A 113,068-nucleotide genomic window follows, 5' to 3' on the forward strand; every position below is an offset into this window, starting at 1 on the left:
CCGCGGAGGCCCGGCCGCGCTCGCTGTTCGGCGAGATTCTCGACTGGATGCTCGCCCCGCTTCTGCTGCTGTGGCCAATGAGTATTGCGGTGACCTACCTCGTGGCGAAATCCATCGCCAACGGGCCGTTCGACCGCGCGCTCGAAACCGACGCTTACGTGCTGGCCCGTCAGATTCATCCGGTGAACGGAGTGGCGGAACTCTCGCTACCCGACGCGACGCGCGATTTTTTGAGCGCCGATAACGTCGACAAGGTGTTCTATCAGGTCCTCGGCACCCGCGGAGAGCTGGTGGGCGGGGACCGCGACATGCCGCTGCCGCACGAAGAGGACCGCCCGCCACCGGGTCTCGTCGAGTTCCGCGATGACGTGCTGCGCGGCAATGACATCCGCGTCGCTTACACGACCGTCGAATTTCCGCACACGCCCGGTGCACAGCCCGTGTTGGTGCAGGTAGGGGAAACGCTCGACAAGCGCAGCCAGCTCGCCAACGACATCATCAAAGGCGTGATCCTGCCGCAGTTCGTGATTCTGCCGCTCGCCATCGTGCTGGTGTGGTTCGGGTTGTCACGCGGGCTCGCGCCGCTGCATGCGCTGCAATCGCATATTCGTGCGCGGCGCCCCGATGATCTCTCGCCGCTGGAGGCTCGCCGTGCGCCACCGGAGATCGAACCGCTCGTAACGTCGTTCAACGACCTGCTAACGCGCCTCGAACAGAACATGGAGCTGCAGAAGCGCTTCATCGCGGATGCCGCGCATCAGATGAAGACGCCGCTCGCCGGCCTGCGTACTCAGGCGGAACTGGCGCTGCGTCAGGATGTTTCCGAGGAAGTTCACCGTTCTTTGGAGCAGATCGCGACGAGTTCCGAGCATGCGGCCCGTCTCGTGACACAGTTACTGGCCTTGGCCCGTGCCGAAAACCGTCTGTCAGGACAGATCTTCGCGCCTGTAGAAATCACGGAAGTCGCCCGCAGTGCGGTGCGTGACTGGCTGCAGGCGGCACTCGTCAAACAGATGGATCTTGGATACGAAGGCCCGGAAGATGTCGTCGAGATAGACGGCAATCCCGTCATGTTGCGTGAGATGCTTTCGAACCTCATTGATAACGCAATCCGTTATACGCCGGTGGGCGGACGGATTACCGTGCGCGTGCGGGCCGATTCCGCAGGGTCGCTGGTCCATCTCGAAGTGGAGGATACGGGGCTCGGCATTCCGGTCACGGAGCGCGAGCGTGTGGTCGAACGGTTCTACCGGATTCTCGGCGGCGAAGGCGATGGCAGCGGGCTCGGGCTGGCCATCGTGCGTGAGATCGCAACCATGCATGGCGGCGACCTGAGCATCCACGACAACGTGTATCAGAACGCGCCACGACTCGCCGGAACGCTGGTGCGTGTCAGCTTGCGAGCACGGCAGGCGGGGCGGGACTTACCCTAAGCGGATTGATTTAAGATTACTGCGATCTGGCATGTAAGACGCTGAAGAAAACAAATTGCTATCACATAACGGCACATTCACATACGTTGAACGAAACGACCATTGATCGTTCAACACCTTCATTTGCGGCACAACGTCAGTAGGCCGTAAGTTTTCACTCCAATAATCCGATTCACGGGAACGCCTTTCCGGCGAACCGCGTGCATATCAATATTGGAGACGACATATGGCTACTGTAGGCGGGCAAATCTCGCACGTGCCGATGACGCATGAAGAAAAGCGCGTGATCTTCGCGTCCTCGCTCGGTACGGTCTTCGAGTGGTACGACTTCTATCTGGCGGGCTCCCTTGCGGTGTTCATCAGCAAGAGCTTTTTCTCCGGCGTCGCGCCGACCGCGGCTTTCATCTTCACCCTGCTCAGTTTTGCGGCAGGCTTCGCGGTGCGGCCGTTCGGCGCCATTGTGTTTGGGCGCCTGGGCGACATGGTCGGGCGCAAATACACGTTCCTTATCACGATCGTGATCATGGGTCTCTCGACGTTTCTGGTCGGCTTCCTGCCGGGATATGCATCGATCGGCATGGCATCGCCCGTGATCTTCATCGCCATGCGTCTGCTGCAGGGCCTTGCACTCGGCGGCGAATACGGCGGTGCGGCGACTTACGTGGCCGAACACGCACCAACGGGCCGACGCGGCTTCTACACGGCATGGATTCAGACGACAGCCACGCTCGGCCTGTTCCTGTCGCTGCTGGTGATTCTCGGCGTGCGCACGGCGATGGGCGAAGACGCGTTCGGCGTATGGGGATGGCGCGTGCCGTTCATCGCGTCGATCATCCTGCTGGCGGTATCGGTGTGGATCCGTATGCAACTGCATGAATCGCCGGTGTTCGAGCGCATCAAGGCGGAGGGCAAAACCTCCAAGGCACCGCTCACGGAGGCGTTCGGGCAATGGCGCAACCTGAAGATCGTGATTCTCGCGCTCGTCGGGTTGACGGCCGGCCAGGCCGTGGTCTGGTACACGGGGCAGTTCTACACCCTGTTCTTCCTGACGCAGACGCTGAAGGTATCCGGCAGTTCGGCCAACATCATGCTGGCCATCGCGCTGTTGATCGGCACGCCGTTCTTTCTGTTCTTCGGCTCGCTGTCCGACCGGATTGGCCGCAAGCCGATCATCCTGTGCGGGATGCTGATCGCCGCGTTGACGTATTTCCCGCTGTTCAAGGCGCTCACGCACTACACGAACCCGGCGCTGGAAGCCGCCACGCAACGCTCGCCGATCGTCGTGATCGCGAACCCGGACGAGTGCTCGTTCCAGTTCAATCCGGTGGGCACCGCGAAGTTCACCAGTTCGTGCGATATCGCCAAGGGTGCGCTGTCGAAGGCCGGCTTGAACTACGAAAACGTGGCGGCGCCGGCGGGCACGGTGGCGCAGATCAAGGTGGGCGATTCGGTGGTCAACACGTTTGATGGCAAAGCGCCGGACGCCAAGGCGCAGGGCAAGGCGTTCGAAGAGACGCTGGGCTCGACGTTGAAGGCCGCGGGCTATCCAGCCAAGGCCGATCCATCGCAGATCAACTGGCCCATGAGCGTAGTGATCCTAGCCATTCTCGTGATCTACGTGACGATGGTGTACGGCCCGATTGCGGCAATGCTGGTGGAGATGTTCCCGACGCGGATCCGCTACACGTCCATGTCTCTGCCGTATCACATCGGTAACGGCTGGTTCGGTGGGTTCCTGCCGGCCACTGCCTTCGCGATCGTCGCGGCCAGAGGCAATATCTACTCGGGCCTGTGGTACCCGATCGTGATCGCGGGCGCCTGCTTCGTGATCGGCCTGCTGTTCGTGAAGGAAACCAAGGATTCTGATATTTACGCGCAGGATTGATGAGCGCTGGGCTGTAGAAACGCCGGCGAGAATCTTGGGCGGCAGGGGTTGACAGACGCCCCTACCATCTTCATAATCTCGCTTCTTCTTTAGGCGAATTAGCTCAGCCGGTTAGAGCGACGGAATCATAATCCGCAGGTCCGGGGTTCGAATCCCTGATTCGCCACCAGTTTCAACGAAAGCCCTTGATTCGAAAGATCAAGGGCTTTTGCTTTATCGCACCGGATACTGGTGCGCCTCGGCGCCGATGCAGAAAAAAATCTCGTTGCGATTTCAGCCACCATTTTGACGACAGCTCCGGGCCGGCAGGTTGGACTCGATACGCAAACGGCTGGCATATCAGCCGCTCAACACCCGCACCTTGCGACCAGCGTCAAAACACCTCTCGCCGACTGTGATTCGATTCTAGATAGCCTATCGCTCTGATCACGGATAACTCGGCGCGCAATGCAATTTCCATCGGCTTGCGCGCTCCACTCGACACTAAGAAGCAGGCAGAATTCCGACGTTCTCCAAACGGTAGCGCATCGCTTGCTTTGAGACCACTAGCTCAGTCGCGAGTCTTGAAACGAAACTGTCCAGCGGCAGCGGCGCACCGTGAGAGCTGAGATTGTGTTGGGTCACGATCCGCTGTCCGCATTCGTTGATTAGCGAGACTGGCATCAGGAGTTCTGCAGCGAAGTTGTTAGCTTCGAACTCCTGCTTGTCCCAGTACGATGCGTCACGGTTCAGCGTCTTCGCGTCGTCGTTGAACGATTGGCTACCGCCCGGATGAGCAACGTGCAGGCAATAGTGACCAATTTCATGCGCGAGCGTAAACCGACGACGTGGCGGATAGCTGTTCTCTTCAGGATTAAGCCATACGCGCGGTTTCTCATTTTCGAGTCGGATCCAGCCGATAATTGAGCCACCGTCTCGACGATCTTCCGATACGCTTAGACCGATGAGGTCAGCGATCACGTCTACAGCGACCGGCGCCACGACGCGAAACGCTGCTTCGTCCTTAAGTCGCCGAAGCAACGTCGATGCGTCGGTCCGCGATGTGACTCGGATGACGGGTTCAGTCCTGTTGATTTGCACGTCTGACATTGCTCTACCCTCCCGGCTGCGCCGATCTAAGCGCCTGCAGAAGTTCTTGCGCGATTTCCTGTTTCTGGACACCCTTGCTAACAGCTTCCTCCAGCAAGGCACTCACCACAACCCTAACCCGTGCCATTAATTCAGAACGCGACTCCGGATTATCAAGGGCCACTTCGATGATTTGCCTTGAAGTTTCCCCCTTTTCGCGCAGATGTGCACGCAATTCAGCCATTCGGTCGTCAAATTGCTGTTCCTTGTCGTGCGAAAACTGCCATCCGAAGTAGACGGCGAGCAGCGCGAGCACGATCGTAGCCGACACAAAAATAATAGTCGTATAAACAATGTAGGTGTTGGCAACAGCTACGACGTCGCTTCCAGATGGTGTGCCAGCAGGCACATCGCCAATGGTATAACCTGGGAATGCGCATCCTCGCTCCATCAAAGAAAAGATTAGAGAGCGGAAGGCAAATAGAAAGGCAACGAATCCCCCGACGAGCCCTCCACCAAACGCAATTGCCGGATGCGACACGCGCTCCGATATGGACTTTTTCGGCAGGCTACTCATGATCCCAACCTTTTTGAGATTTATCGGATTTTACAGATAGCCGACCGACGGATCCAACCCTCCCAGCATTCGGGTTGAGCTTGCTCGATCGACGCTCCTTGAGGGACTCTATAGTATGCAGCTGATCGATGCGACGCCTACGCCGACCTTCCAGGACATCTGCATGTGTGTCATACCTTCGGCGACCAAGCGATTGACCGCGTCAACATTCGTTCGGGCAGTTAGCTCACGACCTTGGGATTTCCCCGTTTGCTGCGCCTCTGCGATTCCGCCAACTGGCGCTAAGCAGCATCTCGCGTTCGAACCGCGCCATGGCACCATTCCATCCGAGTCGAATCTATGGATGCAGAGCGCGGCCCGAGGGCAGCGTGGCACGGATCGCCTTGAAAGGAATACCTGCAAAGCTCCCGTCGCGATTTTGATCGACTGTATTGGAAATTTCGCGCGTCCTAGAAGGCTTGGCGCGGCGAGGGAGACTCGGCTTTTCGCTGCATGGCCTCTCAACCACTCCTTATAGATTTGCGCGTTCGCGACACTTGACACTTATCTCACTACGAAGCTTGCGATCGCGCCCCATGTCCATGCACAATCGCCACCGGTCAGGTAAACTGTAAGAAGAACACGAAATGAAACCTTTAACGGGAAGCGGCACTTATTATCTTGGACGAGTGTTGAAACTCGGAGAGCTTAACCAAGAGAAGCTGATTGATGCGATCCGGAATCCTAGCCCGTATCATTACCGCGATCACAGATGGGCATTCATCGATCTCGAGGATCACCTCGACGACGCGCAACCCTACATTTTCGGTCGGCTCTGCAAATACGCACCGGATGCTGAGGTAACGATTGTAGATGAACAAAACAAAGCGGAGCGATTGCAAGGAGAGCCCAATCTCTTGATATCAGCGAGCCCTTTTGTTTATCTTCCAAACCACTCAGGAATCGCCTTTCTGCGGGTTTCCAGCCATATCGAGGTGAAAACCTTCTGCGACAGATTTACGCGGATTATTGAGGGAACATACTCGAACTTTTTTGTGGATTGTGAGATAGAACTCATATCTGATCTACGTGCGTTCGCAACCAAGGTTTCCGCACTTGATTCGATACTTGAATTAGATGCAAAAGTTTCACCGCCAAATCCACTCTTTGGCCCACTTTGGGCACCTCTTAAAGACTACCTAATCTCTCGAAATTCGGATTCGATTAAGGTAAACGAGAAAGCCGCTCCCAACGAGAAAATCAAAACGGATCTGGCATCGTTAATTCGTCGCGCGGCTAACGATGAGGATATCAGTAGCGTGGAGATGCCACTGATAGAACGGGCGATCTTCATGTCTGCCGATGGATATGGTCACGGGTACATAAAAGGTAAAAATAACAACGAGACGGTTGTAATTAAAACAAGCGAAACTGCGGTGAATTTTAATTTCAAGAAATCCCCAGCATCTCATGAACTATCAAATAAAACCGAAGCGATACTAAATAAGATCCAAAAAGATCGTCACATGGAGCACGGCAGCGATGAATCGAATAGCTGACATACTTCGCTGCGTCTTTATTTCCTTCGAATTTTTTTTCATAACATCTATCTTTTTCTTACTTTTTCGTTTTCCTCATCCGCTCGTCGTCATTGATCAATCTATTCAAGCGAGCTCTGAAGCTTCAAAGTATCTACCCGGTTCGGTAATTGGGCTGATGATTTTTTGTGCAAAAACGGGAACCGAAATACTTCTTCCCGGAAATTCCAAAGACAAGATTCTCGTTGAGTGGCCCATGTATGAAAAACTCGAAGACCGTGTGTATTGCGGCCTAGTGTATTGCGTGCTATCGACGATGGGCGCAATTATTTATTTGATATCTCCACTCTTTATTTCTCGCATCATTTTAATAACAATTTTCCTGTCGGCCGCCTCTGTTGCATTTTTGATAACAGCTCAATTTTATTTGGCCAAAAATAAGATCAAGATGCTGCTTGAGCGTCATACCTGATTAATTTAGCCGATAGCCCCTCGAGTAACGCTACATCATGCGACGCGTTTTACACTTCAATGCGACATCCGTAGTGAACGGCAACCCTATTATTCGCCGACCGAACCAACTCGCGCAAATCATCCCGTTTCCCCCGCCGCCTCCACAAGAACCGTATCCACATACCGCGCCGAAAGCACCTCGGCACTCCGACGCGTACCTCGCATCGAGCCTGATAGTTTGTAAATCGTGTCGCCGCGGGCAATCCGCTCACCCGTCATCGCACAGACTCCCTTCTTCTTGGCAATCGCTTTGCGCCACGTCTGAGAGCCGTCATAGCCGGAGCAAGCGTGTCCCCAGGAAATGCTGACAGCATGCTCGGACAAGCGGTCGACCAGGCGGACTCGCGCGCCATCTCGCCATGACAAGGCGGCTCGTCGACGTCCTTTTCGGCTCGCGTCCGCGTAGGCCTCTGCGACACAAGCGCGATCCTGAGACAGATACCCGACGATCTGCTGCCAACGGGAATGCATATCGAGCTGATTCATCATCGCCTCCGTGTTCATTGCGCACGACTGCTACAACGTGACTGGATCAGGGCATCGGCGCCGTTCGTATTACCGGTGAGTCGCACCCGCCCACGCGGCAAATGCACCCAGTATGACGAGCCGATTTTTTGACGTTAAGTTAAATGATGTTAAGCATCGCGCAACGTTGAAGCGCGGATTCGACGGTTAGATTCAAGTTCCAAATATGTAGGTTAACTAACCATCAACGTAAGTGCAGCAATCAGTCTGACCACGTCTTCGTCTTGCAGGAAACCGAATCTCGCTTGCAGAACCTCCGAGGCCGCTTTGCACAGTTGCGCGAGTCTAGCGTCGCCACGATGAGTCAAAGAGACGATAACGCCCCTTCGATCCTCGAGGCTTCTCGTACGCTGCACCCATTCCTCAGCCTCCAGCTTGTTCAGCGCTCTGGTAACGAGCGCTGGATCAACCTTCATGTGACGTGCAATGCGGGCAGGCGACCAGGCGGTCGTGCTTGCGAGCATGACGAGCATGCTGAACTGGAAGAACGTAACCCTGTGGCCCGACAGAACCGAGTCCAGATGATTTCTGATGACGTCGCCCGCTTGCTGAAGCCTGATTGCCAACTCTTGATGCTCGGAAAAGCCAATGCTTCGAGGGTTCATCATGACGACCTCAACTGTTCAAGTCGGGCCAGTGGGATATCACACGCACCCCCTTGCGGGGCTTTTTATCTAGATGGACTCCAGCTCCAGTTGTAGCGTTGGTTCACACTCCTCCGTCTGCCGGGGCTGCACTTGCCCCATTGACATGCCGTACTGACCCATACGGTTTTCGATAACCGGCTCTTGCCGAGGAATAGCTCGATGCACGAGGATAAAAATCAAAAGCCACGGAGCTGCGTCGTTCTTGACGGCAGGATGCTCTTTCTGACGAAGTACCGGCGCATGCACGCTACGTCGACCAGGCTTGCCGGCGACCATGTCGCGTTGACTGTGTCGGATGGCGCCTTCGCGAACCTGCCTCACGAGGCTCGTATGCCGCCCGCGGCGAGTGCGTGAGCTAACCGGCAAAACGCCTCGACCGCGCGAATTCGAAACGGAAAACTCCTTGGAAGAATCCAGAGCCGAACGGTGGCTTTCAACGGAACGCAGTGCATGAAGCTCTTCCCGTACAAAACGGTAACCTCGCCCAGCAATGTTCTTGATGTAGCTTGAATCTGGCTCATGTTCCCGCAGCACACGTCTGATCGAGGTGATCTGCACGCGCAAATTGTTATCCTCGACAACCGTTTCGGGCCATACGTGAGCCATCAGCTCACTGTGTCTGACGATGTCGCCGCGCCGCTCCACTAACAAAGCTAACAGGCGCATGGCTCTATGCCCGAGTTGCACTTCGGCCTCGCCAACAAATAGCCGCTCACTGTCCAGTAGCAACCTGAACACCCCGAATTCACAAACCCGGCCACTCATCACAAACCTCCAGGGATTCGCGCTGCGGTTCATCGTGCGCAAGCTCAATCATCACCGCGTACAGGGTGAACATCGGTTCGCGAACATGAGTCGTCCGCGCCGCTCGTTGGGCGACGCTCGCTGGAAGACGGCGCCACGAAGGTAGACGAAGCGTCAACCATGAACGTGACGACAGGATCAGCAGGCGCCTGGGGTCAAGGCCTGCTGCACCGAAATGACTTTCTCGACTTTCCGACAATGCAACGCTACGCGGGCCACTTCGACTCGCGTATCACGCAGCAGAAGTTGCCCCTCCGGAAGCTCGGTTCCTTATCGGCAATCACGTCGGCTTTGACGTTTCCAAATGTGGTATCTGGCTTCGTCTTGATCCCATCATAGAACGCCTGGATGATGTCTTCCTTGAACTGCGGCGTACGTGGGAAAGCCTTGGTCACCGCGTCGCGCTCGGCCTCGCTGTACTGCTCGTACTTCATGCCGAGCACGTCCATCTCGACGCCTGCCGTGACGAGCGCGACCACTGGATGCATGTGTTGCGGTATGCCGGGGGTGGTGTGCAGGGCAATCGCCGTCCATACCGTGTCAATGTCGCCTTGCGAGATGCCATGCTGCTTCATGAAGTCGCTGGCCGCATTGGCGCCGTCCACCTCGAATCGTTCGTCTTCGCTGCTGTATTGCTTCATCAATCCAAAGTCATGGAACATGCAGCCGCAATAAAGAAGCTCCGGGTCGAACTTCAAGCCGCGGTCCCTGCCCGCAAGGGCGCCAAAACAGAAGACGCGACTCGAGTGATTGAAAAGTAACGGCGTCGTATGTTCGCGGGCGAGTTCCGTGACCTCGCTTGCGAATTTGCTGTCCGGAATCTTCACTCCGCCAATGTCGATAGTCATGACTGCATCCTCAGATTCAATGGCCGTGTTCAATCATTGCAGGCACGCTCGCAGCTTGTCGCGAGCGTGCTGCCCGATGTCATGCATGCAACAAGCTCAGCGGGATTTCTCAGGTTCAGACCGCACGGGCGTCGTGCCCTTATCATGTTCCTCGAACGCGTGACGAACCCCGGCGCCATAGGCAGGGTCGGCTTTAGTGCAGTGTTCGACGTGCAGGTCACGAATTGCCTGCGAGACGCCATGCATCGCGCGCGCCGTGTTTTCGAACAGGACTTTCTTTTGCGCGTCGGACATCAGGCGAAACAGGTCACCAGGCTGCGAGAAGTAATCATCGTCTACACGATGGTTCCAGTGCCCCGCCTCCCCTTCCACGGGCAACGGAGGCTCCGAATAGTCAGGCTGGTCGAGCCATTCGCCCTTGGTGTTCGGGTTATACGGCGTGGCGCCGCCCATGTTTCCGTCCACGCGCAACAGGCCGTCGCGGTGATAGCTGTGGTAATGCTTCGCTGCTTTGGGCGAATTGACGGGAATCTGATGATGGTTCACGGACAATCGGTAGCGCTGCGCATCCCCGTAAGAGAAGAGACGACCCTGCAACATCTTGTCGGGCGAAAAGCTGATACCGGGGACGACATTGGCAGGGTTGAAAGCGGCCTGCTCCACATCTGCGAACCAGTTGTCCGCGTTGCGGTTGAGTTCGAAATGGCCAACTTCGATGAGCGGATAGTCTTTCTTCGACCACACCTTCGTGAGGTCGAACGGGTTCACCTTGTAGTTCGACGCCTCTTTCTCCGGCATGACCTGGAAATACAACGTCCAGCGCGGAAATTCGCCGCGCTCGATGGATTCATACAGGTCCCGGTGATGCGTCTCGCGGTCAGACCCAACCAGTTCCACGGCCTCCTCATCGGTCATGTTCTCGATGCCTTGCTGCGTGTGCATATGAAACTTGACCCAAAAGCGCTCACCCGCCTTGTTGATCAGGCTGAACGTATGGCTGCCGAATCCGTGCATATGCCTGAACGTGCGGGGGATGCCGCGGTCGCTCATGATGATGGTGACCTGGTGAAGCGCTTCCGGCAGTTGCGTGAAGAAATCCCAGTTGCTCTCTGCGTTTCGAAGGCCTGTTCTCGGGTCCCGCTTGATGGCGTGATTGAGGTCTGGAAACTTCAACGGGTCTCTGAGAAAGAAGACCGGCGTGTTATTGCCGACGAGATCCCAGTTTCCCTCTTCGGTATAAAACTTGAGCGCGAAGCCGCGGATATCCCGCTCGGCGTCGGCCGCGCCGCGCTCGCCCGCGACTGTCGAAAAGCGCGCGAACATCTCCGTGGTCTTGCCAATTTCAGAGAAGAGCGCAGCGCGCGAATACGCCGTGATGTCGTTGGTCACCGTGAAGGTCCCAAAGGCGCCCGAGCCCTTGGCGTGCATGCGCCGCTCCGGAATCACTTCACGGTCGAAGTACGCAAGCTTCTCCAGCAGCCAGACGTCCTGCAGCAATGCAGGTCCGCGTCGGCCCGCGGTCTGGGTATTTTGGTTATCTACAACTGGCGCTCCAAAGGCCGTCGTCAACTTGCTCATTCAATTCTCCGTCTGTGGGTTGCGACAAAGGAAGCCTCCGGGCCAAAACCCGGAGGCGCAGGCATACGTTCGGCCCTTGTCAGTCACGCTATTTGTTGTACGTTGATGTGCCTACGGAGAAACCGCGACGAGCGCGCTCTCACCGTCGTTGATATCGGTCACGCGTCATCTGGATCAGAATGACGGTTAGGAACCCTATTGGTATGCGAAGAGAAAAACTCGTTTCAGGCTTCGCGCCCCGCAATGCCTGGCGGGCTCGATTCCTGATTAGCTTGCATGCAGTGTATATGCTGGTTGACGCCGCGAACGGCAGGTTCTCTCTGCCTAAATACTTCGTGCCACGTCACGCAAAAACGATCTCGCAAGGTGAACGGCGGCAGGTGCTTTGCTGGGGCCACGCAAGCGGACATGGCACGGGCGAGCCGCGAGAGGAAGCGGGCTGGCTTGGCGGAATGAGGAAAATGGTTAACTGGGCCTGCCCAACCGCTGGATTCGAGCTACGACTCTTTCCGATAATGCCGAGGCGGCTTGCCAAACGCAGTTTTGAACGATTGACTGAAATGGGGAAGACTATTGAAGCCCCAGCCAAACGCGATATCGCCGATAGACCGACTCGACTGCCCCGGATCTCTCAGGTCGCGTGCGCACCTCGCCAGGCGGCGATCCCAGATGTATCGCTCAGCGGATTGTCCTTCCGAGGCGAAGATCGTGCTCAGGTAGCGCCTGGAGATGCCGAGGTGCTGTGCGACGTCAGCAGGCGACAAGGACGCGTTGCGCAGATTGGTTTCGATGTAAGCACGCGCGCGCGATGCCAGCAATGACTTGCCGTTGGACGCATTCGATCGCACCGCGCCTTCGTTCTCCACACACGACGCCACGGCCATCATGGCCATTTCCGTGGCGTGCTCTGTGAGCCGTTGCGCCATTGCCGGCGGCAGCCGGTCATAGCTTCGTGCAAGCGTCTTGATGAATTCATTGGTGACGCTGCCAATCGGACTGTGGTTCGTGACCACGGTCGCGGTGAATCGCTCGACCGATCCGATCTGCTTGCGTACCAGTGCCTTGGGAACCTGAAGCACCAGTTGCGACATGCTGGCCGGAAAATCAGCGCTGAACGTCCTGGACGTGTCGAGCAGCGTCAGGTCGCCCGGCTTGAGCACGCCGCGCCGGCCGTCCTGCTCCACGATTGCCTCGCCTTCTGTCTGCAGGCAAATGAACACCTGCTCTTCACCGGCTTGCGAGAGCTTTGGCTTGGCGCGAGCGATCTCGTGCGTGGCCGCGCCAATCTTGATGAGGTTGGCGGGTTGCGAAAGGTGGGCCGTGATTCGACCAGAAAACGTATCGGACGCACAACTGGAACACTCGAGGTGCGTGAGCAACGAACCAACCTGGCTTTGCCAGAAGTCCAGCCGGCCGCCAATCGGAACGGGGTCGGTGGAAATGATCACGGGAGCGTTGGCTGTCATCGCACTCGGCCTGAAGACAAATTTCATTAATTGGGAAGCGCCGGATGTCTACTGCGCCTGCGGCATGGAAATGTTCCACAAAATGCCAGTTATCTTCATACCTAATCAATGTTATGCGCTCCTTACAGAGTCGCACAATGCTAGACGCCGTCAACGATCATCCAAAAATTTTCTCTGGTCAAGGAATCATTCACGTTGCGGGCAAACGGCTCGCTTCTCGCCGCTGGCAACACGTGTTCAGGGGAACTGTCGCGGACGCAGGCGCAACGCCACGGTTCGCGCTTAGCGACTTTTAGCAACGTTTCACTAGGGTCTCTTCGCGGCACATCGGACACTCTCGAGTCCTTCTTCCCTTTCCAAGGATTAAACGATGAGCCAGGTAACCGCGATTTTGGTGCACGGGGCGTGGGCCAATGCTGCATGCTGGTCGAAGGTCATTTCCGCGTTGGACGCCCGAGGGCTGCGCAGCATTGCGGTGTCCATGCCGCTCACCTCGCTGGAAGAAGATGCCGCGGTGGTGCGACGCGCCATTGCGCTGGCCGAGGGACCGGTTGTTCTGGTGGGCCATTCCTACGGCGGTGCCGTGGCAACGGTTGCGGGTAACGAAAGCAAGGTGACCGGTCTGGTGTACGTGGCCGCGTTCGCGCCGGATAGCGGAGAATCGGCGGGTGGCTTGAATGCCAGCGTCGAGCCAACCTCGCTCGCGGCGGAGATTCGCCCCGACGCCGAAGGCTTCCTGAAGCTCACGCGCGAAGGAATTGATTCGAGCTTCGGGCAGGACCTGACGGACTCGGAGAAGCTCATTGCATACGCCACGCAAGGTCCAACGGCTGCGAAAGCGCTGGGCGATGCGGTGTCGACTCCGGCATGGAAAACCAAACCCTCGTGGTACATCGTGGCTGAACACGACCATGCCATTCAACCGGCTCTGCAAAGCAAGATGGCTGAACGGGCAGGTTCCACGAGAAGTTCGGTTGCGTCGAGCCATCTCGTCATGCTGTCTCATCCAGATGCGGTCAGCGACGTTATCGTCGCCGCGGCGTCGTAGCAGCGAATCATCTAGTGGATGGAGCGGGCGACGCCGTCCCGCACCCGCAGGACGGCTTATTTCATGGTGCCCGATGCATAGCCGCCGTTATGGTAGGCACCACGATAAACCCGCCCGCTTCATCGCCGTACGCATGTGTTTTTTCCGCGAGAAAAAGCGTTGCGGTCAGCGCGCATAACGCTGCGTCGACAGAGTCAATATTCGTCAGCGCAGCCGTTTCGATGCCTGCGTTCTCCAGAATGTGTCGGCGCTGGACTCGCTTTTGTTTCGCCGAGGCCACTTCTCTTCCGAGGAAGGCGGAGGCGATGGCGTGCGGAAACGTCTCGAAGCAGACGCGGTCATGGTCCGCATCGTCCTTCGTGAAGAGCGGAAAGTGCCGGGAGAACGTGTCGTAGATACGCTCTCCGTTCAGCATCCAGCGGTAGAAGCCGCTTCGATTCCCTATCGCACGATCGCGGGTTGGGGTCGCGAAACAAGAGATGCGTTGCCGGGCCAGCGCTTTCTCCGCGCTGCGGCCCGTTCCTTCCGCGCCCCATCGGCAAGGCGCGTCGATTCCGACAGCAGCCACACCGCGGTCGATGCACTCCTGCAACATCTGATCCGGCGAAATCGCGCTGGCATTGAGCAAGATCTGCGTGCCACGCAAAACCACGAGATGGTTGCCTTTCCGGTCACCGCCGACATCTATTCCGGCAACGGTTCGTTCTGAGTTCATTTCCGATTCCCTCTGGCGACGACTCGACTTTCAGTCCTGTGCCGTCTCAAGCGACGCGACGCCGAATGTTACGGTATGCCGGCCCGCAAAATTGAGAGAACGAATGGCGCCGCCGTCATTCCACGTTTCATCTGGCACACGCCGCCGCCCTATCCTCCCCAGCCCGGCCCGGAAAAACAATCCGCCATTGCATTACGCACTCCTACGTTATCATCCGTAGAAGTTATAAAAGAACGGGCCACCTTCTAGCGCCTGAGCGCCGAGAACACGCCAACAACTACGTTCTTGCCGCGCCCCAGGCTGCGACTCAGCAGCGCGTCGAGCCATGCCCCACGCGCCGGGTAATCGCAAGTCAACGTCACTTCCGCATGCGCATCATCCTCAGCGCTGAGCCAAACCCGCTCGCCACGGGCAACGCGCACCAGTTCACCCGGTCGCAGCCAGTAGTCGTAAGACGAACAGATGCGCGTAAGCCACACGCGCGAACTGAAAGCGCGAATCTCCGAGTTAGCCTTCACGCGCCATGACAGGGTCTGTCCAGGCGCAAGCGCCAGATGGATCACAAGGCGCGGCTTTGGCGACACGCCGACGCAGACGCCGTCGCGACCAGGTGGACTGCCAGTTAAAGAGGAGTACTCAAGGGGTGGGATTGCATCTTGCATCGTCATCTCCGTCAATTGAGCCGGCAGACGAAGAAGGCGCCACAAACTAAAAAGGCCTCTTCCGTTACCGGCGAGGCCTTTGTGACTTGCGTTACTACAGGATGCTAACGCGCACACGCCCCCGATGATCGACCCAGTTGGGTAATCATTCGGAATTGGTGCACAACAGTGATGCGGATGGGCGCTTGCATGTCGTCAAGTGTCTATGGCGCGCAATCGCTTGTCAATAAAAAAGTGCTCAACCACAACGCGCGTGCAACACAGCTTCACGACGCATCGCAAAAATGCTCGGCACGATCACTCCAACACTAACTCCAGCGGAAAACAAATCTCGAACACCGTGCCGCTGCCCTCGTGAGATTCGAAGCGAATCTGCCCTTGCAACACGCGGCAGATTTCCTTGACGATCGCGAGGCCCAACCCGGTGCCCGGTATGTCATCGCCGGCTGCGCGTTCAAACTCGTCGAACACGCGATCCGTGTCGGCCGGCGCGATGCCGATGCCGGTATCGGACACCCGGATCAACCAGTGGCCCTCGCCGGCGCGAAGCATCGCCAGTTCGATTTCTCCCGCAGAGGTGTACTTGGTCGCGTTCGACAGCAGATTGAGCGCGACTTGCTTGATCTTGAGACGATTCGAACTCACCCGGGACAATTGCGCGTCAAAGCGTGCATGCAAAACAAGCCCTTTCGCTTCGACGGCGGGCCGGCACGACGTCGTCAGTTCATCGAACAGTTCACGCAGGTTGAAGGGTTCCAGCTCCACCGGACTGTTATCGCCCAGCACCACGGAGTACTCCACCATCTGATCGACCAGTTGTTTCATATCCGCCGTCTGACGGTTGGCCAGCGTGAGTGCCGCATCGGCCTTGGTCGGCGCGCGGCCGATCAGTTGCAGCGCCACGGAAAACGCGTTCAGGAAATTGCGCAGATCGTGCACCACGCTGCGCGTAACCTGCATTCGCGATTCGTGAAGGTCGCTCACCAAGCGCTGCTTGAGCGTCAGTTCGTGGTTCGCCCGCTCGAGCCGGCCCGTGTAATCGTCGATTTTGCGGTCGCGTTCGCTGACCACCTCGCGAATCGAGGTCAGCGTGACAAAGCTGAGCGCCTCGGCAATCAGGCGCCGCGCCCGTTTCTCGTGACGGCGCGTGAAGCCGTGCTCCTTGTCCGCGAAGGTCTCCAGCGCATCGGACAGCGTCGCATGAAACAGGTCGAGTTCGCGCACCAGTTCCTCGATGCGGTAACCCTGACGCCAGCGCACCATGCCGTGCATGCGGGCATCGCGCTCGATGGCCGATTCCACTTTCTCGAGATCCTCGGCCTCCAGCGCGACGCACAGGCCGGCCAGAATCTCCGGCAAATGATCCGCGAGTTGTTCGTAGGTCAGCTTGTCGGCCTCGACCAGATCGGCATCCCCGAACACATCTCGCATCCACTGCTCGGTCAGACGGACGCGCTCCTCGCGCAGGAAATCAGCGAAGCCGCGCAGCGGTCCTGCAGGCATAACGGTCATAGCGGCCACTCACGAGTATCGTTTCTACAACGGAAAGTGCATCTTCAGGATGAAATGCGCGGTGTGAACCACCCTCTGACGCCCCAGCAAACAGGTAGACCGCACGCACCATTAGACGCCAAACCCGCGCAACTGCCGATGAGTATTGACCCGGCCGCCCTGCACAGCCACCCGTCGGGCGCGAAAATGGCGCCGTCATGGCAATGCCGCCACGAATGGAACGCGTTTTGCATACCTTTAACCCCGTGGACGCGTTGCGTCGGTCGGATAACGCGCAGATCGCGACGCGCAACCTCGGTCACGCCAAGAACCAATCAAGAGTCAATAAAGGCAGTCGGACATGCATTCAATCCTGCTGGTGGACGACGACCCTGAGTTACTCGCTGCCTGGCAATTCGTTCTTGTTAATGAGGGATATCAGGTGCGCAGCGCGCCCAATGGAGTGCAGGCGCTGGAAGACCTGAAGCACCATATCCCGGATCTGATCATCACGGACTGGATGATGCCATTGATGGGCGGTGCCGAGTTGTGCCGTCAATTAAGGGCACACCCCGAACTCGCCCGGGTGCCCATTCTGGTTCATTCGGCGGCGGTACCCGCCGCGGAAGAAGTACAAATGTGGAACGTCCGGTTACAAAAACCAGCGCGGATGAACCTGTTTCTCACGACAGTCGAGCAGTTGTGCAAAGGAAAAGCGCCGTGACGCGAATCACGGCACGAAGCTTGCTGGTCTGCCAGGCTCATTGTTTTACAGGCGGTTGAAATTGTCCCGACTCCCATCTTCGTGCCAGACGTGGAGCGCTCGCAAGGTCCGCGTCCTGAATGCCATCCCGCGGGTTCTGGTGGTGGACGACAATCCCGGCGCAGCGGAAGCGCTCGCCACGTATCTCTCGCTGGAAGGCGTGGAGGCGCGCACGGCGAATGGCTGCAGTGAAGCGCTGCGCTGCGTGCGGGACTGGGTGCCCGACGTGGTCGTGCTCGACATCATGATGCCCGGACGTGACGGCTTCGAAACGGCCCAGGCGCTACGCAGCTACCTGCCCACGCCGAACCTCGGCATTGTTGCCTTCACGTCGCTCGATGACGACCACGTCCGCGAAAAGGGCGATGGCCGCCATAATTTCGACGGCTATTGCCGCAAGGGCACCGCACCCGTTGCGCTGCTCGCCTTGATGCAAAACCTGTGGCGCTAACGGGCGACGGCGCAGCAGGTCCAGCGCAACCGAGCCGAATAGCGACGCGGTAACGATGGCCGGGCAACGGCTCGCCGATCTCATTTCAATCAGTATTTCTGATCATGGCACAAGCAAAACAGATTCTGCTGGTAGACGACCAGGCCGACGCCATCGACGCGTTGGCCATGCTGCTCGAACTCGACGGCCACCAGGTCCGCACCGCGTATAGCGGTGCCGGCGCGCTGGCGATCGTCGACGGCTTCATCCCCGATCTTGCGTTGATCGACGTGTCGATGCCCGACATGAGCGGCATGGACCTCGCGCGTCTGCTGCGCCAGAACCAGGCGCTCGCGAGGACACGTCTCGTGGCACTGACCGGCTTCAGCGACGAAGCCAACAAGCGCCAGGCCACGGATGCGGGCTTCGACGCCCACGTCGTCAAGCCGCTCTCGGCGGATCAACTGGCCAGCCTCATCGCTAACGCCAGCGACGCTCCGGCGCCCTGAACGAGGCGCGCCGCTTTCCCCTTCGGCGCTTTTATCAGCGCTTTTACCGACGCTCTCATCGGCACGAACGAAAAACAACTGCCCAGCATCGCAGCAAATCTGCACTCACGAAATGCAACTGCGCGTACATAGAGCAGCGGACGTTGCGGGTCTTTAGGGAACCTCATCACGCGGGGCATGGTTGTTGCGAAACAGCAGACAAGCTTTTTTATCTTTCTGCCCCATGTCTACAATTCTGCTGGTCGATGACGAAGAAGACGCTCTGTGGATTTTCCAGCTTGCACTGGAGAGCCAGGGCTATCACGTCATCCTGGCAAACAGCGGACAAGCCGCGCTCAGCAAGGCAAGCCGGTGTCTGCCCGACCTGATCGTCACCGACTGGAACATGCCCGGCACCGACGGCGTAGAACTCTGCGAGCGGCTCAAATACTATCCGGCGCTCGCGCAGATTCCGATTGTCATGTCCTCCGGCGATACCCCACCCAAGGAAAAATCGTCGCTGTGGAATGTGTTTTTGCCGAAGCCGGTTGAACTGAGCGCGCTCGAATCGGTGATCGGCTCGCTACTCGCGAGGCGCCTCGCCAGCCCGCATCACGACACGCACGTGCCGGCACCGGCGCCATCCCGATGGCCCGCGATGCCTGTAAAACTCCTGTTCTAACGGCACGATAGTTTTATCCGCCCGGCCTCAGCCAGCTCCAGGCTCACCCCCACGCCTACGCCTCGATGCGCCGCCGCGTGACCCCGAGCAGACCCGCCATCGCGCGCTGCGCGCCCGCTGCGTCCCTTGCCCCGATCGCTTCGAACACTGCCGTATGCTCGGCGAGCGACGCGTTATACACCTCGGCGCGGCGCGCGTTCAAGCGCAACTGGGCTTCGAGCGTACGCTCGATCAGGGTGCCAAGCGGGATCAACAGTTCGTTGCTGCATGCGGTCAGCACGCTCAGATGAAAACGCAGATCGGCGCGCACCCATTCGTCGACATTGCGCGCCGCGGCCATCGCAGCGTGGGCCGCCGCCAGCGCGGTGTACGTCTCTTCCGTGTGGGACGACGCAGCCAACGCGGCGGCGTACGGCTCGATCATCTCGCGCATTTCCTGAAGCTTGAGCGCGAACGTCAACGGCTCGGCCACCCGCGAATACCAGTCGAGCACGTCGACATCCAGCAGATTCCACGCAATGCGCGGCCGCACGCGCGTACCCACCCGCGGACGCGACTCGATCAGTCCTTTGGAGGTCAGCGTACGCAAGGCCTCGCGCAACACCGTGCGGCTCACGCCGAAGGTGTCCATCAACTCGGCTTCACGCGGCAAGACAGTCTCTGGCGCGTAGTCGCCGCGCAGGATGGCCGTGGCCAGCATTTGGGCAACACGCCCGTGCAGATCGTGTTGAATAAAAAATCTCCAGGCCGCCATGCGGCGTCATTTGTTCTCGAACGCCCGCGATTATCGGGCATCCCGGTGGTATCAGCGACAACGATCCCGCACCCATACAAGGCGGAATAGTACTATTAATAGTATTTAAAGGCGATTTTGTTGTAGCATGTGGCTCCTCGGATATTGCGTCGGCTCGATCGTCGGATCATTGAACGTCCGCAGCGCGCCGGCATTTGCCACCCACGCCATGACGTTGCACGCATACAGGAGACGTTCACCATGAAAATCACCAAGCTCGAAACCTTCATCGTTCCGCCGCGCTGGTGCTTCCTCAAGATCGAAACGGACGAAGGCATCGTCGGCTGGGGTGAGCCGGTGGTCGAAGGCCGCGCGCATACCGTCGCCGCAGCGGTCGAAGAACTGTCCGACTACCTGATCGGCAAGGACCCGCTGCTGATCGAAGACCATTGGCAGGTGATGTACCGCGCCGGCTTCTATCGCGGCGGTCCAATCACGATGAGCGCGATCGCCGGCGTCGACCAGGCCCTGTGGGACATCAAGGGCAAGCACCACGGCGTGCCGGTCCATGCGCTGCTCGGCGGCCAGGTGCGCGACCGCATCAAGGTGTACTCGTGGATTGGCGGCGACCGCCCGAGCGACGTCGCGAACAACGCGCGCGCGGTGGTCGATCGCGGTTTCAAGGCCGTGAAGATGAACGGCTCGGAAGAACTGCAGATCATCGACACCTTCGACAAGGTGCAGGGCGTCATCAACAACGTTGCTGCCGTGCGTGAAGCAGTGGGTCCGAACATCGGCATTGGCGTGGACTTCCACGGCCGCGTACACAAGCCGATGGCGAAGGTGCTCGCCAAGGAACTCGATCCGTACAAGCTGCTCTTCATCGAAGAGCCGGTTTTGTCCGAAAACGCCGAGGCGCTGCGCGACATCGTCAACCAGACCAACACGCCGATCGCACTGGGCGAGCGTCTGTACTCGCGCTGGGATTTCAAGCACATCCTCTCGGGCGGTTACGTGGACATCATCCAGCCGGACGCGTCGCACGCGGGCGGCATTACCGAGTGCCGCAAGATCGCCTCGATGGCCGAAGCGTATGACGTGGCGCTCGCGCTGCATTGCCCGCTGGGTCCGATTGCACTGGCAACCTGCCTGCAGATCGACGCGGTCAGCTACAACGCGTTCATCCAGGAACAAAGCCTCGGCATTCACTACAACCAGGGCAACGACCTGCTCGACTACATCAAGAACCCCGAAGTCTTCAAGTATGAAGACGGCTTCGTGTCGATTCCGCAGGGCCCCGGCCTCGGCATCGAGGTGAACGAAGAGAAGGTTCGCGAGATGGCCAAGGTCGGTCACCGCTGGCGCAATCCGGTGTGGCGCCACACCGACGGCAGCGTCGCAGAATGGTAAGCATGTGAACAAACGCCGCCTGCGGGCGGCGTTTGCGTTTCAAGAGCCGGCGAGCGGGCAAGCCGGCAAGTCCATGCGAACTCATCGCAACAAAAACACAGGAGCACTAAGGGTGGGGACAAGCGTAAAAGCAGACACACGAGCAGGCGCAAAAGCAGAAGCGCAGACGGACGCCACGCCGATGCAGGCCACCGGCAAACGTCACCGCCTGCTGGTGATGCTGTTCATCACCGTTGTCATCACGTATCTGGATCGCAGCAATCTCTCGATTGCTGCCACCGCCATTGCACAGGATCTGCAACTCGATCCAGCGCACATGGGCCTGATTTTCTCCGCATTCGGCTGGTCGTACGCGCTGCTGCAGATTCCCGGCGGGATGCTGGTCGACCGTTCGCGGCCGCGTCTGATGATGGCGCTGATCGTCGGTCTGTGGTCACTGGCGACTCTGGTGCAAGGTTTCGCCAGCGCCTTCGCGGTTTTGCTGTCGCTGCGCGTGCTGCTCGGACTGCTCGAAGCGCCGTGCTATCCGACGCTCAACCGCATCGTCACGACCTGGTTTCCCGACAGCGAGCGCGCCCGGGCGATTGCGCTCTACACATCCGGCCAGTACGTGGGACTCGCGTTCCTCACGCCCGCACTCGTGCTGACGCAGGCGCGTTTCGGCTGGCAGGGCATGTTCATTCTCACCGGCCTGATCGGCCTGGTGTGGGCGCTGATCTGGTATGCGCTGTACCGCGAGCCCGCGGACGCGCCCGGCATCAACCAGGCCGAACTGGAGACGATCCGCAGCGGCGGGGGGCTCGTCGAACTGAGCGGCGCTCGCACCCAGCGGGCGCGCTACACGGCCGCCGACTGGCGTGCCGTACTCGGCAACCGCAAGCTGTGGGGCGTCTACATTGGCCAGATCGCAGTGACCTCGACGCTATGGTTTTTCCTGACGTGGTTTCCCACCTACCTCGTCAAGTATCGCCATATGGATTTTCTCAAGGCAGGCTTCATGGCGGCCGTGCCGTTTCTGGCGGCGTTCGTCGGCATTCTGGCGTCTGGCCTGCTCTCCGATGCGATGGTCCGGCGCGGTGTCTCGCCCACGCTCGCACGCAAGGTGCCGATCGTCACCGGGCTGCTGCTGTCCACCGCCATCGTGGGCGCGAACTTCGTCGACAGTCCTGCGATGGTGATCCTGTTCATGGCCATTGCGTTCTTCGGCAGCGGCTTCTCGTCGATCACGTGGGTGCTGGTTTCATCCATGGCGAAAAAAGAACTGCTCGGTCTCACGGGCGGCATGTTCAATCTGATGGGCAACCTGTCGTCCATCTGCGTGCCGATCGTGATCGGGCTGCTCGTCAAGGGCAACGACTTCGGCCCGGCACTCGTGTTCATGAGCGCCGTGGGCGTGGTCGGCGCGCTGTCGTATCTGTTCCTCGTCGGCAAGATCGAACGGATTCGCTAACAGAATCAGGGGCGCAAAAACGGTCCAGAAAAGTTGTCGGTGCGTTAGCCCGCAAAGCATCTGAAGCGGCGTTACGTGAGGTAACGCCGGCGGCGTCTCAGTTACGTAACATCCCGGGCGGGAACGGCCTCGAAACGCTAGCAACAGCCGTTGCCCGGTCTTTTCGCAAATCGCGGAGAGCCTTGTACAGCAAGCCTCTCCGGCTGTCGCTCCGGGCCAGAATAGCCGCCTGGCCTGCTCCTTGCTCTAAGCAATACAAACGATATTGCAAGGGAGCAACGATCATGGGCGAATACCTTCCAGACTATCTGATCCGCGAGCAGGCAGCCGTAGGCGCACTCGTGGTGTTCGGCGTGCTGCGTGTCATCGGCGCAGCGCTCGCGTTCCAGCGCGGCTGGCGCATCTCGACCGTCGAAAAGTGTTTCATCGCTGCAGCACTGATCTACTGCCTGCCGCAACTGTTCGACGTGCTGACCCAGTTCTACGGCGCCCATAGCGCGAGCGCAGAACTCGAAGGCAAGGTCAGCGGCTGCGCAATTGCGTTGTTCTGTGCGCCGATCCTCGGACACAAGCTCGGCTACGAATAAGCCGGCATGTTTGAAACGACGCTGGTTTGAAACGCACTGTACGGACGCTGGGACGAATCGAAATGAAGCTGCTGTCACGTAAAACAGTTGTGCGCGCCGGCGACCTGCTGACGCTCAAATCAGGCGGTCCCGCGATGACGGTGACGTGGGCCGGGCCGGTGGTGTTCGCGCCGGGCACCTGGACGATTTGCCAATGGTTCGACAAGGACGGAGAACTCCGCCAGGAGATGTTCTCCGAAACGATGCTGGAGCGAGTGCCAGGGGCACTTGCAGCTTAACGGGCAGTAACGGGGCAACCGGCTCTGCCGGGCGACCACGTGTGTTTGGCGCCGCACAGTTTTCTGTGCGGCGCTTTTTTATGTGGCGCGGCGGGCAGACTTAGCCTTGCCCCCGGCCTCAACCCAACGCGGCAAACGCCGGTGCAACGTGCGACAGCGCCGCGGCGGCGACCAGCACGCCGAGCATCGCCAGCGCTTCCAGATACAACAGGTTGGTGAACGTGTGGGCATCCATCGTGGAAGCCGTACGCCGCAGACGCGGCAGCGCCGAGAAGCGGTTCATTGCGCCGAGCGCCAGCACCATCGCGACCAGCGCGAGCTTGAGCATCAACACATGCCCCCACGTGCTGAGTTCGAGCGTGCTAAACGAACCGCCCGCGCCGCGCACGGCGTTGAAGATGCCCGTCAGCAGCACGAAGCCCACGGCGACCAGCGACACGTTCGATATCTGCAAGGCCGTGCGAATCAGCATGCCGCGTGCGGTCGACGTACCGAGCGCCGGCAGCACCGCGAGACCGGATGCGATGACGAGCCCGCTCCACACTGTCGCCGCGAGCACGTGCAGGACATGCACGCCGATCGCTTCCGAGATCGTGCCGCCATCGGCCGCGTGCCCGAGCGACGCCTTGCCGGCGGCAATGGCAATCACCGCGAGCCACAGGAAGGCGTTACGCCAGGTACCGGTCGACGAGGACAACGCCGTCAACAGCAACACCAGCGCGCCGACGAACGCGACGCTCCACGCGTAGCCCACGTGCGTTTGCGCAAGCACCGTGGGAATCACGCCGAACGCGTGCGGCAACGTGACGGCGCTCATCGACGCGGCCTCATACAACAGCCAGCCGAGATCGGCCAGCAGCAGCACGATGCTCGCCGTCACAAACGAGCGTTGCGCCCGCAACCATGCGAGACGCGCCGGGGCCGCCTTGCCCTGACCATCCTTGACGAGCCATGCGCCGAGCAGCGCCGATCCGACGGCGAACGCAAACGCGACATTCATGAGCGCGGCCATTGCGACCTGCCCGATCCAGAGTCCGTCTACGATCATTGGGTATCGAACGCGAACGCGCCGTGGGAAAGTTGGCCGGCAGCGGCGGCGCGGCGGCAAGCGGGATGTCGTTGAACTGAAGCCTGGCAGTGCACGGCGCACGGCGCGCCGCAGACCGCCGGCGCGAGGCGCGCTGGGCAGGAGAAATCAGATAGATTCATGTAAGGCAGGTGGTGGGTCGGAAGGAACTCAAGCTAGCGAGCTAAACAAAGGAACAACGGATCGCGGGCGGCGCAGCAAGACACCGGCGCCCCGGGAGTGTACGCTTCGATGGTCTGCACGCGTGTGGGTTCAATGTCGTTGCGGGCACATTCGTTCCGAAGCTCACGGCAGAGGGGTCGAGGATGGCAAAAACCGGAAAAGGACTTTTGCGTGATGCTCGAGGCCTTGCTGGACAACCCCGCATCACAACTATGTCAAACTGTCACATCGGCGTTTACGAGAGGCATCGTGTCGCCTGTGGCAAATAGTCACCATCACCCATCGATGATAGAATGCTGCGTCGCCGCAGCGCCAGCTGCACTCAAGCCGAGCCGCCTCGAAGTTCGGTCGGGTCCCCGAATTTGATGGAGTTACGCGTGTCTTCAAGACGCATTTTCCGCCCGCTGCTTGCCCTTCTGCTGATCGGCGCTGCTGGCGTCTATAGCGCTGCGAAAGCGCAGACTCAACCTCAGGCTCCCGACACGATGGAAGCGCGCGTGCAGGGCTGCACGGCGTGTCACGGCACGCATGGCCAGGGGACCGACAACGACTACTTCCCGCGCCTCGCAGGCAAGCCGGCTGACTATCTGTACAACCAGCTGAAGAACTTCCGCGAAGGGCGCCGCAAGTACCCGCCCATGAACTACCTCGTCACGTATCTCTCGGACGACTACCTTCATCAGATCGCGACGTACTTCTCCCAGCAACGTCCGCCCTACCCGCCGCCGGCCAGGCCCACAGTCTCCGCCGACACGCTGGCACGCGGTGAAAACATCGTGCTGCACGGCGACCCGGCCAGAGAGATCCCGGCCTGCGCCGCCTGTCACGGCAAGGCACTGACGGGTATGGAACCGGCTATCCCAGGTCTCGTCGGCCTGCACTCGGACTACATCAGCGCGCAGCTCGGCGCATGGCGCTCGGGTTCGCGTCACGCCATCGCGCCTGACTGCATGCACACAATCGCCACGCGACTGACCGATGATGATGTGAACGCCGTTGCCTCCTGGCTGTCGACGCAGTCGGCCCCGCAAAACCCCGTGCCGGCTCCGGCCCGCTCGATGAAGACTCCGCTTGCCTGCGGCAGCGAACCGCAATAAGGCACCGGGAGAGATAACCAATGAAACGCAAGTCCTTGTTCGCCCTCTCGGCAGTCGTCGTGGTCGCGGCCGCTGCCCTCGTTCCCGTCCTGTGGTCGGGCGGCGACTACCTGCACAACGGCAGCGCCATGGCGGCTACGCCCGCCGACCAGGCCGAACTGATCAAGAGGGGCGAGTATCTCGCCCGCGCCGGCGACTGTATCGCCTGCCACACGGTGCGCGGCGGCAAGGAATTCGCCGGCGGCCTGCCCATGCTGACGCCGTTCGGCACGCTGTTCACGCCGAACATCACGCCTGACGACCAGTACGGTATCGGCAAGTGGAGCCAGGACGACTTCTATCGCGCCTTGCACACGGGCCGCTCGAAAGACGGCAGCCTGCTCTACCCGGCCTTCCCGTTCACCAGCTACACGAAGGTCTCGCGCGCCGATTCGGACGCGATGTACGCGTACCTGCGCTCGGTCGCGCCGGTCAACGTGCCGAGCCGTCCGCATGAACTGAAGTTCCCGTTCAACAACCGCAACCTGCTGATCGGCTGGCGCACGCTGTTCTTCCGTGAAGGCGAATACAAGCCGGATCCGACCAGGTCGGTGGAATGGAACCGCGGCGCGTACCTGATCGAAGGCCTCGGCCACTGCGGCATGTGCCACACGTCGATCAACGCAATGGGCGGCCCGGTGAACTCGGCGGCCTTCGCGGGCGGCCTGATCCCGTTGCAGAACTGGTACGCCCCGTCGCTCACGTCCAACAAGGAAGCCGGCCTCGGCGACTGGGACATCAAGGACATCCAGGACCTGCTGAAGAACGGCACTTCGCAACGCGGTGCGGTGTTCGGCCCGATGGCGGAAGTGGTCCACAACAGCATGCAGTACATGACGGATGAAGACGTTCAGGCCATTGCAACATACCTGAAGACCATTCCGCAGAAGAGCGAAGCGCCGGAAAACCTGCAGCTGCAAACTTCGCAACAGTTCGGAACCGAACTGTTGCAGCAAGGCCAGAAGATCTACGCTGACAACTGCGCGAAGTGTCACGAAGCGAATGGTCTCGGCCAGCCGCCGAACTTCCCGCCGCTGGCGAACAACCAGTCGATCCAGATGCCGTCGGCTGTGAACCCGATTCGCATGGTGCTGAACGGCGGATATCCGCCGAGTACGGGTGGCAATCCGCGCCCGTACGGCATGCCGCCGTTCGCGCAAGCGCTGTCGAATCAAGAAGTGGCTGCAGTCGTCACCTACATTCGTATGTCGTGGGGCAACCACGGTACGCCGGTGTCGCCGCAGCAGGTTTCTGATCTGCGTTCCGCGCCGCTCGACTAGGCGACGCGAGAGACATGGAGGGCGCGGCCTGCGGGAAACCGCGGCCGCGCCCTTCGTTTTTTCAGGACCGGTGGCAGAGCCGTGCGCGCACAATGGCGCACGTGCCGAAACCGGGTGGGGGAAGAAGTCGTGCAAGTCGGTGAGCGTTTCAACAGCATTACGCACTTCGTCGGCGCGCTGCTGTCGGTGGCGGGGCTGGCAACGCTCGTGACGATGGGCGCGCTCGATGGCGATGCGTACAAGGTCGTCAGCTTCAGCGTTTATGGCGCGATGCTGTTCGTGCTGTATGCTATCTCCACGCTCTACCACAGCGTGCGTAGTCCGCGCGCGAAGGCGGTCCTGCAGAAGTGCGACCATTCGGCGATCTACCTGCTGATCGCCGGCAGCTACACCCCGTTCACGCTCGTCACCTTGCGCGGACCGTGGGGCTGGTCGTTATTCGGCGTGAGCTGGGGGTTGGCCGCGTTGGGTATCGTGCAGGAACTCACGCTCGGGCGACGTACCCGCAGCGTTTCGATGGTGCTGTATGTCTTGATGGGATGGCTTGCGCTCGTTGCCGTCCGCCCGCTGGTCGAAGCGTTACCGGCCGCAGGCACCGCATGGCTCGTGGCCGGCGGAGTCATCTACAGTGTCGGCATCTACTTCTTCATCAACGACGAGCGCATCCGGCACGGACATGGTATCTGGCACCTGTTCGTACTGGCGGGCAGTCTGTGTCAATTCGTCAGTGTCGCGCGCTACGTCGCGTGACATCCCACGACGGCGAAGTGCAACTAAAGGCCAGTCAACGTGTCTTGATAACGCGTTGAAGCATTCGGCACGCGCTGGCGCGTGCCGCCGATTTCCCTGCGACCGGACCTGGGCTTTGGCCTCGAAGCGCGCCTGCTGGCTGCGCGTTTGCCGTTCGCGATACTGCATTGCAAAGAGTTTTTATGTCTTTTGATTCCCTCGGCTTGTCCGAACCGCTGGTCCGCGCTGTTCACGAACTCGGCTATACCTCTCCGACTCCCATCCAGTTGCAGGCCATCCCGGCCGTGCTGAACGGCGGCGACCTGCTGGCCGGCGCGCAGACCGGCACCGGCAAGACCGCCGGCTTCACGCTGCCCATCCTGCAACGTCTGAACAGCATGCCGCCGGTGACAACGGCCGCCGGCAAGCGCGTGGTCCGCGCGCTGATTCTCACGCCTACGCGCGAACTCGCTGCGCAGGTCGAAGAGAGCGTGCGCGCTTACGGCAAGTATCTGAAGCTGAAGTCCACGGTGATGTTTGGTGGCGTCGGCATCAATCCGCAGATCGACGCCTTGCGGCGAGGTATCGACATCGTCGTGGCCACGCCTGGACGTCTGCTCGATCACATGCAGCAGAAGACCATCGATCTGTCGCATCTCGAGATCCTCGTTCTCGACGAAGCCGATCGCATGCTCGACATGGGCTTCATCCACGACATCAAGCGCGTGCTGGCCAAGCTGCCGCCCAAGCGCCAGAACCTGCTGTTCTCCGCGACGTTCTCCGATGAGATCAAGGCGCTCGCCGACAACCTGCTCGATTCGCCGGCGTTGATCGAAGTCGCGCGTCGTAACACCACTGCCGAACTGGTGGCGCAGAAGATCCACCCGGTGGACCGCGACAAGAAGCGCGAACTGCTCACGCATCTGATCAAGGAACACAACTGGTTCCAGGTGCTGGTGTTCACGCGCACCAAGCACGGCGCGAACCGGCTCGCCGAGCAGTTGACCAAGGACGGCATCAGCGCGCTGGCCATTCACGGCAACAAGAGCCAGTCGGCGCGTACGCGCGCGCTCGCCGAGTTCAAGACCAATACGTTGCAGGTGCTGGTGGCAACGGATATCGCCGCGCGCGGTATCGACATCGACCAGTTGCCGCACGTGGTCAACTACGATCTGCCGAACGTGCCGGAAGACTACGTGCACCGCATCGGCCGCACGGGTCGCGCGGGGGCAAGTGGTGAAGCGGTGTCGCTGGTGTGCGTCGATGAACTGCAGTTGCTGAAGGACATCGAGAAGCTCATCAAGCGTGCGGTGCCGCAGGAGGTGATTGCCGGCTTCGAACCGGATCCGACCGCGAAGCCGGAACCGATTCTGCGCCGTGGCCAGGGTGGTGGCGGCGGCGGTGGCCGTCAGCCGCGTCAGGGGCAAGGCGCACCGAAACGCGAAGGCGCACGACGTGACGACATGCGGCGCGACGGTGGCGCAGCCGCCAAGCCGGCGCAGCGCTCAGGGCAGCGTCCTGCTGGCAGTGGTAATGCTGGTAGTGCTGGCAATGGTGGTGGTCAGCCGCAGGCACGCACGCATGGCAGCAAGCCCGCCAGCGCGCCGACTCAGCCGCAGGTGCGTAAAGAGAACCCGCGCCACGAGACCACGCGTCATCATGGCAAGCCTGGCGTGAATACGCACGACAGCGCCGGCGCTTCACATGCAGCGCATGCGCCCCGCAAGCCGCAGGGCCAGGGCAAGCCGCAAGGCGGCAATCCTGGCGCGCTGCTGGGCGGCGCCAAGCCGCGTGGCGATGCACCGCGTGGTTCGTCGCAGCCGCCGCGTAATGGCGGTCAGCGCGGGCGTTGATGATTCGGTAGTGATGGCCTGAGGTGGCGCTTTCTGCGCCACTTCACCTACCCTCGCCGCGCCAACGCGGCAGCCTGCTTCAGGTGCTCGATCTGCTGTTCCCATCTTTCGAGCACCGTCTCACTCCCCTCTCCCAGTTCGAACGTGATGCCGCTCGTCAGACGCGCATAACCGACGCGCTGCGTCTCGCCGGTGTCTATCAAGCCTGAGAAGTACAGCAGTGCACTCTGCTGCGTGGCGATTGCCGGCAGCGGCTCGAAGCGCAACTGCACCTGATAGAACGCGTCCTCGCAGACAAACGTCAGCGCGCCGCGTCCGCTTTTGGACAGCACGCCCGCCGCCCGCGAGCCTGGCCAGAGCGCCACGCACAGCGTGCGCGAATCGGGCGCATACAGTTCGCCCACGCCAAGCAACGAGGTGCGCACATGCTCGTTCGCGTCGACGGTCATCAGCGAAGCCGTCAAGCCCGTCTTGCTCGCGAGCGACGATCCATCGAATAACGCACGCGCCGCGTCGGGCCATTCATCGAAGGTCTCGTTCACGAGCGAGCGCGCTCCTGCTGAATCTGTCATGGCCCGCCTCCAAGCTGGTGATCAATGCTCAGGTCAAATCGAACATCAAACGTGGCATCAAAACAAATGGCCCGCACACGCGGGCCATTTGTCGAATCCGCCGCTCGCTACGCCTGACAGGTTAAACCGTTCAGTGCGCATGTGAGCAGCAAGCGCGGACCATCACGCATCAACGGAAAAACACATGCTGCGCAACCTTCGACAGCGGGTAGTGCACGCCCGGCTGAATCTTTGCGGGCAGGTCGAGCGGCTTGAGCAGCATCTTCACGCACATATCCGCAGACAGATTGCGCCGCACGAGCCTGTTGATGCGCGCGGCACGGTCACGGTTATAAGCCGAGTCATGCACGCGCTCCGGATAGCGAATCGCGAACACATGGCGCAACGCGATCTCGGAGTCTTCGTTCTTGATCTCCAGCACGCGACGCATCAACGCGCCGAGCACGGCGAGACGACCATTCCCTTCGATCTTGTTGTACTTCTTGAAGTACGCGAAAAAGTGCTTATAGTGACGCACTTCGTCTGTGCGGATGTTGTCCGTGATCTCTTTGAGCACCGGCTCGTCCGAGCACTCACCGATTGCGCGATACAACGTGGCCGTGCCCGTTTCCACGACGCAGCGTGCCACCATCTCGAGCGCTCGGGTCTTTTCGAAATCTTCCACGGAGCACGTCAGCTTGTACTCCTCGAAAAAATTGTGGAAGGCGAGATCCCAGTCGAACTCGGGCCACACGTGGGCAATGTAAGTCTTCAATGCCCGGCCATGCTGCATCTCTTCGGGCTCCCACTCGTTGTTGAGCCAGGCCGACACTTCCGGGTCGTCGTTGAAAAAGGTGCTCAGGTTGCTTGTATAGAGGTCTGTACCGCTTTCGATAAATGAAGCGGCACATAGCAGCAACAGTAGATCTTCATTGGCGACGGCCCGCTGCCGGTCAACCCGGCTGAGGTCGATATCCTCAATCCGCCAGGGCATCACATGGGTACGCTCAGTGTGCATCGTTTCTTGCTCCGAAAGCTGTATCGAACGGAGGAGCAAGCCGGCGGCGGCCCGGGTTCTCGCCCGGCTGGCTTCTTCTTCGATACAGCGCCTTGAATTAGAGTTAACCCGTTATAGCTTGCATCTTAGCTGGTGTTCCGTAACTCTGCAGTCACATAGCACAGACCGTGCCGCACCCCATGCAGTTCCGGCGCGGGGCTAGTCCAAATGTTCCAAAACAAAACGTGACGAACGAAGACCATGAAAAAAGACAGCCTCGATGGGCTGCCTTTTCGTATGACGGTCTGTTTGATTAACGACTACGCTCGACGCGGATCACCACGCTGAAAGGCAGCATAGCGAACCTCCAACCGCCGCAACGTCTCGCTCAGAAGCCGGCGGCGAGGCCGTCGCGGCGGCTGTCGCTGGCCGCCACATAACCGCGTTCGGGCTCATTGCGGTCGAGCTTCCAGATGTATTGACCGGAGCCGAAGTCCATATAGGGATCGTCGACGGACTTGATCGTGTGGCCGCGTGCCTGCAACGCCCGTGCGGTCTGCGCGTCGAGCGTGGCTTCGATGTCGATGGTGAAATCGCGGTTCACCTTCCAGCGCGGCGCATCGCAGGCAGCCTGCGGTTGCTGGCCATAGTCGAGCATGCGCACGATGGACTGCAGATGCCCTTGCGGTTGCATATCACCGCCCATCACGCCGAAGCTCATCACTGCTTCCTGCCTGCCCTCCACCTGTTGCGTAAGGAATGCCGGGATGATCGTATGAAACGGCCGCTTGCCGCCTGCGACGACATTCGGTGATTTCGGATCCATCGAGAATCCGCAGCCACGGTTCTGCAGGGCGATGCCCATGCCCGGCACGACGACGCCCGAGCCGAAGCCCATGTAATTCGACTGGATAAAACTGACCATCATGCCGCGCTCGTCGGCGACGGACATATAGATCGTGCCGCCTGCCTTGGGCATGCCGAAGTCGAACTGCGTGGCGCGCTTCGGATCGATCAGCTTCGCGCGTGCCGTGAGGTAAGCATCGTCGAGCATCTGCTCGGGCGTCACTTCCATCGAGCGTGGGTCGGCCACGTAGCGGTACACATCCGCGAAGGCGAGCTTCATCGCTTCGATCTGCAGATGTTGCGATTCGACGCTATCCACTGCGAGCGCGCCGACATCGAACTTCTCGAGAATGCCGAGCGCGATCAGCGCGGCGATGCCCTGGCCATTCGGCGGAATTTCGTGGACCGTGTATCCTCGGTAGTCTTTCGCAATCGGCTCGACCCAATCGGCGCGGTAGTTGCGCAGATCATCGAGCGTCATCGCCCCGCCGCCGGCGCGCGCAAACGCGGCAATCTTCTCGGCGATCTCACCTTCGTAGTAGGCACGCGGCCCCTGCTCGGCGAGCTTGCGCAGCGTGTTGGCGTGGCCCGGAAAGCGCACCAGCTCGCTCACCTCGGGCGCCCGGCCACGCGGCATGAAGGTCTCGGCAAAGCCCGGCTGGTCACGTAGCTCAGGCACGGCCGCCGCCCACTTGTGCGCCACGATGCTCGCCACGGCATGACCACGCTCGGCAATCTCGATGGCCGGCTCCATCAGGTCCGCAAAAGGCAGCGAGCCGAATTTCTGATGCAAGGCCTCCCAACCTGCGATGACGCCTGGCACCGTCACGGCATCCCAGCCGCGCTTGGGCTGGATGGCAACCCCGTGCTCCTCGCCATACTTGCGCTTGAAGTAGTCCACGTTCCACGCGGCCGGCGCCACGCCCGACGCGTTCAGGCCATGTAGCTTCGCGCCATCCCACACCAGCGCGAAGGCATCGCCGCCCAGACCGCACGAGACCGGCTCGACCACGGTGATGGCCGCCGCTGCCGCGATGGCCGCGTCGACGGCATTACCGCCCTTCCACAGCATGCGCAGACCCGCTTGCGCCGCGAGCGGATGCGAAGTGGACACGATGTTGCGTGCGAACACGGGAAGGCGCGGCGTCGGATAAGGGTTCTGCCAGTTGAAGCGGGTCATGTCGAAAACTCTCGTAAGGCAGGTCCCGGCGCGAGCGGCGGGACGTGATCAATAAAAACATCGTGCGAGCGACCCTGGATTGCAACGCGAAGCCGCTCAAAACGCAAATGCATTTCTCACATGAACCAATGCTGTGATTCGCTCAATGGTTCAGCGACTCAAGCTCACCATCTGAACCCAAGGATCAGTTACGAGCATGCCTCTGCCGCACAGGCAGACGGCACGTGTGACCCATGCGGCCCGAGCGTCAGATGGTCTTACAATACGCCCATCACATCACACCGCTCGCTTTCGCCGCCGCGCTGCGCGGAGCATCAAAGCCAATACGTGACCCGAGACACATGACCCGAGACCCTCGCCTCACCCTTAACGCACGTCAACAGGAATTGCTGGAGTGGGTGCAACGCGACGGCTTCGTCACCGTGGACGACCTGGCTGCGCACTTCGAAGTGACACCGCAGACCATTCGGCGCGACGTCAACTGGCTGGCCGACATGAACCTGTTACGCCGGTATCACGGCGGCGCAAGCCTGCCCACCAGCTCCGAGAACGTCTCTTACACCGCGCGGCAGCGCATGTTCCATGACGAAAAGCGGCGTATTGCGGGACTCGTGGCCTCGCATATCCCCGATCAGGCCTCGCTCTTCATCAACCTCGGCACGACTACCGAGGAGGTGGCCCGCGCGCTGAACCGGCATCGCGGCTTGCGGGTGATCACCAACAATCTGAACGTGGCCAGCATGATGAGCGGCTATCCGGACTGCGAGGTGCTGGTGACGGGCGGCATCGTGCGGCCGTGGGACAAAGGCATCGTGGGGGAACTGGCCATCGACTTCATTCGCCAGTTCCGGGTGGACTTCGCCATCATCGGCACGTCGAGCATCGAGCCGGACGGCACGCTGCGCGACTTCGACACCCGCGAGGTGCGCGTGGCCGAAGCGATCATCGAACATGCGCGCACCGTGTTCCTCGCGGCGGATCATTCCAAGTTCGGCCGTCCCGCGCTGGTGCGTCAGGGTCATCTGGATCAGATCGACGCCCTCTTCACCGACGCCGCCCCGCCCGCCGAGATGACCGAGATCCTCGCGAACGCCGGCACCCAGGTCTACGTCGCACAGTAACAGGCGCGGCGTGCCTTCGCGCTCGTCATGCACGGCCCCGCGCGAACCGTCTCCGCGCGCCCCGGCCATGTTGCACCGCACGCAAAACCTCGCGTGAAATCAAGGATTTGACCGGTAATCCATACCGCCTCTGAGCGACCCGAATGTCAAAGGGAAAATTTTCAGGGGATCAGTTGGCGTTCGCAACGGGTTTGACTACACTCCAATTCCCCGACGCCGTTTCCATCTCGCGCCGGAAGAAACAGCTGTACCTCCCGCCTGATCCTGTAGCGGATCGCCGCGCGCCCGTCGCGCCGCTTGGCCATTGCCTGCAAAGCTGTCCGCGCTACGCTTGACATGGAGAGAAACGATGCTGAGTCCGCATGAATTCGCCACGTTGTTGCTCGTAAAGGATGCTCCGAACCAGGTCGAAATGGAACGAGACGAACTCGACGCGCTGCTCGAACGGCAACTCGTTCAGCTCGAAAAACTCGCTTCCGGCCTCAAGCAATGGCGCGTCACCGAGATTGGTGACTCGGCAATCCGGGCGATCAAGCGGTTTTCCTGATGTAGTGCCGTGCGCCCAGGTGGCGCACGGAATTATCCCTGGCTGGGCTTCGGGGCGGCGTGTTCGAGCTGCCTCATTTGGCAAGCACGCGACCCCAGCGCCAAACACCTCCTCTGGCTTTTACTCCGTGCGGTTCGCTGCGGCGTCGAGCAGCATGGCCCCGCTCAACCCGCCCGCAAGGTGGGGTCCACCGCCGCGCGCCAGCTAATCGCTTTCGCGCGCTGATCGAGAAAGAACGCCACCCACTGATTCCGCGCCTGCGGATCGCTGTTCGTCCCGAGCGTCGTGTAGTGCTGCGCGATGGCCGTCTGGAACGCGCAGTAATCATCCTTTGATAGTTTGCCGCGCCGGTTTGCGACGTAAGCGTCGTAGAAGGTCGTGTACACGGATTGCGCGTCGTTGCCGTAATCCACAGGCGTCGCGCTGCAAACCTGCTGTAACGCCGCAAACGACGGCGCACCAAAGCTTCCCGCCAGATTAGGCGTGCTGACGCAGCCGCCAAGCAAGGCCGCCGCGCCGATCACCCCAATCGCTCCTGCTGTCCAAAGTCCCCGCATCTCGCACCTCGTTATGGCTATTGCCGTGAGTATCCCCGGTGGCACCGATTTGCGCCACATCTCGTCATCGGGTTAGCGGACCCGAACTTTACTTTTTCGAATTTGTTCATTAAAGTTCGAAAACGAACACAGTTGGTTCGAATGAGGTTCGGACGACTTTCTTCACAAAACGCAAAGGACGCATCAGGTGACGCAAGGCGCAAGATACGATTTGCTCGTGGTCGGCGGCGGAATCAACGGCGCCGGCATCGCGCGGGATGCCGCGGGGCGCGGCCTGTCCGTGCTGCTGTGCGAACAGGACGATCTGGCGGCGCACACCTCGTCGGCCAGCACCAAGCTCATCCACGGCGGTTTGCGCTATCTGGAGTACCGCGAGTTCGGGCTCGTGCGCAAGGCGCTGCAAGAGCGCGAAACCTTGCTGCGCGCAGCGCCGCACATCATGTGGCCGCTGCGCTTCGTGATGCCACATATGCCGAACCTGCGTCCCGCGTGGATGATCCGCGCCGGGCTGTTTCTCTACGATCATCTGGCGCGGCGTGAGCTGCTGCCGGGTTCGCGCGGCATCGACATGCGCCGCCATCCGGCCGGCGCGCCGCTGGTCGATTCCATCAAGCGTGGCTTTGTCTATTCGGACGGCTGGGTCAACGACGCGCGGCTGGTCGTGCTGAATGCGCTGGATGCCCAGGAGCGCGGCGCCAGCATCCTGACGCGCACGCGTCTGGTCAGCGCGGTGCGGGCGGGCGGCGAGTGGCAGGCGCGGCTGCAGCGTACCGACGGCACGCAGCTCGACGTACGCGCCGGAGCGATTGCCAACGCCGCCGGTCCTTGGGTGGGCGCCCTGCTGCACGGCGCGCTGGGCCGCGAAGCGAGCCACAGCGTGCGGCTTGTCAAAGGCAGCCACATCGTCACGCGGCGCCTGTTCGATCACGATCACGCGTACATCTTCCAGAACCCGGACAAGCGGATCATCTTCGCCATTCCGTACGAGCACGATTACACGCTGATCGGCACGACGGACATCGAATACCGCGGCGACCCGGCCAAGGTCGCCATCGACGGTGACGAGACGCAGTATCTGTGCGACTCCATCAACCGCTATTTCAAGCAGCACATCACGCCGCAGGACGTGCGGTGGACCTACTCCGGCGTGCGTCCGCTGCTCGAGGAAGAAGGCGCGGACAACCCCTCCGCCGTCACGCGCGACTACCAACTCGAACTCGACGCGCCCGCTGGCGAGGCGCCGCTGCTGTCGGTATTCGGCGGCAAGATCACGACGTTTCGCAAGCTCGCGGAAGAGGCCGTGGATGAACTCAGTCGTGCGCTGAAGCGACCGGCTGCGAGCTGGACCGCCGGCGTGCCCTTGCCCGGCGGCGACATGGCCGAGGCAAACTTCGAGCGCTTCTTCGAGCGGCTTCAGCAGCAATTCAGCTGGTTGCCCGCCGCGCTCGCACACCGTTATGCGCGCGCTTACGGCACACGGTCGCCACGGGTCATCGGCACGGCGCGTTCGCTGGATGAGCTTGGGCCGGCTTTCGCGCCGGGTCTCTACGAGGCCGAATTGATTTATCTGCGCGACACCGAATGGGCACGCAGCGCGCAAGACGTGTTGTGGCGCCGCTCCAAGCTCGGGTTGCATGTCGAGCCGGGCACACTGGAAAACGTCACGCAACAGATCGACGCGTGGTTCGCCCGCACCTTGCCGCGCTCGCAACCGCTTGCGGTAGCGAGTGAACGCGGCACGGGGAAAAACGATCCAACGGATCGCAGCAGCAATGTCCAGGGCAGTGTCCAGCCCCACGCCGCAGCCCGCGTAAGCGAGTGACTGAAGCAAGCGCGTCGCGCCCGCTTCATGCGCGGCGCTGACACGAGCCTTTGGCAAGGCTCGAAAAACACCGCATTCCAGCACGTACGTTCGTGAGGGATTGCACCGTAGTACGGCCGTTGCGGCGCTGATCGCAACATGCCGTGTCCGTCGCCGGACTGAGAGCCGTTGCGACTCATAAAACATGGAGAAGAGACAATGCAGGATCAGTACATCCTCGCGCTTGACCAGGGCACCACCAGTTCGCGTGCCATGCTTTTCGACCGTCAGGGCAACGTCGTATCCACGGCCCAAAAAGAATTTCAGCAGATCTACCCGCGACCAGGCTGGGTGGAACACGACCCGCAGGAAATCTGGTCGACCCAGGCCGGTGTCGCCGCTGAAGCCGTCACGCGTGCCGGCATGAACGGCACGTCGATCGCCGCGATCGGCATCACGAATCAGCGCGAGACCACGATTGTCTGGGATCGCGAAACCGGTCATCCGATCTACAACGCAATCGTTTGGCAGGACCGCCGCACCGCCGATTTCTGCGACGAACTCAAGGCGCAAGGGCTCGAAGAAGAGGTCCGCGCCAAGACTGGTTTGCCGATCGACTCGTATTTCTCGGCCACCAAGATTCGCTGGATTCTCGACAACGTCGAAGGAGCACGTGAGAAGGCAAAGCAAGGGCGTCTCGCCTTCGGCACGGTGGATAGCTGGCTCGTGTGGAACTTCACCAAACACGGCCTGCACGTGACCGACGTCACCAACGCGTCGCGCACCATGCTCTTCAATATCCATACCCTGCAATGGGACGATGAACTGCTTGCCGCACTCGATATTCCGCGCAGCATGCTGCCGGAAGTACGGCCGTCGTCGGAGGTTTATGGTCCTACCAAGACCACGGTGTTCGCCTCGAAGATTCCGCTTGCCGGTATCGCAGGCGACCAGCACGCCGCGCTGTTCGGCCAGATGTGCACCCGCTCGGGCATGGTGAAAAACACCTACGGCACAGGCTGTTTCCTTGTGATGAACACGGGCGACAAGCCGATCGAATCGAAGAACAACCTCGTGACGACGATTGCCTGGCAGATCGGCGACCAGATCAACTACGCGCTGGAAGGCAGCATCTTCATTGCGGGCGCGGTGGTGCAATGGCTGCGCGACGGCCTCGGCATCATCAGAACGGCGGCGGAAATCGAAACGCTCGCCCGCGGCGTGCCGCATAGCGACGGCGTGTACCTCGTGCCCGCCTTCGCGGGGCTCGGCGCGCCGCACTGGAATGCGCGCGCACGCGGCACGCTGTTCGGTGTCACGCGTGGCACCACCTCAGCGCATATTGCGCGGGCCGCGCTCGATTCGATCGCCTATCAATCGCTCGACGTGCTCAAGGCCATGGAAGCGGATTCCGGCCTGCGTATCGACGAATTGCGCGTGGATGGCGGCGCCTGCGCCAACAATCTGTTGATGCAGTTCCAGGCGGACATTCTCGGCGTCGACGCCGTGCGTCCGAAGGTCAGCGAAACGACCGCGCTCGGCGCGGCCTATCTCGCCGGACTGGCAGTGGGCTACTGGAAGGACGTCGACGAACTGCAAAGCCAATGGGCGCTGGATCGCCGCTTCACGCCGGACATGGCACCGGACGATGTCGACAGCAACCTGGCCGGCTGGCAACGCGCCATCCGTGCCGCCAAAGCCTGGGCCGACGCGCGCTGAAATCCGCGGCGGCTCGACGAGGCCATTACCGCCGAAGCGCCGCCATCTCAGCGCCGTGCTGATACTGCGAAGCCGCCCGAGTGGCATCTCGAGCGGCTTCCAACAAAAACAATATGGAGAGCGAATCATGTCACCCTATCTTGCCGAATTCATCGGCACTGCGATGCTCGTGCTATTGGGCGACGGCGCCGTCGCCAACGTGTTGCTCGCCCGCACCAAGGGCAAAGGCGCCGACCTGATCGTCATCGTGATGGGCTGGGCGATGGCTGTGTTCATTGCCGTGTTCATGACGGCGTCGTTCAGCGGCGCGCATCTGAATCCGGTCGTGACCATCAGCCTCGCTTTGGCTGGCAAATTCGCGTGGGCCAAAGTGCCGGGCTATGTGGCTGCACAAATGCTCGGCGGCATGGCCGGTGCCGGCCTCGTGTGGATGGCGTATCGGCAGCATTTCGCGCGGGAAACCGACGCGGACGTCAAGCTCGGCGTGTTCTGCACGGCGCCTGCCATCCGTAGCGCGCCGCACAACTTCCTCACCGAAATGATCTGCACCTTCGTGCTGATTCTCGGCGTGCTGTATCTGGCATCGCCGCAGGTCGGACTCGGTGCGCTGGACGCGCTGCCCGTCGGCCTGCTGGTACTCGGTATCGGCATTTCGCTGGGCGGTCCTACCGGCTACGCCATGAGCCCGGCACGCGATCTGTCGCCGCGGCTGATGCACGCGCTGCTACCCATCCCCGGCAAGCGCGACAGCGACTGGCATTACGCATGGGTGCCGGTGCTCGGGCCGCTCGCCGGTGGTGCGGCGGCGGCATGGATCTACATGCGTCTGCACTAAGACACGGACCGAGGTACACGCTGAGGCAGCACGATCCGGGTAAGAACCCCACGAGAAGCCACGCGCAGGCGGCCGCAAAGCACGTATGATGGCGCTTTCACCCCTGCGCGGTCTCATGGACCGCGTGCACTCGTCCTCCTTTGCCGCATGCTCGATCATCTCATCTGTGACTGCGACGGCGTGCTCGTCGACAGCGAAGTCATCGCTGATCACGTCCTGCTCGAAACGCTCACCACTACCTTTCCCGGCATCGACTTTGTCAGCATCGTGAAGACGGCTTTTGGTCAGCAGACTTCACGCTTTCTTGCCGGCCTCGAAACGTCGTTGAACATCCAGCTACCGGAAAATTTTCTGCAAACGGTCGAACACAACGTCGAAGTGGCGCTGGCGTCCCGGCTCAGCCCCATTGGCGGTGTACGAGATGCGCTGCAACGCGTGACCCTGCCGGCCGCTGTGGTGTCGAACAGCGGCATGCAGCGTGTGCTGGCATCGGTACGGCGCGCGGGCTTGCAGCAGATTTTCGGTGAACGCATTTTCAGCGCCGATCAGGTCGAACGGCCAAAGCCCTATCCTGATGTGTATCTGTTCGCCGCGCAGCAACTGGGCGTGGAGCCGGCGCGCTGCCTCGTAGTCGAGGACAGCATTGCCGGTTTGAATGCGGCGCGGGCGGCGGGTATGAAGACGATCGCCTTCGTGGGCGCGAGTCATATCCCCGATGGCTACGCGGACGTGCTGCGCAAGATGGGCATCACCCGCATCATGCAGCACATGGATGAACTGCCCGCGCTGGTCGAGGCGGGCGTGCGAGGGGATTTCGGCGACGTGCAGTCGTGAGGCGTACGCGGCGTGACGCACTAGCCGTCACGCCACGCCGCTCAGTTCATCTCACGCCACATCCGTGCAGCACTCGCGCGCAGCAGCCAGCGCCGCGCGGAATTCCACCAGCTCGGCAATCGTCAGCATCGGCAGATTGTGTTGTGCTGCGAAGCGTTCGACGTCAGCGCCACGCGTCATCGTGCCGTCCGGGTTCATCAACTCGCACAGCACGCCGGCCGGCTTGAGGCCCGCGAGAATCGCCAGATCCACCGTGCCTTCGGTGTGACCACGGCGCGCCAGCACACCACCGGGCGTCGCACGCAACGGGAACACGTGGCCAGGACGAACGATGTCGGCGGGCTGCGCGTCATCGGCAATCGCCGCGCGAATCGTTGTCACGCGGTCAGCGGCGGATACGCCGGTCGTCACGCCGTCACGCGCTTCGATCGACACGGTGAAGGCCGTACCATGACGACTCTCGTTGTTGACCGACATGGGCGGCAGTTCGAGCGCGCGAATCCGCTCATCGGGCAGGCACAGGCAGACAATCCCGCTGCACTCGCGGATCAGCAATGCCATCGTCTCGTTGGTGAGTCGCTCGGCAGAGACGATCAGGTCGGCTTCGTTCTCGCGGTCGTGGTCATCCTGCAAGATCACCGCGCGACCATCGCGCATGGCCTGCAACGCAGCGGCAATGCGTGGCGGAACCGGTTCGGTATTGAGCAGGGGGAGATCGGCGAATGCATCTTCGGCAATCGTCGAGGGGGCAGGAAAAGTAGCAAAGGACATATGAAACGCTCATCGCAAAAGTTGGGCGAAAAAGCGTTTCAGGGCATTGCAAACAGCGACGCGCGCCCCGGGCCATTCCTTGCAGGAACGACCTTCGCGCGTTCCACGGGAACGCTCACACGCGGCTCGAAGCTCCGGGCCACGTGACGGGGACGGACATGACTATCTGCACATCTTCTTCCATCCGGACTCTGACCGTCGGCTCTGGCATCGCACCAGATCTGCTGACCCCGCTTGCGTCTCCCAAACAAACGGAGAACGCGACCACACGGGCGCTCGCGGGCTCACTGGCAAACGCGTTAGCGCTGCCGGCATACCGCCGGTGGGGAATTTCACCCCGCCCTGAAGACGCACTGATTGCCGGAAAATCCGGCAGGTGAAGCATACAACAGCCGCGCCGTGACTGCAGCGCAGGCGTTAGAGACCACGGGGACGTCATTGGATAACGAAAGACCACGCCCCGCTGACAAACACTCAAACCGGTGCAGCGTTACGCGTTGCGTCGTGCGGCACGTCCCAGCGCGGCGGCGTTTCCGCATTGATCGTCACGCGAAACGCCCGCGCTTCGGTGTCGCCGGGGTTGCGCAGACTGTGCGGCTGGTCGGCGTCGAACACGATCGCGTCACCCGTGGCCAGCAACTGCCGCTGATCGTGGACGCTCACCTCCAGCGTCCCTTCGCTCACCACTAGATTCACCGTGGTGCCCGGCGCACGTCGCACACCCGGCTCGGTATGCAGCGGCGCCACGCGCAGTTCGTGGAACTCCGCGGCCACCGGTTCCGCGTCGGGATAGAGCGGCCGCGCCGAGTAGCGGCCGTTGGAACTGACCACACGCGTCGCCCGATCCGCGGGCAGATGTTCGAAGCCGTTCGTCGCATGGCGCCGCAAAAACGCCGCAACGGACACCTTCAGCGCCGCCGCGACCTTGCACAGCACCTTGATGGACGGCACGCTGCGCGCCGATTCGATCTGCGCGAGCATGGCCCGCGAGACGCCCGAGGCACGCGCCAGCGCATCGAGCGACAGTTGCCGCTCAGCACGCAGACGCGCCAGATTCACGCCAACCAGATGTTCGAGCGCGTCGAGGGGTTCCGCGGCGCGCGTCCCTTCTTGAGAATCAGCCGCGGGATCGCGAACCAGCGCAAGCGGGGAATGCATAAGTGCCTCCAGTAGCGCCGCCACAGGGCAGGCAAAGGTGAGTGAAGGCAAGATAGCATCGCGTCTGGCTGCGTCCAACGAAGTTATATTCACACTGAAATCTGTTCTGCTCTCATAGACTATCTGCCGCTCTCACGGATAGCTTGGAAATCAACGGGTTAGCAGTGTGGGTTCTCCCGGATTCTCCGGCCTTCTCACGCCGATTGTCGGCAAATGGTTGGCAAATCCGAGCTAGGATAACTCGCATTAAGGAATCGCCATGACCGCCATCACTACCGCTAATAAGCGCACCCTCTCGTCCCGCAAAACTGTCAAGGCCACGAAGTAAACCGGCCCGCTGAAACTGTCAGACAGAGACGGCCTATATCTGCATGTATCTGTCGCCGGTTCGAAGACATGGCACCTCGCCTACCGGACGAATGGTGAGCAGCGGACGTACAAGATTGGTCCCTTTCCGACAATCGAGCTAGACGAAGCGCGGGATACAGCGCATGAGAAACGCAAGCTCATTGCCGCTGGTATCCGGCTTGCTCGCGAACGCGTAACTACAGCGCCTGTGTGAGTCGCATCAGTTCCTCATAATGATGGGCGACCATCGCGTCATGCAGCTTTACTTGGTAGCCGTATTCAATCAGACGCTGGAGTTTTTGCTGTAACCTGGCTTGGCGATCTTCGCCCCTATATAAGGTTTCGAAGTTGTCGAAATCGCTAACCAGATCGTTATTCAACTGGTAGGTGTAGACCATGCCCTTAGCCCTTGCGTACGCAACAATGATGGCGCGGCGCAATTCGGGATTCGTCACCCGACCGACCATTGCCGACGCGTTGTTGTAGACCGTGAAGGCGTCGGACGTTACGGGGAATCGAAAGTTACAAGGGGCGCCTTCAGGGGTGGCGAGAAGCATCTGACGCGCGCCGATGCAGTAGCCTTCCCATAAACTCGTTAATTCTTCATGGACGGCAAGCACAAATGCGCGAGTCTCAGCAGCGTCTTTGTCATCAGCCGCTTTTGCGTGTTCCAGTTCTAGCTGGCGAGTCTGCGTGTACTGGCGGTGTGCTACCCATACAGCGGAAAGTATCGCCCCGATAGACCCCACTGCCTGCACCCACGCCGCAACAGCTTCTGATGAGGCGGCGGGATGGGAACAGTAGGCGCTCGCGCCCGCGATGAATGCGAATGTTGCAAGTGGTATCTGCCATCCGTCGATTTTCATGATGCCCCCGATTTTTTATAATCACGCACGCCGGATTATATGCGCTGCGCTGCTGCTATGATTTACGGCACGACAGATCGGACTGAGACAGCCACGGGCTACGGGAAAAAATAATGGATATGGAACTGTACGAATGCGAGTCTTTGGACGAATTTTGGCATGCTATCTCGCCGATCGGAAGCATCTTCAATGATCCAGCATATACGTACCTATATCGAGGGCACCGGGACAGCGAGTGGAAATTGAGCCCTCTAGCCTATCGAAAAGATGTAATCGAAAAATATAAAACAGGGATGATGCAAGCACTTGTTGACCATCCGGATCAAACGTTTTTTGAATTCAGTTTGCTACAGGGATATATATACTACTGCGATCAACGAGGATTGCCCGTACCAGGCGACTCGCCATCGTTTCGTGAGTTTTTCACGCTTCCCAGGGTTATGAACACTCATGGCATCGATAATAGTGCGTGGCCGTTGGATTCCGTATTGCCGTTGATGGCAGCGGCACAGCATCACGGCATTCCGACCCGACTTCTCGACTGGTCGCACAATGCGATGGTTGCCAGTTATTTTGCTGCCGCTGGTGCTATTACCAAAGCGACAAGCAAAGACAGGGGCGGAAAATTCGCCGTATATGGTTTCGCCTGCAACATGCATATGACAAACGGGCCGTATCGGTATGTCCATGTGCCGGGAAGCACATCCCCGAACATACCAGCGCAATCCGGCTGCTTTTTGCTGGTCAGTAATTCAGGACGGCGAGGTGAGAAATTTACCCCGGACGTCTGTCTTGAGGACAGGCTTATGGGTGCAGAGCGTTTGAAAAAAATCACCCTGCCAGTAGTATTGGCCGGAGAACTGTTAATGAGACTCTATAAGTTTGGTGTTTCCGCTGGATCGATATATCCCGGCTATGACGGGGCCGCCAAAGCCGTGCTGGAATGGAATCTGGCCCAATCTTTCACGGAGCGCCTTGGCTAGTCGGTACCGGCCTAGTCGTACCGTGAACGAATTTGAGTCCACTCGCCTGACCCGTGACAGACGGCGGACGAACTGAATCGCCAAGGCATACGTACCGCCCGTGGTGGGGAATGGAGCCTGATGCAAACGCAGTGCGTGCTGGGCGATCAGCGCTCAGCACCCCGTGTATCGAGATGCATGAGGTTAAACATATTGGTTAGCTTCTGATGATCCACTTCCTGCTTTTCCGGGTAGGCATGTTCCATCATGTAACCGGCCATCATGCGGGTTAGGGCTTTTGCTTCTGCGTGGACTGCCTGGGCTAGCGCTAATAACGGTTGCTCTTTGACCGGATCGTCGCTGATGCCATGGTTCATGAACCATCGGTGGATGAGCGTGTTTCTGTTCTCAATGAAGACACTAAACCTTTGCTGCAAATCCCCGGCAATTGCGCCGTCTTTCTGTAGGCGTTCGACAATCGCGGAGGTCCGCTGTTTGCGGGCGTTCTCTGTAATGCAACCCGCAGTGGTTTTCCAGTACGCTGGATCGGCCACCATCCGCACGCCCTCTGACGTTGCTATGAAGCATATTTCGAACATTTGGCACGAGATAACCGCACGCCCAATTTCAGCATAAATGTGCTCCACCATCGCCCTCCTGCAAGTAAGTCGAACCAACTGTTTGGAAGGTTATGCCGCCTGTTTTTGCTGTCGGCGTAACCATGCCTCCGTATCGGAAAGGAATTTCTCCACCAGCTTTTTTAGCTCTCCATCGGCTATTTTCAGTCTCGCCGTATAGTCCTGCATGATCGATTGTTTGCGCTGTTGCACCCCTAACCAATCGCCGTCCATGGGCGTCGTGTAAAACCGCTCGTAATCGTCTACGAGGGCGTTGTTTTGTCGGAGTGAATTCAGGTGCCCACGCAGGCCCGTGTACATCCGAACGACCAGCGCCCGCAATGCTTCATCATCGATCTTGCCTACCCGCTCAGGGGTACGGCTGTAAACGATAAGGGAGTCGGTACTAAGAGGTACCACTGAGCTATAGAATCCGTTCGCTGGCGTCGCAAGCAGCGCGGCGCGAATGCCTTGATACTCTTCCCATATGACCTGAATCTCAACTCGCATCGCCTGCACGAATGCGATCGTTTCCGATTCGTCATCGACTTTCTTGTCCTGGTATTGCTTCGCGTAAATCCAAACTGCCGCGCCAATGGCAACTAGAGAGCCTACCCCCTGTACCCACGCTGCAACGACGTCAGGCGCAGCTTCAGGATGGTGAAGGTAGGCGCTCGCGCACATGACGCCCGCAAGAACTGCGATTGGTATTTGCCACCCGTCCATTTTCATGATGCCCCCGTTTTTTCGCGTGGAATGCTACCACGCGTTTTTTCGCAAGCATTTTTGCGACATGCAACCGCGCCCGAATACTTTTCCGGCCACGAAGAAGCCTTCACGACTCATCCGTCTACGACCACTTCACGACCTTGCGTTTCCAGCCAGAGGCATTCACGAAAAACAGTTCGGGGATGTGCATGTATGTGTGGCGAGTCTTTCTGTTGGGGTCCACCGGGCCGGCGTTTGTGGTCCCGAACACAGGCTCTGTGTTTGGTATTTCCTGAGCGCCCTGACCAAAGATCGCAAGGTCCGCGTCTAGCATTGCCTTTTCCGGGACAGTCACTTCGAAGACCGCGTTTAGTTTCTTCATGATGGTTGTCGCGCACGAATCGATCCACTGGACTTTCCGACTATCCGCCGACGCCCAAGGCTGTCCACAATTGCGTGAGAACTCGACACATAGATAGCTCGGACGGATTCCGGGATGTTGGCAAGCTGTTGGCAAATCGGCACATCAGGCACACTCAAAAACCCGAAAACCCTTTATCTATTGCTTCTGTCTCTACAATGCTGATATCACACTGTTATCAGCATTGCGGAGGACGATTCTGGCAAAGCTTATGCTGGATCGTCATAGGATCGTGCGTCGTTCGGCGCCAACACGATATGTGACACTACGGCGCCGCAGCGCAATTCACCATGTGAAAAATTGCGCCGCCACCCCGCCCTGACAGGCCGCCGCGCGCCGTGCGCCCGGAAAATCCCACCTGCGCTGAAGGGCTATAATGTTGGACTACGCTGTCAACGTGCACGAAGGCTGCATGAAAGGCCGCCCCGCGTTCAGCTGCAATCAGGCTGCGATCACCCGGCAGCGGCATGCGGTGCCGGCCATGCGGACATGACGCGCCACGGCCAGCGCACGTTTTCATCTCTCTTCACTCTTAAACGACGCCCCCAGATAAACCACTGCGACCGGCGAAATTCGATGACCAAGAAAGTTTATGTAAAGACCCACGGCTGCCAGATGAACGAGTACGACTCCGACAAAATGGTCGACGTACTCGGTGCGGCTGAAGGCCTCGTCAAGACCGATACCCCGGAAGACGCGGACATCATTCTGTTCAACACCTGTTCGGTGCGCGAAAAAGCGCAGGAGAAAGTCTTCTCCGAACTCGGCCGTGTGCGCGAACTGAAGGAAGCCAATCCGAACCTGATCATCGGCGTGGGCGGTTGCGTGGCGAGCCAGGAAGGCGCCTCCATCGTCGCCCGGGCGCCTTACGTGGACCTCGTGTTTGGCCCGCAAACCCTGCACCGCCTGCCGCAGATGATCGACAAGCGCCGCGAGAGCGGCCGCGCCCAGGTCGACATCTCGTTTCCGGAAATCGAAAAGTTCGACCACCTGCCGCCCGCGCGCGTCGACGGTCCGAGCGCATTCGTCTCCATCATGGAAGGCTGCAGCAAGTATTGCAGCTACTGCGTCGTGCCCTACACGCGCGGCGAAGAAGTCTCGCGTCCGCTGGACGACGTGCTGACCGAAATCGCGGGCCTTGCCGATCAGGGCGTGCGCGAAGTGACGCTGCTCGGCCAGAACGTGAACGCCTTCCGTGGCGCGCTGACGCTCGGCTCGTCGGAAATCGCCGACTTCGCGACGCTGATCGAGTACGTCGCGGAGATTCCCGGCATCGAACGCATTCGTTACACCACGTCGCATCCGAAGGAATTCACGCAGCGCCTGATCGACACCTACGCGAAGGTGCCGAAGCTCGTGAGCCATCTGCACCTGCCAGTGCAGCACGGCTCCGACCGTATCCTGATGGCGATGAAGCGCGGCTACACCGTGCTCGAATACAAATCGGTGATCCGCAAGCTGCGCGCGATTCGCCCGGACCTCTCGCTGTCCACGGACATGATCGTCGGCTTCCCCGGTGAAACGGACGAAGACTTCGACAAAATGATGGCGTTGATTCACGAGATGAAATACGACACCAGCTTCTCGTTTATCTATAGTCCGCGTCCCGGCACGCCGGCCGCGAATCTGCCCGACGACACGCCGCGTGAAGTGAAATTGAAGCGTCTGCAACATTTGCAGGCCACTATCGAGGAAAACGTCGCGCGGATCAGCGCGGCGATGGTCGGCAAGGTGGAGCGCATTCTGGTCGAACGGCCGGCCCGCAAGGACCCGAACGAACTTGCGGGACGCACCGAGAACAACCGGGTGGTCAATTTCCCGGCGCCGATAGCATCGCACGCGCGACTCATCGGACAAATGGTGGACGTGAAAATCGTCCAGGCGTACCCACATTCGTTACGTGGCGAACTGGTGCTGGTGCACGACGACGCCAACGCCACGACCCATTAAGCGTACTGATTACCGACAGGATCGACCCACCGCCTTGAAGACCACTCAGCAGCATCTGGAATTCACCGCACCGCGCGAAGACAACGCGCGGCTCGCCAACCTCTGCGGACCGCTCGACGAAAATCTGCGGCAGATCGAGCAGGCGCTCGACGTCACGCTGCAACGCCGTGGCCACCGCATCTCGATCCGCGGCCGGGGCGCCAAACTGGCGCTCACGGCGCTCGAGAACTTCTACAACAACGCGCGCGATCCGCTTTCCGTGGACGATATCCAGCTGGCGCTGGTCGAGGCGCGTCATCCGGCCCGCAGCCGCAGCAACGGCGGCAATGGTGGCGCTGGCGCCGAGAACCCGGATGCGCGTTTTCGCCATGACCCGGATCACCCGTTCGACGAACCGGCCGACACCGGCGACGAAGATGCCGCCGAACTCGGTCCGAAGCTTTACACGCGGCGCGCCGACCTGCGCGGCCGCACGCCCGCGCAACGCGAGTATCTGAAGCAGATCGTCTCGCACGACGTGACTTTCGGCATTGGCCCAGCGGGCACCGGCAAGACCTATCTGGCCGTGGCCTGCGCGGTGGACGCGCTGGAGCGCGATCAGGTCAAGCGCATCGTGCTGACGCGTCCGGCCGTGGAAGCGGGCGAGCGGCTCGGCTTCCTGCCGGGCGATCTGGCCCAGAAGGTGGATCCGTATCTGCGCCCGCTGTACGACGCGCTGTACGACCTGCTCGGCTTCGACAAGACCGCGAAGATGTTCGAGCGTCAGATGATCGAAATTGCGCCGCTCGCCTACATGCGCGGCCGCACGCTGAATCACGCGTTCATCATTCTCGACGAGGCGCAAAACACCACGCCCGAACAGATGAAGATGTTCCTGACGCGGATCGGCTTCGGCTCGAAGGCCGTCGTGACCGGCGATACGACCCAGGTCGACCTGCCGCGCGGCCACAAGAGCGGCTTGATCGAGGCGCAGCAGGTGCTCTCCGACGTGCGCGGCATTGCGCTCACGCGCTTTACCAGCGCCGACGTCGTGCGGCATCCGCTGGTCGCGCGTATCGTCGAAGCTTACGACGCGCATTCGCTGAAAACCGCCAGCCCCGCCGATGCGCGTTGAGACCCGCCCGACCGTGCCACTGACGGCGCGCCGAGCGGCGCGTCCGTTCAACACGGTCATCACGTTTGCCACGATACAGCCGCCCATCGCATGAGCCGCACGCCGAAACTGACGTTGAACCTGCAATTCCCCGCTGGCAAGGCGTGGCCGGAGCACAAGACCCTCCTGCCGCGCGCCACCGTGGCCGGCTGGGTCAAGGCCGCGCTCTTCGCCGACGCGGAATTGACGGTGCGCTTCGTGGATGCCGAAGAAGGCCGTACCTTGAACCGCACGTATCGCGGCAAGGACTATTCGACCAACGTGCTGACGTTCGCGTACGCGGAATCGGAAGACGATCCGGTCACGGGTGACCTGATCCTGTGCTGCCCGGTGGTCGAAAAAGAGGCTGAGGAACAGGGCAAGCCGCTCGCCGCGCACTACGCGCATCTGCTGGTGCACGGCACCTTGCACGCGCAAGGCTACGACCACGAGGTCGAAGAGGAAGCGCAGGAAATGGAAGCCATCGAGACCGAAATCATGGCGTCGCTCGGCTTTCCCGACCCGTATCAGGACCCTTACCCGCCCACCCTCGGGGACTAGCCTGCCGGCATCGCCATGAACGCGCCCCTGCCCGTCCCCGACGACCGCCCGCCGTGCCCTGGCTATCCGCCGGTGCTGGGCGAATCGCGGTTGCTGACGGACGAGGAGCTGCACGCGTCGCTGGAACACACGCTGCGCGACTGGGATCGCAAGAGCGATCTGTGGCTGTTCGGCTATGGCTCGCTGATCTGGAATCCGGGGCTGCCGACTATCGAAGGCAGCCGCTCCAGGGTGCATGGCTACCATCGCGGCCTGTATCTGTGGTCGCGCGTGAATCGCGGCACGCCGGAACAGCCGGGGCTCGTACTCGCGCTCGACCGTGGCGGCTCGTGCGTTGGCATCGCCTTCCGGCTCGCCGCCGAAGGGGCGATGCCGCATCTGGAAGCGCTATGGCGCCGCGAAATGGCGATGGGTTCGTATCGCCCCGCGTGGCTGCCCTGCACGCTGGCCGACGGCCGGCGCGTCACCGCTCTCGCCTTCGTGATGCGCCGCGACGTGCCGTCGTACACCGGCAAGCTGACCGACGCCATCGTGCAGACGGTGTTCGGCTGCGCCTGCGGGCGCTACGGCACGACGCTCGACTACGTGAGCCGCACGGTCGCCGCGCTGCGCGAAAGCGGCATGCCGGACCGCGCGCTCGAAGCGCTGCTGGCGCGCTGCCGCGAAGCGGGCAGCGACGGCGGTTGAGGCTTACGGGCTACGCGAGGCATCCGCCATCCAGCGCGGCTCCGCCTCCGCGCCCCGCCGCCGATTTTTGCTTCAGCAACACATCACGTGCCTTTATCCGTTAGGATTGACCCAGGCCCCCTTGCGGCACGGCCGTCATCCTTGCCGGAGCGCCCGGCGGGACACGGTCCTGCCATGTGCGTGGTGTATCCTTAACGCTCTGCAACAGCGCGCCCAGTCTTGCCGGGCGCACCACCATGAACGACACGTATCCCAGTCGACACCGAACTAGCGACAAACCACAGGAAAAGCGCTCCCTGCTTGAGCGTCTGACCGATTTCATCTCGCCCGAACCCGACTCTCGCGGCGAACTCCTGGAAATTCTGCAGGACGCGCACGAGCGCAACCTGATCGACGCGGACTCGCTGTCGATGATCGAAGGCGTCTTCCAAGTCTCCGAACTTTGCGCGCGCGACATCATGATCCCGCGTGCCCAGATGGACGCGATCAACATCGCCGAAACGCCGGCGGATTTCATCCCCTACGTGCTGGAAAAAGCGCACTCGCGCTACCCGGTTTTCGAAGGCAACCGCGACAACATCATCGGCGTGCTGCTGGCGAAAGACCTGCTGCGCTACTACGCGGAAGAAGAATTCGATGTGCGCGGCATGCTGCGCCCCGCCGTGTTCATTCCGGAGTCCAAGCGTCTGAACGTGCTGCTGCACGACTTCCGCGTGAATCACAATCACATCGCGATCGTCGTGGACGAATACGGCGGTGTGGCCGGGCTCATCACCATTGAAGACGTGCTGGAGCAGATCGTCGGCGACATCGAGGACGAATACGATTTCGACGAGGAAAGCGGCAACATCATCGCTTCGCCGGACGGGCGCTATCGCGTGCGTGCGTTGACCGAAATCGAACAGTTCAACGAAACGTTCGGCACGCACTATTCAGACGAAGAAAACGACACCATCGGCGGCCTCGTCACCCATCGCTTCGGGCGCGTGCCGCATCGCGGCGAGAAAGTGCGCATCGACGACCTGATCTTCGAGATCCTGCGCGGCGACGCCCGCCAGATCCATATGCTGCTGGTGCGCCGCGATCCGCTCGCGGGACAGCGCGAGCGCGACGCACAGCACGTGCAGACCTGAGCTTCCTTTTTCACTCCGAAACGACCGCGCAACAATGGCCGACCCGATCACTTCCCGTGCGCGCCGTGGCGTGACGTCTACTGAAACGCAAGCGCAGGCACCCGGCCGTACGTTGCCGCGCTGGCACTACCTCGTGGCATTGCTCGCGGGCGCGGCGAATACCTTGTCGTTCGCGCCCACGCCGCACGGCGGCTGGCTCGAACTGGCCATCTTCGCGTTCTTCTTCGCGTGGCTCACGCGCACCACCGGCTGGAAAAGCGCGGCGCTGACGGGCGGCGCGTTCGGCTTCGGCAACTTCGTCACGGGCGTGTGGTGGCTGTACGTCAGCATGCATGACTATGGCGGCATGGCCGCGCCGCTGGCCGGCGCCGCGCTGGTGCTGTTTTCGCTGTACTTGGCGCTGTATCCCGCGCTGGCGGCAGGCGTCTGGTCGTTTTGCGCAGGGCACGCCAGTAACGGCAAACTCAATGAACTGCCGTTTTCACCCACCTGGCACGGCGCATTTGCGTTCGCCAGCGCGTGGGCGGTCGGCGAATGGCTACGTGGCTATGTGTTCACGGGTTTTCCGTGGCTCGCGAGCGGCTATCCACAAGTGGATGGCCCGTTCGCCGGGTTTGCGCCGGTCGTGGGCGTGTATGGCGTGGGCTGGATGCTGGCCTTGGTGGCAGCGTTGATCGTGCAGGCATGGGTGCGCTGGCGTGAGCCTGTCGAGGCGAACGGCAATGCAGGCAACGCAGGCAACACCCGCACCGCACGCGTGATGCCGCCGCTCGTCGTGGCTCTGGCACTGATCGCAGCCGGGCTGATGCTGCCGTGGGTGGCGTGGACCCAGCCGTCGAATGCGGCGCTCCATGTGCGTCTGCTGCAAGGCAACGTCAAGCAGGAAATGAAATTCGAGGAAGCGGGCATGGTCGCCGCGATCAACGAATATCAACAGATGATCACGGAAAAACCCGCTGATCTGATCGTCACGCCGGAGACGGCCATTCCGGTGCTGATCCAGCAATTGCCGCTGCCGTTCTCACAGGCCGTGGGCCACTTCGCCGACACCACCGGCTCGGCGATCCTGTTCGGCGCGCTGGGCGGCACGGTCACGCCGGAAGGCAGGATCACCGATTTCACCAACAGCCTGTTTGGCATCACGCCGGGCTCGCGCGATCTGTACCGCTACGACAAGCATCACCTGGTGCCGTTCGGCGAATTCGTGCCGTGGGGCTTTCACTGGTTCGTGAACCTGATGAATATTCCACTCGGCGATTTCGCGCGCGGCCCTGCCGTGCAGAAACCGTTCATGGTGCACAACCAGCCGGTCGCCGTGGATATCTGCTACGAGGATATTTTCGGCGAGGAGATCGCACGCTCGATTCGCGAGAGCGATACGCCGGCCGGCGTGCTGGTCAACTCGACGAATCTCGCGTGGTTCGGCGACACGATCGCGCTCGACCAGCACCTGCAGATTGCCCGCATGCGTTCGCTCGAAACCGGCCGGCCCATGCTGCGCGCGACCAACACTGGCACGACCGCCGCCATCGACGCCTACGGCAACGTGATCGCGCGGCTCGCACCGTACACGGTGGGTTCCATCGACGTCATGGTGCAGGGCACCTCAGGCAACACGCCGTACGTGACGAGCGGCAACAACACCGTGCTGGCGGTTTCGCTGTTCCTGCTGGCGTTCGGCTTCGCGTTCGGGCCGGGCATCCGTCGCCGGAATGGAAACCGCTGAACGGGTGGGTGCCGCGCTCCAGGCCAAAAACCCGCCTCGACTGCCCTTTCCGTTAAAATCCACGGTTTAGCACTTTGCTCCACCGCCGCCTCGCGCGCCCTGGCGCTCGCGGCGCGGCCTCCATGCCCGAAAGGCACTTCATGCTCACGTTTCAGCAAATCATCCTGACGCTGCAGTCCTACTGGGACAAGCAGGGTTGCGCGTTGCTCCAGCCGATCGACATGGAAGTCGGCGCGGGCACGTCCCACGTCCATACCTTCCTGCGCGCCGTCGGCCCCGAACCCTGGCGGGCCGCCTACGTGCAGCCGTCGCGCCGCCCGAAAGACGGCCGCTACGGCGAGAACCCGAACCGTCTGCAGCACTACTACCAGTACCAGGTCGTGCTGAAGCCGGCGCCGGAGAACATCCTCGACCTGTACCTCGGCTCGCTCGAAGCGCTGGGTTTCGATCTCAAGCAGAACGACGTGCGCTTCGTGGAAGACGACTGGGAAAACCCGACGCTCGGCGCATGGGGACTCGGCTGGGAAGTGTGGCTGAACGGCATGGAGGTCACGCAGTTCACCTACTTCCAGCAGGTGGGCGGCCTGGACTGCAAGCCGGTGCTCGGCGAAATCACTTACGGGCTCGAACGTCTCGCCATGTATCTGCAGAAGGTCGAGAACGTGTACGACCTCGTGTGGACGGAGTGGGAAGAGCAAGGCCCGAACGGTCCTGAGATGCGCCGTCTGAGCTATGGCGACGTCTATCACCAGAACGAAGTCGAGCAGTCCACCTACAACTTCGAATACGCCAACACCGAGTTGCTGTTCTCGATGTTCAACAGCTACGAGGCCGAAGCGAAGCGCATGATGGAAGTGCCGCTCGCGCTACCCGCCTACGAACTCGTGCTGAAGGCGGGTCACACGTTCAACCTGCTGGACGCGCGGGGTGCGATTTCCGTGACGGAGCGCGCCGCTTACATTGGCCGCATCCGTAACCTGTCGCGCCAGGTCGCGCAGGCCTACTACGATTCGCGCGAAAAGCTCGGCTTCCCGATGCTCGGCAATCCGGTGCACGGTGTACCCGGCCTCACCACTGACGAACAGGACGCCGCGATGCCCGCATGGGCGCCGCCGCTCAAAGTCGAACGCAAGATCGACCCGGACTGACGAGAACACGCACACATGAATCATCCCCAACACGCCACCCTGCTCGTCGAACTGCTGACCGAGGAACTGCCGCCCAAGGCGCTCGCGCGTCTCGGCGACGCCTTCGCCGAAGGTATTGCGCAGCGCCTCGCGGCGCGCGACCTGATCGACGGTGAACTGTCGTTCGAACGCTATGCCACGCCGCGCCGTCTCGCGGTCACGATCAAGAACGTGCGCGCCGTCGCGCCGGAAAAGCACGTACGCGAAAAAGTGCTGCCGGTCTCGGTTGCGCTCGATAAAGACGGTCAACCTACTGCGCCGCTCGCGAAGAAACTCGCCGCGCTCGGTTTCCCCGATTTCTCGGTGAACGATCTGGAACGCGCATCCGACGGCAAGGCCGAAGCCTTCTTCCTGCGTTATGCGGCGCCTGGCGCAACACTCGCCGAAGGGTTGCAAGCCGCGCTCGACGAAACGCTGAACGTATCGAAGCTGCCCATTCCGAAGGTCATGACGTATCAGCGCCCGGACGGCACGAACATCCAGTTCGTGCGCCCCGCGCAACGGCTCACCGCTCTGCATGGCACAGAGGTCGTGCCGGTCTCGGCGCTCGGTGTCGACGCGGACGACACCACGCTCGGCCATCGTTTCCTGTCCGAAGGCTTCGTGCAGATCCAGCACGCCGACGACTACGCGGAAACGCTGCGTCACAAGGGCCACGTGGTGGCGAATTTCGCTGACCGCAAGGAAACCATTCGCACGCACCTGCTCGCGCAGGCCGAGGGCGACGAAGTGGTCATGCCCGAGTCGCTGCTCGATGAAGTGACTTCGTTGGTGGAATGGCCGGTGGTGTACACCTGTCGCTTCGAGGACGAGTTCCTGCAAGTGCCGCAGGAATGTCTGATCCTGACGATGCAGACCAACCAGAAATACTTCGCGCTCACCGATTCGCAAGGCAAGCTGCGCTCGCGTTTTCTGATCGTGTCGAATATCGAAACGGCCACGCCGGGCGATATCGTCGAAGGCAACGAGCGCGTGGTGCGTCCGCGTCTCGCCGATGCCAAGTTCTTCTTCGAGCAGGACAAGAAGAAGACGCTCGCCGAACGCGTGCCGCTGCTGGCGAACGTCGTCTATCACAACAAGCTCGGCTCGGCGCTGCAACGCGTCGAGCGGGTGGAAGCGCTGGCCGGTGCGATTGCCGGTCTGCTCGGTGCCGACCCGGCGCATGTCGAACTCGCGCGCCGTGCCGCACGACTCGCCAAGGCCGATCTGATCACCGACATGGTGGGCGAATTCCCCGAGCTGCAAGGCACGATGGGCACCTACTACGCGCGCCACGACGGCGAGCCGGAAGAGGTCGCGCTCGCCTGTACCGAGCACTACCAGCCGCGCTTCTCGGGCGACGCGTTGCCGTCCACCACCACGGGCACGATCGTCGCGCTCGCGGACAAACTCGAAACGCTGGTTGGCATCTGGGGCATCGGCCTGCAACCCACCGGCGAGAAAGATCCGTTCGCGCTGCGCCGTCATGCGCTGGGCGTGCTGCGTATCCTTGTCGAGAAGCAACTGCCGGTTGATCTCGTCGAACTGCTGCGCACGGCGTATGCCCAATTCGCCGCCGTGCCGAACGTCGCTGAATCGACCCAGGCCATCTACGAGTTTTGCATGGATCGCCTGCGCGGTTTGCTGCGCGAGCGTGGCTATTCGGCCGGTGAAATCGACGCGGTGCTCGCACTCAATCCGACGCGTCTGAACGACGTCGTGGCGCGCCTCGACGCCGTGCGTGAGTTCTCGACGCTCGCCGAAGCAGCGTCGCTCGCGGCGGCCAACAAGCGCATCTCGAACATTCTGAAGAAGTCGGATGGCGCAACGGTGGGCGGCGTGCAACCCGCCCTGCTGCTGGAGCCGGCGGAGAAAGCCCTGTACGCGCAACTCGAACAGGTTGCGCCGCGCGTGCAGTCCCAACTCGCCGCACATGAATACACGGGCGCGCTGACGGCGCTCGCGGCATTGCGCGAACCGGTCGATACGTTCTTCAATGACGTGATGGTGAACGCTGAAGATCCGGCGTTGCGTGCAAACCGTCTGGCCTTGCTCGGCGCTCTGCATCAGCAGATGAATTGCGTCGCGGACATCTCCAGACTGGCTGCCTGATCGCTGTTCATGGCGCGGAGTGAGACTGGCAGAAAGCCGTTCGCTCCGCGCCGAAGTCATAGCCAAGCTGCACCCTAAAAAAGCGTCCCTAACGTTACTGCAACCAGCCGCCGACCATGCCCATCAGCCCGAAGAAAGTCGTTGTCCTTGACCGCGACGGCGTGATCAACGTCGACTCCGACGCGTTCATCAAATCGCCGGACGAGTGGGTCGCGCTGCCGGGCAGCCTCGAAGCGATTGCGCGGCTGAATCAGGCGGGATATCGCGTGGCGATTGCGACCAACCAGTCGGGCATCGGACGCGGCCTCTTCGATATGAACGCGCTCAACGCCATGCATCTGAAGATGCACCGCATGGCCGCGGCGGTGGGTGGCCGTATCGACGCGGTGTTTTTCTGCCCACACACCGCGGAGGATCACTGCGAGTGCCGCAAGCCGAAGCCCGGCATGCTGAAGATGATCGCTGAGCGCTTCGAAGCAGACCCCGAGCACACGCCCACGGTCGGCGACTCGCTGCGCGATCTCGAAGCGGGTGCCGCACTCGGCTTCGCCCCGCATCTGGTGCTGACCGGCAAGGGACGCAAGACGCTCGAAAAAGGCGGTCTGCCGGAAGGCACGATCGTACATGACGATCTGCGCGCCTTCGCGCTCGACTTCCTTTCCGCGGAACACGACTGACACGCCCCGCGTGCGTTTCCGAACCCGACACTCTGCCTGACTGATCCCGCCCGATGCGCTTTCTCCGTTCGCTGCTGCTGCTGGTCTACTTCGTGGTCTACACGATTCCCTACGCGACCGCGTGCTTCATTGCGTTTCCTTTCATGCCCGCCAACCGTCGCTACTGGATGGCAGCCGGCTGGTGCTCGTCGACCCTTGCGGTGGTGCGCTGGCTCAACGGCATCGACTATCGCATCGAAGGCTTCGAGAATCTGCCGAACGGTCCCGCCGTGCTGCTTTCCAAGCATCAATCCGCGTGGGAAACACTGGCGTTCCCCGCCTTGATGCCGCGTCCGCTCTGCTATGTCTTCAAGCGCGAATTGCTGTACGTGCCGTTCTTTGGTTGGGCGCTCGGTCTGTTGAAGATGGTGCACATTGACCGCAAGGAAGGCAAATATGCCTTCGAATCCGTCATCAAACAGGGCAAGACGCGCATGGAAGAAGGCGCGTGGGTGATCATGTTTCCGGAAGGCACGCGCACGCCAACGGGCAAGCAAGGCAAGTACAAAACCGGTGGCGCGCGTTTCGCGGTGGCGACCGGTGCACCCGTCGTGCCGATTGCGCACAACGCAGGACGCGTGTGGCCGCGCAACTCGTTTCTCAAATATGCGGGTATAGTCACAGTGTCGATCGGCAAGCCGATTGAAACGACGGGGCTCACGCCCGATGAAGTGAACACGCGCGTCGAATCGTGGATCGAAGCGGAGATGCGTCGCATCGATCCTGCTGCGTACCGTGCCGAAGCCGGCACGTCCGCCGCCGCTCAACTCTGACGCGCCCACGCCCTCGATGGCGTATTTGCGCCGGGGCGTATTGCCCGAAGCCGAAACCGATGCAGAAGTCTCCCACGTCGCAGCCTGCTGCGGCGCTCGATAGCCGGCAACTCGATCTGCCGCTCTTCGCCGAGCCGGCCCCTGCGCCGTCCTCGCCATTAGCTCCGTCTGCACCGCAGAAGCCGGGCGCGCCACGCGCGCCGGACGGCTCGAAACTGCGCAGCCTGACCATCGGCGCGCAGACGCTGCACTATCAACTCAAACGTTCGTCGCGTCGCTCGATTGGTTTTGCAATCGACAGCAGCGGCTTGATGATCACCGCCCCACGCTGGGTCACGCTGGCCGACATCGAAACCGCCATCACCGAGAAGCAGCGCTGGATTTTTGCCAAGCTGATCGAATGGCAAACGCGTGTCGAGCAACGTGCATTGCCGCGTGTGGACTGGAAGGATGGCGCCGAGGTGCCGTATCTCGGTCAGCCGGTGCGGGTGCGGCTCGGCTCGCCGCAAGGCACGCTCGCCTTCGATGCCGAACAGGCCGCGCTTGCGTTGCCGTTGCCGCTGCAAGCCGATCCGCAGCAGATCAAGGACCGCGTGCAAGGCTGGCTGCAAGGCGAAGCCAAGCGGTTGTTCGGTGAACGGCTCGCGTTTTACGCGGAGAAGCTGGGCGTGAGCTATCGCGCTTATGCGCTTTCGTCAGCGGCGACGCGTTGGGGCAGTTGTTCCAGTGACGGCAAGATTCGTCTTAACTGGCGCCTGATTCACTTTCCGCTGTCGATCATTGATTACGTCGTCGCGCACGAACTGGCGCATCTGCGTGAGATGAATCACAGTCCGCGTTTCTGGGAGACGGTGGAGTCGATCTTTCCGGAATTCCGTGAGGCACGGCAGACGCTGAAACATCATCCGCCTGAGTTGCTACCAACCTTGTAGCGGGCAAAGCCACGCACGCCTTTGCGCACGCTTTTGCACACACTCACTGCGCGCAGAACGTTTCCTGTAGATGCCGCCAGATCACCTTGCCCTGTGCGTCGCGTTCGAGCACAGCGGTCGAGCGGCGCAGCGTGCCTTCGCCGTGCCCGTGTCTTTGATGTTCTTTGTAAGTCACCACGGCGCCCGACGGATATTGCGCGACCATCACCATGTCGGTCATGGTGATTTCGAAACCCGGGTACTGTCCGCCATTGGCAGCGAAGATGGCGTGCAGCGCCGCGTGGTCCAGCGTTTCGCCGTTCGGCAACACCATCGAAAATTGCGGCGAGAAGCGCGCCATCAGACGCTCGAACACGGCAGCGTCCGCCGCGCTGTTGTACCAGGCCTGCACGTCGGCGTTGATGTCACCGAGTTCAGCAAAGTAGGGATTCACTTCCTGCATGATTCGGTCCTCGGCCCTGCTCTCTGGTGTTCGCTTTAAGCGCCGCATACTCGTATCGAGCGTGCGGCGCATCAGAAACACGGCTTATTTCTTCTTCTGGATGAACTCGATCTTGTAGCCGTCCGGGTCCGTCACGAAGGCGATGACCGTGGTGCCGTGCTTCATCGGACCGGCTTCCCGCACGACCGTGCCACCCTGCGCCTTGATCTTGTCGCATGCCGCGTAGGCGTCGTCCACTTCCACCGCCAGATGACCGAAGGCCGTGCCGAGATCGTACGACGGCGTGTCCCAGTTGTGTGTCAGTTCGAGGACGGTGCCGTCCTTCTCATCTTCATAGCCGACAAACGCCAACGTGAATTTGCCTTCCGGATAGTCGTTGCGGCGCAGCACTTTCATGCCGAGGAGTTCGGTGTAGAACTTGATCGAACGGTCCAGGTCGCCGACCCGGAGCATGGTGTGAAGCAGGCGCATGGTGTACTCCCAGTTGCGAAATAACGAGGACGTAAATGTACCCGGAAACACGCAACATTGCAGGGCGTCCTGCGAGCGTGCGAAGTCATTCTGCACGTCCGGCCGGCATCTTTCGTCACCCTTTGTCACCTCTCCTCAGCGGTGCTGCGCCTCAGCCCGTGCTTCGTCGCGCAAGGTGCGCCGCAGGATCTTGCCCACGTTGGTCTTCGGCAACGCGTCGCGGAATTCGATCTGCTTCGGTCGCTTGTAGCCGGTAAGCTGTTCCTTGCAGAACGCGAAGATATCCGCTTCGGTGAGCGCCGGATCGCGCTTCACGACGTAGAGCTTCACCACCTCGCCTGCCTGCTCGTCCGGCACGCCCACGGCGACCACTTCGAACACACCGGGATGCGCGGCCACTACGTCCTCGATTTCATTCGGATAGACGTTGAAGCCCGACACCAGAATCATGTCCTTCTTGCGGTCCACGATGCGCACGAAACCCGTTTCGGTCATCAGCCCGATGTCGCCCGATTTGAAGAAGCCATCGGACGTCATCACGGCGGCAGTTTCGGCTGGACGATTCCAGTAGCCCGCCATCACCTGTGGTCCGCGAATGCAGATTTCGCCAGGCTGACCGAGCGGTACTTCGTCACCGGCATCATCGCGGATCGACACTTCCGTGGAGGGCAACGGCAAGCCGACCGTGCCGCTGAACGCCGTGGCAAGCGGTGAATTTGTCGTGACGCATGGCGACGTCTCCGACAAGCCGTAGCCTTCGATAATCGGCACGCCGGTCAGCGCCTGCCACCGCTGCGCCACCGCTTGCTGCACGGCCATGCCGCCGCCGGTGCATTGCACCAGCTTGGAAAAATCGAGCGTGGCGAAGGTGGGCTCGTTGAGCAGCGCGTTGTACATCGTATTGACGCCGGGAAACGAGTTGATCGCGTAGCCCTGCAACGCCTGCACCATGCCGGGAATGTCGCGCGGATTGGGGATCAGGATGGCCATGCCGCCGCAGCGCATCGACAGCAGGCCGCACACGGTCAAACCGAAGATGTGATACAGCGGCAATGCGACCACGGTGATGTAGGCGCCAATATCAGCACGGTCTTGGTACGCCGGTGCCCGCCACGCTTCCGATTGCAGAATGTTCGCGATCAGATTGCGATGCAACAGCGTCGCACCCTTCGATACGCCCGTCGTGCCGCCGGTGTACTGCAGCACGGCGACTTCATCGGCGCGCGTCTGGGCCGGCGTGAAGCCAGCTACCGCGCCTTGTGCGAGCGCGTCGTTCAGTGTCACGCGGGTGCTGGAGGCGGCCGCCCCCGCATCGGCGGGAGCGGCGAGCGTAAGCGGTGCGCCCATCATCTCGCCCACCGACGTCACCACCACATGCCGCACCGCAGTGCGCGCCTGCACGGCCTCCAGCGTGTTCACGAAGGCATCAAGCACGACGATGGCCTCCGCGCCGCTGTCGTTCAACTGATGTTCCAGTTCACGCGGGGTGTAGAGCGGATTCACGTTCACGACCACGTAGCCCGCTCGCAGGATCGCGGCCATCGCGACCGGATATTGCAGCACGTTCGGCAGCATCACCGCGATCCGTGCGCCGCGCACGAGCCCTTGTGCCTGAAACCACGCAGCCAGATGACGCGACTGCGCGTCGAGCTGCGCGTACGTCAATTCGCGCCCGAGGCAGACAAACGCGCGGGCATCCGCATAGGTGCGAAAGCTGTGCTCCAGCAGGTCCGTGACGGAGCCAAACTGCGTCACGTCGATCTCTGCCGGCACGCCCGGCGGATACGCTTTCAACCAGATCTTGTCCATCGTCTTCCTCCTTCTTCCTTCTTCCCTCGTCTACGCGCGCCGTCTAGCGGCCCGCGAGCGCCGGCATACGCCGCGCGGGGCGGTCGAAACTATCGAAGAACGCTACCGCCTGTTCGCGCGTGCCATGTTCCAGCTTGATGGATCCGCTTTCGAGCGCCAATGGCAATTGCGTGGCGCAGTCGCGCAGCAACGCGTACAGGGCGGCGGTGTCGAGTGCGAGCGTCAGGTCCGTGGCGTCTGCATTGGCGCTGATGGCGCGCTCGTGAATCTGCAGCACGCCGCGTCGCAATTCGAGCGCGAAGGTCTCGTCGCGATCGGTGATGCGCAACACCAGCGTGGCGTGCAGATCGGCACAGCGGGTGGGGTCGATGCACACGCTCAAGCGCTGCAACACGTTGCGCAGCGGTTGCGCGCGCAACACATCCGTCGAGGCGAGACTCGAACTTCCCGCAAACGGGAGTTCCTCGTAGGCACGCTCCAGTTCACGCGCGGCGCTCAGATACCAGTTGCGCCAGTTGGTGTTTTCCGTGCGGTAACCCAGTTCGCGCAGCGCGTTGGCCTTGATGCCGCGCGCCTCTGCATCGTCGACGTCGACGCGCACCAGCAGCGTCGCCAGTTCGGCCGCCCAGCGCCAGTCCTGATCGCCCAGCGCGACATGCGCGGCCGCGCGCACCGCGTCGTGACCGCCCATCATCTCGACCATGCGGCGGCTGCGCTCGGCGCGCGGCAGCGGATCGAGCGACGCCGGATCGCCGTCGAACCAGCCCAGTTGGCCCGAATAGACCTGTCGCACCGAATGCTTGACCGTGCCGTAGTATTCGCCGAGCCACGCGTGCTGCGCGAGATGCGGCGGCAGCGCGGGAATCGCTTCGGCGAGTTCGTCGGGAGTCAGGCCGAGGTTCATGTGACGGATCGTCTGATCGTGAATGAACTGGATCGCATCACGATACACCGTCAGCACATCCGCGACCGCTGCGGCTCCCGACACCGGACGACCATGCGCCGGCACCATATGCGCGGCGTTGAAGGCGCGCATCATGTCGATGGTCTGATACCAGCGCACGGGGTCGCGATAGCGCGTGCCGCGCAGCGTATGCACGTTGGCGAGACACTCGCCCTGAATCACTTCCGCCGACAGCAGCACGCCGAGGTCCGGCAACCACATCACGATCTCATCGTCCGCTTCGGACGGCGCGTAGCGGAACTCGAAGCGCACGCCGGCCAGCGTGATGTCCAGCGTGTCGTCGAACACGCGCGTGGGCGCAAAGAAGCTCGCCGGTTCAGCGATGAGCACGGGGCCGATACCTGCATTCACCTTGCCGGTCGCGCCGGGTGGCAGCAGCGTGCCGAAGCTGTATGCCGAGCGCGTGGCGAGAATCGGCGCCACGAGGTTCGCATTGTTGATCACCGTATCCATCAGCGTGCGGTGCGCGATGATCTCGACACGGCCCGCTTCGAGAGCGGCCTCGTCCACGAACGCGCGCACGCCGCCGGTGTGGTCGGTGTGATTGTGCGTGTAGACGACGGCCTTCACCGGCAGCTCGGCGTGACGCGGGTCGATGGCGCAGAAGTCGGCATAGATGCGCTTCGCCGCCGACACCGCTTCGGTTGCATCCACGACCACGATGCCGTCGTCGCCCACCACGAAAATGATGTTGGCGATGGCGTAACCCACCGCGCAGTAGACACGCTCCGCGACCCGATAAATCCGCTGCGCCATGCGGCGTGAGTGCTCCGTGAGACGAGGCGGCACCGTGGGTGCAGCAATCGCATAGGCGAGGTTGACGCCCGCGTCGAACGCGACGTCTAGCGGATCGCCGACGTGCGGCGCATCAAAAGCAGGATTACGAACCATCTCGGGGCAACATGCGGACATACAGTGTCTCCTTGAACGACCTCGCCGCCGCACAGACGAACGACGAGTTGAAACTTAAAAATCGGAATTTGAATTCCGTTTTACAGGCAAAAAATTTTTGTTCGATTGATTTAACTCTCAGGTATCACGAGGCAACGGCGAAATTGGGTTTGCAGCCAGGGACGCAGCCGTCGGTTCGACAATGACAGTGGACCAGGATCGTTCAGGATGATGTTGACCAGCATGCCGTTGATCATCTGCACCGACGCGCGCACGTCGAACTCCAGCTCATCGGCTGTACGCGCCTGCGCGCCAGCCGCATCTTGCAGCGCCTTGACGAGAATCGGTACGAACAGCGTCAGCACTTCGCGATTCGCTTCGCGCGCGGCATCCCAGCTTGGTTTGAGCTGCGACGAGCGCAGCAGGGACGCGTGGTACAGCCCCCGGTTGCGGCGGAACGCCTGCACGTAGAAGGCCACCACCGAATCCGCCAGCGCGCCGGCATGATTGGAACGCCATACGGGGTCACGCTCCACCAGATCGCGCGCATACGCGATCCCTTCGGCCATGACGCGTTCCTGCACGACCTCGAAGAACGCATCCTTGTTTTCGAAGCGCCGGTAGAACGCGCCAATCGAAGTATCCGCGCGTTCGACGATGTCGTTGATGGACAGTTCGTCGAGATTGCCGCAAGCCTCGATCAATTCACGTCCGGCCAGCAGCATCCTGGCGAGCCCCGCCTGACTGCGCACCTGAAGCGGCGCGCCGACGCCTGCGGTACTGGACGCGACGCGGCGTTTGTGGGGAGGAACGGTAGTCATGCGACGATCAACTCTCTAACCAGACGGGTGCAGCGAGGAACCAGAATGACGGCGTAGCGATGGGTGCGACTCGCTCACGCCGACAGGCAAACCGGAATCCGGATTCCGAATCGTGGGCGATTGCCGCAGCTTTGTCAACGCACCCAGGGAAAGTCCCGTGCGGCAAAGAAAGGTAAAACGAGGGTCGAAGCAGGGCGGGATGGGCTACTCGGCACGGCTTCATTGGACTGCTTTGGCGGCCGCTTGGGTCGCCGCGTGGTTAGCGGCGCAACGCGCTGACTTAGTCCTCCTCAGCGCGGCCGTAACAGGCTCTGCGCGGCCTTGTTGGCATCCACCATGATCTCCTCCGCAAGCGTCAGCGCGGCGCTGGCAGCGGGGGAAGGCGTGCGCTCGGCAAGCGACACGAGCGCGAACTCCAACCCGAGGCGCGGCGGATTGGTGAGGGCGACCGGCGCGAGGCTGCGTGCTTCGAGTTCGCGTCGCACCGACGAGCCCGTGGCGAACAGAATGCCGTCCGTTTGCGCCACGACCTGCTTCAACACGGCGACGTCATTGCATTCCATCTGGACAGGAATCTTCTCGTGCGCGCGATACTTCAGCAACCGGTGTACGGCGTCCTTCATGAACGCAGGCAGCGTGACCGAGACCAGCGGAAACTCGCGCAGCGCCGCCAGCGGCACAGGACCATGCGCGAGCAACGGATGGTCGGGCCGCACGAACCACGCGCCCTCCTGACGGGGCAAACGGTGCAAGGTGACATCCGGCGTTACCGGCAACACGCGGCGGTCCGTGACCAGAAAATCCACCTGCTCCGCGCGCAGCTTGCTGAGCAGAACATCGCCGTCGCCGAGTTCGATCGAAACCTTGATCTTTGGAAAGCGCTGCGAAAACTCGATCAGCAATTCGGGCAACAACACCACGGCCGTGTAAGGCCCGAGACCGATGCGCACTTCGCCGAGTTCATGCGCCTTGAGCAATTCGACATCACGAAAGAGACAGCGCGTCTCGAACAGCACGCGCCGCGCACGCTCCACCAGCAAGCGGCCGGCCGCCGTCATCGCCACGCCGCGCGCGGCGCGGTCGAAGAGTTTCATGTCCAGTTCGTCTTCGAGCGCCTGAATGCTGCGGCTCAAGGCGGGCTGGCTCAGATGCACCCGCTCCGCCGCGCGCGCGAAGCTGCCCTCCTCGGCCAGGGCGATCAGGTGAGTCAGTCGGCGCGAATTGATCTCATGCATGTTTTGCAATGTTCCGATTACCAGATTGCACTTGAATTATTCTCTCACACCGCCTCAAATGGGCGAAAATTCGCTGACGCCGACCGGCTGCTCTCGTGGCCGGCGGCAGCATGAATCACGCGCGGTGCCTTGCGGTTGCAAAGTCTCGCGTGACGGATAACATCAGGAGACAGGTGGTGCTCGTGTTGCAGCCCTCGCGTTGCAACCGTCGTGTTGCAGCCCCGATTCGCGGCCCATTGGCTGCGGGCATCTGGGCGCTGCCGTTGACAAACGGGATGCACCACCCTAAGGAGTATTGAATGTTCGAGGCTGAAAGATCCGGGCTCGCCGCCGCGCATATCGTGCCCGTCGAGCGCACTCAGGTACGCCGCTGGGTCGTGGTCGGCGCGTTGTTCCTGTTCATGCTGATCAACTTCGCCGACAAGGCCGTGCTCGGCCTCGTCGCAGTACCGATGATGCATGACATGCAACTGACGCACGGTCAGTTCGGTCTCGTTGGCAGCGCGTTTTTCGTGCTGTTTTCGCTCTCAGGAATCCTCATCGGTCTGATTGCCGACCGCATCAACCTGCGCTGGCTGCTCGCCGCGCTCGCACTTACCTGGGCATGTGCGCAGCTGCCGCTCGCATGGCCGACCAGTTTCGGCGTGCTGGTGCTGTGCCGCATTCTGCTCGGCGCCGGTGAGGGCCCCGCGTCGCCGCTCGCGCTGCATGTGGTGTATAGCTGGTTCGACGACCGCGAACGCAACCTGCCTACGCTCATCGTGCAGCAAGGCGCGACGGCGGGCGTGATCGTCGCGGGTCCGGCGCTTACCTATATCTCGCAGCGCTGGCATTGGCATGCGACGTTCCTCACGCTTGGCGTGGTCGGTGCGGTATGGACCGTGCTGTGGCTGTGTGTCGGCAAGGTAGGCGGCGTCGGCTCACGTGGCTCGGTTCGCGGCAGCGGCACTGGCACGATGCGCAGTGCCGCACATTCGCAACAAGGTGCGTCACGGGCTTTCGCAGCGACTCAATCCCATTCGGCCACACGCGTCAGTTATCGCACCCTGCTCGCCGATCGCACGGTGATTGGCGTGATGCTGCAATGCTTCGTCGGCTATGCCGTCATTGCTATCGGCTTCACGTGGGTGCCCGCTTACTTTCGTCTCGGCCTCGGCTTTGCGGCAACGCAGGCCGGCTGGTTGTTCGCGGCGCAGGTGGCCGCGCAGATTCCGGTGGGTATCGCGCTGGCAGTCTTTTCGCATCGTCTGCTCAAACGGGGCGTGCCGTCGCGCCGCGCACGCGGGACCTTGATCAGCGTGGCTTGCGTCGTCAGCGGCCTCGCCTATGGCACGCTGCTGCTCGGCCTGCCGCCCTTCGTCAAGGTCGCCTTGATGGGGCTCGCCAGCGCGCTCGCCATCCAGACCTTCACGTTCGGCCCGATGCTGGTGGCCGAAGTCGCCCCCGCTGGACAACGCGGCGGCCTGCTCGCCATCACCAACTCGATTACGACCACAGCCGGGCTCATCGGCCCCGCAGCAATGGGCAAACTCCTCGGCGTGATGGGTGATGCGCACGGCTACGAGATCGGCTTCGTGAGTACCGGCGTGTTGCTGCTCGTGGCGGGGCTTGCGGGATTCGTGCTGCTCGATCCGCAGCGCTCACGGCGTCGGCTGGACGCGTTGCGCTAAGGGGACATCAAGACGGGGTTAAACGGGCGGTGAGCGGGCGGCGAACGGGCGGGCGATTGATGAGTTGGCGCAGCGCGGGGCGGTGCTGTTATCGTACGGCCTGAACCCACCGATCCTCGCCGAAACCGATCCGATGAGCACCGCTCCCGCAGTCCTGTCCGCACGTCGCGCGCCCGACAGCTTTGCCATCCTCATCATGATCGGGCTATGCGCGATCTGGGGCTTTCAGCAGGTTGCGATCAAGAGTACCAACGCCGCGTTGCCGCCGGTGTTTCAGGCGGGCCTGCGCTCGGCGCTGGCTACGCTGCTCGTCTGGGCGTGGGCCTGGACGCGCGGCACCCCGCTGTTTCGCAACGACGGCACGCTCGGCCCTGGCCTGCTCGCCGGTGTGCTGTTCGCCGCCGAGTTCGTCTGCATCTTTCTCGGCCTGACACTCACCAGTGCGTCGCGCATGGCGGTGTTTCTCTACACCGCGCCGTGTTTCACGGCCCTGGGACTACACTGGTTCGTGGAGGGCGAGCGCTTGCGGCGTGTGCAATGGGCGGGCATCGTGGTGGCCTTCGCGGGCATGACGCTCGCCTTCGCCGATGGCTTCACGCGCGTTCACACGAGCGCGCATGGCTCGGCGCTCGCCAGCGTGGCGGGCGACGCTCTGGGTGTGCTCGGTGGTATCGCGTGGGCGGCCACCACCGTGGTAGTGCGCGGCTCACGGCTCGCGCAAACCAGCGCCAGCAAGACGCTGTTCTATCAACTGGCGGTATCTGCCGTGCTGTTGCTCGCGTTGGCGGCCGCGCTGGGCCAGATCAAGGTGGATACGGTCACGCCTGTCGCCATCGTGAGCCTGGGCTACCAGGCCGTGGTCGTTGCGTTCGTCAGCTATCTGACCTGGTTCTGGCTGTTGACGCGCTATATCGCGTCGCGCCTGTCAGTGTTCTCGTTTCTGACGCCGCTCTTCGGTGTGACCTTCGGCGTACTGCTGCTCGGCGAATCGTTCAGCGTGCGCTTTCTGCTCGCGGCGTTGATGGTGCTGACGGGGATTGCGCTGGTGAACGCACCGGCGCGGCGGCCGGTGGTGTGAGGCCTTACGCGTCCGACTGCCCCGCGCCGCGCTGCGCGGAAGCGGCGAGAATCTGCGCCACCTGCACGTACTCGGTAACCGGCACATCCTCCGCCCGGCGCTGCAAATCGAAGTTCAGCGCCTCGAAATCCACTCTGTCGCGAAACGCCGCCAGCGTATTGCGCAACATCTTGCGACGCTGCGAAAACGCCGCCGTCACGAGTTCGCCGAGCACACGCTCATCCACTGTGGGCAGTTCGTGCGGCGCGTACGGAATCATCCGTACGATGGCCGAATCGACCTTTGGCGGCGGCTGAAATGCCTCAGGCGGCACGTCGAGCTGCTTGTCGATGACGTAGCGGTACTGCAGCATTACCGAGAGCCGGCTGAACGCCTTGCTGCCCGGTTCGGCCACCATGCGCTCGACCACCTCGTTTTGCAGCATGAAGTGCTGGTCGATGACGCAGTGCGCGAATGCCGTCAGATGAAACAGCAACGGGCTCGAAATGTTGTACGGCAGATTGCCGACGATGCGCAGCGACGGCTTGCCTTCCGGCGCATCCGGCGCAGCCAGCGAGCCGAAATCGAAGTCGAGCGCGTCGCCCGAATGCAGCTCCAGCAAATCGCCAAACTTGTTCTTCAGCCGCGCGATCAGGTCACGGTCCAGTTCGACCGCGTGCAGCGGCGCTTCCGGCGTCGCGACGCGCTCGATCAGCGGCTCGGTGAGCGCGCCGAGACCCGGTCCGATTTCGACCATGCGCTCGCCGCGCTGGGGGCGAATGACGTCGACGATCGAATCGATCACGCCCATGTCGACCAGAAAGTTCTGACCGAAACGCTTGCGCGCGAAATGACCCTGGTGCTGTCTGCTAGTGGACATCGAAAGACACTACGAAAAGAGAAACGAAAAAGATCAGGCGGCGCGACGGTGACGTGCCATGGAAACCGCGGTGTCGATGGCGGCAATCAGGCTGCCCGCGTCCGCACGGCCCGTGCCGGCGAGGTCGAGCGCGGTGCCGTGATCCACCGAGGTGCGGATGATCGGCAAACCGAGCGTAACGTTGATGCCCTCGCCAAACGTCGCGTACTTCAGGACCGGCAGGCCCTGATCGTGAAACATGGCGAGCACGCAGTCGGCTTCGGTGAGGTAACGCGGCTGGAACAGCGTGTCGGCCGGATAAGGGCCCGGCGCGTCGATGCCCTGCGCGTTGGCCAGCTTCAACGCCGGTTCGATGACGTCGATTTCCTCACGCCCAAGATAACCGTTTTCGCCCGCATGCGGGTTCAAACCGGTCACGAGGATGCGCGGTGCCGGCAAGCCGAAATGATGCCGCAGGTCGTGGTCGATAATGCGCAGCGTCTCAACGATGCCTTCGACGCTCAGCGCCGCCGACACATCTTTCAGCGGCAGATGCGTGGTGGCCAGCGCCACGCGCAGCGGCCGGGGGCCGGTGCCCGCCAGCATCATCACGACACGCGGGGTATGGGTGCGCTCGGCAAGATATTCGGTGTGGCCGGTGAACGGCACGCCGGCGTCGTTGATGGTGCTTTTTTGCAGCGGCGCGGTGACGATGGCGTTGAACTGTCCGGCCACGGCGCCGTCAATGGCGCTATCGAGCAGCCCCAGAACATAGGCGCCATTCGCGGCATCGAGCTTGCCCGGCAGCGAAGGCGCGCTGAGCGGCTGATGCTGCACACGCACGCGGCCGTTGCCGCACAGCGCCTGCCAGTCGACGCCCACCGCCCTGGCTCGCGCGGCGAGCAGATCGGCGTCGCCCAGCACCGTGAACTGCGCGCCGGGCCAGTGCGCGGCTGCCCCTGCCAGCGCCTGTGCCGTCAGTTCGGGACCCACGCCGGCCGGTTCGCCGGTGGTGATCGCAATCTGCAGGCCGTGGGACGTGGGGGCAGCGCTCGTCATGGTGGGTTACTGCAGGTTCGGCTTGCCGACCTTGATGTCGACGTAAGCCGTGTCGCGCAACTCGCGCAGCCAGTCGGCGTAGGCCTGTTCCGCTTTGCGCTGACCGATGGCCTGGCGCGCCTGATCCATCTGCTGCGCCACCGAGCCTTGCGATTCGCGGCGGCCCATCACCTGGATCAGGTGATAGCCGTATTCGCTGCGCACCGGCTCGCTGATCTGGCCGTCCTGCAGGCTGTTCATGGCGCGTTCGAATTCCGGCACGGTTTCGCCCGGGCTGATCCAGCCGAGGTCGCCGCCCTGCGATGCCGAACCGTCCTGCGAGTACGTGCTGGCGAACTTGGCAAAGTCGCCGCCTTCGCTGATTTCACGCTTGATTTCGAGCAGCTTCTGACGCGCCTGCGGTTCCGACATGCCGTCGCCGACACGCAGCAGAATGTGGCGCACGTGCGTTTGCACGACCTTGGTCGAATCGGAGCTGGCCGCGCCTTGACCGGCACGACGCTCGACGAGACGCATGATTTCGAAGCCGTCCGCCGTGCGGATCAGGTCCGGGTTCACCTGGCCGGGGCGCAGCGCGCCAGCAGCCTTGACGAATTCCGGCGGCAGTTGCGACGGCGGCTGGAAGCCCATGTCGCCGCCCTTGGAGGCGTCAGCCGCCTGCGAGTCGGACTTGGCCAGCTTTTCGAACTTCGTGTCGCCGGTCACGGCCTGTTGCAGGATGCCCTGGGCTTTCTGCTCGGCCGCGATAATGTCGTTTTGTGCAGCATTGGCCGGCACCTTCACAAGAATGTGCTCGATATGCAGGTCGCTCGTCAGGCCGACGTTCGGGCCACGCTGGCTGGCCACGTAGTTCGCCACTTCCGCGTCGGACACCGTCACCTTGCTGTCCACTTCCTTTTCACGCAGACGCGAGAGCGTCAGTTCCGTGCGGGCGTCACGCGTGAACGTGGACCAGGGCACGCCTTGCGCCTCGATCTTCGAGCGGTACACGTCGAGCGTGAGGCCATTGGCCTGAGCCAGACGTTCGAGCGTTTTCTGCACGGCGGCGTCGTCGACGGTAATGCCGTCTTCCTTGGCCTTTTGCAGCTGGATACGCTCCAGCACCATCTGGTTGAGCACCTGCTGGCGCAATTGATCAGCCGGCGGCACCGGCGCATTTTGCTGCTGTAGACGGCGCGAGATCAGCCCGGTGCGCTCGTCGAGTTCACGCTGGGTAATCACGCCGTCATTGACCACGGCGGCGATCGTGTCCACCGTCTGGCCGTTGCTGGGAGCGGGTTGAGCCGACTGGCCGCCCGCGTTGGGAAGATCCTGCGCCTGTGCTGGCGCGACCGACAGGAAAGAGGCAACAGCGACGAGACCGACAGCCATCAATGCCAAGCGAAACTTTTTCATGATTCCCACAGATACTCCAATGATGTCGGGCGCGCCCCGCCCGTCTTTGCGCATTTTATAGGTGACCGGACGACCGTCAGTCGTAATTGGTGAAACGTGCCTCCGGCGCCGGAGGCGGCGGCAGCGGCGTGTACCCCGGCACGCCTGAACGGAACGCGTTCATCAGGCCGTTGTCGACGCTCGACAGGCCCTTGAACGTGATCTGCGCCAGCAAGCGCGTGCCCTGGGTCGGCAACCCCAGGTTGTTCACCCCGTCCGCATAACGCTGCACGCCGATGCCGAGCACCCAGCAATCCGCGTCATATTGCAGACCGATCAGGCTGTCGACGATCGCGTGCCCCTGCAGATCGTAATTGATGCGCGCCACACTATACACGTGGTGCGTCAGCGGCCACTGCGCGGAGATAGTGATCTGGCTGACCGGTGTGTCGTCCAGCGTCGTATCGGCACGGGTGTAGCGATAGGCGACGTTGATCACCTTGCCCGACTCCGGGCTGTAACCGAAGCCGAGACTGCTCTGCGTCAGCCGGTTATTGTCTGCATTATATTGGACCGCGGTTTCCGACGCGAAACCGGATCCGAGCTTCAACGACGCCCCGGCGATCAGGTCCGAGTGCGTGGCCTGCGCCGGCGTCTGCGTGGGCAGCAGCGTGACGCGCTGGTCCTGGAAGTAGTACTGCTGCGCCAGCACGAAACGCGCGCGTTCGTCGCCGGTGGCCGGATTGATGAAGCGCGTGGTGATGGCTGCCGTGAGGCGGTTCGCGTCGGCTACCCGGTCGTCGCCGACGAAGGTATTCGGCGTGAAGATTTCGGCGAGGCCGAAGTCCGCATCAGCCGTATCGAACAGCGGCGCGAAGCTCTGGTTGCGATAAGGCGTGTACACATAATAGATGCGCGGCTCGAGGGTCTGGATGTAATCCTGGCCAAAGAGCCTGACCGAACGTTCGAAGATCAGGCCGGTGTCGAACGAGAAGGTCGGCACCGATTCCGTGAAGTTCTTCGGCTGTCCGGCCGGCGAACCCGTGCCGATGTTGCTCAGGTCATACGACGCGAAGTGCCACTGCACCTTCGGTGTGACGAAATAACCCGGGCCCACCAGCGAATACGACACGTACGGATCGAAGACGATGCGATCGCCCTGGGTCGAATCCGGCGTGGTGATCGTGAAGCGCGAGTAGTCCGCCATCGCGCCGTAATCGAAACCACCCACGTTGTACTGCGCGTACTTGACGTTCAACTCCGGCTCACGGCCGTACGGCGCCACCGACGGCGTCAGCGTCTGCCAGTGCTGCTCACGCGCGATCACCGACCACGGGCCGTTGTTGTACGTCAGACCGGCTTCCTGCTGATACAGCAACTGCGTGCCGTACAGAATCTGGCTGGAGGCCGAGCCAAGGTCTTCCGGAAAGGTATTGTCCGAAACCTTGTTGTAATAAATGTAGCCGCCAAAACCATTGCCGAAGCTCTGGTTGTGCTGGATGAACAGCGCGTAGCGGTTGGTCTTGGTGATGTTGTCGTCCGGCAGGAACGTGCCGCTGATCGAGCCGGAATACGTCGGCGACAGATAGCGGAACGTCGCATTCATCTCCAGCCCGCGCTTGGAGATGTAGTTCGGCGACAGCAACAGATCGCGATTCGGCGCGATGTTGAAGTAATACGGCAGATCGATTTCGAAGCCGTTGGTCGAACCCAGCGAGAACGTTGGCGGCAGGAAACCGCTGCGCCGCTCGCCCGAGAGCGGGAACGACAGCCACGGCGAACCGAAGATCGGCACGCCCTGGAAGAACAGCACGCCGTTGTGCGCCACGCCCTCATCAGCGCCGGTGTCGAAGTCGAACTCGGTGCCACGGATGTACCACGCCGGATTGCTTTCGCACTGACACGCGGTGTAGGTGCCCTGCGTGAACACCGAGCGCTCGTTGTCGAGCATGTCCACGCGCTGCGCGCTGCCCGAGCCGCCCGTGGCGATGAAGTGGTACTTCGGCGAGGTCATGAAGCCTTCGCTCGAATCCACCTGGATGTGCGCCTCGGGCCCGACGAAAGTGGCGCCGTTGTTGTTCACGTGCACCTGGCCGTACGCGTCGGCCATGTCGGTGTCCTGATCGTAGTGCAGCGCGTCGCCCTTGATCGTGAAGGTGGGACGGCGGACTTCGGCAGAACCCTTGGCGGCGATATCCTGATCGCCGGTGCCATTGGTCGAGTCGCCGAGCACGAAGGTGGCCGGCTTCTGATCAGGGTGCAGCGGATGTTCTTCGAGCTGGGGGGCAAGCCGCATGCCCCACGGAACGTCGATGGGTTGAGGCTGCGCGGCGTCACCCGATAACTGGGCGTGCGCGAGCGCAGGCATCAGGCCCGGCACGGCAATCAACGCCGCGACGAGCCGCCTTTTACGCGGCGCATCGCCACGCGAGGCGGTCGTTTGGGAAAGCTGTCTTGGCGGCATGTATCGTTTGGCGAATCGACCCATCCACCAGCTTTTTGCAGCCACGATCTTCCGCCCAAGCAGTCAGACCATCTCGGTCCGGCGCTCAACAATATTTACAATCTGTCGAAACGATGAGGCAGGCGGTAAAACGCGTTGAGCGAAAGCTGGCGTGAGTCGCGTCAAAAAAGTCGTGGGGTATTATATGGCAAGACGTTGTCCCCCAGAATTTGCCTTCCGGTTTTCATGACCCAGCCCCTCGCACCGACCTCGACCGACGCCCGCCTCGAATTGCTGACCGCCTGGCTGCGTAGCCACGCTAACCGTTATGCCCTCGACCTCGGCACCCTCGTGCCCGCCTCCAGCGACGCCAGTTTCCGGCGCTATTTCCGCCTCGTCGGTAAGGATGCGCAAGACGCGCCCGCAGGCACGCTGATCGCCGTGGACGCGCCGCCGCCGGAAAAATGCCGCGAATTCGTACAGATCGCGCAGTTGCTCGGCGCCGCCAACGTGTACGTGCCGCGCGTGCTGGAGGTGGATTTCGAGCAGGGCCTGATGCTCGTCACGGATCTGGGCACCGCTTCCTATCTGGGCGAACTGAACCAGCGCACACCGGAAAGCGCGCGCCCGCTGATGCGCGACGCCCTCGACGCGCTGATCCGCTGGCAGCTCACCTCGCAGCCGGACGTCCTGCCGCCGTTCGACGAAGCCTTTCTGCGCCGCGAAATGGAATTGATGCCGGAGTGGTTCATCGGCCGGCACCTGGGTCGCGAAGTGGACGAGAAGACCCGCGGCATCCTCGATCGCACCTTTGCGCTGCTGGTGGCGAGTGCACAGGCGCAGCCGCAGGTGTTCATGCTGCGCGATTTCATGCCGCGCAACCTGATGGTAGCACCCGGCCCCGCACCGTTGAATCCTGGCGTGCTCGACTTCCAGGACGCGGTGTACGGACCGATCACGTACGACGTCGCCTCGCTCCTGCGGGATGCGTTCCTGAGCTGGGATGAAGAATTCGAGCTCGATTGCTTCGCGTACTACTGGGAGCATGCGAAAAAGGCCGGCCTGCCGGTCGACGCCGATTTCGGCGAGTTCTACCGTCAACTCGAATGGATGGGCCTGCAGCGGCACATCAAGGTGCTTGGGCTCTTTTGCCGGATCAACTACCGGGATCACAAGCCGCACTACATGGACGACCTGCCGCGCTTCATCGGCTACGCCCGCAAGGTGGCGGAACGCTACCGGCCGCTCGCGCCGTTTGCGAAGCTGCTCGACGAACTGGAAGGCCACGCCGCCGACGTCGGCTATACGTTCTGATCGTTCTGACCGTTCCAGGCATTCCAACCGATGACGAAGTCTCTGACGAAAGCGATGATTTTCGCCGCCGGGCGCGGCGAACGGATGCGTCCGTTGACGGACCACACGCCCAAGCCTCTGCTCGAAGCGGGCGGCAAACCCCTGATTGTCTGGCAGATCGAGCGGCTCGCGCAGGCCGGTTTCCAGACCATCGTGATCAATCACGCGTGGCTGGGTGAGCGCCTCGAAGCAGCAATGGGCGACGGCTCGCGCTGGGGCGTACAACTGCGTTACTCACGCGAACACGAAGCACTCGAAACCGCCGGCGGCATCGCCCACGCGCTGCCGCTGCTAGAAGACGGTGATGTGAGCGAGATTTTTGCCGGCGTAGCGGGCGACGTCTACACCCACTTCGACTACGCTTCGCTGCACGCCCACGCGTCGCGCCTCGCTGCGCAGCCGGAGCCCGGCATGCATCTGGTGATGGTGCCGAACCCGTCGTTTCATCCGAAGGGTGATTTCGGTCTCGTGGATGGCGTGGTGTCGCTCGAGGCGCAACCGCGCCTCACGTTCGGCAGCATCGGCCTGTACGACACGCGCATGTTCCGCAGCTTGCCGCGCGGCACGCCTCGTGCGCTGACGCCGTTTTACTTCGATACCATCGGCCGTGGCCTCGCGAGCGGCGAGTTCTACGATGGCGCCTGGGACAACGTCGGCACACCCGCGCAACTCGACGCGCTTGATCAACGCCTGCGGCTCGCCGGGGCGAACTAGTCCCGCCGCTTTAGCGCACCACGGCGGTTTCCGCCGCGCCGGCTTCCGGCGTTTCATCGCCTTGCGCGGCGCGCTGCTGTTGCAGCGCCCACATCTGCGCAAACAGGCCGCCCGCGCGGACCAACTCCGCATGCGTGCCACGTTCGACGATGCGCCCCTTGTCCATCACGATGATCTGCTGCGCGTGGACCACCGTCGAGAGCCGGTGCGCGATGATCAGCGTGGTGCGCTCGCGGGCGATCTGATCGAGTTCGTGCTGGATCGCACGCTCCGAGCGTGAATCGAGCGCCGAGGTTGCTTCGTCGAACAGCAGAATGGGCGGATTCTTCAGGATGGTGCGGGCAATCGCGACGCGCTGCTTCTCGCCGCCCGAGAGTTTCAGTCCGCGCTCGCCCACCGGCGTGTCATAGCCCTTCGGCAAGCCTTCGATGAAATCGTGGATGTGCGCCGCGCGCGCCGCCGCGATCACTTCGTCGCGCGTCGCCGTGGGACGGCCATAGGCGATGTTGTAGTAGATCGAATCGTTGAACAGCACCGTATCCTGCGGCACGATGCCAATCGAGGCACGCAACGAATCCTGCTGCACGTCACGAATATCCTGACCGTCGATGGTGATTGCGCCACCGGTGGTGCGGCCCAGATCGTAGAAGCGGAACATCAGCCGCGCGAGCGTGGACTTGCCCGAACCGCTGTGGCCGACCACGGCCGTCGTCGTGCCGCCGGGTATCGTGAAGCTCACGTCATGCAGAATCTGCCGCGCCGGCTCGTAGGCAAAGTTCACATGCTCGAAGCGAACCTGCGCGCCGCGTACCACGAGTTCCGGCGCGTCTGGTGCATCCGGCACTTCCTGGGTCGCGCCAAGCAGCGTGAACATGCGGTCCATGTCGGTCAGGCTCTGCTTGAGTTCGCGATACACCACGCCCAGAAAATTCAGCGGGATATACAGCTGCAGCATGAAGGTGTTGATCAGCACCAGATCGCCCAGCGTGAGACGTCCCGCCATCACGCCCTGAGTGGCCCGCCACAGGATGAACACGAGGCCCGTGCCGATAATGGCCTGCTGTCCGAAGTTCAGCACCGACAGCGAGTTCTGCGACTTGATCGCCGCGGTTCGATAGCGCCGCAGGTTTTCGTCGTAACGCTGCGCCTCCCACTCTTCGTTGCCGAAGTACTTGACCGTCTCGTAGTTGAGCAGCGAGTCAATGGCGCGCGAATTGGCGCGCGAATCGAGGTCGTTCATCGTGCGGCGAAAGTGCGTGCGCCACTCGGTCATCTTCACCGTGTACGTGATGTACACCGTCAGCGCGACGAACGTGACGATCGCGTAGTACGCCTCATATTTGACGATGAAAAAGCCGAGCACGAGGCCCACTTCGACGAGCGTCGGCAGAATGCTGTACAGCGAATACGAAATCAGCTGCGTGATGCCGCGCGTGCCGCGTTCGATATCGCGCGACATGCCACCCGTCTGCCGATCGAGGTGAAACCGCAGCGAGAGTGCATGCAGATGGCGGAACACCTTGAGCGCAAGTTGGCGAACCGCGCTCTCCGTGACCTTCGAAAAGAGGATTTCGCGCAGCTCGGTGAACAGCGAGGTCGAGAGACGGACGACGGCATACGCGACTACCAGCAAGCCGATGCCCCCCAGCAGCACGATGGCGGGTGCATGATCCGCGCGGCCGAGCGCTGTCAGATGGCGCACCGACGCGAGGCCATCCACGATGCGCTTCATCACGATCGGCACGCCGAGGTTGGCGACCTTCGCGCCGATCAGGCAGGTCAGCGCGAGCGTTACCCGCCCCTTGTAGGTCGCGAGGTACGGCAGCAGCGAGAGGATCGTCTGCCAGTCGTTGCGCGGCTGGGTCGAGATCGGCGAAGGCTCGGAGGAAGCGGAGTGGTGGCGCATGGAATCCAACTGGTGGGGATGGAAAAGACGGGGCCTGGGCAATCGCGCAGCCGTTGGCGGCTGAACCTGCGCCGTTAGCGGTTCGACCGGGCGGCGGCAGGCCTGCTGGTGCGCGACCCGACAGGGCGCTTTCCCGTACAATTCCTGATCTTTCTATTGTCGCAGAAGCCGGCTGACGCCGCTTTTGGTGTGCGAGCCAATCCGTTTCCCCTGGGTGTCCCGATGAGCGATCAACTGCAACTTCCTCAAAAATCGTGCGCGCTGCGCGTCGTGCCGCAGCCCTCGGACGCCAACGTGCATGGCGACGTGTTTGGCGGCTGGATCATGGCGCAGGTCGACATTGCCGGTTCGATTCCCGCCAGCCGCCGCGCGAACGGCCGCGTGGCGACTGTCGCGGTCAATTCGTTCGTGTTCAAGCAGCCGGTTTTTGTCGGCGATCTGCTGAGTTTTTACGCGGACATCGTCAAGACCGGCAACACGTCCGTCACGATTGAAGTCACCGTGTACGCGCAGCGGATGAGCCTCGCCGAAGAGGTCGTGAAGGTGACGGAAGCGACGTTGACCTACGTCGCAACGGACAGCGACCGCCGGCCACGCGCACTGCCGGCACTGGATTGATCGAGAAGAAACCGAGCTGAGCGGGCGTCGATCTCCCCGCTCATGCGCTCGCCCGCAGCACCCGCAGAAACGCCGCCTGTTCGTCCGCATCAGTCACACGAAAGCGCTCCCACTCGTCGTTCACCCGCAAGTCGGCAAAGAGTCCCGCCGCGTCTTCATGGAAATGCAGGAACGCCTTTCCCCTGCGATAGAACACGCCCGGCCGGGGCTCCTTGAACCCGTGCTCGCGAATCGTGGCAATCAGCCCGGCAAGCGTAGTCAAGGCATCGGCACCGGCGTGCTTCATGGCGCGCCTCAGAGGTGCTTGTAGTAGAACGTGGTGCCACAGAACGCGCCATCCGGCATCAACGCGTAGTTCGGCACCTCGCCCACCTTCTGCCAGCCAGCGCGTGCGTAGAGACGCTCGGCGTCGCCACCCGTGACGGTGTCCAGCACGAGCACGGTCTTGCCCTCGGCGCGCGCCACCTCGTCGACCGCGGTCATCAGCTTTTGCGCCACGCCGCGCCGCCGCGCGCTGCGACTCACCAGCATCTTCGCGACATCCGCGCGGTGCGGTTGATTGTCGGGTTGCGCGGTGATCAACTGCACCGTGCCAACAATCCGGCCGTCGCCCTGCTCGGCAACCAGCAGCGCACGTTCGTTGCGGGCCACGCCGTCCGCTACGCCACGCCAGAATGCGAGCGCCTTGTCGCGCGCGAGCGGCAACATGAAGCTCACCGAGGCGCCGCCTTCCACGCAGTCCATCAGCACGTCGGCCAGGGCGTCAATGCAACCGGCCGCTTCATCGGCAGCGATCCGCCGCACGCGCACGTCTTCGCTCATCGTTTGCTCCGTGGTGGCTGTTCAGCGGATTTTCTCAGCTTTCGACCATCCCCGCCTGCAGCAATTCCGGAATCGCATCGCGTGGCATGGGCCGCGAGAAGAAGAAGCCCTGCATCTCATCGCAAGCGCGCTCCTTGAGGAAATCGAGCTGTTCGGAGGTCTCGACGCCCTCGGCGATCACCTGCAGGTTCAACGAGTGGGCCAGTGCGATGATCGCCGACGTGATCGTCTCGTCATCGCCCGAGGTGCCGATATCGGACACGAACGAGCGGTCGATCTTCAGGCGGTCCACCGGGAATCGCTTTAGATAGCTCAGGCTCGAATAGCCGGTGCCGAAGTCGTCGATGGCAAGCCCAATGCCGAGCGCGTGCAGCGCGTTCAGCATCGACACGGCCTCCTCCGCATTGCGCATGATGGTGCTCTCGGTCAGTTCGAGTTCGAGGTACTGCGGTTCGAGCCCGGTTTCCGCGAGCACGGTGGTGACGAGCTTGGCGATATCGTGCTGCTGAAACTGCCGCGCCGACAGATTCACGGACACGCGCGCCGGCGGCAATCCTTCGTCCTGCCAGGCCTTGTTCTGCCGGCATGCCTCGCGCAACACCCATTCGGACAACGGTCCAATGAGCCCGCACTCTTCAGCCACCGGAATGAACGACGATGGCGGAATCAGCCCCACCTCCGGATCGCGCCAGCGCACCAGCGCTTCCATGCCGACGATCTGCCCGCTGACGATATCCACCTGCGGCTGGTAGTGCAGCAGGAATTCGCCATCACGCAGCGCGCGCCGCAAGCGGCGTTCGAGGTTGAGTCGGGCGCCCGCGGCCGCATTCATCTCCGGCTGGTAGAACTGGAACGTGTTGCGGCCCATGTCCTTGGCGCGGTACATCGCCAGATCGGCCTTCTTGAGCAGCGTTTCGGCGTCCTCGCCGTCCTGCGGGAACAGGCTCGCGCCCATGCTGCATCCCACGTACAGCTCAGTGCCGTCCAGCCATACCGGCTCCGAGATCGAGGTACGCACGCGTTCCATCCACGCGATCAACGACTGTTCGTCCACGGTATCGGTCATCACGATCACGAACTCGTCGCCGCCGTGGCGCGCTACCGTGTCGCTCGCCCGCGCGCAGCGGCCGAGCCGTTCGGCGACTACGCTGAGCAGTCGGTCGCCCACGCTGTGGCCGAGGCTGTCGTTGACGTTCTTGAAGCCGTCGAGATCGATGAAGACGACGGCCACGCCCTTATGGTGCCGCTGCGCGACGATCAACGCATGTTGCAAACGATCGCGCAGCAGGTTGCGGTTCGGCAGGCGCGTCAGGCTGTCATAGTTCGCCTGATATTCGAGCTGCTCCTGATAGCGCATCAGGTCGGTGATGTCGTTGATCACGCCAATGTGATGCGTGGTCTCGCCATCCGGATTCGGCACCGGCGCGATGAACAACTGATTCCAGAACAGCGCGCCGTCCTTGCGATAGTTGCGCAGCACCGCGCTCACCTCGCGATTGGCCGCAAGCGCCTGGCGAATCGACGTGACGCCTTCCTGGTCGCGGTCGTCGCGTTGCAACAGACGGCAGTCCTGGCCGATCACTTCAGCCGGCTCGTATCCGGTAATGCGCTTGAACGCCGGGTTCACGTATTCGATCAGATTGCCGGCCGCCGACGGCCCGGTAATCAGGATCGCGTTCACGCTCGCGTCGAGCGCACGGCTTTGCAGGCGCAGCGCGAGATCGGCGCGCTTGCGTTCGGTGATGTCGCTGTAGGAGCCAAGCACGCCGATCACGCGGCCGTCGCTATCGGTGAACGGCAGCTTGCTCGTGACCGTGGTGCGATGCACGTTGTCGATGACGAGATCGACTTCGAAGTTCATCTTCGGCACACCGGTGCTGATCACTTCCACGTCGTGCGCGCGCACGTTGTCGGCGAACGCGCGCCACGGCAGATCGTTATCGGTCTTGCCGACCACCTGCTCCGGATAGGCCAGCCCGGCATCGCGCGCAAACGCCATGTTGCAGCCCAGGTAGCGCGACTCGTGATCCTTCCAGAAAATCCGTTGCGGGATATTGTCGATCACCGTTTCGAGCATCTGGTTCGAGCGCTGCGCCTCGGCTTCCGCATTGATCTGCTCGGTGACGTCGTCGGCCAGCACGAAGATGGACGGCCGCCCCATGAACGTGAGCCGGTGATAGGAAATATCCGCGCTGATCGTGGAGCCGTCCTTGCGCCGGTGATGCCACACGCCCGCCATCGTTCGGCCCACGCTCGACGCCACGTTGCTGCGCGACAGATGCGATTCGAGACGGCCCACTTCCGCGTTCGGCCGGATCTCACGGATCGTCATTTCGAGGAATTCGCTCTCCGCATAGCCGTATTGCTGCACGGCGGCGGCATTGACCGCCATGAAACGCAGCGACTCGCAGTCGAAGATGTACATCGGCACCGGATGCGTGTCGAACAGGCCGCGGAAGCGCTCGTCGTTGCGGCGCAGCGCGCGCGCCACACGCAGACGTTCGCGCGCGGCATTTTCACGGGCGCCGAAGGTGTAGATGAGGAGCCCGCTGCCCGCCAGCATGGTGACGATGAGCAGCCACATGGCGTGCTGCGACTGCCGGGCCGATTCCTTGAGCGCGCTCTGCAGCGCGCGGCCTTCCTCCAGTCGCAGTGCCGCCAGCGCGGTTTCTACCTGATCCTGCTGCATGCCGAGACGCGTATAGGTCGACGCCGCCCAGTCGCGCGATTGGTCGGGGGCGCTCGTCTGGGCGCGCGCCAGTGCCGTCGCGAGTTCGGCCTGCAACGAGCGGCTATCGGCGCCCAGCTTGTGCAGCGAGGCCGTCATCGACGGTTCGTCCGCGAGTTCAGTGGCGAGCGTTTCTTCCAGCGCGTTCACCGACGCCAGCATGGTGGACGCGGCATCGGGCCGGCCCGCCACGCCGGTCGCCTCGAAGCGCCCGAGCGTCGCGAGGCCGTCATCGAGCGCGCCGCGCCAGGCGTCGAGATTCTCGCGGATCCCGGTCGAGCGCAGGGTGCGCACATCGGCCGCGCGTTGCCCGCGGATCTGCGTGTAAGCGACAAACGCGTTTGCGCCAACCGCTGCGACGACGACTGCGATATTGATCAGCAGCCGCCGCCTCAATAGAAAAGGAGTCATGGGTTCCGAACGTTATTCGTTCCGCCGGCATGAGCGCTGGGTCGGCGCTTGGTGTGCGTCGTTCAGCCTGTTTGCTGAAATGCTGCCGGGCCTTTCACGCGCCAACCTTTGGATAACGGCGGCTTACAGAAAGGCTTTAGGGTGAACCCGGATAAATATTCGTCGTACCTTTCTTCGTACGCGTTACGCGCCCAGGCCGAATTCCCTCATGGCGGGGATGAAATCGTGATTGCTCTCAGGCTTGCGCGACAGCTTGGCCAGCACGTAGCGCTGGAATGGAGCGAGACTGGCCCATTGATCGGCGCTCGGGGCGTGCAGATCGGCGAGGCTCGCCTGATGCACGACCCCCTCGGGCACGGCATCCGTGCGGCGCCACGCGGGCGTCTCTTCCGGAGTGAACCACTCGGGTTCGACATTGGCATGCGTGCGCAGCATTTCGAAGAGCGCGTGATCGAAGTTCGGCTCGATGGCGGTGTCGTCGTCCACCGGAAAACGCGCCAGCAGCTTGCGGTCTTCCTGCGGCAGCATCTGCCATTGCGCGAGCGAGATGCGCAGCCCGAAGCGGTCCAGATTGAAACGTACGGCCATCGGGATATAGGTGAGGTCCTCCGATGATTCGACTTCGAAGTCGAACAGGAGGGGTGCATCGGTGAGTCCCATGACAGTGTCCTCGTTGGTGGCAGGCAACATGCAAAGCCGGCTTGAGGTATTTTAGAACCTTATTGGCGCGTCGGCGGCCGGGCCAGGCGGCATTTGCCGGGCCAGCCGCGCGTCGCATCGGTCAAGGAGTCGGGCTTTGAATAAACTGGAAACGGCCGGACAGCCGGGCGCGGTCGTGCAGCAGGTGTACCGGCATCGCGGTGAAAAGATCGAGAGCGTCACGGACCATGTGGGGCAGGAATGGCCGGTGGCGCTCGTCTTCAACGGCATCTCGCATGCGGTGATGATGTGCACGCCGCGCGACCTGGAGGCCTTCGCGGTGGGTTTTGCGATTTCCGAGGGGATCGTGGAACGGGGCAGCGACATCCAGGATATCGAGGTCGAACTGTTCGACGGCGACTTGCCGCATGCCGAAGTGCAATTGCAGGTGGTGCAACAGGCCTTCGTCGCGCTGAAGGAGAAGCGCCGCGCGCTGGCCGGGCGCACCGGCTGCGGCGTGTGCGGGATCGAAAGCATTGATTTGCTGGATCTAAAACCGGAGCGCGTGACCGACACCGGCTTTTTGCAACGGCTCGCGCCCGATGCAATTGCACGGGCGGCACGTGAGTTGCCCGAGCATCAGGCGCTCACCCGTTTGACGGGCGGTTTGCACGCGGCCGCCTGGTGCGACGCATCCGGTGCGATCAAGCTCGCGTTCGAGGACGTGGGCCGCCACAACGCGCTCGACAAGCTGATCGGCCAGCTCATCCTGACGCGCGCCGATACCAGGGACGGCTTTGTGTTTCTGTCGAGCCGTGCGAGCTACGAGCTGGTGCGAAAGGCTGCGCGCGTCGATGTGCCGATGCTCGCGACGATCTCCGCGCCGTCGTCGCTGGCTATCGCGATCGCCCGCCGGGCCGGCGTGCGGCTGGTGAGCTTCTGCCGCGAGGCGGGCTACGTCGACTACGATACGGCGGCTGCTATTTAGGCTGCTTCTAAGGCTGGTACCTAGGGCTGCGTGGATGGCTGCAGCTGAAACGGTAAGCGCACCGTTTCAGCCCTCAGACCCAAGCCTTAATCGAACTGGCGAAAATCCGGCTTACGCTTTTCGAAGAACGCCTTGAACGCCTCACGCGCTTCGGGCGCGAGCAGCATCTTGCCGAAATGCACGGCCTCGTCGCTCATCTGCGTCTGCAGTTCATGCTGGCTCGCGCGCTTCATCAACGACTTGGTGACACGCAGCGACGCGGCCGGCAGCGCCGCCAGTTTGGCCGCCTGCGCGAATGCGAAGGCATCGACTTCCGCCGCCGGCAGCAGGCGGTTCACGAAGCCCATCCGCTGCGCCTCGCGCGCGTCGAACGCCTCGCCCAGCAACAGCTTCTCAGCCGCCGCCTGATAGCCGCCTACGCGCTGCAACAGCAGGCTCGACGCCGCTTCCGGGCACAAGCCGAGCTGCGCGAACGGCAACGAGAAGCTCGCGGTGTCCGCGGCGTAGACCAGGTCGCAATGCAGCAGAAGCGTCGTGCCGATGCCCACCGCCGCGCCGGCCACCGACGCCACCACCGGCTTTTCCGCCGAGCTGATCGCGCGCAGGAACTGGAACACGGGCGCGCTTTCGCCCATCGGCGGCGTCTTCATGAAATCTTCGAGATCGTTGCCGGCGCTGAAAATGCCCACGCTGCCGCGAATCAGGATGGCGCGCACGGCTGCGTCCGACTGCGCTTCGACCATCGCGTCGGCCATTGTCTGGTACATCGCGGCCGTGATCGCGTTCTTCTTGTCCGGCCGGTTAAAGGCAATCGTCTGCACGCCGTCTGCGCGCTCGACCAGAATGTCCATTGTCATCTCCTCGCGTTGTACTGCCCGGTACGGGCGGTACCGGCTTTTGCAACTGAATGGAAAAACGGTTCGCAAGCCCTGCGGCCCGCGAACCGTTCTGCGGTCATCATTTGACCGTAGCGAACACGCTTACAGACGCTCGATAATGCCCGCTGCGCCCATCCCCGTGCCGACGCACATCGTCACCATGCCGTACTTGTAGTTCCGGCGACGCAGGCCATGCACCACCGTCGACGCACGAATCGCGCCCGTTGCGCCCAGTGGGTGACCCAGCGCAATGGCGCCGCCCAGCGGGTTGATCTTCGACGGATCGAGACCGAGATCCTGGATCACCGCCAGCGATTGCGCGGCAAACGCTTCGTTCAGTTCGATCCAGTCGAGGTCGTCCTGCTTCAGACCCGCGGCCTTCAGTGCAGCCGGAATCGCTTCCTTCGGACCGATGCCCATGATTTCCGGCGGCACGCCGCGCACGGCGAAGCTGACGAAACGCGCGAGCGGCGTGAGGTTGAACTGCTTGAGCATCTTTTCCGACACGACGATCAGCGCGCCCGCGCCGTCCGATGTCTGCGAGCTGTTGCCGGCCGTCACCGAGCCCTTGTTGGCGAACACGGTGCGCAGTTTGGCGAGACCTTCCATCGACGTATCGGCGCGCGGACCTTCGTCGCGCGACACTTCACGCGTCTTTACCTTCACTTCGCCGCTGGCGAGATCGGGGAAACGCTCGGTGATCGTGTAGGCGGCGATTTCGTCGTTGAACTCGCCGGCCTCTTGCGCGGCGATGGCGCGGCGATGCGATTCGACCGAGAACGCGTCTTGCGCTTCGCGGCTCACCTCCCAGCGCTCGGCCACTTTCTCGGCCGTCAGACCCATGCCGTAGGCAATGCCGAAGTCTTCGCTACGATCGAAGATGTGCGGCGACATGGACGGCTTGTTGCCCATCATCGGCACCATGCTCATCGACTCGCAGCCGCCCGCGATCATCGCGTCCGACTCGCCGACGCGGATGCGGTCCGCGGCCATGGCCAGCGCCGTCAGGCCCGATGCGCAGAAGCGGTTCACCGTGACGCCGCCTACCGTGTTCGGCAGGCCGGCCAGCAGTGCGCCCATGCGCGCCACGTTCAGGCCTTGCTCGGCTTCCGGAATTGCGCAGCCGATGATCGCATCTTCGATCACCTTGGTGTCCAGACCCGGCACCTGTGCGACGGCGGCCTTGATGGCGTGCACCAGCAGTTCGTCGGGGCGCGTGTTCTTGAACATGCCGCGCGGCGCCTTGCCGATCGGCGTGCGGCTTGCTGCGACGATGTATGCGTCTTGCAATTGCTTTGTCATTTCAAGCTCCTTGTCGACCAGAGCTGGCGCGTTTAGCGCTTACTCTGGTCCCATGCAGTCTTATCGCGGTCGCGCCGCGCGTTAGTTGCGCACCGGCTTGCCGGTTTGCAGCATGCCCATGATCCGTTCCTGCGTCTTCTGCGTGCCGAGCAGGTCCACGAATGCGCGACGCTCCAGTTGCAGCAGCCATTCTTCGTCCACCAGACTGCCGGCCTCGACATCGCCACCGCACACTGCTTCCGCGATACGGCTCGCAATCAGGAAGTCGTGCTCGCTGATGAAGCGGCCATCACGCATGTTGACGAGCGAAGCCTTGATCGTCGCAATCGCCGAGCGGCCCGCCACCGGCACCTGCGTGACACGCAGCGGCGGACGGTAGCCCGCAGCCGACAGCGCACGCGCTTCCTTCTTCGCCACGTCGAGCAGTTCGAACACGTTGAAGACGATCGTGTCGGACGGCTTCAGGTAGCCCATCGCGCGGGCGTCGAGCGCGGACGCCGAGACCTTGGCCATGGCGGCGTTTTCGAACGACTTCTGCACGAACTTCAGCAGATCGCTGGTCGCACCAACCTGCGTGGCTGCTTCCGCTGCGCGCAGCGCGGCTTCCTTCAGACCACCGCCTGCGGGCACCAGACCCACGCCCACTTCCACGAGACCCAGATAGCTTTCGATGTGCGCGACCCGCTTCGCACTGTGCAGCGCGAGTTCGCAGCCGCCGCCGAGCGCGATGCCCGACACCGCGGCAATCACCGGCACGCTCGCATACTTCACGCGCAGCATGCCCTGCTGGAATTTCTTCACGAACGGCTCGATACCCTTCGCGCCGCCCATCATGAAGGCGGGCATGGCTTCTTCGAGATTCGCGCCAGCGGAGAACGGACCGCCCGGCGTGCCGAGCTTCAGCGACGTGGGCTGCCACACCACCAGGCCCTTGTAGTCCTTCTCGGCCAGTTCGATGGCCTGCGTCAGACCGTCGATGACCGACGGTCCAATCGTGTTCATCTTGCTCTTGAACGACACGATCAGCACGTCGTTCTCGGCGGCACGGTCGTCGACCCAGGCGCGTACGGCTTCGGTTTCAAACAGCGTCTTGCCGTAGGTCTTCGGATCGGCGCCCGTCTCGCCGACCAGCGGCGCGCGGAACACCTGCTTGTCGTAGACGCTCAACGAGGAGCGCGGCACGAACGTCTTCGAAGCGGGCGACCACGAACCTTCGTTGGTATGCACGCCCCCCTTCTCTGCGACCGGGCCTTCGAGCACCCACGCGGGCAGCGGCGCGTTCGAGAGCGCCTTGCCTGCTGCGATGTCTTCCTGCACCCACTCGGCCACCTGCTTCCAGCCGGCCGTCTGCCAGCCTTCGAACGGACCTTCGTTCCAGCCAAAGCCCCAGCGGATCGCGAGGTCCACGTCACGTGCGTTGTCTGCGATGGATTCCAGATGCACACCGATGTAGTGGAACACGTCGCGGAAAATCGCCCACAGGAACTGCGCCTGCGGATGCTCCGATTCGCGCAGCAGCTTCAGACGCTCTGCGGGCGGGCGCTTCAGAATGCGGCCCACCAGTTCGTCGGCCTTCGCACCGCCGTCGACGTAGGCACCCGCCTTCGGGTCGAGCACCTTGATCGCCTTGCCTTCCTTCTTGTAGAAGCCGGCGCCAGTCTTTTGACCGAGCGCGCCCTGCTTTACCAGTTCAGCGAGCACCGCCGGCGTTTCGTAGACCGGGAAGAACGGATCGTCCTTCAGGTTGTCCTGCATCGTCTTGATGACGTGCGCCATCGTGTCGAGACCGACCACGTCAGCCGTGCGGAACGTGGCGGACTTCGCGCGACCTAGACGCGAGCCGGTCAGATCGTCCACTTCGTCGAAACGCAGACCGAACTTCGCGGCCTCGGTGATGACGGCGAGAATCGAGAAAATGCCGACGCGGTTAGCGATGAAGTTCGGCGTATCTTTCGCACGCACGACGCCCTTGCCGACCACGCTCGTCAGGAACGATTCGAGCTGGTCGAGAATCTCCGGACGCGTTGTGGCCGTGGGAATCAGTTCGACCAGATGCATGTAGCGCGGCGGATTGAAGAAGTGCACGCCGCAGAAGCGCGCCTTCAGTTCATCCGAGAAACCTTGCGACAGCTCGGTGATCGACAGACCCGACGTGTTGCTCGCGAAGATCGCGTTCGGCGCGATATGCGGCGAAACCTTCTTGTACAGGTCGTGCTTCCAGTCCATGCGTTCGGCAATCGCTTCGATCACGAGGTCGCACTCGGCGAGCTTCTCGATGTCGTCGTCGTAGTTGGCAGGCTGGATGAATTGCGCGTCGTCCTTCACGCCGAACGGCGCGGGCGACAGCTTCTTCAGGTTCTCGATCGCCTTCAACGCGATGGCGTTCTTCGGGCCTTCCTTGGCGGGCAGATCAAAAAGAAGCACGGGCACCTTGGCGTTGATCAGGTGCGCGGCGATCTGCGCGCCCATCACGCCGGCGCCGAGCACGGCTACCTTGCGAATGATCAGATTGCTCACGTCGTTCCTCCGGGGGAGTTATTGCAGTGTTGCTTGTGTGTTGCGCAGCGGCCGCGCTGACGTAGCGCGGGTGACTCGCATTGGGTGGCAATGGCTGCCATTGGCCTTTGAAGACGCCACGCCTCTGTTGCCGAGGCGTGGCGTTTGCCTTGCTATGAGGCGTTAGAACAGCGACTCTTCGACGTCCATCAGCGACTTCGAACCGGCGCGTGCCTGACGAATCGTCATGGCCGTTTCCGGCAGCAGCTTCGCGAAGTAGAAACGCGCGGTGGCGAGCTTGGCCTTGTAGAACGGATCGCCCGAGGCTTCCTTGTCCAGCGCGATGCGTGCCATGCGGGCCCAGAAGTACGAGAACACCAGATGACCGACCGTGCGCAGATACGGCACGGCTGCCGCGCCCACTTCGTCCTGGTTCTGCATGGCCTTCATGCCGATTTCCATGGTCAGCTTCTGCACCTTGTCGCCGATGTCGGCGAGCGGGTTCACGAATTCCTGCATCTCCGGCTTGATGCCTTCGGCTTCGACGAACGCCGTGACCAGCGCGCCGAACTTCTTCATCTTCGCGCCCATGTCGCCGAGAATCTTGCGGCCCAGCAGGTCGAGCGCCTGGATCGCGTTGGTGCCTTCGTAGATCATGTTGATACGGGCGTCACGCACGTACTGCTCCATGCCCCACTCGGCGATGAAGCCGTGGCCGCCGTAGATCTGCATGGCGTGGTTGGTGCCTTCGAACGCGTTGTCCGAGAGGAACGCTTTCAGGATCGGCGTGAGCAGCGCGACCAGATCGGCTGCTTCCTTGCGCGCCGCTTCGTCCTCGTGCGACAGCTCTTTGTCGATATGCAGCGCGGACCAGTACGAGAAGGCGCGTGCGCCTTCCGCGTAGGCCTTCTGCGTGAGCAGCATGCGGCGCACGTCCGGGTGCACGATGATCGGGTCAGCAGCCTTTTCCGGCGCCTTCGGGCCCGTCAGCGAACGCATCTGCAGACGCTCTTTCGCATACGTCAGCGAGTTCTGGTAGGCCACTTCCGTGAGACCCAGGCTCTGCATGCCGACGCCCAGACGCGCGGCGTTCATCATCACGAACATGGCGCTCAAGCCCTTGTTCGGCTCACCGACCAGCCAGCCCTTGGCGTTGTCGAGGTTGATCACGCAGGTGGCGTTGCCGTGAATGCCCATCTTGTGTTCGATGGAGCCGCACTTCACACCGTTGCGCTCGCCCGCTTCGCCGGCCTGGTTCGGCACGAACTTCGGCACGATGAAGAGCGAAATGCCCTTGGTGCCCTTGGGCGCATCCGGCAGACGCGCGAGCACCAGGTGAACGATGTTGTCCGCGAGGTCGTGTTCGCCGCTCGAGATGAAAATCTTCGTGCCGCTGATGGCGTACGAGCCGTCGCTGTTCGGTTCGGCCTTGGTGCGCAGAATGCCCAGGTCCGTGCCGCAGTGCGGCTCGGTCAGACACATCGTGCCGGTCCACGTGCCGGACACCAGCTTGGGCAGATACACCTGCTGCAGTTCCGGCGTGCCGTGCGCGTGCAGGCACTCATAGGCGCCATGCGACAGACCCGGGTACATGGTCCACGCCTGGTTCGCCGAGTTGAGCATCTCGTACAGCGCGTTGTTGACGAATGCAGGCAGGCCCTGGCCGCCGTATTCCGGATCGCAGCCGAGCGCCGGCCAGCCAGCCTCGACGTATTGTTTGTAGGCTTCCTTGAAGCCCTTCGGCGTGGTCACGACGCCGTCGCCGACGTACGTGCAGCCTTCCTGGTCGCCGCTTTGATTCAGCGGGAACAGCACTTCGGAACAGAACTTGCCGGCTTCTTCGAGCACGGCGTTGATCGTGTCCGCGTCGAGATCCGCGTGCTTCGGCATCTGCTTGATCTCAGCTTCGACGTTAAGCAGCTCGTGCAACACGAATTGCATGTCGCGCAACGGCGCGGCGTACTGTCCCATGACTCTCTCCAAAGATTGACAGGAAGCGAGGCTGTCAGCTCAGGCCGGTGCTGCTGACCTTCTCAGCGCCGTGAAATCCCTGGGATCCATCCGGCCCGCTAACGGCTCTCGCTTTGATACGAAACAATCAGTTTTTCCAGCGCGGCCCACGTGAGACGCACTGCATCCGGCAAATGCAGGAAGCGCGCGTCATGATGCAGACCGAGCGTGAAGCTATACAGTTCGAACAGCATGAGCTGCGGATCGGTGTCCGGCCGCAAATGCCCTTGCTCCATTGCCTGCGAAATGGCCCGTGTCAGCGCCGCACGCCACGTCGTGACGCTCGCCACGAGCTGCTCGCGCACCTGACTGTCCGCGCGGTCGTCGTATTCGACCGCGCCGCTGATGTAGATGCACCCAGTGGTGACTTCCTGAATGCGCTTCTCGATCCAGCGGGAAATCATGGCGCGCAAGCGCGGCAAACCGCGTGGCTCGCGCAGACTCGGGAAAAACACCTCGTCTTCGAAACGACGGTGATATTCACGCACGACCTCGACCTGCAGATCCTCGCGCGACCCGAAGTGCGCAAACACCCCGCTCTTGCTCATCTGCATACGTTCGGCCAGCAACCCGATGGTCAGACCTTCCAGTCCGTCGCGGCTTGCCAGATCGAGTGCTGCATCGAGAATCGCGGCGCGCGTTTGTTCGCCTTTTCGCATAGCTATTTACCGTTCTGGTGTGACCGAAAGAAAATCGAACGGCCGTACTATTATTGAGTGGTGCCGTCCGCGAAACAAGGACTTTATTAGAAACCGGTTTCTAACTGAGCTTCAATTTTGCGTCATACGTCAATCGGACGATGGAGATTTTTTAGAGGCGTTTGTCTGTCTTGTTTGCTTCGTATCATGGACGGCCAATTTGGGCGCGCAGAGGCGCTTTCTCCTGACTAATCGTAGCCGCCCACTGTGAGCAGCTTCATCGCCACCCTGTACGCCGTGTAGGCCAGCCAATTTAGCAGACGTTCGCCGGCTGGACGTGCTTCGTAGTGCGCAAGATCAATGCGGCGGGACTCGTCGAAAGCGGTCAGGATCGCCTCGCGCAGCGGGTCGATCTGACGGTCGCCGACCAGCACGACATTGGCCTCGTTGTTGAGCATGAGGCTGAGCGCGTCGAGATTGGACGAGCCCACCGTGCCCCAGTTGGAATCGACCACGGCGACCTTGCCGTGCAGCAGGGTCTTTTCGTACTCCGCGATCTTCACGCCCGCCTTCAACAGCGAGCGGTACAGGAACGGCACGGCATAGTCGAGCGCCGCGAATTCTTTCCGCCCAATGATCAGTTTCACCTCGACGCCGCGGCGCGCCGCATACGTCAGCGCGCGGCGCAGCTTGCGGCCCGGCATGAAGTACGGATTGGCGAGCAGCACCTCGCTGCGCGCCTGGCCAATCGCGGTCAGGTAGGCTTTCTCGATCGCACGGCGGTTGATCAGGTTGTCGCGCGCGACGAAGGCCACCGCCGGCTCGCCCGCGTCGCGCAGATCGGCGCTGCGGTTACGGCCGTGAGCCGGCGCGCCGGGGCTTTGGTCGTCCTTGTAGGTGAAATCCGGCTGCAACGATTCGACCGGCCGATGCCCGAAGCGAATGCGATGCCACTGCGTTTCCAGCGCTTCGCGCACGTCCTCCACCACGGGCCCCTGCAACTCCACGGCGAAGTCCCAGCGGCGGTAAGGCAGGCGTTCGCCGTCGTTCTCGTAGTCATCCACGATATTGATGCCGCCGCACCACGCAAACTTGTCATCCACCACGGCGAGCTTGCGGTGCGTGCGTGAAAAGCCAAAGCGGCCAAACAGGTGCGGGTTATAGATGAGATGCTCGACGCCGCGCGTCGGCCAGTCGTTGAACAGCGCCAGTTTCGCCGTGCCGATGCCATCCGTCATCACGCGCACCCGCACGGCGCGCGCGGCGGCGCGCAGCAACGCCGCGCTGACCGCCTGGCCGGCGTCGTCGTTGCAGAAGATATAGGTTTCGAGGATGACGTCTTTCTCGGCGGCGTCGATGCGCGCAATCAGCGAAGCGAAGAACGCCTCGCCCGAGCGAAACAGTTTGACCTGATTGCCGGCCGTGAAGCGGTATTTCGACCAGTAGCGCCGGCCGAATAGCGTTTGATGAAGTCGCGCGAACGGGCGCGCGCGGCTTGTGCTCATCGGACCCGTCCCTTCAGACGCTGCGGCAGTTGCAGGATGGCGTCGGCATTCGACGACGAAAAGCAGCGCGCGGCCGCTTCCTCATACGGAAGCCATAGAAACGCGACGTGTTCGAGCGGCGCCAGCGTGACTTCGAAGCGCTCTGGCACTTCGAGGCTGAACCAGTGCTCGGTGTTGTGCGTCACGCCCTCGGCATAGCGATGCCGCCACACCGGGTAGATTTCGTATTCGATCTGATAGCCCCAGTCGAACAGCGCCTCGCGCGGCACCGCCGCACTGCCGACGACGATGCCGGTTTCCTCGGCCACCTCGCGCGCCGCAGTCGCGGCGAGCGGTTCGTCGAGCGTGTCTTTGGAGCCCGTGACCGATTGCCAGAAACCGGCGCGGTCGGCGCGCTCGATGATCAGCACGTCGAGCGCCGGGGTGTGAATGACGACCAGTACGGACTCAGGAATCTTCGGCGGTTTCGGCATGGCGATAAGACTCGGCGCGCTATGCACGCGGTACTCGTCGGTCGACGGTTTTTCTTGGGACGCAGCTTCGTGCTGCGCCTGGGCATCCCGCTTCGGGCATTTGCTTCGACTGTAACGCAAAAAACGAAAAAGGCGCATGACGCGCCTTTTTCGATCAATCATTGTGTTGCGTGGCAGCCTATGCCGCCCTCCGCAACGTGCGCACAGTGTGCACTGCGCGCATTACGCCTTCGCTTCCGGCTGACGCAAGCGGATGTGCAACTCGCGCAACTGGCGCTCGTCCACTTCGCTCGGTGCCTGCGTGAGCAGATCCTGCGCACGTTGCGTCTTCGGGAACGCGATCACGTCGCGAATCGAATCGGCGCCGGCCATCATCGTGATGATGCGGTCGAGACCAAACGCAATACCACCGTGCGGCGGCGCGCCGTATTGCAGCGCGTCGAGCAGGAAGCCGAACTTCGCGCGCGCTTCTTCGGCGTTGATCTTCAGGGCACGGAACACCTTGCTCTGCACTTCCTCGCGGTGGATACGCACCGAGCCGCCGCCGATTTCCCAGCCGTTCAGCACCATGTCGTAGGCCTTGGCGAGACAGCGGGCCGGATCCGTTTCGAGGTACTCGAGGTGCTCGTCCTTCGGGCTCGTGAACGGGTGATGCGCGGCGACGTAGCGGTTTTCTTCCTCGTCGTATTCGAACATCGGGAAGTCCACCACCCACAGCGGCTTCCAGCCCTTCTCGACGAGACCATTGGCCTTGCCGAATTCCGAATGACCGATCTTCAGACGCAGGGCGCCGAGGCTGTCGTTCACGACCTTCGCGCGATCTGCCGCGAAGAAAATGATGTCGCCGTCTTGTGCGTGGGTACGCTCGATGATGGCCTTGACCGCTTCGTCGTGCAGGTTCTTGACGATCGGGCTTTGCAGACCGTCACGGCCCTTCGCGACTTCGTTGACCTTGATCCACGCCAGACCCTTGGCACCGTAGATGCGCACGAATTCCGTGTAGCTGTCGATATCGCCACGCGAAAGCTCGCCACCCTTCGGCACGCGCAGGGCGGCCACGCGGCCGTCCTTGGTGTTGGCCGGCGTGCTGAACACCTTGAAGTCGACGTCGCGAACAGCGTCGGTCAGGTCGGTGAATTCGAGCTTCACGCGCAGGTCCGGCTTGTCCGAACCGAAGCGGCGCATCGCTTCCGAGTACTGCATGACCGGGAATTTTTCGTCGAGGTCGACGTCGATCGTCACCTTGAACACGTGGCGGATCATCGCCTCGAACAGGTCACGAATTTCCTGCTCGGAGAGGAACGAGGTTTCGCAGTCGATCTGCGTGAATTCCGGCTGGCGGTCGGCGCGCAGGTCTTCGTCGCGGAAGCACTTGACGATCTGATAGTAGCGGTCGAAATTGGCGACCATCAGCAGTTGCTTGAAGAGCTGCGGCGACTGCGGCAGCGCGAAGAACTGGCCGGCATTGGTACGCGACGGCACCAGGTAGTCGCGCGCGCCTTCCGGCGTGCTCTTCGTGAGCATCGGCGTTTCGATGTCGATGAAGCCCTGGTCGTCCAGATACTTGCGCACTTCGATGGCCACGCGATAACGCAGACGCAGGTTGTGCTGCATCTGCGGACGGCGCAGGTCGAGCACGCGATGCGTGAGGCGCGTGGTTTCCGAGAGGTTGTCGTCGTCGAGCTGGAACGGCGGCGTGACCGATGCATTCAGCACGGTCAACTCGTGGCACAGCACCTCGATCTTGCCGCTCTTCAGACCGGCGTTGGTGGTGCCCTCCGGGCGATTGCGCACGACGCCCTTGATCTGCACGCAGAACTCGTTGCGCACACCTTCGGCAGTCTTGAACATCTCCGCGCGATCCGGGTCGCACACGACCTGAACGAGGCCTTCGCGATCGCGCAGGTCGATGAAGATAACGCCGCCGTGGTCACGGCGACGGCTCACCCAGCCGCACAGCGACACGGTTTGGCCCAGCAGATGTTCGGTCACCAGACCGCAGTATTCAGATCGCATCGACATGATGTTTGTCTTTCGTTATGCATTAGTTGAACGGCGCGCGTTGCGTGAAACTGGAACAATGCGCGCCGGCATTACATTGGCGGCTCGATGGTGGAGCGGCGCACCTGCGCCGCAGCAGGCGCGGACGGCGCCACCACGCCCATTGAGACAATGTACTTGAGTGCGGCGTCGACCGTCATATCGAGTTCGACTACCTCGCTCCTCGGCACCATCAGGAAGAAGCCGGACGTCGGGTTCGGCGTGGTCGGCACGTACACGCTGACGTGATCTTCCTTCAGGTGGTTGACCACGTCGCCGCCCGGAATCCCGGTCAAAAACGCAATCGTATAGGAACCCTTGCGCGGATACTCGATCAGCAGTGCTTTGCGAAACGCATTGCCGCTGCTGGAGAGCAACGTATCCGAAACCTGTTTGACGCTGGTGTAGATCGGACCGACCACCGGAATATGCCCGACCAGCAGTTCCCACCAACTCACCAGCTTCTGCCCGACGAAGTTCTGCGTCAACAGTCCGACGATGAAAATGAACGCCAGCGTCAGCACCGCGCCGAGTCCCGGCAGGCGGAAGCCGAACAGGCGTTCCGGCTGCCATGCTTCGGGCAGCAACAGCAGCGTCTGGTCCATCGTGCCGATAATCAGACCGAGCACCCACAGCGTGATGGCCAACGGCACCAGCACCAGCAGGCCAGTCAGAAACACGGATTTGAGCGTCGCTTTTTTCGTCGTCATGGGTATCGCCAGTGGGCCGCCCCGGCGTGGCCGGAAGCGACGGGTGCGCCGCCTTGCAGAGTGAATGCAGAGGCGGCTACGCTCGTTACGTACTGCCGGAGCCGCTCGAAGAAGCCGGCGTGGCCGCGGGCGCTGCCGGTGCGGCGGCGGTACTGCTGCTCGCGCCGCTGCCCGTGCTATTGCTATTGCCCGAAGCGCTCTCCGACGACGCGCTCGCTGTGAAGGACGCCTCGCCATTGGCCGGCGCAGCGCCGTTGCCACTGGCATTGGCGGCCGGTGCCGCCTTGGCGTTGTTGCCGCCACGGAAATCCGTCACGTACCAGCCTGAACCCTTAAGCTGGAATCCAGCTGCGGTCACCTGTTTGCGGAAGGTTTCGTTTCCGCACTCAGGGCACTTCGTCAGGGGGGCGTCGCTCATCTTCTGAAGCACGTCCTTCCCGAAGCCGCATGACTCGCAGCGATAAGCGTAGATCGGCATGATCTTTTCCCTACGTTAATCTGATAAACGCTTGCAAAGCCTTGAATTATAGCCGCAAACAATTCCCCACCCCCGATTTTGGGGGCGAGCGGCTGGCACAGCCGCCGCTGCCTCAAATGAGGGTGAACCGCGCAGGCTCAAGCCGCCGCATGCCGGTCACATCCATCACCGCCCCGCCCGGCGACGCCAGGTGAGCCAGCGCTCGCGGCCCTGGAACACCTCGATCGAATCGCTGACCGGCTCGTCTTCGAGCAGTTCGAAGGACGGCGACAAGAGTGCATCCAGTTCGGCGCGCTCGATGCCGAAAGGCGGCCCCTTCGACGTCTTGCCGAGGAAATAGAAGCCGGCGAGCAGCGCGCCAGCCGGCAACAGTTCGGCCATGCGCTGCGCATAGTCATTCCGGCGCGCAAGCGGCAGCGCGCACAGAAACGCGCGCTCGTAAATCCAGCCGGGCGGCTGCGGCGGTTGCCAGGCGAAGAAGTCGGCCTGTTCCACGACCTGCGCGTACGCGCCCAACTGGGCACGCGCGTTGGCCACGGCGGCTGGGGAAAAATCAATGGCCTGCACCTGACGGCCTTCACGCGCGAGCCAAAGCGCCTCCCACGCGTTGCCACAGCCGGGAATCAGCACGGCAAGCTGCGGATGTCGCGCGGCGAACGTCTTGAATGCGGCGGGCACACCGGCTTGATCCCACGGGGTGAAACCGCGTTCGAAGCGCTCGTCCCAGAAGGCCGGCGAGTTGGGGTCACGGGCGACGAACTCAACGCCGGGCGGGTTGGCCAGGTCCTCTGGCCGCTTGGGATCGCTCATGGGACGCTCCTTGCAAAATTTGGCGTAGCTGTGCGGCACACTCGCCGCCGCACGTCCGGCAGCGCTCCCTTGATCGCGTCAGCCGCCGTAGACGAACACCAGCCAGGCGCGCGCGACCACCGCGCCCACCCCTACCGCAATGCCGAACAACAGCAAACCTTGCAGCAGACGGTTGGTGCGTTTCTGTTCGAGCAGAATCTGGCGAATCATGTCGTCGCTCGGGCCGCGTTGATTCTCGTGACGCTGGGCGAGCACGTGGTGAATCAGCCGCGGCAGTTGCGGCAAGGTCTTGCTCCACTGCGGCGCCTCGATTTTCAGGCGCTCGTACCAGCCGCGCAGCCCGATCTGCTCGTTCATCCAGCGTTCGAGATACGGCTTGGCGGTCTTCCACAAATCGAGCTCGGGATCGAGCGAACGTCCAAGCCCTTCCACGTTCAGCATGGTTTTCTGCAACAGCACGAGTTGCGGCTGAATCTCCACGTTGAAGCGGCGCGAGGTGGAAAAGAGCCGCATCAGCACCTGGCCGAGCGAGATGTCTTTCAGCGCGCGGTCGAAGTACGGCTCGCAGACCGCGCGAATCGCGCTTTCCAGTTCTTCGACGCGCGTGGTGGGCGGCACCCATCCCGATTCCAGATGCAGCGTGGCCACCCGGTGATAGTCGCGCTTGAAGAACGCGAGGAAATTCTGCGCGAGGTAGTTTTTGTCGAAGTCAGACAGCGCGCCGATGATGCCGAAATCGAGCGCGATGTAACGCCCGAAATGCGCCGGATCGAGGCTCACCTGAATATTGCCGGGATGCATGTCAGCGTGGAAGAAGCCGTCGCGGAACACCTGCGTAAAGAAAATCTCGACGCCTTCGCGCGCCAGCTTCGGAATGTCCACGCCCGCCGCGCGCAGAGTCTCCACCTGGCTGATCGGCACGCCCACCATGCGTTCCATGACGAGCACCGTGGGCGTGCAGAACTCCCAGTACATCTCCGGCACGAGCAGCAGATCGAGCCCGGCGAAATTGCGGCGCAACTGACTGCCGTTGGCGGCCTCGCGCATCAGGTCCAGTTCGTCGTGCAGGTATTTGTCGAATTCGGCGACCACCTCGCGCGGCTTCAGACGCTTGCCGTCCGCCCACAAACGCTCGGCCCACACGGCGATATCGCGCAGCAGCGCGAGGTCGGAGTCGATCACCGGCAGCATGTTCGGGCGCAGCACTTTCACCGCGACCGCCTTGCCCGCATGCTGGCCGGCCTTCACCTTGGCAAAGTGCACCTGCGCGATGGAGGCGCTCGCCACCGGCACCCGCTCGAAGTCGTCGAACAGCACGTCGACAGGCGCGCCCAGAGACTTCTCCACCAGCCCAATGGCCACTTCCGACGGAAACGGCGGCACCTGATCCTGCAGCTTGGCCAGTTCGTTGGCAATGTCGACCGGCAGCAGATCGCGCCGCGTGGACAGCACCTGACCGAACTTCACGAAGATCGGCCCGAGGCTCTCGAGCGCGAGCCGCAGCCGCACGCCTGGCGGCTGGTCGAACTTGCGGCCAATCGTGGTGATGCGCAACAGGAACCGCACGCGCCGGTCGTTGATGCGGCTCAGCATCATCTCATCGAGACCGAAGCGGATGACCGTAAAAAATATCTTGAGGAAACGCAGAAAACGCATGGTTGAGCCCGGTGACTAGCGCGTGCCGCGCGACGTGGCGGCGCCGCCTGGCGCATCGGCGCCACGGGCTTCGACCTTCTGTTCAAGGCGCTCGAGGCGCTTCTCGACGCGCGCCAGCGCATCACGGGCCCGCGCAAGCTCGGCATTGAAGTCGTCGAGCGCGGCGCGGCGGACCAGTTGCGGATTTTCGTCCAGCAGATATTCCGCCACCGAATCCAGCAGATTACGGCCCGTACGCCGTGCATGCTCGCCGACCGAACGCGCCAGCGTGGCCACCCGCCAGGCCGGACCGTCGCCGATGAAGCGCGCCAGATCCTCCTCCGGCTCCCAACGCAGATGCTCGGCCAGCCTGGCGATGGCCGTCGCAAACTCCGCGTCGCCCTCGATCTTGACGTGCTTCATCACCGCCGCCTGACCGCCCTGCACAAAAGCCGGCAAGGCATCGGACGGGACGGCGATGGTGACGTCGAACACCTGCGCCTCGGTTTCGTCCACGGCGGCCAGATAGCCGTCCGGCTGCACCAGCAGGATCAGATTGACAGGCGGACACGAGAGCCGGGCAGTCTTGCCGGCGTAGGGGATGAGGCGCTCGCGTGCCCACGATTCGCGGGCGAGCAGATGATTGACGGCAGCAGCGAAGGGCTTGGCGGCAAGGGTCATTGAGAGTGGCAAGAAAAAACCCGCGCGAGCGAGGTGCCCGCGCGGGTTCCTATTGTAACGTCCGTTCGCTTCCGGCTTGCCTCTGCCGAACGGCCAACGCTTGATGCAAGGCGCGAGGTCAGTGGGTACCCGCCGTCTCGCCGATCTGCTGGATGCCGGCAAGCAGCCAGCCTTCGCCGGCCCGGTTCGCTCTCGACAGGTTCCAGATCTCCGCAAACGGCTCGGCGGGCGCGCCGGCCGTCTCGCGGATCAGGCCCGAGAAGCGCACGCTGGCGAAGTATTCGTTGCCGCGATCTTCAACGCCCAGCAAGTCGGCGTTCAACTGCACGACGTCCGTCAGATTCTGCTCGGCTCCGCGCGCGTCCAGATCGACCTTCACTTCGGCAAACATTTCAGGCGTGGTGAATTCGCGGATGTCCTCGATATTGCGCACGTCCCACGCTGCCTGCAGGCGCACGAAGTAAACCTTGGCATTGCGGATGAACGCTTCCGAATCGAAGCCAGCCGGAACCGCGGGCGCCACCGGCGCCGACTGCGCGGCGTACCCACCAGGCGCGCCAAACACCGGCGCACTAACTTGCGGCGGGAACGACGGGCTCGACTGCGCCGGCGTGAAACTCGGCTCCTGTGCATAGCTGTCGCGCCGGGCGTTCAGGCTCGGTGCGCTGCCCGCATACTCCGGCCCTGCCGCGTCACGCTTGCGGCCCACGAAGCGGCGGATCAGCCAGATTGCCAGCATGGCGATGGCGGCGATCACGAGCATGTTGGCCATTGCGCCAGCAAACGCCTCACCGAGGCCGAAGTGCGAGAGCAATGCTGCGATACCCAGACCCGCTGCCAGGCCGGCAATGGGCCCGAGCCAGCGCGAGCGGTTAGGCGTGGCGGCCGGCGCCGGAGCCGGTTGCGCCCGCTGTGCCTGAGCGGCCTGCGCGGATTGCTGGGTAGGTTGGCTGGGTTGTGCCGGCGGCGTGGTCTGACGCTGCATGGTGCTGGACTGCTGGCGACCAAAGCTGCGACCGCCGCCCATGCGACGCGCTTCGGCGTCGAGTGATGCAACGGTCGCAAACATGACCGGACCGACCATTGCTGCCAGTCCGATTCTTCTTGCCAGGGAACCCGGAGCCTTACGGGAAGATAACAAACGAGAATCGGACATGATGGAATATTCCTTTAAAAACGGAGGGTTAGGGACCCTAGTATTTGGTCCCCACGTGTAAAGCTACCACACCAGCTGACAAATTGTAATATTTGACGCCGTCGAGGCCAGCTTGTTCCATCATCGTTTTTAAAGTTTCCTGGTCGGGGTGCATCCGGATGGATTCGGCCAGGTAACGGTAGCTCTCCGCGTCCTTCGCAAAGCGCTCGCCGAGCCACGGCAGCACCTTGAACGAATACACATCGTAGGCCTTTTTGAGCGGATCCCATACCTTGGAAAATTCGAGCACCAGCAGACGCCCCGCCGGTTTGAGCACGCGGCGCATTTCCGCTAGCGCCATGTCCTTGTGGGTCATGTTGCGCAGGCCGAACGCCACCGTCACCACGTCGAAATAGTTGTCCGGAAAGGGGATTTTTTCCGCATCGCAGAGCAGCGCCGGGGTGATGATGCCCTTGTCGAGCAGCCGGTCGCGGCCTACGCGCAGCATGGATTCGTTGATGTCCGTATGCCAGACCTCGCCGGTCGGGCCCGCTTTTTTGGCGAATTCCTTCGAAAGGTCGCCCGTGCCGCCCGCAATATCCAGCACCTTGTAGCCCGGCCGCACGTTCGCCTGGGCGATCGTGAATATCTTCCAGGCCCGGTGCAACCCGCCCGACATCAGGTCGTTCATCAGGTCGTAGTTGGCGGCAACGGAGTGGAACACGCCCGCCACCTTCTGCGCTTTGTCCTGTTCGTCGACCGTCTGAAAGCCGAAGTGGGTTTTGCTCATCGCGTTCGTCCTTTCGCGTATTCTGGATTGTTGCGCCGCGTCAGCACGGCAGTCAGGCCGAATCGTATCAGTGACAGTGCCCGTGCGCAGCACCGCTTGCCGCCATCGGCGCGTCGCGATCGACGCCTGCCGCTGCAAGTTTGTCGAGATATTCGCGCCAGAGTTCATCCTGACGGGTGGCGAGGTCGTACAGCAGGTCCCACGAATAGAGGCCGGTGGAGTGGCCGTCCGAGAAGGTAGGCTGGAGCGCGTAGTTACCCACGCCTTCCAGCGACACGATCGTCACCTCGCGTTTGCCGGTCTGCAATGTTTCCTGCCCCGGCCCGTGGCCGCGCACTTCCGCAGAGGGCGAATACACGCGCAGCAATTCGAACGGCACGCGGAACGCTTCGCCGTTGGCGTACTGCAATTCGAGCACGTGCGATTTGGCATGCACCACCACGCCGGTGGGGACCGGTGTGTCGGGGGTCAGTCCACTCATGTTGACCTCGTAAGAAGGGCCTCGTGCCGCTTTGGGCAACGGGCCCCGAAGGAAGACAGATTGATAGGACGCTCAGCCCAATACGTGTTCGATTTCCTGGCGCACGGCTTCGCGCAGCAGTGTGGCCTGCGCGCGCCGCGACGACAGCATCGCTTCGGACACGGTACGCTGACGCGGCGCCCAGATCGGCAGCGGGAAATGAGCGTCGTTCGAAAAGCGCGGAATCACATGCCAATGCACGTGCGGCACCTGGTTGCCAAGGCTCGCCAGGTTCACCTTGACCGGTTGCAGGATGCGCCGCATCGCGCGTTCCACCGCGTAGACCACACGCATCAAGCGGTCGCGGTCGCTCTCACCCAGATCCGAGAATTCGGCAACGTGCGTGTTCCAGATTACCCGGCAAAAACCCGGGTAGTCGTGTTCATCGGCAAGAACGACGCGCATCGCATCGTCCTGCCACAGCACAGTGCCGCCATCTTCACGGCAAAATACACATTCCATCGTAGTCCTCAAGCGGAAACAGTCAGTCGTGCCATTAAACCAGCACGCGCTCGATTCCGCCATTGTTGGCACGTTGAACGTAGTCCGCCATCCAGTCTTCGCCCAGCACGTGACGCGCCATTTCCACGACGATGTAGTCCGCTTCGACGTTGGCGTCCTCGTTGTAGCGGGACAAGCCCTGCAAACACGACGGGCAGCTCGTCAGAATCTTGATGTCGGTGGCGCCGTTCGGCGTCGGGCCGTCGCCGGCCTTGAGCACCGAGCCTTCCGGCGCACCGGCTGAACCCGCCGAAGCGTTGGCCGGATTGATGCCGTTCGCGCCGGCCTGTGCCAGCACCGGAATGCCGCGCAGCTTCGCCGCGCCTTTGCGGATTTCCTCTTCCTTGCGGAAGCGCACCTGCGTCGAAACGTCCGGCCGCGTGACCGCCAGCGTGCCCGATTCACCGCAGCACCGATCGTTCTTCTCGATCTTGTAGCCGTCTTTCTCCGAGCCCATCAACTGGTTGACCAGCTTGACCGGGTCCATCGTCTTGATCGGCGTATGGCAAGGGTCGTGGTACATGTAGCGCATGCCGTTGACGCCATCCAGCTTCATGCCCTTCTCGAGCAGGAACTCGTGAATGTCGATGATCCGGCAGCCCGGGAAAATCTTCTCGAATTCGTAGCCGGCGAGCTGGTCGTAACACGTGCCGCACGACACCACCACGGTCTTGATGTCGAGGTAGTTCAGCGTATTGGCGACGCGGTGGAACAGCACGCGGTTATCCGTGACGATCTTCTCGGCTTTGTCGAACTGGCCCGAGCCGCGCTGCGGATAACCGCAGCACAGATAACCCGGCGGCAGCACGGTTTGCACGCCCGCTTCCCACAGCATGGCCTGGGTTGCCAGACCCACCTGCGAGAAAAGCCGCTCCGAGCCGCAGCCCGGGAAGTAGAACACCGCCTCCGTATCCACGGTCGTGGTTTTCGGATTGCGGATGATCGGCACGATCTTGTTGTCTTCGATGTCCAGCAGTGCGCGCGCCGTCTTCTTCGGCAGGTTGCCCGGCATCTTCTTGTTCATGAAGTGGATCACCTGCTCGACCACCTTCGGCTTGCCGACGGTTGCCGGCGGATGCGCCGTCTGCTTCTTCGCGAACTTCTTCAGCACGTCGTTGCCGAGGCGCTGCGCCTTGTAACCCACGCCCATCATCGCGGTACGCGCGAGATTAATGGTCTGCGGATTGGTGGCATTGAGGAAGAACATGCCGGCAGCATTACCCGCGTTGAACTTCTTCTTGCCCATCTTGCGCAACAGGTTGCGCATGTTCATCGTGACATCGCCGAAGTCGATCTTCACCGGGCAAGGCGTCACGCATTTGTGGCAGACCGTGCAGTGATCTGCGACGTCGTTGAACTCGTCCCAGTGCTTGATCGACACGCCGCGGCGCGTCTGCTCTTCGTACAGGAACGCCTCCACCAGCAGGGACGTCGCGAGAATCTTGTTACGCGGGCTGTACAGCAGGTTGGCGCGCGGTACGTGCGTCGCACACACCGGCTTGCACTTGCCGCAACGCAGGCAGTCCTTGATGGATTCGGAAATCGCGCCGATATCCGACTGCTGCATGATCAGCGATTCGTAGCCCATCAGCCCGAAGCTCGGCGTGTAGGCATTGCGCAGGTCCGCGCCTTCGAGCAGCTTGCCCGCGTTGAAGCGGCCATGCGGATCGACGCGCTGCTTGTATGCGCGGAAGTCGTTCAGCTCGGCGTCCGTGAGGAATTCCAGCTTGGTAATGCCGATACCGTGTTCGCCGGAGATCACGCCATCCAGCGAACGCGCGAGCTTCATGATGCGTGCGACCGCCGTGTGGGCGTCCTGCAGCATCTCGTAGTTGTCGGAGTTGACCGGAATGTTCGTGTGAACGTTGCCGTCACCCGCGTGCATGTGCAGCGCGACGAACACGCGGCCGCGCAGCACCTGCTTGTGAATGGCCTGCGCTTCTTCGAGAATCGGCTTGAACTCGCCGCCGTTGAAGATCTGCCGCAGTTCGGCGCGGATTTCCTGCTTCCACGACACCCGCACCGTGCGGTCCTGCGTGATGTGGAAGACCTTCGCGTCCGGCTGCGCGTCGGCGCGGTCGGCGAATTTCTCCGCGAGACCTGCGTAGCCGAGTTGCACCAGATAATGCTGCGCTTCGCGCAACGACAGATCGAGCTTGTCGCGCAGGAATTCCCAGCGCGCCCGTACCTGCTTGAGCAGATCGAGCGCGTGTTGCACACGGTCTTCCAGCAGTTCGGCGCTAGGAATCTCGTTGGCGTCGTCGCTCTTGCCGAGCGGCAGCTTGCCGCCCTTAAAGAACGCTTCGAGCGCGTCGACCAGTTGCAGCTTGTTCTTGATCGACAGTTCGATGTTGATGCGTTCGATACCGTCCGTGTACTCGCCCATGCGATTGAGCGGAATCACCACGTCTTCGTTGATCTTGAACGCGTTGGTGTGCTTCGCAATCGCGGCCGTACGGCTGCGGTCGAGCCAGAAGCGCTTGCGCGCTTCGGCGTTCACGGCGACGAATCCTTCACCGCTCTTGCCGTTGGCCATGCGCACGACTTCCGAGGTGGCCTGCGCCACCGCGTCCGCATCGTCCCCAACGATATCGCCAATCAGCACCATCTTCGGAAACGCGTTGCGCTTGCTCTTGGTCGCATAACCGACCGCGCGCAGATAGCGTTCGTCCAGATGCTCGAGCCCGGCGAGAATCGCCCCGCCCTGCTTCGAGGTTTCGAACAGATAGTCCTTGATTTCAACGATGCTCGGAATCGCATCGCGCGCCTGGCCGAAGAATTCGAGGCAGACCGTGCGCGTGTGCGCGGGCATCTTGTGCAGCACCCAGCGCGCCGAGGTAATCAGCCCGTCGCAACCTTCCTTCTGGATACCGGGCAGGCCCGCGAGGAATTTATCCGTCACGTCCTTGCCGAGACCTTCCTTGCGGAACACGCGGCCTTTGATATCGAGCGATTCAGTGCGCAGCAGCTTTTCGCCGGGGGCAAACTCGCCGTCGAACCACTTCAGTTCGAAACGCGCCACTTCGATGTCATGGATCTTGCCCATGTTGTGATCGAGGCGCGTGACTTCCAGCCAGTTCCCTTGCGGGTCGACCATGCGCCACCAGGCGAGGTTATCCAGCGCCGTACCCCACAGCACCGCCTTCTTGCCGCCCGCGTTCATGGCGACGTTGCCGCCCACGCAGGAAGCGTCGAGCGACGTCGGATCCACGGCGAACACGTAGCCCGCCTGTTCAGCGGCTTCCGTCACGCGACGCGTCACCACGCCCGCGCCCGAGAAAATCGTCGCCACCTTGCGCGGCACGCCAGGCAATTCGGTCAGTTCAACGGCGCCGAGCTGTTCGAGCTTTTCCGTGTTGATGACGGCAGAGAACGGCGTGAGCGGCACCGCGCCGCCCGTGTAGCCCGTGCCGCCGCCACGCGGAATGATGGTCAGCCCGAGTTCAAAGCAGGCCTTGATCATGCCGGCGATCTCGGCTTCGGTATCAGGCGTCAGCACGACGAACGGATACTCGACGCGCCAGTCGGTTGCGTCGGTGACGTGCGAGACGCGCGACAGGCCATCGAACTTGATGTTGTCTTTCTGCGTGACACGGCCAAGCACCTTGGTCGCACGACGGCGCAGCTCGGCGGTCTTGTCGAATTCGTTGGCAAAGTCGTCCACTGCGCGGCGCGCGGCGACGACCAGCGTTTCCACCCGCGCGGCGCGGCCCACGCCCGCTTCGTCGGCGTGCTCGATGAGATCGGCGCGACGGCGCTTCTCGATCTCCGAGAGACGGTGATGCAGCGCTTCGATCAGAAGTGCACGGCGTTTTGGGTTGTCGAGCAGGTCGTCCTGCAGATAAGGATTGCGGCGCACCACCCAGATGTCGCCCAGCACTTCATACAGCATGCGTGCCGAGCGGCCCGTGCGGCGTTCGGCACGCAGTTCAGCGAGGGCGTTCCACGCGTCGCTGCCCAGCAGGCGAATGACGATTTCGCGGTCAGAGAACGACGTGTAGTTATAGGGAATTTCGCGCAGGCGCGCTTCAGGGTCGGCGGCCACCGCAGCGGCGGCGCCGTGCGGATCGAATACTTGAGGTGCGTTCATGTTTGGACGACTCGGTAGGTCAGCTCAGCGCGCTCGTTCATTGACGACGTTCATTGGCGATGGCAGCGCTGCTTGACGGTGCGCGTGGGGCGCAATTCTGGAAATCTTCTAGTTGAGCGAAGCACCCGCCGGCGGACAACTCACGCCAGCCGCTTCGCGGCGCTCAGATGCAACTACACGATCGTGCATAGCGGAGGTACGGCTCGCCGGCGTGCCAGAGCACCGCGGGTTGGGACTCACGCGGGACGGGCATCAAACGGGCAATCCGAGGCTGCCAGTGCATCTTCCGATCCTTGTTCCAAAATCGGATTCTACCGCATGATCCGTCCGCGCGTTGACGCCCGAAACCCGCTGTAGCGGGGTTTCCACGCGGCCAGCAGGGGCAATATGTTCCAAACGGTGAGCCCTGATTATTCGACCGGACGGTCGGGTGGGCACGCTGTTCAGTTGCCGGCGCAGTTAGCAGTAGAGTTTGTGCGTATCGCGAGTGCAAGCGCGACGTGCACCAGACCCACGCTGGGCCGCGCTCGAGCCTATCCGCACACACGTTAGCCGAACGGTAGAGGTCAGCGCGCGGGCCGTTGGCGCTATCATTGTCCTTTCCCGTCTCACAAAGCGCACCGCGCCACCCGCATGGCTTCCCACGACTACCTGAAGAAAACCCTCACCGCGCGCGTCTACGACGTGGCCCGCGAGACCGAACTCGAACATGCGCCGAATCTGTCGGCACGGCTGCGCAATCCGATTTACCTGAAGCGCGAAGATAACCAGCCGGTGTTTTCGTTCAAGGTGCGCGGCGCGTACAACAAGATGGCGCACATTCCGGCCGAAGCGCTGGAGCGCGGCGTGATTACGGCGTCGGCGGGCAATCACGCGCAGGGTGTGGCGTTGTCGGCAAGGCGCATGGGCGTGAAGGCAATCATCGTCGTGCCGGTCACCACCCCGCAGGTGAAGGTAGACGCGGTGCGGGCGCATGGCGGCCCGACGGTCGAAGTCGTGCAGGTGGGCGAATCGTATAGCGACGCCTATGCGCACGCCGCCAAGCTGCAGGAAGAGCGCGGCCTGACGTTCGTGCATCCGTTCGACGATCCGTACGTCATTGCAGGTCAGGGTACGGTGGCGATGGAAATTCTGAGCCAGCACCAGGGGCCGATCCACGCGATCTTCGTGCCGATTGGCGGCGGCGGCCTGGCGGCGGGCGTTGCCGCTTACGTCAAGTCGGTGCGCCCCGAGATCAAGGTGATTGGCGTGCAGACCGACGACTCCTGCGCGATGGCGCAGTCGTTGAAGGCGGGCGAGCGCGTCACGCTGAACGAAGTGGGGCTCTTTTCGGACGGCACCGCCGTGAAGCTGGTCGGCGAGGAAACCTTCCGTTTGTGCCAGGCGTATCTCGACGACGTGCTGATCGTCAACACCGACGGCCTGTGCGCCGCGATCAAGGACGTCTTCCAGGACACCCGCAGCGTGCTGGAGCCGGCGGGCTCGCTGGCCGTGGCCGGCGCCAAGCAGTATGCCGAGCGCGAGGGCATCGAAAATCAGACGCTGATTGCAATCACCTCCGGCGCCAACATGAATTTCGACCGCATGCGTTTCGTGGCCGAGCGCGCGGAGGTGGGCGAGTCGCGCGAAGCCGTGTTCGCGGTGACGATCCCGGAAGAACGCGGCAGTTTCAAACGCTTCTGCGAACTGGTGGGCACGCGCAGCGTGACCGAGTTCAACTACCGGATCGCGGACGCGAATTCCGCGCACATCTTCGTGGGCGTGCAGATCAGGAACCGCAGCGAGTCGGCGCAGATTGCCGGCGCTTTCGAGGCGCATGGCTTTGCCACGGTGGACCTGACCGGCGACGAGCTGTCGAAGCAGCACATCCGCTACATGGTGGGCGGCCGCTCGCCGCTGGCGCATGACGAACGGCTGTTCCGCTTCGAGTTTCCGGAGCGGCCGGGCGCGCTGATGAAATTCCTGTCGTCGATGGCGCCGAACTGGAATATCAGCCTGTTCCACTACCGCAATCAAGGCGCGGATTACAGTTCGATCCTCGTCGGCATTCAGGTGCCTGGCACGGAGAACGCGGAATTCGAGCGCTTTCTCGCCACGCTCGGCTATCCCTACTGGGAAGAGACGAGCAACCCGGTGTACCGGCTGTTTCTTGGCTAGTTTTTTCGTCTCGACCTCGACCGTTCGCACTCAAAGATGGCAATTACGCTGCAGGACAAACTGGTGGTGGCGATTTCATCGCGCGCGCTGTTCGACTTCGAGGAAGAGAACCGCGTCTACGAGAACGGCGATCTGCACGCGTACGAAACGCTGCAACGTGCGCGTCTGAGCGTCCCGGCCAAACCCGGCGTGGCGTTTCCGCTGATACGCAAGCTGCTGGCGTTAAATGCGGGGGCGCATCGCGTGGAAGTGGTGATTCTGTCGCGCAGCGATCCAATTAGCGGACTGCGCGCGTTTCATTCCTGTCGCGAACATGGGCTGTCCATCGAACGTGGCGTGTTCACGCGGGGCCGCGCGCCGTTTGCGTATTTGAAGCCGCTCAATGCGTCACTGTTTTTGTCCGCCAATCAGGACGACGTGCGCGACGCTTTGACCGCAGGATTCCCCGCCGCACGCGTATTGCCGGAATCGGCGAAAATGGCGAGCAAGTATCCGGATGAGATCCGCATTGCTTTCGACGGCGACGCGGTGCTGTTTTCCGACGAAGCCGAGCAGGTATTTCAGAAGGACGGCCTGAAGGCCTTTGTGGGCCACGAGATCCACAACAAGGATTTGCCGCTGGCCGACGGGCCGCTCAAGCCGTTGCTCGAGGCACTGCACCGTTTGCAGAAACTGGCGGACGAAGCCGCGCCGACCCAGGCCGCGCCAATGCGGATTCGCACCGCGCTGGTGACAGCGCGCTCGGCGCCGGCACACGAGCGGGCGATCCGCACACTGATGGCGTGGAACATCGAAATCGACGAAGCGATGTTCCTTGGCGGACTCGACAAAAGCGCGTTTCTGCGCGAGTTCGAGCCGGACTTTTTCTTCGACGATCAAATTGGCCACTGCGAATCGGCCCGCGTCGTGACGGCGACGGGGCACGTGCTGAGTGGCATCGTGAACGCATCATGACACCCGAACAATCACCGCTCGGCAAACCTGCCGCATACACCGAACAATACGACGCGACGTTGCTGTTCCCGATCGCACGCAAGGCCGCGCGCGACGCGATTGGAATCAGCACGCAGCTGCCGTTTTTCGGCACGGACATCTGGAATGCTTACGAACTGTCGTGGCTGAATCAGCGCGGCAAGCCGCAGATTGCAGTGGCGACGTTCTACGTGCCGGCGGACTCGCCGAATATCGTCGAATCGAAGTCGTTCAAGCTTTATCTGGGCTCGTTTGCGCAGACCGCGTTTGAGTCTTTCGAGGCGGTGCGGGATACGATCAAGCGGGATGTTTCGGCTTGCTGTGGCGCGAGTGTTTCGGTGCATCTCACCGGACCGATGGATTTTGGCAAGCTGGCGCTCGAGGAGTTCGACGGTTTGTCGCTAGACCGGCTCGATCTGGATACGGATGTTTATCATCCGGACCCTTCGTTGCTCACGGCGGCGGTGGGTGAGTCTCCAGTCGAAGAGACCGTGTTTTCGAATCTACTGAAGTCGAATTGCCCGGTGACAGGACAGCCTGATTGGGGCAGCGTGCAGATTCATTACGTTGGGCCGCAGATCGATCATGCTGGCTTGCTGAGGTATATCGTTTCTTATCGAAACCACACGGGGTTTCATGAGCAGTGTGTGGAGCGGATTTTTGTTGATGTGATGAAGGCTTGTCAGCCTTTGAAGCTCGCGGTTTATGCGCGCTATACGCGGCGTGGGGGGCTTGACATCAATCCGTTCCGGACGAATTTTAATTTGCCTATGCCGGATAATTGCAGGACTGCGAGGCAATAAAGGTTTTTGCTCGCGGCGCGTTGGTTTGTTTTTTGGCCTTTCCTTGCATTCTTATTGGTCTATTTGCGTTGCCCCTGTGCGGGGCGGCACCTACTTTTCTTTGCCGCCGCAAAGAAAAGTAGGCAAAAGAAAGCGGGCTCACACCGCCAGCTCGTAGGTGTCTCCCTCGACACTCTCGCGGCGGTGGTCCGAGACGAGATCGGCCCTCGCGCCACTCACCCTCGTGACCAGGCCATCATCCGCTCCGCGTCGCGCTGCGCGCTCCGCTGTTGGGCATAACCCCCAGTTGTGCTGCTCTCGGAAAGCATCGCGTCCTGGTTGCGCTCCACCAGCGTAAGCGTGATCAGATTTGTTCGGCATGCCGAATATATGGCGCAGGGAACCACGCAAAGGATGGGGCACTCCCCACCCGCTTTCCGCCGCAAGCCCCACCGCGACGCACGTAGTGCGGAGTGGGATGAATGAGTGCTGTGTCACAGGCTCGCGCTGTGCGAGAGACGATCTCGTCTCGGACCAATGCCGGTGGAGTGGCGAGGGAGACACCTACGGGCTGGCGGTGTGAGCCCGCTTTCTTTTGCCTACTTTTCTTTGCGGCCGGCAAAGAAAAGTAGGTGCCGCCCCGCACAGGGGCAACACAAATAAACCAATAAGAATGCAAGGAAAGGCCAAAACAAAGCCAAACACGCTGCGCCGCAAGAAAACAAAAATGGCCGCAGGCAAAAAAACAAAAACCCTTACGCCGAAGGCGCCTTATACGCCACGCAATCCACCTCGACCTTGCAATCAATCACCATACTCGAAACAACACACGCCCGAGCCGGCGGATTCTCCCCAAAATACTCCCGGAACACCTTGTTGAACGACGCAAAATCCCGCGCATCATCCAGCCACACACCACACCGCACCACGTGCTCAGCCCCATAACCGGCTTCCTTCAGAATCGCGAAAACGTTCTGAATCGCCTTGTGCGACTGCTCCACAATCCCGCCGTTGATCACCTCGCCATTTTCCATCGGCGTCTGTCCGGACACGTACAACCAGCCGTCGGCTTCGACTGCCCGCGCAAACGGCATATGTTGACCACCCGTGCCCTTGCCGCCTTCCACGCCATATCGCTTCATCACCCAACACTCCTCATAGAATCCAGCAGCACGCCAGTCCAACGCCAAGGTCGACTAAAGCGCACTGCGTTGATTAAACCAAAAACTCAAAACACGCCCTGCGCGTCCACTCTGGACGCCACACCGCGCGCCACGAAATGTCCTGCCCGCTCGCCCGTGGGCTGTCCATCACGATACGACAGCACGCCATTCACCCACACGGCGTCAATGCCATCCGCCGGTTGCTGCGGCTTCTCGAAGGTCGCCGCGTCCCGCACGCGCTCCGGGTCGAACAGCACCAGATCCGCGTGGTAGCCAATATGCGCCTCGCCGCGCTGCGCCAGACCATAACGCCGCGCCGACAGGCTCGTCATCTTGCGGATCGCTTCCTCTAGCGGCAACAACGCAGCGTCGCGCACGTAATGCCCCAACACGCGCGGAAACGCTCCCCACAGCCGCGGATGCGGCAGCGGGTCGTTCGGCAATCCGTCCGAGCCC

Annotated in this window: 102 protein-coding genes, 1 tRNA gene, 1 pseudogene and 1 riboswitch (2 of these 105 running past the window's edge); of the genes and pseudogenes, 47 read left to right on the forward strand and 57 right to left on the reverse strand. The window is 62.0% G+C overall.

Features of this window, described 5'->3' with window-relative positions:
* From D0B32_RS12215 to D0B32_RS12225, 3 genes are all read left to right on the forward strand, one after another.
* A protein-coding gene (locus D0B32_RS12215; protein WP_117334253.1) for a sensor histidine kinase crosses the window boundary here: on the forward strand, positions 1 to 1,433 show its 3' portion. Its footprint begins 106 nt before the window's first position; the window shows 1,433 of its 1,539 coding nt (coding positions 107–1,539); the start codon falls outside the window, past its left edge; the stop codon is at positions 1,431 to 1,433.
* Positions 1,434 to 1,659: 226 nt separating this feature from the next.
* Positions 1,660 to 3,318 (forward strand): MFS transporter, encoded by a 1,659-nt coding sequence (locus D0B32_RS12220; RefSeq protein WP_117334254.1) that lies wholly within the window; start codon positions 1,660 to 1,662, stop codon positions 3,316 to 3,318.
* Between the two features lie 92 nt (positions 3,319 to 3,410).
* A tRNA-Met gene (locus D0B32_RS12225) sits at positions 3,411 to 3,487 on the forward strand.
* A 314-nt stretch (positions 3,488 to 3,801) separates the two neighbouring features.
* On the opposite strand, the gene D0B32_RS12230 is transcribed toward D0B32_RS12225, so the two are convergent.
* Together D0B32_RS12230 and D0B32_RS12235 are read right to left on the reverse strand one after the other, a co-directional pair.
* A complete protein-coding gene (locus tag D0B32_RS12230) occupies positions 3,802 to 4,407 on the reverse strand; it encodes an ImmA/IrrE family metallo-endopeptidase (protein WP_117334255.1) in 606 nt (201 codons plus the stop codon).
* 4 nt (positions 4,408 to 4,411) lie between these two features.
* Positions 4,412 to 4,963, reverse strand: coding sequence for a hypothetical protein (locus tag D0B32_RS12235; protein ID WP_117334256.1), 552 nt, complete (start codon positions 4,961 to 4,963; stop codon positions 4,412 to 4,414).
* Positions 4,964 to 5,589: 626 nt separating this feature from the next.
* Between D0B32_RS12235 and D0B32_RS12240 the strand changes: the two genes are divergently transcribed.
* Together D0B32_RS12240 and D0B32_RS12245 are read left to right on the forward strand one after the other, a co-directional pair.
* Entirely contained in the window at positions 5,590 to 6,501 is a 912-nt protein-coding gene (locus tag D0B32_RS12240) for a hypothetical protein (protein WP_220444935.1), read from the forward strand.
* A complete protein-coding gene (locus tag D0B32_RS12245; RefSeq protein ID WP_117334257.1) occupies positions 6,485 to 6,952 on the forward strand; it encodes a hypothetical protein in 468 nt (155 codons plus the stop codon). The genes D0B32_RS12240 and D0B32_RS12245 overlap by 17 nt, the downstream gene beginning before the upstream one ends.
* 119 nt (positions 6,953 to 7,071) lie before the next feature.
* Here D0B32_RS12245 and D0B32_RS12250 read toward each other — a convergent pair whose 3' ends face one another.
* The 6 genes from D0B32_RS12250 to D0B32_RS12275 form a co-directional block, all read right to left on the reverse strand.
* Positions 7,072 to 7,479, reverse strand: coding sequence for a DUF3331 domain-containing protein (locus tag D0B32_RS12250; protein ID WP_181969791.1), 408 nt, complete (start codon positions 7,477 to 7,479; stop codon positions 7,072 to 7,074).
* Between the two features lie 212 nt (positions 7,480 to 7,691).
* Positions 7,692 to 8,126 carry a MarR family winged helix-turn-helix transcriptional regulator gene (locus D0B32_RS12255; protein ID WP_117334259.1) on the reverse strand — a complete coding sequence of 145 codons (435 nt, stop codon included), beginning with the start codon at positions 8,124 to 8,126 and terminating at the stop codon, positions 7,692 to 7,694.
* 66 nt (positions 8,127 to 8,192) lie between these two features.
* Positions 8,193 to 8,930 carry a winged helix-turn-helix domain-containing protein gene (locus D0B32_RS12260; RefSeq protein ID WP_181969792.1) on the reverse strand — a complete coding sequence of 246 codons (738 nt, stop codon included), beginning with the start codon at positions 8,928 to 8,930 and terminating at the stop codon, positions 8,193 to 8,195.
* A 245-nt stretch (positions 8,931 to 9,175) separates the two neighbouring features.
* Complete coding sequence (locus tag D0B32_RS12265; protein ID WP_117334261.1) at positions 9,176 to 9,817, reverse strand: HD domain-containing protein; 642 nt, start codon at positions 9,815 to 9,817, stop codon at positions 9,176 to 9,178.
* Between the two features lie 96 nt (positions 9,818 to 9,913).
* Positions 9,914 to 11,395, reverse strand: a complete 1,482-nt coding sequence (locus D0B32_RS12270; protein ID WP_117334262.1) for a catalase — start codon at positions 11,393 to 11,395, stop codon at positions 9,914 to 9,916.
* Positions 11,396 to 11,892: 497 nt separating this feature from the next.
* Positions 11,893 to 12,861, reverse strand: coding sequence for a helix-turn-helix domain-containing protein (locus D0B32_RS12275; protein ID WP_181969793.1), 969 nt, complete (start codon positions 12,859 to 12,861; stop codon positions 11,893 to 11,895).
* Between the two features lie 370 nt (positions 12,862 to 13,231).
* Between D0B32_RS12275 and D0B32_RS12280 the strand changes: the two genes are divergently transcribed.
* Positions 13,232 to 13,909: an alpha/beta fold hydrolase gene (locus D0B32_RS12280; RefSeq protein ID WP_117334264.1), complete on the forward strand. Its 678-nt coding sequence runs from the start codon at positions 13,232 to 13,234 to the stop codon at positions 13,907 to 13,909.
* 61 nt (positions 13,910 to 13,970) lie between these two features.
* On the opposite strand, the gene D0B32_RS12285 is transcribed toward D0B32_RS12280, so the two are convergent.
* From D0B32_RS12285 to D0B32_RS12295, 3 genes are all read right to left on the reverse strand, one after another.
* Entirely contained in the window at positions 13,971 to 14,624 is a 654-nt protein-coding gene (locus tag D0B32_RS12285) for a DUF429 domain-containing protein (RefSeq protein WP_117334265.1), read from the reverse strand.
* Positions 14,625 to 14,869: 245 nt separating this feature from the next.
* A complete protein-coding gene (locus D0B32_RS12290) occupies positions 14,870 to 15,286 on the reverse strand; it encodes a DUF2917 domain-containing protein (protein ID WP_181969794.1) in 417 nt (138 codons plus the stop codon).
* A gap of 297 nt (positions 15,287 to 15,583) precedes the next feature.
* The gene (locus D0B32_RS12295; RefSeq protein ID WP_117334267.1) at positions 15,584 to 16,798 is read right to left on the reverse strand and encodes a sensor histidine kinase; all 1,215 of its coding nucleotides are present in this window, start codon (positions 16,796 to 16,798) and stop codon (positions 15,584 to 15,586) included.
* A gap of 340 nt (positions 16,799 to 17,138) precedes the next feature.
* Between D0B32_RS12295 and D0B32_RS12300 the strand changes: the two genes are divergently transcribed.
* From D0B32_RS12300 to D0B32_RS12315, 4 genes are all read left to right on the forward strand, one after another.
* The gene (locus D0B32_RS12300) at positions 17,139 to 17,501 is read left to right on the forward strand and encodes a PleD family two-component system response regulator (RefSeq protein WP_117334268.1); all 363 of its coding nucleotides are present in this window, start codon (positions 17,139 to 17,141) and stop codon (positions 17,499 to 17,501) included.
* Positions 17,502 to 17,562: 61 nt separating this feature from the next.
* On the forward strand, positions 17,563 to 17,991 hold the full coding sequence (locus tag D0B32_RS12305; protein WP_117334269.1) for a response regulator: 429 nt from the start codon (positions 17,563 to 17,565) through the stop codon (positions 17,989 to 17,991).
* A gap of 104 nt (positions 17,992 to 18,095) precedes the next feature.
* Positions 18,096 to 18,479, forward strand: coding sequence for a response regulator (locus D0B32_RS12310; RefSeq protein ID WP_117334270.1), 384 nt, complete (start codon positions 18,096 to 18,098; stop codon positions 18,477 to 18,479).
* 223 nt (positions 18,480 to 18,702) lie between these two features.
* Entirely contained in the window at positions 18,703 to 19,140 is a 438-nt protein-coding gene (locus D0B32_RS12315) for a response regulator (RefSeq protein ID WP_117334271.1), read from the forward strand.
* A gap of 55 nt (positions 19,141 to 19,195) precedes the next feature.
* Here D0B32_RS12315 and D0B32_RS12320 read toward each other — a convergent pair whose 3' ends face one another.
* Positions 19,196 to 19,894 carry a FadR/GntR family transcriptional regulator gene (locus D0B32_RS12320; RefSeq protein ID WP_117334272.1) on the reverse strand — a complete coding sequence of 233 codons (699 nt, stop codon included), beginning with the start codon at positions 19,892 to 19,894 and terminating at the stop codon, positions 19,196 to 19,198.
* Between the two features lie 240 nt (positions 19,895 to 20,134).
* On the opposite strand from D0B32_RS12320, the gene dgoD reads away from it, so the two are divergent.
* The 4 genes from dgoD to D0B32_RS12340 all read left to right on the forward strand — a co-directional run bounded on the left by dgoD (position 20,135) and on the right by D0B32_RS12340 (position 23,598).
* Positions 20,135 to 21,283 carry a galactonate dehydratase gene (gene dgoD, locus D0B32_RS12325; RefSeq protein WP_117334273.1) on the forward strand — a complete coding sequence of 383 codons (1,149 nt, stop codon included), beginning with the start codon at positions 20,135 to 20,137 and terminating at the stop codon, positions 21,281 to 21,283.
* Between the two features lie 73 nt (positions 21,284 to 21,356).
* Positions 21,357 to 22,733, forward strand: coding sequence for an MFS transporter (locus D0B32_RS12330; protein ID WP_181969795.1), 1,377 nt, complete (start codon positions 21,357 to 21,359; stop codon positions 22,731 to 22,733).
* 284 nt (positions 22,734 to 23,017) lie between these two features.
* On the forward strand, positions 23,018 to 23,320 hold the full coding sequence (locus tag D0B32_RS12335) for a hypothetical protein (RefSeq protein WP_117334275.1): 303 nt from the start codon (positions 23,018 to 23,020) through the stop codon (positions 23,318 to 23,320).
* Positions 23,321 to 23,382: 62 nt separating this feature from the next.
* On the forward strand, positions 23,383 to 23,598 hold the full coding sequence (locus tag D0B32_RS12340) for a YodC family protein (RefSeq protein ID WP_117334276.1): 216 nt from the start codon (positions 23,383 to 23,385) through the stop codon (positions 23,596 to 23,598).
* Positions 23,599 to 23,716: 118 nt separating this feature from the next.
* Here the strand turns inward: D0B32_RS12340 and D0B32_RS12345 are convergent, their stop codons facing one another.
* The gene (locus D0B32_RS12345; protein WP_117334277.1) at positions 23,717 to 24,646 is read right to left on the reverse strand and encodes a copper resistance D family protein; all 930 of its coding nucleotides are present in this window, start codon (positions 24,644 to 24,646) and stop codon (positions 23,717 to 23,719) included.
* A 566-nt stretch (positions 24,647 to 25,212) separates the two neighbouring features.
* Here D0B32_RS12345 and D0B32_RS12350 point away from each other — a divergent pair.
* The 4 genes from D0B32_RS12350 (at position 25,213) to D0B32_RS12365 (ending at position 29,845) form a co-directional block, all read left to right on the forward strand.
* Entirely contained in the window at positions 25,213 to 25,944 is a 732-nt protein-coding gene (locus D0B32_RS12350) for a c-type cytochrome (RefSeq protein WP_117334278.1), read from the forward strand.
* Between the two features lie 20 nt (positions 25,945 to 25,964).
* The gene (locus D0B32_RS12355) at positions 25,965 to 27,263 is read left to right on the forward strand and encodes a cytochrome c (protein WP_117334279.1); all 1,299 of its coding nucleotides are present in this window, start codon (positions 25,965 to 25,967) and stop codon (positions 27,261 to 27,263) included.
* A 129-nt stretch (positions 27,264 to 27,392) separates the two neighbouring features.
* A complete protein-coding gene (locus D0B32_RS12360; RefSeq protein ID WP_117334825.1) occupies positions 27,393 to 28,013 on the forward strand; it encodes a hemolysin III family protein in 621 nt (206 codons plus the stop codon).
* Between the two features lie 182 nt (positions 28,014 to 28,195).
* On the forward strand, positions 28,196 to 29,845 hold the full coding sequence (locus D0B32_RS12365; RefSeq protein WP_117334280.1) for a DEAD/DEAH box helicase: 1,650 nt from the start codon (positions 28,196 to 28,198) through the stop codon (positions 29,843 to 29,845).
* Positions 29,846 to 29,892: 47 nt separating this feature from the next.
* On the opposite strand, the gene D0B32_RS12370 is transcribed toward D0B32_RS12365, so the two are convergent.
* The 3 genes from D0B32_RS12370 to D0B32_RS12380 all read right to left on the reverse strand — a co-directional run bounded on the left by D0B32_RS12370 (position 29,893) and on the right by D0B32_RS12380 (position 33,419).
* Entirely contained in the window at positions 29,893 to 30,417 is a 525-nt protein-coding gene (locus D0B32_RS12370; RefSeq protein WP_117334281.1) for a hypothetical protein, read from the reverse strand.
* Positions 30,418 to 30,586: 169 nt separating this feature from the next.
* Positions 30,587 to 31,414 (reverse strand): ferritin-like domain-containing protein, encoded by an 828-nt coding sequence (locus D0B32_RS12375; RefSeq protein ID WP_117334282.1) that lies wholly within the window; start codon positions 31,412 to 31,414, stop codon positions 30,587 to 30,589.
* Between the two features lie 367 nt (positions 31,415 to 31,781).
* A complete protein-coding gene (locus D0B32_RS12380) occupies positions 31,782 to 33,419 on the reverse strand; it encodes a gamma-glutamyltransferase family protein (RefSeq protein ID WP_117334283.1) in 1,638 nt (545 codons plus the stop codon).
* A gap of 341 nt (positions 33,420 to 33,760) precedes the next feature.
* Here D0B32_RS12380 and D0B32_RS12385 point away from each other — a divergent pair, with 341 nt between their 5' ends.
* Positions 33,761 to 34,540 (forward strand): DeoR/GlpR family DNA-binding transcription regulator, encoded by a 780-nt coding sequence (locus D0B32_RS12385; RefSeq protein WP_117334284.1) that lies wholly within the window; start codon positions 33,761 to 33,763, stop codon positions 34,538 to 34,540.
* A gap of 349 nt (positions 34,541 to 34,889) precedes the next feature.
* Positions 34,890 to 35,087: a hypothetical protein gene (locus tag D0B32_RS12390; protein ID WP_117334285.1), complete on the forward strand. Its 198-nt coding sequence runs from the start codon at positions 34,890 to 34,892 to the stop codon at positions 35,085 to 35,087.
* 164 nt (positions 35,088 to 35,251) lie between these two features.
* Here the strand turns inward: D0B32_RS12390 and D0B32_RS12395 are convergent, their stop codons facing one another.
* Entirely contained in the window at positions 35,252 to 35,644 is a 393-nt protein-coding gene (locus D0B32_RS12395; RefSeq protein WP_259294985.1) for a hypothetical protein, read from the reverse strand.
* A 187-nt stretch (positions 35,645 to 35,831) separates the two neighbouring features.
* Between D0B32_RS12395 and glpD the strand changes: the two are divergent.
* The 4 genes and pseudogenes from glpD to D0B32_RS12415 form a co-directional block, all read left to right on the forward strand.
* Positions 35,832 to 37,331: pseudogene (glpD, locus tag D0B32_RS12400) on the forward strand (glycerol-3-phosphate dehydrogenase); the annotation flags it as partial.
* A gap of 333 nt (positions 37,332 to 37,664) precedes the next feature.
* Entirely contained in the window at positions 37,665 to 39,164 is a 1,500-nt protein-coding gene (gene glpK / locus D0B32_RS12405) for a glycerol kinase GlpK (RefSeq protein ID WP_117334288.1), read from the forward strand.
* Between the two features lie 127 nt (positions 39,165 to 39,291).
* Positions 39,292 to 39,999, forward strand: coding sequence for an MIP/aquaporin family protein (locus D0B32_RS12410; RefSeq protein WP_117334289.1), 708 nt, complete (start codon positions 39,292 to 39,294; stop codon positions 39,997 to 39,999).
* Positions 40,000 to 40,146: 147 nt separating this feature from the next.
* Positions 40,147 to 40,833 (forward strand): HAD family hydrolase, encoded by a 687-nt coding sequence (locus tag D0B32_RS12415; protein WP_117334290.1) that lies wholly within the window; start codon positions 40,147 to 40,149, stop codon positions 40,831 to 40,833.
* 51 nt (positions 40,834 to 40,884) lie between these two features.
* Here D0B32_RS12415 and ribB read toward each other — a convergent pair whose 3' ends face one another.
* The gene (gene ribB / locus D0B32_RS12420; protein WP_117334291.1) at positions 40,885 to 41,604 is read right to left on the reverse strand and encodes a 3,4-dihydroxy-2-butanone-4-phosphate synthase; all 720 of its coding nucleotides are present in this window, start codon (positions 41,602 to 41,604) and stop codon (positions 40,885 to 40,887) included.
* A 168-nt stretch (positions 41,605 to 41,772) separates the two neighbouring features.
* Positions 41,773 to 41,958: riboswitch (FMN riboswitch) on the reverse strand.
* A gap of 120 nt (positions 41,959 to 42,078) precedes the next feature.
* Positions 42,079 to 42,762, reverse strand: coding sequence for a helix-turn-helix domain-containing protein (locus tag D0B32_RS12425; protein ID WP_117334292.1), 684 nt, complete (start codon positions 42,760 to 42,762; stop codon positions 42,079 to 42,081).
* A 343-nt stretch (positions 42,763 to 43,105) separates the two neighbouring features.
* Here D0B32_RS12425 and D0B32_RS33200 point away from each other — a divergent pair, with 343 nt between their 5' ends.
* Positions 43,106 to 43,324, forward strand: coding sequence for an Arm DNA-binding domain-containing protein (locus D0B32_RS33200; RefSeq protein WP_404935553.1), 219 nt, complete (start codon positions 43,106 to 43,108; stop codon positions 43,322 to 43,324).
* Here D0B32_RS33200 and D0B32_RS12435 read toward each other — a convergent pair.
* On the reverse strand, positions 43,308 to 43,976 hold the full coding sequence (locus D0B32_RS12435; RefSeq protein WP_117334293.1) for a hypothetical protein: 669 nt from the start codon (positions 43,974 to 43,976) through the stop codon (positions 43,308 to 43,310). The genes D0B32_RS33200 and D0B32_RS12435 overlap by 17 nt on opposite strands.
* A gap of 113 nt (positions 43,977 to 44,089) precedes the next feature.
* Between D0B32_RS12435 and D0B32_RS12440 the strand changes: the two genes are divergently transcribed.
* The gene (locus D0B32_RS12440) at positions 44,090 to 44,959 is read left to right on the forward strand and encodes an FRG domain-containing protein (RefSeq protein ID WP_117334294.1); all 870 of its coding nucleotides are present in this window, start codon (positions 44,090 to 44,092) and stop codon (positions 44,957 to 44,959) included.
* Positions 44,960 to 45,105: 146 nt separating this feature from the next.
* Here D0B32_RS12440 and D0B32_RS12445 read toward each other — a convergent pair whose 3' ends face one another.
* Together D0B32_RS12445 and D0B32_RS12450 are read right to left on the reverse strand one after the other, a co-directional pair.
* On the reverse strand, positions 45,106 to 45,588 hold the full coding sequence (locus D0B32_RS12445) for a hypothetical protein (RefSeq protein WP_117334295.1): 483 nt from the start codon (positions 45,586 to 45,588) through the stop codon (positions 45,106 to 45,108).
* 39 nt (positions 45,589 to 45,627) lie between these two features.
* Positions 45,628 to 46,287, reverse strand: coding sequence for a hypothetical protein (locus D0B32_RS12450; RefSeq protein WP_117334296.1), 660 nt, complete (start codon positions 46,285 to 46,287; stop codon positions 45,628 to 45,630).
* Between the two features lie 973 nt (positions 46,288 to 47,260).
* Here D0B32_RS12450 and miaB point away from each other — a divergent pair.
* The 11 genes from miaB to D0B32_RS12510 all read left to right on the forward strand — a co-directional run bounded on the left by miaB (position 47,261) and on the right by D0B32_RS12510 (position 59,572).
* The gene (gene miaB / locus D0B32_RS12460) at positions 47,261 to 48,634 is read left to right on the forward strand and encodes a tRNA (N6-isopentenyl adenosine(37)-C2)-methylthiotransferase MiaB (protein WP_117334298.1); all 1,374 of its coding nucleotides are present in this window, start codon (positions 47,261 to 47,263) and stop codon (positions 48,632 to 48,634) included.
* 34 nt (positions 48,635 to 48,668) lie between these two features.
* Entirely contained in the window at positions 48,669 to 49,748 is a 1,080-nt protein-coding gene (locus D0B32_RS12465) for a PhoH family protein (protein ID WP_117334299.1), read from the forward strand.
* Positions 49,749 to 49,838: 90 nt separating this feature from the next.
* Complete coding sequence (gene ybeY, locus D0B32_RS12470) at positions 49,839 to 50,327, forward strand: rRNA maturation RNase YbeY (protein ID WP_117334300.1); 489 nt, start codon at positions 49,839 to 49,841, stop codon at positions 50,325 to 50,327.
* A 15-nt stretch (positions 50,328 to 50,342) separates the two neighbouring features.
* Positions 50,343 to 51,014 carry a gamma-glutamylcyclotransferase gene (locus tag D0B32_RS12475; RefSeq protein ID WP_117334301.1) on the forward strand — a complete coding sequence of 224 codons (672 nt, stop codon included), beginning with the start codon at positions 50,343 to 50,345 and terminating at the stop codon, positions 51,012 to 51,014.
* A gap of 236 nt (positions 51,015 to 51,250) precedes the next feature.
* Positions 51,251 to 52,147, forward strand: coding sequence for an HlyC/CorC family transporter (locus D0B32_RS12480; protein ID WP_117334302.1), 897 nt, complete (start codon positions 51,251 to 51,253; stop codon positions 52,145 to 52,147).
* A gap of 34 nt (positions 52,148 to 52,181) precedes the next feature.
* Entirely contained in the window at positions 52,182 to 53,873 is a 1,692-nt protein-coding gene (gene lnt / locus D0B32_RS12485; protein ID WP_117334303.1) for an apolipoprotein N-acyltransferase, read from the forward strand.
* A gap of 140 nt (positions 53,874 to 54,013) precedes the next feature.
* Positions 54,014 to 55,021, forward strand: coding sequence for a glycine--tRNA ligase subunit alpha (glyQ, locus tag D0B32_RS12490; protein WP_117334304.1), 1,008 nt, complete (start codon positions 54,014 to 54,016; stop codon positions 55,019 to 55,021).
* Between the two features lie 15 nt (positions 55,022 to 55,036).
* Positions 55,037 to 57,151: a glycine--tRNA ligase subunit beta gene (glyS, locus tag D0B32_RS12495; protein ID WP_117334305.1), complete on the forward strand. Its 2,115-nt coding sequence runs from the start codon at positions 55,037 to 55,039 to the stop codon at positions 57,149 to 57,151.
* Positions 57,152 to 57,267: 116 nt separating this feature from the next.
* Positions 57,268 to 57,828: a D-glycero-beta-D-manno-heptose 1,7-bisphosphate 7-phosphatase gene (gene gmhB, locus D0B32_RS12500; RefSeq protein WP_117334306.1), complete on the forward strand. Its 561-nt coding sequence runs from the start codon at positions 57,268 to 57,270 to the stop codon at positions 57,826 to 57,828.
* Positions 57,829 to 57,881: 53 nt separating this feature from the next.
* Positions 57,882 to 58,640, forward strand: coding sequence for a 1-acyl-sn-glycerol-3-phosphate acyltransferase (locus tag D0B32_RS12505; RefSeq protein WP_117334307.1), 759 nt, complete (start codon positions 57,882 to 57,884; stop codon positions 58,638 to 58,640).
* 59 nt (positions 58,641 to 58,699) lie between these two features.
* On the forward strand, positions 58,700 to 59,572 hold the full coding sequence (locus tag D0B32_RS12510) for a M48 family metallopeptidase (protein WP_117334308.1): 873 nt from the start codon (positions 58,700 to 58,702) through the stop codon (positions 59,570 to 59,572).
* A gap of 43 nt (positions 59,573 to 59,615) precedes the next feature.
* Here D0B32_RS12510 and D0B32_RS12515 read toward each other — a convergent pair whose 3' ends face one another.
* From D0B32_RS12515 to D0B32_RS12540, 6 genes are all read right to left on the reverse strand, one after another.
* Positions 59,616 to 60,014, reverse strand: coding sequence for a DUF4440 domain-containing protein (locus D0B32_RS12515; RefSeq protein WP_117334309.1), 399 nt, complete (start codon positions 60,012 to 60,014; stop codon positions 59,616 to 59,618).
* A gap of 84 nt (positions 60,015 to 60,098) precedes the next feature.
* Positions 60,099 to 60,485 carry a lactoylglutathione lyase gene (gloA, locus tag D0B32_RS12520; RefSeq protein ID WP_117334310.1) on the reverse strand — a complete coding sequence of 129 codons (387 nt, stop codon included), beginning with the start codon at positions 60,483 to 60,485 and terminating at the stop codon, positions 60,099 to 60,101.
* 135 nt (positions 60,486 to 60,620) lie between these two features.
* On the reverse strand, positions 60,621 to 62,294 hold the full coding sequence (locus D0B32_RS12525) for a long-chain-fatty-acid--CoA ligase (protein ID WP_117334311.1): 1,674 nt from the start codon (positions 62,292 to 62,294) through the stop codon (positions 60,621 to 60,623).
* Between the two features lie 43 nt (positions 62,295 to 62,337).
* The gene (locus D0B32_RS12530) at positions 62,338 to 64,170 is read right to left on the reverse strand and encodes an alkyl sulfatase dimerization domain-containing protein (protein WP_117334312.1); all 1,833 of its coding nucleotides are present in this window, start codon (positions 64,168 to 64,170) and stop codon (positions 62,338 to 62,340) included.
* A gap of 110 nt (positions 64,171 to 64,280) precedes the next feature.
* Positions 64,281 to 64,970, reverse strand: a complete 690-nt coding sequence (locus D0B32_RS12535; protein ID WP_117334313.1) for a TetR/AcrR family transcriptional regulator — start codon at positions 64,968 to 64,970, stop codon at positions 64,281 to 64,283.
* Between the two features lie 290 nt (positions 64,971 to 65,260).
* Positions 65,261 to 66,205, reverse strand: a complete 945-nt coding sequence (locus tag D0B32_RS12540) for a LysR family transcriptional regulator (protein ID WP_259294986.1) — start codon at positions 66,203 to 66,205, stop codon at positions 65,261 to 65,263.
* Positions 66,206 to 66,504: 299 nt separating this feature from the next.
* Here D0B32_RS12540 and D0B32_RS12545 point away from each other — a divergent pair, with 299 nt between their 5' ends.
* Both D0B32_RS12545 and D0B32_RS12550 read left to right on the forward strand, forming a co-directional pair.
* Entirely contained in the window at positions 66,505 to 67,875 is a 1,371-nt protein-coding gene (locus tag D0B32_RS12545; protein WP_117334314.1) for an MFS transporter, read from the forward strand.
* 133 nt (positions 67,876 to 68,008) lie between these two features.
* A complete protein-coding gene (locus D0B32_RS12550) occupies positions 68,009 to 68,953 on the forward strand; it encodes a DMT family transporter (protein WP_117334828.1) in 945 nt (314 codons plus the stop codon).
* 4 nt (positions 68,954 to 68,957) lie between these two features.
* Here the strand turns inward: D0B32_RS12550 and rsmA are convergent, their stop codons facing one another.
* From rsmA to D0B32_RS12570, 4 genes are all read right to left on the reverse strand, one after another.
* Positions 68,958 to 69,812: a 16S rRNA (adenine(1518)-N(6)/adenine(1519)-N(6))-dimethyltransferase RsmA gene (gene rsmA, locus D0B32_RS12555; protein ID WP_117334315.1), complete on the reverse strand. Its 855-nt coding sequence runs from the start codon at positions 69,810 to 69,812 to the stop codon at positions 68,958 to 68,960.
* Between the two features lie 33 nt (positions 69,813 to 69,845).
* Positions 69,846 to 70,850 (reverse strand): 4-hydroxythreonine-4-phosphate dehydrogenase PdxA, encoded by a 1,005-nt coding sequence (gene pdxA / locus D0B32_RS12560; RefSeq protein ID WP_117334316.1) that lies wholly within the window; start codon positions 70,848 to 70,850, stop codon positions 69,846 to 69,848.
* Between the two features lie 6 nt (positions 70,851 to 70,856).
* Positions 70,857 to 72,254, reverse strand: a complete 1,398-nt coding sequence (locus D0B32_RS12565; protein ID WP_117334317.1) for a peptidylprolyl isomerase — start codon at positions 72,252 to 72,254, stop codon at positions 70,857 to 70,859.
* 67 nt (positions 72,255 to 72,321) lie between these two features.
* The gene (locus D0B32_RS12570) at positions 72,322 to 74,688 is read right to left on the reverse strand and encodes an LPS-assembly protein LptD (RefSeq protein ID WP_117334318.1); all 2,367 of its coding nucleotides are present in this window, start codon (positions 74,686 to 74,688) and stop codon (positions 72,322 to 72,324) included.
* A 225-nt stretch (positions 74,689 to 74,913) separates the two neighbouring features.
* On the opposite strand from D0B32_RS12570, the gene D0B32_RS12575 reads away from it, so the two are divergent.
* Positions 74,914 to 75,981: an aminoglycoside phosphotransferase family protein gene (locus tag D0B32_RS12575; protein WP_117334319.1), complete on the forward strand. Its 1,068-nt coding sequence runs from the start codon at positions 74,914 to 74,916 to the stop codon at positions 75,979 to 75,981.
* A gap of 30 nt (positions 75,982 to 76,011) precedes the next feature.
* Positions 76,012 to 76,734: an N-acetylmuramate alpha-1-phosphate uridylyltransferase MurU gene (gene murU / locus D0B32_RS12580; RefSeq protein WP_117334320.1), complete on the forward strand. Its 723-nt coding sequence runs from the start codon at positions 76,012 to 76,014 to the stop codon at positions 76,732 to 76,734.
* Positions 76,735 to 76,744: 10 nt separating this feature from the next.
* Here the strand turns inward: murU and D0B32_RS12585 are convergent, their stop codons facing one another.
* A complete protein-coding gene (locus D0B32_RS12585; protein ID WP_117334321.1) occupies positions 76,745 to 78,640 on the reverse strand; it encodes an ABC transporter ATP-binding protein/permease in 1,896 nt (631 codons plus the stop codon).
* A 222-nt stretch (positions 78,641 to 78,862) separates the two neighbouring features.
* On the opposite strand from D0B32_RS12585, the gene D0B32_RS12590 reads away from it, so the two are divergent.
* Positions 78,863 to 79,258, forward strand: coding sequence for an acyl-CoA thioesterase (locus tag D0B32_RS12590; RefSeq protein WP_117334322.1), 396 nt, complete (start codon positions 78,863 to 78,865; stop codon positions 79,256 to 79,258).
* Positions 79,259 to 79,298: 40 nt separating this feature from the next.
* On the opposite strand, the gene D0B32_RS12595 is transcribed toward D0B32_RS12590, so the two are convergent.
* Genes D0B32_RS12595 through D0B32_RS12605 form a run of 3 tightly spaced genes read right to left on the reverse strand, consistent with a single transcriptional unit; the run spans position 79,299 to position 83,219 of the window.
* Positions 79,299 to 79,544 (reverse strand): hypothetical protein, encoded by a 246-nt coding sequence (locus D0B32_RS12595; protein WP_117334323.1) that lies wholly within the window; start codon positions 79,542 to 79,544, stop codon positions 79,299 to 79,301.
* A gap of 8 nt (positions 79,545 to 79,552) precedes the next feature.
* Positions 79,553 to 80,080, reverse strand: coding sequence for a GNAT family N-acetyltransferase (locus D0B32_RS12600; RefSeq protein WP_117334324.1), 528 nt, complete (start codon positions 80,078 to 80,080; stop codon positions 79,553 to 79,555).
* Between the two features lie 34 nt (positions 80,081 to 80,114).
* Positions 80,115 to 83,219 carry an EAL domain-containing protein gene (locus tag D0B32_RS12605; protein ID WP_117334325.1) on the reverse strand — a complete coding sequence of 1,035 codons (3,105 nt, stop codon included), beginning with the start codon at positions 83,217 to 83,219 and terminating at the stop codon, positions 80,115 to 80,117.
* Here D0B32_RS12605 and D0B32_RS32525 point away from each other — a divergent pair.
* Positions 83,218 to 83,364 (forward strand): hypothetical protein, encoded by a 147-nt coding sequence (locus tag D0B32_RS32525; protein ID WP_181969796.1) that lies wholly within the window; start codon positions 83,218 to 83,220, stop codon positions 83,362 to 83,364. The two genes, D0B32_RS12605 and D0B32_RS32525, sit on opposite strands and share 2 nt — an antisense overlap.
* A gap of 38 nt (positions 83,365 to 83,402) precedes the next feature.
* Here D0B32_RS32525 and D0B32_RS12610 read toward each other — a convergent pair whose 3' ends face one another.
* On the reverse strand, positions 83,403 to 83,879 hold the full coding sequence (locus D0B32_RS12610) for a nitrate reductase associated protein (protein WP_117334326.1): 477 nt from the start codon (positions 83,877 to 83,879) through the stop codon (positions 83,403 to 83,405).
* Between the two features lie 136 nt (positions 83,880 to 84,015).
* Between D0B32_RS12610 and fdhD the strand changes: the two genes are divergently transcribed.
* Positions 84,016 to 84,846 (forward strand): formate dehydrogenase accessory sulfurtransferase FdhD, encoded by an 831-nt coding sequence (gene fdhD, locus D0B32_RS12615; protein ID WP_117334327.1) that lies wholly within the window; start codon positions 84,016 to 84,018, stop codon positions 84,844 to 84,846.
* An 86-nt stretch (positions 84,847 to 84,932) separates the two neighbouring features.
* Here the strand turns inward: fdhD and D0B32_RS12620 are convergent, their stop codons facing one another.
* The 18 genes from D0B32_RS12620 to D0B32_RS12705 form a co-directional block, all read right to left on the reverse strand.
* Complete coding sequence (locus D0B32_RS12620) at positions 84,933 to 85,703, reverse strand: enoyl-CoA hydratase (protein ID WP_117334328.1); 771 nt, start codon at positions 85,701 to 85,703, stop codon at positions 84,933 to 84,935.
* 123 nt (positions 85,704 to 85,826) lie between these two features.
* Positions 85,827 to 87,026, reverse strand: coding sequence for an acetyl-CoA C-acyltransferase (locus D0B32_RS12625; RefSeq protein WP_117334329.1), 1,200 nt, complete (start codon positions 87,024 to 87,026; stop codon positions 85,827 to 85,829).
* Between the two features lie 81 nt (positions 87,027 to 87,107).
* Entirely contained in the window at positions 87,108 to 89,543 is a 2,436-nt protein-coding gene (locus tag D0B32_RS12630) for a 3-hydroxyacyl-CoA dehydrogenase/enoyl-CoA hydratase family protein (RefSeq protein WP_117334330.1), read from the reverse strand.
* A 162-nt stretch (positions 89,544 to 89,705) separates the two neighbouring features.
* On the reverse strand, positions 89,706 to 91,493 hold the full coding sequence (locus D0B32_RS12635) for an acyl-CoA dehydrogenase C-terminal domain-containing protein (protein ID WP_117334331.1): 1,788 nt from the start codon (positions 91,491 to 91,493) through the stop codon (positions 89,706 to 89,708).
* A gap of 98 nt (positions 91,494 to 91,591) precedes the next feature.
* Positions 91,592 to 92,191, reverse strand: a complete 600-nt coding sequence (locus D0B32_RS12640; protein WP_117334332.1) for a TetR/AcrR family transcriptional regulator — start codon at positions 92,189 to 92,191, stop codon at positions 91,592 to 91,594.
* A gap of 227 nt (positions 92,192 to 92,418) precedes the next feature.
* Entirely contained in the window at positions 92,419 to 93,675 is a 1,257-nt protein-coding gene (clsB, locus tag D0B32_RS12645) for a cardiolipin synthase ClsB (RefSeq protein WP_117334333.1), read from the reverse strand.
* A complete protein-coding gene (gene nudB, locus D0B32_RS12650) occupies positions 93,672 to 94,148 on the reverse strand; it encodes a dihydroneopterin triphosphate diphosphatase (protein WP_117334829.1) in 477 nt (158 codons plus the stop codon). The genes clsB and nudB overlap by 4 nt, the downstream gene beginning before the upstream one ends.
* A 222-nt stretch (positions 94,149 to 94,370) precedes the next feature.
* Complete coding sequence (gene aspS, locus D0B32_RS12655; protein WP_117334334.1) at positions 94,371 to 96,170, reverse strand: aspartate--tRNA ligase; 1,800 nt, start codon at positions 96,168 to 96,170, stop codon at positions 94,371 to 94,373.
* 71 nt (positions 96,171 to 96,241) lie between these two features.
* Complete coding sequence (locus D0B32_RS12660; protein ID WP_117334335.1) at positions 96,242 to 96,898, reverse strand: DUF502 domain-containing protein; 657 nt, start codon at positions 96,896 to 96,898, stop codon at positions 96,242 to 96,244.
* Between the two features lie 85 nt (positions 96,899 to 96,983).
* Positions 96,984 to 97,376 (reverse strand): FmdB family zinc ribbon protein, encoded by a 393-nt coding sequence (locus D0B32_RS12665; protein WP_117334336.1) that lies wholly within the window; start codon positions 97,374 to 97,376, stop codon positions 96,984 to 96,986.
* 165 nt (positions 97,377 to 97,541) lie between these two features.
* The gene (locus D0B32_RS12670) at positions 97,542 to 98,186 is read right to left on the reverse strand and encodes a methyltransferase domain-containing protein (protein WP_117334337.1); all 645 of its coding nucleotides are present in this window, start codon (positions 98,184 to 98,186) and stop codon (positions 97,542 to 97,544) included.
* A 78-nt stretch (positions 98,187 to 98,264) separates the two neighbouring features.
* Positions 98,265 to 99,842: a ubiquinone biosynthesis regulatory protein kinase UbiB gene (gene ubiB, locus D0B32_RS12675; RefSeq protein ID WP_117334338.1), complete on the reverse strand. Its 1,578-nt coding sequence runs from the start codon at positions 99,840 to 99,842 to the stop codon at positions 98,265 to 98,267.
* A 15-nt stretch (positions 99,843 to 99,857) separates the two neighbouring features.
* Positions 99,858 to 100,502, reverse strand: coding sequence for an SCP2 domain-containing protein (locus tag D0B32_RS12680; protein WP_117334339.1), 645 nt, complete (start codon positions 100,500 to 100,502; stop codon positions 99,858 to 99,860).
* Between the two features lie 118 nt (positions 100,503 to 100,620).
* The gene (locus D0B32_RS12685) at positions 100,621 to 101,658 is read right to left on the reverse strand and encodes a Tim44 domain-containing protein (RefSeq protein WP_117334340.1); all 1,038 of its coding nucleotides are present in this window, start codon (positions 101,656 to 101,658) and stop codon (positions 100,621 to 100,623) included.
* Between the two features lie 37 nt (positions 101,659 to 101,695).
* Positions 101,696 to 102,427 carry a bifunctional demethylmenaquinone methyltransferase/2-methoxy-6-polyprenyl-1,4-benzoquinol methylase UbiE gene (gene ubiE / locus D0B32_RS12690; RefSeq protein ID WP_117334341.1) on the reverse strand — a complete coding sequence of 244 codons (732 nt, stop codon included), beginning with the start codon at positions 102,425 to 102,427 and terminating at the stop codon, positions 101,696 to 101,698.
* 67 nt (positions 102,428 to 102,494) lie between these two features.
* Positions 102,495 to 102,908 (reverse strand): gamma-butyrobetaine hydroxylase-like domain-containing protein, encoded by a 414-nt coding sequence (locus D0B32_RS12695; RefSeq protein WP_117334342.1) that lies wholly within the window; start codon positions 102,906 to 102,908, stop codon positions 102,495 to 102,497.
* Positions 102,909 to 102,980: 72 nt separating this feature from the next.
* On the reverse strand, positions 102,981 to 103,409 hold the full coding sequence (locus D0B32_RS12700; RefSeq protein ID WP_117334343.1) for an HIT family protein: 429 nt from the start codon (positions 103,407 to 103,409) through the stop codon (positions 102,981 to 102,983).
* A gap of 34 nt (positions 103,410 to 103,443) precedes the next feature.
* Positions 103,444 to 107,538 carry a DUF3683 domain-containing protein gene (locus D0B32_RS12705; protein ID WP_117334344.1) on the reverse strand — a complete coding sequence of 1,365 codons (4,095 nt, stop codon included), beginning with the start codon at positions 107,536 to 107,538 and terminating at the stop codon, positions 103,444 to 103,446.
* A 633-nt stretch (positions 107,539 to 108,171) separates the two neighbouring features.
* Here D0B32_RS12705 and ilvA point away from each other — a divergent pair.
* The 3 genes from ilvA to queF are packed head-to-tail and all read left to right on the forward strand — an operon-like array spanning position 108,172 to position 111,470.
* Positions 108,172 to 109,695, forward strand: coding sequence for a threonine ammonia-lyase, biosynthetic (gene ilvA / locus D0B32_RS12710; protein WP_117334345.1), 1,524 nt, complete (start codon positions 108,172 to 108,174; stop codon positions 109,693 to 109,695).
* 36 nt (positions 109,696 to 109,731) lie between these two features.
* Positions 109,732 to 110,649, forward strand: coding sequence for a 5'-nucleotidase (locus D0B32_RS12715; RefSeq protein WP_117334346.1), 918 nt, complete (start codon positions 109,732 to 109,734; stop codon positions 110,647 to 110,649).
* Positions 110,646 to 111,470 (forward strand): NADPH-dependent 7-cyano-7-deazaguanine reductase QueF, encoded by an 825-nt coding sequence (gene queF / locus D0B32_RS12720; protein ID WP_117334347.1) that lies wholly within the window; start codon positions 110,646 to 110,648, stop codon positions 111,468 to 111,470. The genes D0B32_RS12715 and queF overlap by 4 nt, the downstream gene beginning before the upstream one ends.
* 734 nt (positions 111,471 to 112,204) lie before the next feature.
* Here queF and D0B32_RS12725 read toward each other — a convergent pair.
* Both D0B32_RS12725 and D0B32_RS12730 read right to left on the reverse strand, forming a co-directional pair.
* A complete protein-coding gene (locus D0B32_RS12725) occupies positions 112,205 to 112,591 on the reverse strand; it encodes a RidA family protein (RefSeq protein ID WP_117334348.1) in 387 nt (128 codons plus the stop codon).
* 86 nt (positions 112,592 to 112,677) lie between these two features.
* Positions 112,678 to 113,068 carry the end of an amidohydrolase family protein gene (locus D0B32_RS12730; RefSeq protein WP_117334349.1) on the reverse strand. Its footprint extends 1,091 nt past the window's final position, so only the last 391 of its 1,482 coding nucleotides appear in the window; its start codon lies beyond the right edge, outside the window; the stop codon is at positions 112,678 to 112,680.

Origin of the sequence: Paraburkholderia sp. DHOC27 (assembly GCF_003429005.1) — a bacterium.
In the GTDB taxonomy this organism is placed as follows: Bacteria; Pseudomonadota; Gammaproteobacteria; order Burkholderiales; family Burkholderiaceae; genus Paraburkholderia.

What these genes read in the sequence shown, in the direction of transcription:
- D0B32_RS12240 (WP_220444935.1), top strand. Translation starts at nt 5,590, where the DNA reads ATGAAACCTTTAACGGGAAGCGGCACTTATTATCTTGGACGAGTGTTG.
- D0B32_RS12350 (WP_117334278.1), top strand. Translation starts at nt 25,213, where the DNA reads ATGGAGTTACGCGTGTCTTCAAGACGCATTTTCCGCCCGCTGCTTGCC.
- gmhB (WP_117334306.1), top strand. Translation starts at nt 57,268, where the DNA reads ATGCCCATCAGCCCGAAGAAAGTCGTTGTCCTTGACCGCGACGGCGTG.
- rsmA (WP_117334315.1), bottom strand. Translation starts at nt 69,812, where the DNA reads ATGTCCACTAGCAGACAGCACCAGGGTCATTTCGCGCGCAAGCGTTTC.
- D0B32_RS12280 (WP_117334264.1), top strand. Translation starts at nt 13,232, where the DNA reads ATGAGCCAGGTAACCGCGATTTTGGTGCACGGGGCGTGGGCCAATGCT.
- D0B32_RS12265 (WP_117334261.1), bottom strand. Translation starts at nt 9,817, where the DNA reads ATGACTATCGACATTGGCGGAGTGAAGATTCCGGACAGCAAATTCGCA.
- ubiE (WP_117334341.1), bottom strand. Translation starts at nt 102,427, where the DNA reads ATGAGCAAAACCCACTTCGGCTTTCAGACGGTCGACGAACAGGACAAA.
- D0B32_RS12705 (WP_117334344.1), bottom strand. Translation starts at nt 107,538, where the DNA reads ATGAACGCACCTCAAGTATTCGATCCGCACGGCGCCGCCGCTGCGGTG.
- D0B32_RS12365 (WP_117334280.1), top strand. Translation starts at nt 28,196, where the DNA reads ATGTCTTTTGATTCCCTCGGCTTGTCCGAACCGCTGGTCCGCGCTGTT.
- D0B32_RS12335 (WP_117334275.1), top strand. Translation starts at nt 23,018, where the DNA reads ATGGGCGAATACCTTCCAGACTATCTGATCCGCGAGCAGGCAGCCGTA.
- D0B32_RS12440 (WP_117334294.1), top strand. Translation starts at nt 44,090, where the DNA reads ATGGATATGGAACTGTACGAATGCGAGTCTTTGGACGAATTTTGGCAT.
- D0B32_RS12330 (WP_181969795.1), top strand. Translation starts at nt 21,357, where the DNA reads ATGCGAACTCATCGCAACAAAAACACAGGAGCACTAAGGGTGGGGACA.
- glyS (WP_117334305.1), top strand. Translation starts at nt 55,037, where the DNA reads ATGAATCATCCCCAACACGCCACCCTGCTCGTCGAACTGCTGACCGAG.
- D0B32_RS12700 (WP_117334343.1), bottom strand. Translation starts at nt 103,409, where the DNA reads ATGGAATGTGTATTTTGCCGTGAAGATGGCGGCACTGTGCTGTGGCAG.
- ribB (WP_117334291.1), bottom strand. Translation starts at nt 41,604, where the DNA reads ATGTCCTTTGCTACTTTTCCTGCCCCCTCGACGATTGCCGAAGATGCA.
- D0B32_RS12715 (WP_117334346.1), top strand. Translation starts at nt 109,732, where the DNA reads ATGGCAATTACGCTGCAGGACAAACTGGTGGTGGCGATTTCATCGCGC.
- D0B32_RS12670 (WP_117334337.1), bottom strand. Translation starts at nt 98,186, where the DNA reads ATGAGCGATCCCAAGCGGCCAGAGGACCTGGCCAACCCGCCCGGCGTT.
- D0B32_RS12665 (WP_117334336.1), bottom strand. Translation starts at nt 97,376, where the DNA reads ATGCCGATCTACGCTTATCGCTGCGAGTCATGCGGCTTCGGGAAGGAC.
- D0B32_RS12480 (WP_117334302.1), top strand. Translation starts at nt 51,251, where the DNA reads ATGAACGACACGTATCCCAGTCGACACCGAACTAGCGACAAACCACAG.
- aspS (WP_117334334.1), bottom strand. Translation starts at nt 96,170, where the DNA reads ATGTCGATGCGATCTGAATACTGCGGTCTGGTGACCGAACATCTGCTG.
- pdxA (WP_117334316.1), bottom strand. Translation starts at nt 70,850, where the DNA reads ATGACGAGCGCTGCCCCCACGTCCCACGGCCTGCAGATTGCGATCACC.
- D0B32_RS12605 (WP_117334325.1), bottom strand. Translation starts at nt 83,219, where the DNA reads ATGACTCCTTTTCTATTGAGGCGGCGGCTGCTGATCAATATCGCAGTC.
- D0B32_RS12585 (WP_117334321.1), bottom strand. Translation starts at nt 78,640, where the DNA reads ATGCGCCACCACTCCGCTTCCTCCGAGCCTTCGCCGATCTCGACCCAG.
- D0B32_RS12295 (WP_117334267.1), bottom strand. Translation starts at nt 16,798, where the DNA reads ATGACCGTTATGCCTGCAGGACCGCTGCGCGGCTTCGCTGATTTCCTG.
- D0B32_RS12475 (WP_117334301.1), top strand. Translation starts at nt 50,343, where the DNA reads ATGAACGCGCCCCTGCCCGTCCCCGACGACCGCCCGCCGTGCCCTGGC.
- D0B32_RS12345 (WP_117334277.1), bottom strand. Translation starts at nt 24,646, where the DNA reads ATGATCGTAGACGGACTCTGGATCGGGCAGGTCGCAATGGCCGCGCTC.
- D0B32_RS12610 (WP_117334326.1), bottom strand. Translation starts at nt 83,879, where the DNA reads ATGGGACTCACCGATGCACCCCTCCTGTTCGACTTCGAAGTCGAATCA.
- D0B32_RS12320 (WP_117334272.1), bottom strand. Translation starts at nt 19,894, where the DNA reads ATGGCGGCCTGGAGATTTTTTATTCAACACGATCTGCACGGGCGTGTT.
- D0B32_RS12355 (WP_117334279.1), top strand. Translation starts at nt 25,965, where the DNA reads ATGAAACGCAAGTCCTTGTTCGCCCTCTCGGCAGTCGTCGTGGTCGCG.
- ybeY (WP_117334300.1), top strand. Translation starts at nt 49,839, where the DNA reads ATGAGCCGCACGCCGAAACTGACGTTGAACCTGCAATTCCCCGCTGGC.
- D0B32_RS12525 (WP_117334311.1), bottom strand. Translation starts at nt 62,294, where the DNA reads ATGGACAAGATCTGGTTGAAAGCGTATCCGCCGGGCGTGCCGGCAGAG.
- D0B32_RS12415 (WP_117334290.1), top strand. Translation starts at nt 40,147, where the DNA reads ATGCTCGATCATCTCATCTGTGACTGCGACGGCGTGCTCGTCGACAGC.
- D0B32_RS12445 (WP_117334295.1), bottom strand. Translation starts at nt 45,588, where the DNA reads ATGGTGGAGCACATTTATGCTGAAATTGGGCGTGCGGTTATCTCGTGC.
- D0B32_RS12340 (WP_117334276.1), top strand. Translation starts at nt 23,383, where the DNA reads ATGAAGCTGCTGTCACGTAAAACAGTTGTGCGCGCCGGCGACCTGCTG.
- D0B32_RS12725 (WP_117334348.1), bottom strand. Translation starts at nt 112,591, where the DNA reads ATGAAGCGATATGGCGTGGAAGGCGGCAAGGGCACGGGTGGTCAACAT.
- D0B32_RS12220 (WP_117334254.1), top strand. Translation starts at nt 1,660, where the DNA reads ATGGCTACTGTAGGCGGGCAAATCTCGCACGTGCCGATGACGCATGAA.
- glpK (WP_117334288.1), top strand. Translation starts at nt 37,665, where the DNA reads ATGCAGGATCAGTACATCCTCGCGCTTGACCAGGGCACCACCAGTTCG.
- D0B32_RS12390 (WP_117334285.1), top strand. Translation starts at nt 34,890, where the DNA reads ATGCTGAGTCCGCATGAATTCGCCACGTTGTTGCTCGTAAAGGATGCT.
- miaB (WP_117334298.1), top strand. Translation starts at nt 47,261, where the DNA reads ATGACCAAGAAAGTTTATGTAAAGACCCACGGCTGCCAGATGAACGAG.
- D0B32_RS12410 (WP_117334289.1), top strand. Translation starts at nt 39,292, where the DNA reads ATGTCACCCTATCTTGCCGAATTCATCGGCACTGCGATGCTCGTGCTA.
- D0B32_RS12250 (WP_181969791.1), bottom strand. Translation starts at nt 7,479, where the DNA reads ATGAATCAGCTCGATATGCATTCCCGTTGGCAGCAGATCGTCGGGTAT.
- D0B32_RS12395 (WP_259294985.1), bottom strand. Translation starts at nt 35,644, where the DNA reads ATGCGGGGACTTTGGACAGCAGGAGCGATTGGGGTGATCGGCGCGGCG.
- ubiB (WP_117334338.1), bottom strand. Translation starts at nt 99,842, where the DNA reads ATGCGTTTTCTGCGTTTCCTCAAGATATTTTTTACGGTCATCCGCTTC.
- D0B32_RS12505 (WP_117334307.1), top strand. Translation starts at nt 57,882, where the DNA reads ATGCGCTTTCTCCGTTCGCTGCTGCTGCTGGTCTACTTCGTGGTCTAC.
- queF (WP_117334347.1), top strand. Translation starts at nt 110,646, where the DNA reads ATGACACCCGAACAATCACCGCTCGGCAAACCTGCCGCATACACCGAA.
- D0B32_RS12380 (WP_117334283.1), bottom strand. Translation starts at nt 33,419, where the DNA reads ATGACCCGCTTCAACTGGCAGAACCCTTATCCGACGCCGCGCCTTCCC.
- D0B32_RS12685 (WP_117334340.1), bottom strand. Translation starts at nt 101,658, where the DNA reads ATGTCCGATTCTCGTTTGTTATCTTCCCGTAAGGCTCCGGGTTCCCTG.
- D0B32_RS12695 (WP_117334342.1), bottom strand. Translation starts at nt 102,908, where the DNA reads ATGAGTGGACTGACCCCCGACACACCGGTCCCCACCGGCGTGGTGGTG.
- D0B32_RS12230 (WP_117334255.1), bottom strand. Translation starts at nt 4,407, where the DNA reads ATGTCAGACGTGCAAATCAACAGGACTGAACCCGTCATCCGAGTCACA.
- D0B32_RS12600 (WP_117334324.1), bottom strand. Translation starts at nt 80,080, where the DNA reads ATGAGCGAAGACGTGCGCGTGCGGCGGATCGCTGCCGATGAAGCGGCC.
- D0B32_RS12595 (WP_117334323.1), bottom strand. Translation starts at nt 79,544, where the DNA reads ATGAAGCACGCCGGTGCCGATGCCTTGACTACGCTTGCCGGGCTGATT.
- D0B32_RS12510 (WP_117334308.1), top strand. Translation starts at nt 58,700, where the DNA reads ATGCAGAAGTCTCCCACGTCGCAGCCTGCTGCGGCGCTCGATAGCCGG.
- D0B32_RS32525 (WP_181969796.1), top strand. Translation starts at nt 83,218, where the DNA reads ATGGGTTCCGAACGTTATTCGTTCCGCCGGCATGAGCGCTGGGTCGGC.
- glyQ (WP_117334304.1), top strand. Translation starts at nt 54,014, where the DNA reads ATGCTCACGTTTCAGCAAATCATCCTGACGCTGCAGTCCTACTGGGAC.
- D0B32_RS12290 (WP_181969794.1), bottom strand. Translation starts at nt 15,286, where the DNA reads ATGCAAGATGCAATCCCACCCCTTGAGTACTCCTCTTTAACTGGCAGT.
- D0B32_RS12275 (WP_181969793.1), bottom strand. Translation starts at nt 12,861, where the DNA reads ATGACAGCCAACGCTCCCGTGATCATTTCCACCGACCCCGTTCCGATT.
- D0B32_RS12660 (WP_117334335.1), bottom strand. Translation starts at nt 96,898, where the DNA reads ATGACGACGAAAAAAGCGACGCTCAAATCCGTGTTTCTGACTGGCCTG.
- D0B32_RS12530 (WP_117334312.1), bottom strand. Translation starts at nt 64,170, where the DNA reads ATGTCCGCATGTTGCCCCGAGATGGTTCGTAATCCTGCTTTTGATGCG.
- D0B32_RS12680 (WP_117334339.1), bottom strand. Translation starts at nt 100,502, where the DNA reads ATGACCCTTGCCGCCAAGCCCTTCGCTGCTGCCGTCAATCATCTGCTC.
- D0B32_RS12255 (WP_117334259.1), bottom strand. Translation starts at nt 8,126, where the DNA reads ATGATGAACCCTCGAAGCATTGGCTTTTCCGAGCATCAAGAGTTGGCA.
- D0B32_RS12235 (WP_117334256.1), bottom strand. Translation starts at nt 4,963, where the DNA reads ATGAGTAGCCTGCCGAAAAAGTCCATATCGGAGCGCGTGTCGCATCCG.
- D0B32_RS12300 (WP_117334268.1), top strand. Translation starts at nt 17,139, where the DNA reads ATGCATTCAATCCTGCTGGTGGACGACGACCCTGAGTTACTCGCTGCC.
- D0B32_RS12285 (WP_117334265.1), bottom strand. Translation starts at nt 14,624, where the DNA reads ATGAACTCAGAACGAACCGTTGCCGGAATAGATGTCGGCGGTGACCGG.
- D0B32_RS12590 (WP_117334322.1), top strand. Translation starts at nt 78,863, where the DNA reads ATGAGCGATCAACTGCAACTTCCTCAAAAATCGTGCGCGCTGCGCGTC.
- D0B32_RS12570 (WP_117334318.1), bottom strand. Translation starts at nt 74,688, where the DNA reads ATGCCGCCAAGACAGCTTTCCCAAACGACCGCCTCGCGTGGCGATGCG.
- ilvA (WP_117334345.1), top strand. Translation starts at nt 108,172, where the DNA reads ATGGCTTCCCACGACTACCTGAAGAAAACCCTCACCGCGCGCGTCTAC.
- D0B32_RS12270 (WP_117334262.1), bottom strand. Translation starts at nt 11,395, where the DNA reads ATGAGCAAGTTGACGACGGCCTTTGGAGCGCCAGTTGTAGATAACCAA.
- D0B32_RS12540 (WP_259294986.1), bottom strand. Translation starts at nt 66,205, where the DNA reads ATGCATGAGATCAATTCGCGCCGACTGACTCACCTGATCGCCCTGGCC.
- D0B32_RS12545 (WP_117334314.1), top strand. Translation starts at nt 66,505, where the DNA reads ATGTTCGAGGCTGAAAGATCCGGGCTCGCCGCCGCGCATATCGTGCCC.
- clsB (WP_117334333.1), bottom strand. Translation starts at nt 93,675, where the DNA reads ATGAGCACAAGCCGCGCGCGCCCGTTCGCGCGACTTCATCAAACGCTA.
- D0B32_RS12450 (WP_117334296.1), bottom strand. Translation starts at nt 46,287, where the DNA reads ATGAAAATGGACGGGTGGCAAATACCAATCGCAGTTCTTGCGGGCGTC.
- nudB (WP_117334829.1), bottom strand. Translation starts at nt 94,148, where the DNA reads ATGCCGAAACCGCCGAAGATTCCTGAGTCCGTACTGGTCGTCATTCAC.
- D0B32_RS12550 (WP_117334828.1), top strand. Translation starts at nt 68,009, where the DNA reads ATGAGCACCGCTCCCGCAGTCCTGTCCGCACGTCGCGCGCCCGACAGC.
- lnt (WP_117334303.1), top strand. Translation starts at nt 52,182, where the DNA reads ATGGCCGACCCGATCACTTCCCGTGCGCGCCGTGGCGTGACGTCTACT.
- D0B32_RS12515 (WP_117334309.1), bottom strand. Translation starts at nt 60,014, where the DNA reads ATGCAGGAAGTGAATCCCTACTTTGCTGAACTCGGTGACATCAACGCC.
- dgoD (WP_117334273.1), top strand. Translation starts at nt 20,135, where the DNA reads ATGAAAATCACCAAGCTCGAAACCTTCATCGTTCCGCCGCGCTGGTGC.
- D0B32_RS12640 (WP_117334332.1), bottom strand. Translation starts at nt 92,191, where the DNA reads ATGCGAAAAGGCGAACAAACGCGCGCCGCGATTCTCGATGCAGCACTC.
- D0B32_RS12375 (WP_117334282.1), bottom strand. Translation starts at nt 31,414, where the DNA reads ATGCACACTGAGCGTACCCATGTGATGCCCTGGCGGATTGAGGATATC.
- D0B32_RS12635 (WP_117334331.1), bottom strand. Translation starts at nt 91,493, where the DNA reads ATGGGACAGTACGCCGCGCCGTTGCGCGACATGCAATTCGTGTTGCAC.
- D0B32_RS12425 (WP_117334292.1), bottom strand. Translation starts at nt 42,762, where the DNA reads ATGCATTCCCCGCTTGCGCTGGTTCGCGATCCCGCGGCTGATTCTCAA.
- D0B32_RS12260 (WP_181969792.1), bottom strand. Translation starts at nt 8,930, where the DNA reads ATGAGTGGCCGGGTTTGTGAATTCGGGGTGTTCAGGTTGCTACTGGAC.
- D0B32_RS12370 (WP_117334281.1), bottom strand. Translation starts at nt 30,417, where the DNA reads ATGACAGATTCAGCAGGAGCGCGCTCGCTCGTGAACGAGACCTTCGAT.
- D0B32_RS12245 (WP_117334257.1), top strand. Translation starts at nt 6,485, where the DNA reads ATGAATCGAATAGCTGACATACTTCGCTGCGTCTTTATTTCCTTCGAA.
- D0B32_RS12535 (WP_117334313.1), bottom strand. Translation starts at nt 64,970, where the DNA reads ATGACTACCGTTCCTCCCCACAAACGCCGCGTCGCGTCCAGTACCGCA.
- gloA (WP_117334310.1), bottom strand. Translation starts at nt 60,485, where the DNA reads ATGCGCCTGCTTCACACCATGCTCCGGGTCGGCGACCTGGACCGTTCG.
- D0B32_RS12310 (WP_117334270.1), top strand. Translation starts at nt 18,096, where the DNA reads ATGGCACAAGCAAAACAGATTCTGCTGGTAGACGACCAGGCCGACGCC.
- murU (WP_117334320.1), top strand. Translation starts at nt 76,012, where the DNA reads ATGACGAAGTCTCTGACGAAAGCGATGATTTTCGCCGCCGGGCGCGGC.
- D0B32_RS12385 (WP_117334284.1), top strand. Translation starts at nt 33,761, where the DNA reads ATGACCCGAGACCCTCGCCTCACCCTTAACGCACGTCAACAGGAATTG.
- D0B32_RS12625 (WP_117334329.1), bottom strand. Translation starts at nt 87,026, where the DNA reads ATGACAAAGCAATTGCAAGACGCATACATCGTCGCAGCAAGCCGCACG.
- D0B32_RS12620 (WP_117334328.1), bottom strand. Translation starts at nt 85,703, where the DNA reads ATGACAATGGACATTCTGGTCGAGCGCGCAGACGGCGTGCAGACGATT.
- D0B32_RS12435 (WP_117334293.1), bottom strand. Translation starts at nt 43,976, where the DNA reads ATGAAAATCGACGGATGGCAGATACCACTTGCAACATTCGCATTCATC.
- D0B32_RS12315 (WP_117334271.1), top strand. Translation starts at nt 18,703, where the DNA reads ATGTCTACAATTCTGCTGGTCGATGACGAAGAAGACGCTCTGTGGATT.
- D0B32_RS12575 (WP_117334319.1), top strand. Translation starts at nt 74,914, where the DNA reads ATGACCCAGCCCCTCGCACCGACCTCGACCGACGCCCGCCTCGAATTG.